Here is an 87,656-nt window from a genome sequence, read left to right on the forward strand (position 1 = left end):
GCCCGATCCAACTTCCCCACCGGCGTCAACGGAATCTCCCGCAACACCATGATCGACGCCGGAATCATGTAAGCAGGCAACGACTCACCGATGAAGTCGACGAGTTCGGTGGTGTCGAAGTCGATCGCGATGCCCGCCGCGTCGACCGTGGCCGCTTCGGGCAGCACGTAGGACACCAACATGGTCGTGCCGTTCGGTTGCCGTTTGCCCAAGGTCACCGCGAACTCGACATCCGGGTGGCGGCTCAGCGCGTCGTCGATCTCGCCCAGTTCGACGCGGAAGCCACGAACCTTCACCTGGAAGTCGGAACGTCCGAGAACCTCGATGCCGCCCGAACTCAGACGGCGGGCCAGATCGCCGGTTCGGTACATGCGCGACCCAGGACTACCGGCCTCACCGCCGAACGGGTTGGCCACGAAGCGTGTCGCGGTGAGACCTCGCCGGTCCAGATAGCCCTGCGCCAGCGCGGGACCCGACAGATACAGCTCCCCGATCACGCCGGCCGGAGCCGGGCGCAAGCGGGAATCCAGCACGAACAAGCCGAATCCGGGTATCGCGCTGCCGATGGTGACCGTCTCACCCGGCACGAGCGGCGCGCTGCTGGTCGCGATGACCGTGGCCTCGGTGGGGCCGTAACCGTTGATCATCGCGCGGCCGTCACCGGCCCACCGGTTCACCAGGTGGGGGCCGAACCTGTCGCCGATGACCATGACGACGCGCAGGTCTGTCAGGCCCGCGGGGTCCACCGATTCCAGCGCACCGGGAGTGATGAGCATGTGCGTGACGCGTTCGCGCCGAAGCAGATCGGCGAGTTCGAACCCGCCGAACACCGTCGGCGGGGCGATGACCAGGGTTGATCCGGTGGCGAAGGCGAGCAGCAGTTCCAGTACCGACACGTCGAAGTTCGGCGAGCAGATGTGCATCACCCGCGAGCCTTCCGTGACGTCGTAGCGCTCGCGTTCGGACGCCACCATCGCGCCCAATCCGGAATGGGTGACCACGACACCCTTGGGTCGGCCGGTCGAACCGGAGGTGAAGATGACATAGGCGGGGTGCTGCTCGGTGAGCAGCCGCACCCGATCGGTGTACGAGACCGGGTGCGCGGGCCACCGCCCGATTCGCTCCTGGTCTTGCGGATCGTCGAGTTCGATCCAGGGGAGGGAGGTGCCGAGCGCCTCGCGGTAGGCGGAAGTGGTCAGGCCGAGCGCTGCTCCGGAATCGGACACCATGTAGGCGATCCGGTCGGGCGGATAGGTGGGATCGATCGGCACATAGGCGGCGCCCGTCTTGGCGATCGCCCACACCGACAGCACCGACTCGAGCGAGCGCCGTATGCCGATGGCCACCACGTCACCGGGGCCCAGTCCTCGGTCGATCAACTCCCGCGCCAGCCGAGACGACGATTCGTCGAGCTGTCGGTAGGTCAGCTGTACGGTGTCGGCGGGGTCACCGGTCGGAGAGAATCGGATCGCCACCGTGTCAGCGGCGGATTCGACCGCGGCGGTGAGCAGTTGCCCGAAGAGGGGAGCGCCGGAGCGGCGACGGCGATTTCCACGCGCAGAACGGCGATCCATCTTCATTCCCGTACTCTCTCCTTCAGGCGGCGCCGGTTCTCACACCGAACACCCTCGATCCGACCCACAACCTCGCTACTTGCTCGCAATGGTGTCGCAGACACACTGGTAGTCCTCTCGCGAGAAGCCCAGAGTGCCTGCCCCCGCCCGGACAGTACACAGCCGGTGACCTGCCTACGGCACGGCATACGGCAGCGCCGGGCGAATTATGCTGCGTCTCACATCTTTCGCCGACCAGGCGCTCCAGTCCAGTGCCGCCGCACCCCCGCGGCCCTCGGTCTGCTTGCTCTGCGGCTCCCGAGGCCCGGTCTCGGCGGCGCGGGCCCGACCAGCTTGCTATTCCGAGAATGCAAGCGCAGCAAGCGATCTCGGCGAAAACGATGGCGCATAGGCGGGTCGGCGGTCGTGTCCAGGACGCGGTGATCCCTCGGCTGTATCGAGAGCGGTTGCCGTCCGCGGCGTCAGGGGAATGTGCAAGCGGGACCGCCGCCGGAACTGTCGACGTACCCGGCGCGCAGCATGCGCAGCAATCGGCACAGCGCCTGGGTGGCGGATCCGGTCGCCGCCGACCCGGTCTCCGCGATGGGCGCCTGCTGTTCGAGCGGCGCGGCGGACGCGGTCGGCAGCGGAGCGAGGAGTGTGGCCGTCACGAGGAGGCTCGTGGTGATCGCCTTCATGGGCACGAGTATTCGGCGAACTCCTGCGCGTCGCACGACCCCATTCATCGGGGCGCACCAGACGCCGTCCCCGCGATCCCGCCGCGCGGGTGGCGCCGCTACCGCTGGCCCAGCGGATACAACGACCAGTTCGTCGCCTCGATGGGCACCGCCGCGGCGGGTCGGTCCATCCGGCTCGTCTTGGATCCTGTGGTGAGTTCGGGATCGGTCCCCATGATGACGCGCCCTTCGTTGTTGACCAGCACCACCCGCCGGTCATATGCCCGGAAGCGTGGCAGCAGAATCTCCTCGATCGAGGCGGCCGGGACGTCCGCACCGGCGATTCCGAGGAAAGTTCCCGAGGTGATCGTGACCGGTACCGCGAAGGTGCAGACGTACTGATCGGTGCACGCGTAATCGAGACACGGCCCATGCGCCCAGCGGCGGCCCTGCTCACGCGGTATCGCGAACCATTCCATTCCGGTGTAGTCGTAGAAGTATTCGCTGTGGGGATTCAATTCCAGCACCAGGCGTTGCGGCCTGCGCTGCGCGTCCAGCAACCACCACTCCAAGTATCGGGGGCGATCGGCGAGTATGCCGTCGGCCATCACTACGCCCGCGCTTTCGAGCAGCTTCCCGCGCCGCTCGAGTTCGCCGACGATGGTCTCGCGCAGAAGTGCCAAGTCGGCCGATCGGGGGGCGAGTTGTCGCTCTCCGGTCAAGGCTTCCCACAGTGTGGCCAGCTCGGATCCGATGATTCCCAGCGACTGGTAGATGTCCTCGGCCAGCTCCGTGACGGCCGAAGCGAGCGACTCGACGGTCACCGGGGCGGCATCTTCATCGGTGTCCCTCATGGATCAACTGAGCTCCAGGCGAAGGGCGACGAGGCGGCGGATACGTGATTCGGTTTGTGATTCTGCCAGTTCTCTCGCCCGGGTATCGTCTTCTCTTTCGATCGCGTCCACCAAGTCACGGTGAGCGGTGGCTTCGGCCGCCGGATCCAGTTCCAACCCGGGCAACCAGAGCAGTGCGGAGAGTTCGGCTTGCAGAGCGACCTGGGCACGCGTCAATCGAGTGGATTGTGCGCACACCGCCATTTCGATATGAAAGCGGCTGTCGGCCCGGCGCGCCGAAGTGGGTTCGCTGCTGCCTTCCAGCCGGTCGGCCAAGGACCGCAGCCGGGCGATATCGGCCCGCAGTCCGCGGCGCGCGGCGAATACGGCGGCCGCGCCGGTGACGGCGAAGTGTTCGTCCCCCAGATCGCGCAATTCCTGGATGCTCATCTGCTGCAACTTCACCAAGGACGTGCTCTCCAAGGCCTCCGCGGTGCCCTGGATGAAACTGCCACCGCCGCGTCCGCGCTTGGTGTGCACGATGCCGCGTTGCCGGAGAACGGCCAGCGCCTCCCGCAGGGTCATCGTCGAGACGCCCAATTGGTTGGCCAGTTCGGTCTCACTCGGCAACTGCTGGCCGTCGACCATCAGGCCGAGGCCGATGGCGGCACACAATCGCTGCACCACGGCCTCGGTTTTCGGACCGCCACCCTCGAGCGGTGACAGCACGGCGCCGAGAGCGGACAATCCGGCGCTCTCCCGCTTGGACAACGCGAACTCCTCGATGGGATGTAGATCGATCCTAGTCAACGAACACTTGAAATATGAAGTCTGAGATTAGAGGTACCGGCCGTCGAATGCCCGGCTCGACACGGAAGCGGACGTACTCGAGCAGCGATAGTTGCGCCCCGGCATTGAACTATGACCTCTAATGTCTTATGTTAATCGCCGTGGAACTGGCCGCAGAGGCGCCCGGACCCACGGGCGTCGCGATCGGAGTGGGATTTCTTCATGCCGGAGAGCCGGAGCAGTCATAGCGAGCGACCACGGTGGCGAGCCCGCGGCCGTGGCGGGTCGGCAGCCTGGACGACGGTGTTACGGCCGGTCGACCATGAGGGCGAGCACGAACGCAGCGCGCGGCGCCAGGGTGTCGGCGATGGATGATGTGCGCCATACGGAAGTCGACGGTGTACGGGTGACCTGGCGTTTCGTGCGGCACCATCTGATCGCGATCGTCGCCGTGGACAACACCTGCGATGCGTCGCCCGTCGTCTCCTTCAGTCCCGAGAATTACCCCGACCTCGCGGGGGCACGAGAACTGTTCCCGGAGTTGGCGAGGCTGTGGGACGCGGTGCGCCGGGAGTTCTGGGCGAAACTCATCCCGCCGCTGCCCATGGCGACCGGGCAGCAGGCGTGGGCATGACGCCCGCCGAGCGGCCATGACTCGAGGCGGCGGCACGCCCGGCGGAATCGCCGGGCGTGCCGCTCGGTACCTACGCGGACCGGATCTCAGTCCCGCGTGATGGCCCCGTCCACGCGCCGCCAGATGCCGAGCGGGTTGTCCGCGCGGATCTCATCGGCGAGAAGGTCATCGGGGACGTTCTGATAGGCGACCGGACGCAGGAAGCGCTCGATGGCGCGGCTGCCGACGGAGGTGGTCGCGGGCGCGCTGGTCGCGGGGAACGGGCCGCCGTGAACCATCGCGTGGCCGACCTCCACTCCGGTGGGCCAGCCGTCGAAGAGCACCCGACCAGCGATCAGTTCGAGCTTGCCGAGCAGGGCTCCGGCGAGTTCGCGATCGGACGGCGCGGCGTGCACCGTGGCGGTGAGCTGGCCCTCGAGCTCATCGATCAGGGCGGCGAACTGCTCCTCGCCGGTCACCCGGACGACGATCGAGGCGGGCCCGAACACTTCCTCTTGAAGTTCCCGGTCGGCCAGAAACCGCTCACCGGTGGTGACGAACAGCTGGGGCACGCCGGTGCACACGGCGCCGGCGTCGGTCCCCGTCGCGACCGTGCGTACGGCTTCGGTGGCGGCCAAGCGGCGTATACCGGTGGCGAACGCGGACGCGATGCCCGGGTTCAGCATCGGTGCACCGGAGGCGGCGGTGACCGTCGCGCTCGCCGCATCGATGAAGTCGTCGGCGCCGGGGCCGTCGGCCAGGAAGACCAGGCCGGGGCTGGTGCACAGCTGCCCGACGCCGGTGGTGAGCGAGGCGACGAATTCGGCGCCGAGCCGCGCGCCGCGCTCGGCCAGGGCCCCCGGCAGCACGAACACCGGATTGACGCTCGACATCTCGGCGAAGACCGGGATGGGCACCGGCCGCGCCGCGGCGGCCGCGACGAGCGCGAGCCCGGCCCGCCGCGAGCCGGTGAAGCCGACCGCCCGGATCCGTGGGTCGCGCACCAGCGCCAAGCCGGCGTCCACGCCGCCGTGGATCAGCGAGAAGGTGCCCTCGGGCAGGTCGTGTGCGCGTACGGCCGCGCGCACCGCCCGGCCCACCAGTTCGGAGGTGCCCGGATGCGCGGGGTGCGCCTTGACCACCACGGGCGCGCCCGCCGCCAAGGCGGAGGCGGTGTCGCCACCGGCCACCGAGAAGGCGAGGGGAAAGTTGCTCGCCGCGAACACCGCGACCGGTCCGAGCGGGATCCGGCGTTGCCGCAGATCGGGTTTCGGCAGCGGACTGCGCTGCGGGTCCGGCCGGTCCCAGCGGGCGCCGGTCCAGCTGCCCTCGCGCACCACTTCGGCGAAGAGCCGCAACTGGCCGGTGGTGCGCCCGATCTCCGAGCGCACCCGGGTCTCGGGCAGCCCGGTCTCGGCGATCACCCGGTCGACGAGGACATCGCCCAGCGCCTCGATCTCCCGCGCGATGCTGTCCAGGAACGCCGCGCGCGGGCCGAAGCCGGTGTGCCGGTAGGACTCGAAGGCAGCCGCGGCCAGTTCGGCGGCACGGGCGACCGTCGCGTCGTCGGCTTCGCGGTACACCGGGCCGAGGTCGGCGCCGGTCGCCGGGTCGGTCGCGTGGAACGGCCCGGTGGCGCCCGGGACGTCCGTGGCGCCCACCAGGTTGGCGCCGGTCAAAGGCGCGGCATCGGTGCGTGCGGCGGTCATCAGCTCACCTTCTTCACGAGGTCGGCCAGCTCGGCGACTTCGACGTCGTCGAGGTCGGTCAACGGGCTGCGCACCGGGCCTGCCGGACGCCCGATCACCTTCATGCCCGCTTTGATGATGCTGACCGCATAGCCCGGCTTGCGATTGCGCAGGTCGCAATAGGGGATCACGAAGTCGTTGAGCGCGGTGCGCACGAACTCGGTGTCGCCGCCGCGCAGCGCCCGGTAGAAGGCGAGCGCGAATTCCGGCACGAAGTTGTAGATCGCCGAGGAGTAGGTCGTTACGCCCAGGGCCAGGTACGGCAGGGCGAACATCTCCGCGGTCGGCAGGCCGCCCACGTAGGTGAGCCGGTCGCCTAGGGCGGCGTAGATGCGGGTCATCTGCTCGATGTTCCCGATGCCGTCCTTGAATCCGATCAGGTTCGGGCACCGGTCGGCGAGTTCGGCGACGGCGCTCTCGGTGTAGGCGGCATTGGCCCGCGAGTAGATGATCACGCCGAGGTCGGTGGCCGCGCACACCTGCCGGACATGGGCGACCAGTCCTTCCTGGCTGGCCTCGGTGAGATAAGGCGGCAGCAGCAGGATTCCGTGCGCACCCGCCCGTTGCGCCGCCCGCGCCATCTCCACCGCGGTGGCGGTGCCGTACCCGGCGGGTGCGATGACCGGCACTCCCTCCGGCGCTTCGGCTACCGCGGCGGAGACCACCTGCTCCACCTCGGCGGGGGTGAGCGAGAAGAACTCGCCGGTGCCGCCCGCGGCGAAGAGGCCGGACGCGTCGTAGCCGCCGAGCCAGGCGATGTTCTCCCGATAGGCGGCCTCGTCGAACGAGCCGTCGGCGCGCAGATGGGTGACCGGAAAAGACAACAGTCCGGAGCCGAGCTTCCGGGCGATGTCCTGCGGTGCGGCAGTGGTCATGGTGGCTCTCCTGTTCGATGGGCCGGCTGAGCCCACCCTAGGAACGATTTATGATTCACGTCCAACACTGTTTGCATATCCTTCAATACAAGGTCGGTATCGAATGTTCACGTTCGTGCAGCTCACCCATTTCGTGGCCGTCGCCGAGGAACTGCACTTCGGGCGCGCGGCGGAGCGGCTCCGGATGACGCAGCCGCCGCTGAGCAGGCAGATCCAGCTGCTGGAGAAGGAGGTGGGCGCGGAACTCTTCGATCGTGCCAATCGCACCGTCCGCCTCACCCGTGCCGGTCAGGCCTTCCTGGTGGACGCACGCCGCCTGTTGCAGCAGGCCGAGCGCGCGGCGCTGGCGGTGCGCCGGGTGTCGGCGGGCACCGGCGGTGTGCTGCGGGTGGGTTTCACCGGCGCCAGCGTGCACTCCGGCCTGCCCCTGGTGCTGTCGACCGCGCGTTCGCTGCTGCCGGACGTCGATGTGGAACTGCGCGAGCTGGTGACGATGGACCAGGTGGAGGCGCTCTCGGAGGGATCGCTGGATCTGGGCATGGTGCGCCCGCCGATCACCCGGCCCGATCTGGCCACCCGCACCTTCGTGCGCGAGGGCTTGATCGCGGCGTTGCCCGGTGGTCATCCGCTCGCCGGCTCGGCCGAGCCCTTGCCGGTCACGGCATTGCACGGCGCGGAGATGGTCATGCACGCCCCGGTCGAAGCGCGCTACTTCCACCAACTGGTGACCAGCGTGCTGCACGCCGCGGCGGTGGTGCCGGTGGTGACCCAGTACATGACCCAGGTGCACAGCATCCTTGCCCTGGTCGACCTGGGTTGGGGCGTGGCGCTGGTACCCGAGTCGGCGGCGGGCATGCGGTTCGACAACGTCCGGTATCGACCACTGGCCGACGTCGCCAAGGTGGTCGAACTCGATCTCGTCTGGCCGCACGACCACGAGAACCCGGCGCTGACCCGCCTACTCGCCGGGCTGGGGCAACAGCGCGAAACGTCGTCCGATACCTTTCCTGTATCGATTCATCCGTAAATGGTGTTGGACGGGAATCGTGCCTGCTCTCTAAGTTCGGTGCTGTGAGGCGAGTCACTCGCCCCGAGGATCTCTTTCCCACAGCACCGTGGAGCGCGGTGGTGGTTCGACCGAAAGGAGTGGACGATGTCGTTCACTCGGCAGCCGACTGCGGAACTGGATGCGGCCGTATCGAAATTCTTTCGACGCGTCGTCCCGCTGTTCATCGTCATGTTGATCTGCAACCAGATAAACCGATCCAATATCGGCTACGCCCGCGAGTATCTCGAAGCGGACGTCGGCATCGGCGCCGCCGCGTACGGGTTCGGCGCGGGCGTGTTCTTCATCGCCTACGCGCTGTTCGAATTACCGAGCAACGTGATGATGGAAAAGTTCGGTGCGCGGATCTGGCTCACTCGGATCATGGTCAGCTGGGGGCTGATCTCCGCGGCGATGATGGTCGTGCAGAACGCCACGATGTTCTATGTCCTGCGCTTCCTGCTCGGTGCCGCGGAGGCGGGATTCTTCCCCGCGGTGATCTTCTACCTGGCCAAATGGCTGCCCAATAGCCACCGCGGCCGCGCCACCGCACTGTTCGTCGCCGGGTCGTCGATCGCGGCCGCGATCTCCGGGCCGCTGTCCGGTCCGTTGCTCTCGCTCGACGGCGGCGCTGGCCTGCACGGCTGGCAATGGATGTTCGGTCTCGAGGGAATGGTCTCGGTGATCGTCGGCTGTATCGCCTTCTTCTTTCTGGATTCCCGGATCGAAGACGCGAAATGGCTGACCGCAGGGGAGCGGAAAGCGCTGAGCGAAACCATCGCCGACGAGGAGATCGACAAGGCCGTCAATTCGGGTGTCGCGCACAAAGCGTCGCGCTGGCGCATGCTCGCCGATCCGAAGCTGCTGCTCTTCTGCTGGATCTACTTCGCCATCCAGCTCTCCATCTACGCCAACACCTTCTGGCTGCCCTCGATCGTCCGCCGCATCGACGGCGTGAACGACATCACCGTCGGCCTGCTCGCCTCCCTGCCGTGGATCTGCGCCGTGGTCGCCATGTACGTCTCGGCCCGGATCGGTGACCGCACCGGCAACCGGCGGCCGCTGCTGATCATCGCGCTGCTCACCGCGGCGGTCGGCACCTATCTGGCCGCGATCACCTCGCCGTGGCTCGCCCTGGTGTTCCTGTGCGTGGCGGCGATGGGCTTCAAGAGCGCGAGCCCGCTGTTCTGGTCCATCCCGCAGTCGGGACTGCACCCGCTGGTCCTGGCGCCGGCCATCGCCATCATCAACTCCCTCGGAAACCTCGGCGGCTTCGTCGCGCCGTACGGCTTCGGTCTGGTGAAGTCGGCCACCGGCGAGGTGACCTGGGGTCTGTACGCGCTGGCCGCCGCCTCCGTGCTCGCCGCGGCCTCGGTGCTGCTGCTGCGTGGTGCGCGCTCTATCACCGACGACTCCGGTTCCACCGCCGATCCCACCGCCGATCCCACCGCCGACGCCGCCGACCGCGCACCGGTCGCCTTCTCGAACGCCCTTGCCGCTACCACCTCGGAGAATCGGTCATGACATCCTCGCCGCGCACTCCGCGCGTCACCGGCATGCGCGTCGTGCCGATCGCGGGCTACGACAGCATGCTGCTCAATCTCAGCGGCGCGCACGCGCCCTACTTCACCCGCAACCTGGTGATCCTCACCGATTCCGAGGGGCGCACCGGGGTGGGTGAGGTGCCCGGCGGTGAACGCATCCGCGCCACACTGACCGACGCCAGGGAATTGGTGCTCGGCCGCTCCGTCGGCGACTATCACGCCGTGCTCGGCGACATCCGCCGCACCTTCGCCGGTCGCGACGCGGGTGGGCGCGGCAGTCAGACGTTCGATTTGCGGGTCACCGTGCACGCCGTCACCGCCGTGGAATCCGCGCTGCTGGACTTGCTCGGACAGCACCTGGAGGTGCCGGTGGCAGCGCTGCTCGGCGACGGCGTGCAGCGCATCGCGGTGCCGGTGCTCGGTTACCTGTTCTTCGTCGGCGACCGCACCCGCACCGACTTGCCCTATCGATCCGGCGCCGACGAGCCCGCCGACGCCGATACCTGGCAGCGGCTGCGGCACGAGGCGGCGCTCACTCCGGACGCGGTGGTCGCGCTCGCCCGCGCCGCCCGCGAGCGTTACGGCTTCCGGGACTTCAAACTCAAGGGCGGGGTGCTGGCCGGGCGGGAGGAAGCCGCCGCCGTCCGCGCGCTCGCCGAGGAGTTCCCGGATGCGCGGATCACCCTGGACCCCAATGGCGGGTGGCTGCTGAGCGAGGCCGTGGAACTGTGCCGCGGACTCACCGATGTTCTCGCCTACGCCGAAGACCCGGTGGGCCCGGAGGGTTCCTACTCCGGTCGGGAGGTGATGGCGGAATTCAAGCGCGCGACCGGTCTGCCCACCGCCACCAACATGATCGCCACCGACTGGCGCGAACTCGGCCATACCGTGCGCGCGGGCGCGGTCGACATCCCGCTCGCCGACCCGCATTTCTGGACCATGGCCGGCTCGGTCCGCGTCGCCCAGTTGTGCGACGCGTGGGGGCTGACCTGGGGCTCGCACTCCAACAACCACTTCGATGTCTCCCTGGCGATGTTCACTCACGTCGCCGCGGCCGCCCCCGGCACCATCACCGCCATCGACACCCATTGGATCTGGCAGGACGGCCAGCGCATCACCCGCGACCCCTACCGCATCGCCGACGGCATGCTCACCTTGCCCGCGCGCCCGGGACTCGGCGTCGACCTCGATGACGAGCGGATCGCCGCCGCCAACGAGCTCTACCACCGGGCGGGCCTCGGCGATCGCGACGACGCCGCGACCATGCAGTACCTCGTGCCGGGCTGGCGCTTCGACAGCAAGCGACCGGCGCTGGTGCGCTGAACTCGTCGCAGGGCCGCTCGGACACCGGATGTGAGGGGGTGTCCGAGCGACCCTGCCGCGTCCGTCGAATCCCCTTGACGAACATGTGTTTGGAACCACGGCGAGGAGGCATTACCCCAGCGGACAAGCTCGACAAGGAGGTTCGGATGTCGGCTGGAGTATGGGCAATCGTCATCGTCATCGCGATTGTCGTCGTCGTGGCCATCATCGCCTTGCTGGTGTGGCCCGTGCTGCGCAGGCAGCGACTACGGCGCCGGTTCGGCCCGGAATACGACCGGACGGTCCAGGAACTCGAGGACCGCAAGACCGCCGAGCGGGAACTCGCCGAGCGCGAGCGCAGACACTCGCAGTTGCGGTTACGCGATCTCTCGGACGACGAGAAACGGGTCTATTCCACCCGCTGGGTAGAGGTGCAGGAACGATTCATCGATGACCCCGCGGGGGCGCTGACCGAAGCCGACCGCCTCGTCACCACGATCATGTCAGAGCGCGGCTACCCCACGGAGAACTACGAGCAGCAGCTGGCGGATCTCTCCGTGGAGCACGCCGAGCCGCTGGGCCATTATCGCGCCGCGCACGATATCGCGACTCGGCCCGCGGGCGCCGCGGTGTCCACCGAGGATCGTCGCACGGCCATCGTGCACTACCGGGAACTGTTCGAAGACCTGGTCGGAGTGACCGATCAGGGGAAGAAGGACGTGAAATAATGAGTACCGAGTCCGAACGGCGGCCGTACAGCGTTGAGCCGGAAGGGGAGTCGGCGACAGCGGGGGAGACCCGCGCCGAGTCGCAGTACGACAGGTCCGGCGAGGCCGAGCGTCGTCACGAAGCAGGCGCGGCGGGCGAATCCGCGGCAACGCGCCCGGATACCGAGCGGGCGGCGAACCCTGATCTGATCGACGAGGCCGGACGCGCACGGACCACCGACGCCGCGTCCGAGCCGAATCGGCCCGGTCCCGTGGCCCAGGAAGCGGAGTCGGCCCGCGGGAACGCTCCGGCAGGACAGCACGCCACACATACCGAACTCGGCGACGATGCCGAGCGTGGCAGCATCGGGACGGCCGAACAAGCCGCTTCACACGACTCGGGTACCGGCTCGGGCGTCACGCCGAGCGCTGCCCCCGCGGCCGAAGACCAGCCCGCGCCGCTGTTCGCCGACACCGATCTGGATCGCCTGCGCACTCAGTGGCGGGAGGCCCAGGTGACCTTCGTCGACGATCCGAGCGACGCCGTCGCCCGTGCGGACACACTGCTCAGCGACATCATCGACCAGATCACCGCCACCTACCAGCAGCGCAAACGCGAACTGGACGAGCGGCGCGGCGACACGTCCGACACCGAGGGGCTGCGGCAGGCGCTGCGCGGGTACCGGGCGTTCTTCGACCAGCTGCTCTCGATCGGCGGCTAGTCACGGAAGTCGTTGCCCATGAGTGTCTTCCGACTGGCCGGCGGAACGGTCGATCACGCGACGAACTGGGTCGCCCGGCAAGTGAAAGCGCGGGTTCCCACCGCGGACCCCTCCGATCGTGACCCGAAGTTCATCGCGGACACCATGGGCCTCGGCTGGCTCTTGGTGCGCCTCTACTTCCGGGCGGAGGTGCGCGGCCTGGAGCGGATTCCCGAGCAGGGGCCGGTATTGCTGGTGAGCAACCACTCGGGCGGGAACGTCTCGCCGGAGGTGCTGGTGACGACCCTGGCCTTCGTCCGGCGTTTCGGCCCGCACCGGCCCTTCTTCCAGCTCGCCCACGACATGGTGATGGCCTACCCGGTGATCGGCTCGTTGCTGCGCCGCTTCGGCACTGTGAACGCCGATCCGGACAACGCCGAGCAGGCGCTGCGCGACGGTGCCGCGGTGCTGGTCTACCCGGGGGGCGACTGGGAGGTGCACCGCCCGACCTGGGAGGAGGACCGCATCGACTTCGCCGGTCGCACCGGTTTTCTCCGCCTGGCCTGGAACGAGCGGGTTCCGATCGTGCCGGTGGTGAACATCGGTGCGCAGCAGACCCAGCTGGTGCTCACCCGCGGGGACCGGATCGCGCGCCTGTTGCGGCTGGACCGCATGCTGCGGCTGAAGGTCTTCCCCATTTCGATCGCTCTTCCGTGGGGGCTCGACGTGGGTGACCTCGCCGGGCATCTGCCGTTGCCCAGCAAGATCACCGTCGAGTTCCTGGACCCGATCGATCTGCGGGCGGTGTCGGGTCCCGAGCTCGATCCGAAGGCGGCCTACCAGCATGTCACCGGGATCATGCAAGAGGCGCTGACCAGGCTGGACGAGGAACGCAACTTGCCGATCGTGGGCTGAACGGATCCGTCCGCGCCATTCGCGGCCCTGTAGATACCTTTTATGGTACCGTTCGTAACATATATTCCTGCGTGTGATGGAGGTCTCCCATGCGCGACATCGCGCATGAACAGGTCGGATGGTTCGCCGCACCCGGCGCCGAGGGCGGCGGAGCGGCGCTCGACCAGGTAGCGATCATGACCGGCGCCGCCGGAGTGGTGGCCCTCGTCCTGCTGTGGGTCGGGTATCTGCACCGCACCCGCCGGATCAGCTGGCTGCAGCGGGTCGCCGATCGTCTCGGCCGACTGTTCAATCGCCCCGGCTGGGTCGCCCTTCCGCTCGCGATGTTCCTCGCGACGATTCTGACGGCTTTGCTGGGCTTCATCTGGGATGTCAGCCTGCACGTGGGCAACGGCCGCGACAACGGCCCGCTGGCGAATCCGGCGCACTACTTCATCCTGGCGGGATTGTTCTTCCTGTTCACCGCCGGGATGTCGGCGATCGTGCTGCCCTTGGACGAAAAGCCAGGCGCCGCGGCGGTCCGCATCACCCGTACCTGGTACGCGCCCGTCGGCGGCATCCTGATCGCGGGCGCCGGTCTCTACGCCTTGATCGGCTTCCCCCTCGACGACATCTGGCACCGGATCTTCGGGCAGGACGTCACGCTGTGGGGGCCGACGCATCTGATGCTCATCGGCGGCGCGGGTTTGTCGCTGGTCGGTGTGTTGCTGCTCGAATTCGAGGGCCGGCACAGCAAGCCCGAACCCGACCGCGCCGACGGCCGGTTGATGTGGTTGCTGCGGTCGTTCGCCTTCGGTGGCCTGCTCATCGGGCTCTCGGTATTCCAGGTGGAATTCGACTTCGGCGTGCAGCAATTCCGGCTCGTGCTGCAACCGATGCTCATCGCCGCCGCGGCGGCCATCTCCCTGGTCGCCGCGCGCGCGAGCTTGGGGCCGTTCAGCACGCTGGTGGTGGTCGGCTTCGCCGCTCTGGTCCGGACCGTGGTGGCCGTGCTGGTCGGCGGTCCGATCATCGACGCGCCACGCAATGTCTTCCCGCTCTATCTGGGCTGTGCGGTCGTCGTGGAACTGCTCGCGCTGCTGCCGCTCACCCGGCGGCCGATCTGGTGGGGCGCGATCTGCGGTCTGGGGATCGCGACCGTCGGGCTGTGGCTCGAATCGCTCTGGGTCGGGGCGATGTTCGTCAACCCATGGCCGACCGCCATGTGGCCGGAACTGCTGGTGATGGCAGTGCCCACCGGCATCGCGGGCGGTGTCGTCGGCGCGCTGCTGGCGATGACGTTGCGGGGCGAGCCGCTGCCACGTCCGCCGGTGCGCCGCGGGTTGATGGTCGCCGCGGTGCTGATCGTGGCGGCCGCGACCGCCAACGGGTTGCTGATCGACGTACCGGAGCAGGCCACCGCCACGGTCACACTGCGCGACGCCGGATCGGACACGGACGGGAGGATGGTGCTCGCGGACGTCCGCGTCACGCCCGGTGATCTCGTCGGTTCCGATCCCGAATGGATGCAGATCCTCGCCTGGCAGGGCGGGATCGGCTCGGACAGTCCCGGCCGCGGGCTGGTCGTCGACCACCTGCAGCGAGTGGAGGCCGGGCACTACGTCTCCACCGAACCCGTTCCGGCTCACGGGTCGTGGAAGACCGTGCTGCGCATGCAGGACGGGCGCGTGTTGACCGCGGCGCCGATCTTCATGGCCGCCGACCCCGGCATCGGCGTCGAGGAGGTGCCTGCGCTCGCCTCGTTCACCCGGCCGTTCATCGGCGAGATCTCCGTGCTCCAGCGGGAGCGGTCGTTCGACTACCCCTCCTGGCTGTTCGCCGCGGCGTCGCTCGTCGTGCTGGCGTGCAGCCTCATCCTCGTCGGGGCGCTGTCCTGGGGCGCGGCGCGCATCAACGACCGGTATCCGCGCACGAGCCGAACGGCCGTACCGGAACCAGTGGTTTCGCGATGACTCGTGGCTCCGGCGGGGTGGACGTGCTGGCCGATCATTCGATCCTGCTCGCGATACCCGCCTTCTTGCCCGCCCTGCTCGTCGTCGCCGTCGTAGTCTTCGTCGCTGTGCGAGATCGTCGCGCCGAAGAGCGCGATCGAGCGTCCGGTTCGCCGTCCGAGCACGGCGGGGAGAAGGAGGAGTGATGGCATTCGCGCGGCATTGGGGCGCGCTCGTCCTCGTGGGTGGTCTGCTCGTGGCAGGCTGCGCCTCATCGGATCCCGCCGCCACCGCGCCGACGGCAACCGAAGCCGGGGAGTCGGACAGTCTCGTCGTCGCCGTGCGGATCGCCTCCGGCTCGGTGAGCCCGGCCGACGTCCGCCTGGAAACCAGGGTGGGACGACCGATCGAGATCGTGGTCGACAGCGACACCGACGACGAACTGCACGTCCATGCCACGCCCGAGCACACCTTCGCGATCGCCCCTGGTGCCGGTCAGCGGTTCCGCTTCACCGTGGACGTGCCAGGGCGGGTGGAGATCGAACTGCACCACGCCCGCCGCACGGTGGCGACGCTGCTCGTGCGCGGATGACAGTTCTCGCCCACGGCATCGGCGGCGCCACCGACCTGCCGATCCCGTTGTCGTACGCGCTCATCGGAGCCGCCTGGGCCTTGACCTTCTCGTTCGCGGTGCTGGTGCTCGCCTGGCGCGAACCCCGGCTCGATTCCCGGTCGCCGGGGGTCGCGCTGCCGTCGGTAGTGCGAGCTGTCGTGGACTCGCGGGCGGTCCGGGTCGCGATCTCGACGGTGAGCGTGGCCGCCACCGTCGCCGTCGTCGCGATCGGCCTGTTCGGGCCTTCCGACCCGGCACGCAACCCCGTCCCAGGTGTCGTCTACGTCTTCCTGTGGGTCGGTGTCATGGTCGCCTCGCTGGTCGCCGGACCCGTGTGGAAGGTCTTGTCACCGGTGCGTGCGTTGCATCGCGCCATCTGCTTGGTGTGGAGGCGTCGGCCCGCCGACGGTCTGGTGCGTTATCCCGATTCTTGGGGACAGTGGCCCGCGGTGCTGGGGTTGTTCTCCTTCGTGTGGCTCGAACTTGCCTACCCGGAACCCGGTTCGGTGAGCGCCGTGACCACGTGGTTCGTGGCCTACCTCGTGGTGAGCACGACGGGACTGATCGTGTGCGGCACCGCATGGGCCGAGCAGGCCGATCCGCTGGAGGTATACAGCAGTCTGGTGGGCAGGCTGAGCCCGGTCGGCCGAAGCGAGACCGGTGCATTCGTCCTGCGATCGCCGTTGGACAACCTGGCGGGCACCCCGGTGCGGATCGGCGGGGTGGCCGTAGCCGCCACTTTGCTCGGCTCGACGGCGTTCGACAGCTTCACCACATTTCCTTCCTGGCGCCGGCTGCTGGCCGACGCCGGTGACAGCGGATCCGATGTCCTGCCGACCCTCTTGAAGACGGCGGGGCTGCTGGGCTTCATCCTCGTCGTCGCCGTCGCGTTCCGGACCGCGTCCCGCGCCACCGGCGGCCTCTCCGCAGCCGAGCGGACATTGCTTCCGGTGCGCCTCGCCCACAGCTTGACCCCGATCGTCGCGGGCTATCTGGTGGCCCACTACCTCACGTTCCTGGTCGAGAAGGGCCAGTCGACGGTGCTTTTGTTCGCGGATCCGTTCGGACGAGGATGGAACCTCGCCGGCCTCGCCGACCGCGACGTCGCCTACCTCCTGTCCACCCACCCCGCGGTGCTCGGCACGATCAAGGTGCTGGCCGTGGTGATCGGCCACATCCTCGGCGTAGCCGCCGCGCACGACCGTTGCCTGCGGCTGCTGCCGCAGGCCCACCGGGTCACCGGTCAACTGGCTCTGATGCTGGTCATGGTGGGTTTCACCTTCACCGGTCTCTATCTACTGTTAGAGCACCCGTTCGGCAGCGAATTCGCCACGTATGTGGGTTCATAGCGCGTCGGGTTACCTGTCATGGTTCGGGGTCGCCGAGGCTTTGGCACCCGCGGGCGAGCCGTTGATTCCGAGACACTCCGCGACTTCACCGTCTCGGTTGAACCAGCCGCCCGGAGCAAAGCCATTCTCTCGCTGGTTGTTTCAGCTCGTGAGATCCAGGGTGTCGAAGTGGTGGGGGGACCAGATGCGGCGTGAGGGTTCCTCGGGTTGGAGCTGGGTGATCGGTTCGGCGTGGTAGCCGCGGGTGGTTCGTGCCTGCGGATCGTAGGGTGCCCAGCCGGGTTTGCCGGTGGTCGCGAAATTCGCCCAGCCGGTGCGCATGCCCGATTGCGGGCTGCGGTGCATCGGGCGGTCATCGAACTGGTGGTGGAGCGCGGATACGGCAACTGCACCGTCGGAGAGGTGGCGGTGCGCGCAGGGGTCGCCGATTCGAGCATCTACCGACGGTGGGGCACGCTCGAAGCGCTGACCACGGATGTGGCCATCACCTGGCTGACAACCAATTCGCCGATACCCGACACCCGCAGTCTCGACAGCGACCTGCGCAGCTACGCCGTGGGCGTCGCACGCGACGTGACCGGACCCAGGGGCTCGCGGTCCTACAGCTGGTCATCTCGCTGTCTCGAGGCGGTACGGCCGGAACCGAAGCGCGAGACCGGTTCCTCGCCGAACGCGGCAGGCAACTAGCGGAAATGCTCGACCGCGCCCGGAACCGCGGCGAGAATCCACCCGAAGCGCTCGACATACTCGCCCACATCCTCGCCCCCCTCTACATTCGGATCCTCTTCGGCATGGGACCGATCACCACCGACTACGTCGACCGACTGGTCGACCGAATCCTCGCCACTACCAACCCGCGCACCAGGACGGGCGGCGGGCCAGTGGCGGAGCCGGGCCGGTTGCCGTGAGCGGTTCGATGCGATCGCCCAGCACATCCGTGCGGAGATCGCGGGGACTGTCGACCCACTTTCCGGATTGATTGCGGCCGCTGCTAACGGGAAACCGTGGACGACGAACGATATCCGGACCCGAAGGTGCTGTGGCGGCCTGTCGTTGGTCTTCGCCGCGCGGGCGGGGTGTCGCACGATCGCAGGAGGTGTTGCATTGTCTGTCGACCGGCACGACGGGTATGCCATGGCGGGCGCTGACCGCCCTGGCGGCCCGGTCCATCGAAGTGAGGTCGCGGCCGCAGAACGATTCGCTGTCCGTAGTGCCGCGGCGTTGCTGGGTGTCGCGGCCGTCGGTATCGGCTTCGGTGTACTCACAGCACTGGTCCGGGCGCGGTGGGCGCCACTGCAGACCGTGGATCAAGCGGTCACCGACAGCCTGGTCTCCGTGGTGGCGGAGGACAGGATTCTGCGGAGGATCCTCATCGGTATCACCGATCTCGGAGGGACCGGCACGCTGGTCCTGGCGCTCGCCGTCGGCGGGCTCTGGCTGCTGCTGCGTCGTCTGCCACGACTCGCCGTCTACGTGGTACTCACAGGCGCGGGCGGACTGATTCTCAACCCGGTCGTGAAAGAGCTTGTCGAACGGCTACGTCCGGTGGTGGAGACTCCCGTCTACAGCACAGGCGGGTGGAGCTTCCCCAGTGGGCACGCGATGGGATCACTCGTGTGCTACGGCGTTGTCCTGCTGGTTTTCGCTCCCGCCCTGCAAGCGGGCCCGCGCCGCGCGCTGATCGGGTTCGCAGTCCTGATCGTGATCGGGGTCGGGCTCAGCCGGATAGCCCTCGGCGCGCACTACCTCACCGACGTCCTCGCGGGCTGGCTGCTCGGGTCGCTGTGGCTCGTGCTGGCCACCGTCGCGTTCCACCGATGGCGTGGCGACGCGCGAGTCGACGACGCAGGCCCGTTACCCGGTGACGTACCGCCGGCCGACGAAGACGACTTGCGGCCGGTCCCGCTTCGGCATCCGCCCACCCTGCCCCACCCATGGCGCGGGATCGGCGAGCTGGCGGTCGCGTGGGTGCTGCTCGTCGGGCTGCTCGTCGGAATCGGCATGCTGGTGCGCGCCCCGGAGTCCGAGGCCCCTGTCCTGCGGTGGGACCACGGCATTACGGCGGCGCTTGCCGAACACCGTAACCCCACGCTCACCTCCGTCCTCGGAGTGTTCGGCGAACTCGGCAATACCACCGCGGTCATCACGCTCGCCCTGATCGTCGCCGCTCTGGCGGTTGGTCTCCTGCGCAGCTGGCGACCGGTGTTGTTCCTCGGCATCGCACTGCTGGGTGAGATCACGCTGTTTCTGACCACCGCCGCGATCGTCGACCGTGACCGCCCTCATGTCCCACACCTCGATCCCGAGCTTCCACCCACCGCGAGTTTCCCCTCCGGGCACGTCGCTGCTTCGCTGACGCTTTACGGAGGTACCGCCGCACTCCTGTGGGCCACCACCCGCCGAGGCCGGTACCGGCTCTTCGCCGCCGCACCGATCCTGATTCCCGTGTTGGTGGGCGTGCAGCGCATCTATGCCGGTGCGCACCATCCCACCGACGTCATCGGTTCGGTCCTGCTGTCTTCGATATGGACCGTGATCGTCTGGTGGGTCGTCCAACCCGTCGCGACCTCTGGTCAGCCGCCGTCCCGGCCGAGTCCAGGAGCATCTGCCCACGACTCGAGTCGATCGCGGGTCTTTCGCGTATCCGGGTGGTCTTCTCGGTGCTCTGATCCCCGGCGCTCACCATCGGTGTGAGGTCATCGCGCACGAATCGCTGGAGTTCTCCGTGCAGGCCAGGGTTTCCCGGTGATCAACCGATGTAGGCGCAGCCGCCATACCCCCGCCAGAGCGTCCTCCGTCGCGGTGTCACCGCCATTGCGGGCGGCGACGGCGTCGACACGCAACTGGTCGAGTTCGACGCCCACCTGGTCGGCCTGATCCGGGCGCACCCGCCGCCACCAGCCCCCACGACGTCCTTGGCCCTGGCCCAGGCGTCGGTGGCCATCACGCTCACCGACGCCGTCCCCGCGGCCATCACGATCGGATCCCCTACCCAGCTCGAAATCCCATGGCGGCCAGCGCCGCTCGATCAGACCCAGCGGGAAGAAGGAGTGCGTCCCTCAGCGTGGTCATCGGCAACGCCAGCGCCACCATCCTGGGTGGGTTCCTGTCGTGTGGTGCCTACCTCTGGGACTCCCATCGTGCTGTGGAAGGTTCGGGTGCGAGTCCTGTGGGGGCGTCCCGGTTCGGGTGGGCCGCATACTCCATTGCAGGGTTGGATAACTTCTCCGTCTCTCACAAATCTCGCGATGACTTGGGATGATGGATTATCCGCCGAACCCGTTCTACCGTTGGGATTGCGCCAGCTCGCAGCTGCCCAGCCTTTGCTGTACCGCCTTCGCGGGGTGCCTGCTGCCGGGGTCGAGTGCGTGTCGGGGGATTCGAGGAGCAGTGCGGCGAGCCCGAGTATGCTCACCTGGTCCCGAAACACTCACGGCCTGTGGGGGTTCCGAGTTCCGTGTGGTTCGTTTCTGTTGTGTCCTGCTCTGCCTCGGGAGGTCGTCGTGCGTGTCGGTCGGTTGGTATCGGTTATGGCCGCGGTGATGCTCGCCGCGCTCGTCACCGGCGGCGGCCCCGCCGCCGGACAGAGCGATTACGCGCAGACCGGGCTCACCCTGCACAACAAGTACCGGGCCAAGCACGGCTCCCCGGCCATGACCTTGACCCAGAACCTGAACGCCCAGGCCCAGAAATGCGCGCAGTACTACGCCCAAAAGCGCGCGATCGATCACAGCTGCCCTTATAAGAACGGGTCCGGTGAGAACCTCGTCGGGGGACAGGGCAGCTGGGACGCTGTCTCCTTTGTCCAGATGGGCACGCAGATGTGGTACGACGAGATCAAGAACTACGACTTCGACAACCCCGGGTTCAGCATGTCAACGGGTCATTTCACGCAGTTGGTGTGGAAGGCCAGCACCCGACTCGGTATCGGGTACGCCTCGGAGGGCGGCTGGACTGCCGTCGTCGGTCTCTACAACCCACCCGGCAACGTAGAGGGACAGTTCCCCCAGAACGTGGCACGCCCGCGCTGAGCCGGGCCTGTCCACGGCGATCCCCTCCGCCGTAGCGTGACTGCTCTCGTGGATGTTCCCGGACCCCCGTTCCGATGCTGGGTCAGTTCTGGTATGCCTTGACTGCGGCTACGGCGAGGTTGCGGGTTTCGGTGCCGCCGGGCCCACTGACCTTTACCGTCTCGATGCGGTCTTCGGGGGTACCGTCCCAGCCTCGGGTCGGGATCGGTTGACCGACTCCGACGTAGGCGCGGATGCTGCATGGCGAACCTATTGCTGTCGTTGCTGGTGTAGTCGCCCAGCCATGCATCGCAGTCGTAGGGTGAGAACGCGCGCAGGTAGAACTTCTGCTTCGCGTCGAACGCCGCGCAGAATCCTTTGTTGCACCTGTGGTTTTCGGGCTCCTGGTCGAGTTCACGCGCGAGGCGTTGCGTTCCAGCAGCGGAGCTGATGCGGTCACGATCGCTCGTAGCGGTGTGCACGGGTCGATGCCGGGACGTGCGGTAGCCCAACAGTGGAACGCGACCTCGCCGGCCATCATCAGCGTTTCGACCATGCGATGGCCGCCGTGGGCCGGTTCGCTGCCGCAGGGAGCACAGCCGATCTCGCCGCTGCCGAAGCCGTCAGTGACCGCTTCCGCGGCGACACCGGTCCCGGACCCCGGCGAATTCGACTCCGTACTGCGCGATCTGAGTGATTTCGATGCGGATTCTGTCGAGGCACTGACCTCTCACCAGCGGATCGCAGACCGAGTGCGAGCAGCCCTTGGTGTGAGGTGTCAGATCGGTGGTACAGCGCTTGCCAGGTTGCGAGTTCGATACGGAAAGTTGCTCCACCTTCTTTTCGAGTCCTGACCGAGGCGTTCGAACCCGCCTCCCAACTGCGACCCTGAATCCGGTCAGCGGGACCCCACCTCGACGAGCGACGCAATTCACCTCGAGGGGATCCGTGCTGAGCGCCTGGATCACATCCGGTGCGAACACGATCGGAAGTCGCGAGCTGCGGTCCGGTGCACCCGCTCGGTGGTGGCTCAGCGAGTAGGACGCAACTCGATGATCGACCGCGAACCGGCCGGGACGGCCGAACCGACCTGTAGGCGGGCCGACTCGGCCAGCGCACTCAGTTGGTCGAGGGTGCGTTCCCGGCCGCGGACGTAGCAGAGCATCCGCAGATCTCCCTCGGTGTCCGGCGGGCTGCCCTCGGCATCGCCGATGTGGTCGACGACGAGCACCCTTCCCGTCTCCGAGGCCGCGTCGGCGCATCGCTGCAAGATGTGGACGGCAGCCTCGTCGTCCCAGTCGTGCAGGACACCGGAGAGCAGATAGCCGCCCGCTCCGGCGGGGAGGGGATCGAAGAAGCTGCCGACCTGTGCGTCGGCTCGATGGGCCAGTCCGGCGGAGGCGATGGCCCGGTCCGCGCGGGCCACCGGGCCGGGCAGGTCGATCACCGTCCCGCGCAGGGCGCCGTGGGCGTGAAGGAGGGCGATGAGCAGGCTGGCGTCGCCGCCGCCCACGTCGATCACGTGCCCCAGGGCGCCCCATGGATAGGCGTCGGCCACCGCGGGCGCGTCCTGCGCCAGCCGGGCTCCCATCAGAGCGTCGAAAGACGCTCCCAGCCCCGGGTCGGCGGACAGATCGTCCCAGAACGTGCGGCCGAACTGACGCGGGAACGCGGGTTCACCGGTGCGAATGGTGTGCAACAGCTGCGCGAAGCACAGATCGGCGCGCCCGACGGCGCCTTCCAGATCGATCCAGCGTCGCACTCCTTCCGGATGATCGTCACGCAGGCGCTCACCCAATGCCGTCAGGCCGTAGGTACCGGGAGCCACACGAGACAACACCCCGGCGGTCACCAGGTGGTCCAAGAGGCGTCCCAGCGCGTCCCGGTCCGCGTCCACCACCGTGGTCAGCGCCTGGGCCGTCCGCGTGCCCGCGGCGATGTGGTCGGCCAGCCGCAGCGTCGCCGCCACCCGGATGGCCATCGGGGTCACCAGGTCGGCAGCCGCCCACAGCGCACCACCCCACTCCGTCGGCTCCTCGGCCATGACCCTCCTCGATCGACAGCGTGCCCTTACCGGACTCTGGACGTTCAGCGCAGCGGGACTGTCCAGCACAATCGGGTGCCCGCTGTGGTGCCATCCGGGCCGGTGCCGGCTGCGACGGTGAAAGTTCCGGCGGCCTGCTCGGCACGCTCGGCCAGATTCCGCAGTCCGCTCGTCATGACGTCTTCTGGGATCCCGCGGCCGTCGTCCTCGATGACGATGGTCAGGTCGTCGGCCACGGTGATCTCGATCGCGACGGAGTCGGCGCCGGAGTGCCGTACGGCGTTGCTGACTCCTTCGCGGACAACGGCTTCGGCGTGATCGGCCAGTTCCGGGTCGATCACCGAGAGGGGGCCGGTGATGCGCACGGAGGTGCGCAGTCCACTGGCGTCGGTCTGCTGCCGGATCGCTTCTTCGATGCGTTGGCGTACTCGCGCGCTGTGGCTGTCGCCGCCGTGCAGGTCGAAGATGGAGGTCCGGATCTCCTGGACGACGTCTTGCAGGTCGTTGATGGCGTCGGTGATGCGTTCGCGTACTTCGGGGACGCGGGTGCGGGGCACGGTTCCCTGCAGGCTCAATCCGACGGCGAACAGGCGTTGGATGACGTGGTCGTGCAGGTCGCGGGCGATGCGGTCGCGGTCGGAGAGGATGTCCAGCTCCCGCATGCGCTGTTGGGCGTCGGCCAGCCGCATCGCCAGAGCGGCTTGGTCGGTGAAGGCGGCGGTCAATGCGAGGATTTCGTCGTCATAGGGCGCCGATTCCACTGCGCGCAGCGCCACCAACACTCCGACGGTGGAGTCGGAGGTTTGCATGGGCAACACCAGGGCGGGTCCGGCGTCGGGGAAGATCTTGCCGAGATCGGCGCGGCGCGCGTCGTTGACCCGCTGCGGAGAACGTAAGCCGAACGCCTGGCCGATCGTGGTGTCCCCGAGTGGGAGTTTGATCAGCCGCTGGTCGTCCGCGCTGCCCGCGGTGTGGGTGATCAGGAGTTCGGTGATCTCCTCGGGCGGGCTCTCGGGGTCCGGGACGACCGCCAGGAAGGTCTGTTGCGAGCCGGTGAGCCGACAGGTGGCCTCCACCAGGTCGGTCAGGACTCGATCGGGTGCGGTGCCCGCGAGGAACTCGGTGGTGATGTCGCGGGTCGCTTCGATCCAGGCTTGCCGGGTGCGGGCGGATTCGTAGAGGTGTGCGTTGTCGATCGCGATGCCCGCCGCGGCGGCCAGGGCTCGCACGATGACCTCGTCGTCTTCGGTGAAGGGCTGGCCGCCCGTTTTCTCGGTGAGGTAGAGGTTGCCGAACACTTCGTCGCGGATGCGGACGGGTACGCCGAGAAAGGTGCCCATCGGTGGGTGGTGGGCGGGGAAGCCGACCGAGGAGGGGTGCTCGGCGAGGTTGTCCAGCCGGATGGGTTTGGGCTGGCTGAACAGTAGTCCCAGGACGCCGTGGCCTTGGGGGAGGTCACCGATTCGTTCGCGGGTGGGTTCGTCGATGCCTTCGTAGATGAACTGGGTGAGTGTGAGTTGCTGGTCGTGGCCGCGCACGCCCAGTGCGCCGTAGCGCGCCTCGACCAGGGAGATCGCGGTGTGCACGATGGTGCGCAACGTGCGGTCCAGATCCAGGCCGGAGGTGACGGTGAGCATGGCCTCGATCAGGCCGTCCATCCGGTCGCGGGCGTCGATGATCTGCTCGATGCGATCCTTGACCTCGCCGAGCAGTTCGCGCAGCCGCAGTTGCGAGAGCGTGTCACGCACCGAATAGGCGTCGGCCGACGCGTAATCGGTCGGCTGCGCTGCCCCTGGACCGCCGCCGGCGCGGCTGCTCGCCATTGCTCCAGGATATTTCACCCCGTGGCGGAAATGAACGATCAGAAGTCGATGGTGGAGCCGGGCGAACGGGAGCGGAGTTTGGAGGCGTAGACCGCGGCCTGAGTGCGCCGTTCCAGCCCGAGTTTGGCGAGCAGCCGGGAGACGTAGTTCTTCACGGTTTTCTCGGCGAGGAACATGCGCTGCGCGATTTGACGGTTGGTCAATCCTTCGCCGAGGAGATCGAGGAGTTTGCGTTCCTGCTCGGTGAGTCCGGCCAGGGGACCGTCGTGGTCGGTGTTGGCGCGCAGTCGTTGCATGAGGGCGGCGGCGGCGCGGTTGTCCAGGAGGGAGCGGCCGGCGCCGACTTCCTTGATGGCTTTGGCCAGCTCCATGCCCTTGATGTCCTTGACCACGTATCCGCTGGCCCCGGCCAGGATCGCGTCGAGCATGGCTTGTTCGTCGGTGAACGAGGTGAGGATCAGGCAGCGCAGATCATCGAGTTTGGACAGCAGGTCGCGGCACAGTTCGATGCCGTTGCCGTCGGGCAGGCGCACGTCGAGCACGGCGACGTCCGGCCGGAGTGCGGGGATGCGGGCAAGTGCCTGGGCGACGTCGCCCGCTTCGCCGATCACCGACAGTTCCGGGTCGTCGGAGAGCAGGTCGGCCAAGCCGCGACGGACGATTTCGTGATCGTCGACCAGAAACACCGTGATCATGATGGTGTCCAATCCGGGAGCAGGTGTGTGGTCGACACTACGCAGGGGGCGGAAGGCTCGGTACGGACCAAAGTCCTTTTCCCGGCCGAATAGGCATCGCAGAAGGGTCCGTAGCACGGCCCATCGTGAATTCGAGCAGAAGCGTCAGGCGGCACGCGGCGCTGCGGAATGCGCGGCGCGGCTGGGGACGACGCGCCGAAGCCGGCCCGCCGCAGGGGATCGGGTCAGCGCGTGGGTGCGTCGGAGCGGGCGAGTCCTTCGGCGATCAGGATCCGGTGGGCTTGCCGGGCGGCGGAAAGCTGCTCGGTATCGCCCGCGTCGCCACCAGAAGTCGCTTCGAGGCTGCGGGCGAGCACCGTCACCGCGTCGGTGAGTGCCCGCAGGCGGCTGTCCAGTTCGTCGAGGCGGGGCGATTCCGCCGGCCGCATCGCGGTCTTCTCCGGCAAAGTGCCCGCCAGGTCGGTTCCGCGCAGTACCGCCCGCAGATCTTCCGGCAGCCAGGCGAACACGTGATCGAGCTGTCCGGGAGAGAACAAGTCGGCCAGCGCGTCGGTCACCGCGCCCGCGAGGGCGTAGGCCTCGTCCCTGGAGACGCCCGCTTCCCGTGCGAATTGATCGACGAACGAGGGTACGTCGTGCGAAACGGGGACGTGCGCGGGAACCCAGCCCTCGTAGTAGATCCCGCGCAGGAGTTCGGGCAGCTGGGCGCTCAGGTGCGCGGATGCGTTGACGCCGATGCGGTCACGGACGGTATGCAGCCAGGCTCGCAAGGCGCGGTGCGCGAAGGGCCGGTCTTCGGTGGCGAGTCCGTCGGCGAGAGTGCGCAGCCATTCGTGTGCGGTGTGTATCGCGGGTGCGAGGGGGTCGCGGTGGTAGCTCATGAGGGTGCCTTTCACGGGTGAATCGTGGTTATCGGATGTCGCCACCTAGGTCTCAGGGGTCAGCGCGAACCGGTGACGGTGAAGACGTCCATCACCGGTCGTCGCGGGGTCGGCGGGATCATGTCCGTGTCGTCGGGCGCGGTTCCGATGCGGATCAGCACTTGCGGGGTGGCCGGGCGCGGGACCAGACCGCCGAGCAGTCCGCGCGTTGTCGGCAGTTCGGTGATGTGGGTCAGCGCGCAGGTCCCCAGCCCGGCGGCGGTGCATTCCAGCAGCACGGCCGACAACGCTTCACCGGTGCGCAGCCACTGCGTCACCGAATCGCCTTCGGTGCCGAGCACCACCAGCCGCGCGCGATCCTCCTGCCGGGCGCGTCGCATCGAATGCGGAGCCGGGGGGAACGCGCGGCCGACTCCGACCCGAGCGAATTCCGCGTCGGACACCAGCGCGGCGGCGGGCACGCCCTCCGGATTCTCGGAATGCCCTGTCCACCATTCCAATTCGGTCTGATACAGCAAGTCGTGCCTGCGTAGCGCACCGACCTGCTCGGAGGCGGCGGCCAGCCGGGGCCGGGCGCTGTCGTCCAAGACGCTGAGTTCCACCTCGTGCGGGGAGGTGAGCATCCGCAGCCGGGGGAGCACGTCGGCGAAGCCGTCGGGTTCGGTCATCGGCAGCCGGTCGGTGCGCCGCCGGTCGATGGCGAGTGCTCGGCTGTGGATTCCCTCGGGCGGGTCGGCCCACGGCTGAAATTCGATCACCGCCAGGTGGTCGGGTCGCTGCCGGTCGGGTACGCGCGTCGTGTCGGTGTGCCAGCCCCGGTCGGCGAAGGTGGTTCGCGCGTGATGCAGTACGGCTCCGCAGCTGATGACCAGCTGGCGTCCGTGCGGATCGGTCGAGGGCAGTAGTCGGTCGCCGTCGGTGTAGAGGTGCAGGCGCGTGCCGTCGAAGATCCAGCGCCATGGTTGGGTGTTGTGCACCGACGGCGCGCGGGTGGCGAGCCGCAGCGCAGCCAGCATCACCCGATGATCGGGTACCGGGAGCCCGGGTGCTTCGTCGTTCGCGGTCATGCCTCGAGTCTTCGCGCGATGGCCGCGGGGGACTACGGGCGTTCCGCCCGGGACGCAGGGTCCTTGGTCCCCGCGTCCGGCACCGGAGCGGACCGCGGCCCCCACTGCCCGTGACCTTCACGGCGTCCTACTCCTCGGTCTCCGCCACACGGGTACGCAGGATCGCCACGCCCCACCACAACAGCCGAACCGCGAGACCGGCGTAGATCAAGACAGCGGGGTACACCAAGCCCGCGCCGTAGTCGCGGGCCCATGCGGGCAGCAACACCAAGACCGCGGCCGGCATACCGAGCAGCATGATCGTTGCGACCACCACCGCGGGCACCGCCAGCGGAGCGGCATCCGGGTCCGGGGTTCCGCCGGACGAGGGTCGGGGAATGAACCGGGGTGACATAGCACACAGTTTGTTCCCGCGGTGGTTCTGCCGGGAGGGTACTGCTACCCGTAAGCGTGGGGCGAACGTCCCGATGCGGGTGTGACCTCGGCCGACCTCAGCGAGCGGCGGCGCGGCGATTCGGGAGGGTGCCGAAGTGGCCATGGCTCTCCTGGGTGTGGCAGTGGGTCCGAGACTGTCCGAGGTCCGGATCAGAACTCGAAGGCGATGCTCAGCAGCGCGACGACGATGTCGCCCGCGGTGTCCACGAGCCGGTCGCGGTCCATCGGCAGCCTGCCGTCGACCCAGTCCACGTAGACCGCGGTGAGGGCGCCGGCCAGGGCGGCGCCGATGGCGGCGAGCGTCTCGTCGCTGCTGGCGAACAGGCCGACGGCGGCCGTGCCGAGGACCGGAGCGAAGGCCCGGACGACCGCGGGCGTCCGGAGGGCGACGTGGCGGCGCAGGTCGTCATCGGCGAGGGGCTCGCGCAGCAGTACCCGGACGCGGCGCGGGTCCTCTTCGAAGAAGTCCGCGCAGATCCGCAGCGCGGATCGGACGGCGGCGCGCGGATCGGTGGCGGGCTCGAGGGCGGCGACCCGCTCCCGCAAGGCCGCTTCGACCCGGTCGTAGACAGCCCGGATCAGTGTCTCGCGGCTGTCGAAGCTTTCGTAGAAGTAGCGCGGGCTCAGGTTCGCCTGACGCGTGACCGCCCGCATGGTGACCCCGCTCGTCCCCGCCGTACCGAGCAGTTCGAACCCGACGTCCAGGAGTTGTTCGCGGCGATCGCCGGATCGGTCTCGCAGCGTCTGGCCACGCCAGAGCTTGGGCGCATTCACCCGCTCATCCTCGCATCGCGATGCCTCGCCACCCTGTTGACATCAACTGATTCAACATGAATCATCTGATTCAAGTTCGGTGGGCGTGCCGCCTCGCCCGCCCTGCGGCCGCGGTGAAAGGTTGCCCATGTTCAGCGACGAACAGTTCCAGCAAGCGCTGCGTCGTCCCCGATTGTCGAAACCGGTACCGGAGTTCCTCAGCACGAACCGGGCGGTGCCGATCCGGGCTGTCCCGGAAGCGGAGCTACAGGCCACGACCGAGGAGTGGTTCGGCGAGTTCGAGCGCAAACTGGCCTACTACGGGAAGCTCGGCATCGATCTGAGCTGGCTGCTCGACTGGGCGAAGAAGTACTGGTGGAGCTTCCTGGTCCGGGACATGAGCCTCAACCACGAGCTCTACACCGCCGACGTCCGCTATACCGATGTGACCACGTTCGGACGCACGATCGTCGGCATCGACGAGTTCGTGAAGTACAACTTCGCCTTCTTCGACGCCATCCCGGATTGGCGATACGACCCGGTGCCCGGCCAGGTGTACCTCGACGTGACGCCGGAAGGCCGGGTGCGCACGGTCATCCGGTACATCGGCAGCGGCCATTGGGACGGCCCGCTGCGCCTGTATCCCTACGACGACAGCGCGCCCGCGCTCCAGGGCGACGGTCGATTCATCCAGTGCCCGGCCGTGGACCGCTATCACTTCAACGAGGACGGCCTGATGGAAGAAGGTGAAACCCTCTACGACGCTTTCGATGTCACGCAACGCGCCGGGATCCTCCCCGGCGACGGCAGCTGGCAGTTCCGTGCCCTGCTGGCCGCCTCCAAGCTTCCCGCCCTCGCCAACCGCTTCAGGAGATGACCGAGGCCTCGAGTAAGAGGCCTCGAGTAATGGGGTGTCACAAGAACCGGACCGGTGGTGTCTTGTGCACGACCGAGCGCGGCTCCGTTCCGAACCGGAGTCGCCGAGAAGAACTCAGCGAGGAGTACCCATGAACCTCACCTTGTGGATCGCCGCCGGACTGCTGGCCGCGGTGGCTCTGGCCGGTGGCATCACCAAGACGTTCGTGCCCGCACAGAAACTGGCCCAATCCCCCGGTGGTCGATGGACCGGGCACACGAGCGTCGGCTTCGTCAAAACCCTCGGGGTCATCGAGATCCTGGCCGCCGCCGGGCTGATCCTGCCTGCCGCGCTCGACATCGCGCCGGTGCTGGTGCCGGTGACCGCCGTCTGCTGGGTCCTGCTGATGATCGGCGCGATCATCACCCATCTCCGCGAGGGAGAAGCCAAGTTCATCGTGCTGAACCTCGTCTATCTGGCCCTGGCCGCGTATGTGGCCTGGGGCCGGCTCGGGCCGGAGTCGTTCACCAGCTGACCGCGGGTGATGTCACCCGCTGGCGGTGAACCCGTTACGGCGCCCATCTTTTCGCTGCCGCGTAGTCGTGTGCGGGAATGACTTCGATGTCGGCGGGTAGGCGGTACAGGCGGTGGATGGCGGCGAAGGCGGCGGATCGATCATGGTCGACGAGAAGGCCCGGCAGCGGAGGCCTTTCGCGGAGCAGGGCGATCTGCTCGCGGCGCCAGACGGCGTCACCGGCCAGCAGCACGGTGCCGCCGTCCGGTACGGCGAGAACGAGCCCGATGCTGCCCGGGGTGTGGCCGGAGAGATCCACCGCCAGGACCGAGCCGTCGCCGAAGAAATCGTGGCTGCGGGAAAAGGTCAGAACCGGAGGTCCGTCTAGGTCGAAGGACGGGGTGGGTCGTGAGCTGAGCGGCTCGGCGACTCCCATCGGGGCCGTCGCGGGGTTCGTCGCCCACGCCAGTTCGGCCGTGGATGCCCGCAGCGCGAGTGGCGCCGGTAGATCGAGCAGTCCGGCCACGTGGTCCCAGTGAATATGCGTCGCGATCGCGAAGTCGACCGCGTCGACGGGGATAGCCGACATCGCCAGCGAATCGCCCAATCCGACAAGCGGTTTCCTCGGCGCGACGAGCTCACGATAGGGGCGGCGCAGTCGCGGCAGGACCCGGGTGTGCACGTCGGCGCACATCGCCGGATCGACCAGGAAACGAGCTTCCGGGTGTTCTATGAGGAAACTGGTCATCGCGATCGCTACCGTGGGCGGCCGCAGCGCTCCTTCGATCACCCCGTAGGCCGGGGCGGGGCGCACGCCATGGACGAGCGCGGTCAAACGAACTGTGGCCCTTGCCGGGGGCAGTCCCGCGTTCGTGATCGAGCCCAGCAACTCCGCGTCGGGGCGGCGGGGGAACACCGTCCGCCACGGCATCGACATCCCGGCGGCACAACACGACCACCACATTCCGGCAGCGCCGGTGCGCGCCGTCAACGGTCCGGTTGATGGCAATCCCACACCCGCCCCTTCCCGCACGACCGGCAGCGACATGTCCGACGACAGCCTACTCGGGCACCGCACTATGTGAACTTTCGTTCTCCTCGCTGATCGAGTGGTTCGAGATCGGCGGCAATGGCGGTATGGCGCGGCCGTTTACTTCTGAAATCCGAGGTTGTGTCGACCCCTTGCGCCCGTGCCGCTAGAGTCGGCAGATAATTAAGTTACTAGCGGTTCTATCTATGCGGGCTTGCCGTTTGGTTGCCGGAAAGCGAGAGGTGATGGCATCAGTGGAACATGCCGACGCGAGCGAACGCGCAGCGGCATCGACGGCGCGACGACTGGCCGCGCTCCTGTTCGGCGTGGGGATACTGCACTTCCTTGCGCCACAGCCGTTCGATTCGGTGATCCCCGCACAGCTGCCCGGCCGGCCCCGTTTGTACACCCACGGTTCCGGGGTCGCCGAACTCGTCGTGGCCGCCGCGCTCGTCACGCCGCGGACGCGGCGGTGGGGCGGGCGATGGGCCGCCTGGTTGTTCCTGGCGGTGTTCCCGGCCAACATTCAGATGGCGGTCGACTGGCTGCGCAACGACCGGATCCCGGCGCCCGTGAAAGCGGTTGCCCTGGTGCGGCTTCCGCTGCAAATCCCGCTGGTGCTCGCCGCCAGGAAGGTGCAACGAGCAGGCCACGTGCAGCGCTGACCGGGTCTCGCAGACCATGTCCGCCGTGGCGGGAGCGGCTGACTCACGGCGGCGTGCCGACCGCGCGGCGCTGCGTGGGCTTGTCCGTGGAGCATTTGCCCGAACGAACTCGTGACCCGTGTGCCAGGGCAGGGGAGCGACCTGTACCGGGCTGACGCCGCGAGCCTGCAGCGCACGACTGGGATACGCGCGATGATGGAGTAGTGCGCACCCGCTATCACGATCACCTCGAGCAGCTCGCCGGTCAACTGCGAGTGATGTGCGCGCGCAATCGGGAAGCCATCGCGATGGCGACCGACGCGCTGCTCGGCGCGGATCTGGAGCTGGCCGAGCGCACCATCGACTACTGCGCCGAAACCGTGGCGATGCGCGAGGACACCGAACACGCCGCGGTCACGCTTCTGGCGCTCGAGGCGCCGGTGGCGGGAGAACTGCGGCGGGTGGTGACCGCGCTGCGGTTGGTCGACGACCTCACCCGGATGAGCACCCTGACCGAGCACATCGCCCGTACCGCGAGGCGCAGGCATCCCGCCGACGCCGTCCCCGAACCGGTGCGCGAGCTGGTGAGTCACATGGGTGAGACGGCGGTCGACCTCGCTGACGCCGCGGTCGGCGTACTGACCACCGCCGACCCCGGCGACGCCGCGGATCTCGACGCCCGCGACGACACCATGGACGACCTGCACCGCGATCTGCTCGCCGCGATCCTCGCCGAGGGCTGGGACAACGGCACCGCCGCCGCGGTCGATGTCACCCTGCTGGGCCGCTACTACGAACGCTTCGCCGACCATGCTGTCGAGGTCGGCCGCCGCACCCTGTACATGACCACCGGGCGTCGGCCCGAGGACACGGCTCTGCCGTCCGGCTAGATCCGGACGGCACGCGCCGTCGCGACTCGAGAATCCGGGCCGGCCCCGGAGGGCCGGCCCGGAATTTCGCTCAGACGGATCGGGCGAGGTCGAACCGATCGTTCTCGACCACCTTGACCCACGCGGCGACGAAGTCGTTCACGAACTTCGCCCCGGCGTCGTCCTGCGCGTACACCTCGGCCAGTGCGCGCAGCACCGAGTGCGACCCGAAGACGAGGTCGTTGGCGGTGGCCGTCCACTTGGCCGCACCGGAGGACCGGTCGAAGCCCTCGTAGACGTTCTCCGCCGACTCGGACGCCTTCCACTCGGTGTCCTGGTCGAGCAGGTTGACGAAGAAGTCGTTCGTCAGCACGCCCGGCCGGTCGGTGAACACACCGTGGTCGGTGCCGCCGTAGTTCGCACCCAAGGCGCGCAGGCCGCCGATGAGCACCGTCAGCTCGGGAGCGGTCACGTCGAGCATGTACGCCCGGTCGAGCAGCAGGCGCTCCAGCGGAGCCTTCTCGCCGGTCCGCACGTAATTGCGGAACCCGTCGGCCCGCGGTTCCAGCACCGCGAACGACTCGACGTCGGTGCTCTCCTGGGTCGCGTCCGTCCGCCCGGGCGTGAACGGCACGGTGACATCGTGCCCGGCGTCCTTGGCTGCCTTCTCGATCGCCGCGGATCCGGCCAGGATGATCAGGTCGGCCAGCGAGACCTTCTTGCCGCCGGAGGCGGAACTGTTGAAGTCCTGCTGGATCTGCTCGAGCACCGGCAGAACCTTGGCCAGCTCGTCCGGCTCGTTGACCGCCCAGTTCTTCTGCGGCTCGAGACGAATCCGGGCACCGTTGGCGCCGCCGCGCTTGTCGGTGCTGCGGTAGCTGGCCGCCGAAGCCCAGGCCGTCTTGACCAGTTGCGCCACCGACAGGCCGGACTCGAGGACCTTGTTCTTGAGGGCCGCGATGTCCTGTTCGTCGATCAGCTGGTGATCGACGGCGGGAACCGGATCCTGCCACAGCTGCGGCTCCGGAACCCACGGTCCGAGGTAGCGGCTGATCGGTCCCATATCGCGGTGCAGCAGCTTGTACCACGCCTTGGCGAACGCCTCGGCCAGCTCATCGGGGTGCTCCAACCAGCGACGGGTGATCTCGCCGTAGATCGGGTCTTCCCGCAGCGCGAGGTCCGTGGTCAGCATCGTCGGGGTACGCGCGGGGCCGTCGAACGGATCCGGGATGGCGCCCTCGCCCGCGCCGTCCTTCGGCTTCCACTGCCAGGCTCCGGCGGGGCTCTTGGTCAGCTCCCACTCGTAGCCGTACAGGTTCTGCAGGAAGCCGTTGCCCCACCGGGTCGGGGTGGACGTCCAGACGACCTCCAGGCCGCTGGTGATGGCGTCCTTGCCCTTGCCCGTGCCGTAGGCGCTCTTCCAGCCCAGGCCCTGCTGCTCGATCGGGGCGCCTTCGGGCTCGGCGCCCACCAGGCCGGGGTCGCCGGCGCCGTGGGTCTTGCCGAAGCTGTGGCCGCCGACGATCAGCGCGGCGGTCTCCTCGTCGTTCATCGCCATGCGGCCGAACGTCTCCCGGATGTCCCGCGCGGCGGCCACCGGATCCGGCCGGCCGTTGGGGCCTTCCGGGTTCACGTAGATCAGGCCCATCTGGACGGCGCCGAGCGGGCCGGTCAGTTCACGGTCGTCGCTGTAGCGCTCGTCGCCGAGCCAGGTGTCCTCCGGGCCCCAGAAGACCTCTTCCGGTTCCCAGATGTCCGGGCGGCCGAAGCCGAAACCGAAGGTCTGGAAGCCCATCGACTCCAAGGCCACGTTTCCCGCGAATACGAGCAGGTCGGCCCAGGAGATCTTGTTGCCGTACTTCTGCTTGACCGGCCACAGCAGCCGGCGAGCCTTGTCCAGATTGGCGTTGTCGGGCCAGCTGTTGAGCGGCGCGAAGCGCTGCGCGCCCTGACCGCCGCCGCCGCGGCCGTCGGCGATGCGGTAGGTACCCGCGGCGTGCCAGCTCATCCGGATGAACAGGCCGCCGTAGTTGCCGTAGTCGGCGGGCCACCAGTCCTGCGAATTGGTCAGGACCGCGGCGACGTCGGCCTTGAGGGCATCGACGTCGAGTTTCGCGAACTCCGCGGCGTAGTCGAAGTCCGCACCCAGGGGGTTGGATTTGGACGAATGGGCGTGCAGCACCGAGACATCGATCTGCTCCGGCCACCAGTCCTTGTTGCTGTGGGGGCGACGATCCGTCTTCGCGGTGGGCGATGGAATCGCCGGGTTCTCACTTTCGCTTGCGCTGTGAGTTTCGGTGTCAGGATTGGGCGGGCGGCTATCGGATGACACAGCATTCCTTCCTGAATGAGTGATGTGGGCTGCGATCACGGATGTGATCGGGAAGCCTGTGTTTCCACACAATCGGGACACAGGCCCCAGTAGATGACTTCGGCCTCATCGATCGAGAACCCGCTGTCATCGGACGCGGTCAGACACGGGGCATCGCCGATGGCGCAGTCGACGTCGGCGATCACCCCGCACGCCCGGCATACGACGTGGTGGTGATTGTCGCCGACCCGCGACTCGTAGCGCGCGACGGACCCGGAGGGCTGAATACGCCGCACCAAGCCGGTGGCGGTGAGCGCGTTCAACGAGTCGTACACCGTTTGATGGGACACCTCGGGCAGCGCGGATCGAACGGCACGGATGATCGACTCCGTGTCGGCGTGCGGATGGTCGTGCACCGCGCTGAGCACCGCGACCCGGGGACGGGTCACACGCAGCGAAACTCCTCGCAGCAGCTGCTGGAATTCCGAGGCCGTTGGCATGCACGGAAGTCTCGTCCGCTTTCTGGAACGAGTCAAGAGTTTGTCCGAAAGTCGCGCTCTCCCAATCGAGATCGGCGCTTCCGGGCCTGGTAGCCGGGCAGTGGTGCGGGTGGGGCCGTGCCACCGTCGGCGTTACCGGCCGCCCCGGCGGTTGGTAACGATCACGCGGCTCGAAGCCCCCCGCCGACCACAGTGCCGCGTGTCGGTGCGCATGGGGAGTCGGGCCGCCTGGCGGAGACGCGCGGGCCGCCGGCGGGTCACCCAGTCCTTCGGAAATCCGGCATCAAGGCCGGAAGACGGATCGGATGCACCCTTCCTTTTTGTGCTTGAAGATGTCGTAGCCGTACACCGCGTCGTCGAGTGGCATGTCGTGGGTGATCAAGTAGGACGGGTCCAGGTCACCCTGCTGGATGTAATCGAACATCCGGGGCACATACCGCTGCCCGAACTGCTGTGCGGTGCGAATGGTGAGGCCTTTGTTCGTCACGACGCCCATGGGGAACTTGTCGGTGAGGCCGTAGACGCCGAGCACCGCGACGACGCCGCCTTTCCGGCACGCGAGAATCGCTTCGCGCAGCGGTGTCGCGCGATCGGATTCCAGCCGCAGGAGTTGTTTGGCTTTGTCGTAGATCTGCTGGAATCCGGTGCCGTGTCCTTCCATTCCGACGGCGTCGATGCAGGCGTCCGGGCCGCGGCCACCGGTGCTCTCGCGCAGCATCTCCTGGACGCTGTCGACGGCGGTGTAGTCGATGGTCTCCGCGCCGAACTGCTCACTAGCTACGCGCAGCCGCTCGGGAAACCGGTCGATGACGAAAATCCGGTCGGCGTCGAGCAGGCGGGCGGTGTGCCCGGCCATCAATCCGACCCCGCCGCTGCCCCACACCGCGACGGTGTCACCCGGGTGGATATTGCAGAACTCGGCGCCCATCAGGCCCGTCGGTACGGCATCGGAGAGGAACAATGCCTGTTCGTCGGTGATGCCTTCCGGTATCGGGAAGCAGTTGACGTCGCCGAAGGGGACGCGGACATATTCCGCGTGGGATCCCTGGTAGCCGCCGAAGGGGTGGGTGTAGCCGTAGATGCCACCGCTCGGATAGCCGAGCAGCGGTTGTTGCAGCGCACCGTTCGGATTGGTGGTGTCGCACATCGAATACAGTTCGTGGTCGCAATACCAGCACGACGCGCACCCGATGAAGGACGGGACGACGACGCGGTCGCCCACCTTTGTCGAGCCGACCTCGGCCCCGATTTCGACGACTTCGCCCATGAATTCGTGCCCGAAAACGTCACCTTCCCGCATGCCGGGCAGATATCCGTCGATGAAATGCAGGTCGGAGCCGCAGGTGGTGGTCAGCCGCACCTGCACGATGACGTCATGCGGATTGACCAGCGTCGGGTCGGGCACGGTTTCCACGGCGAGGTCGTTGACGCCGTTCCAGCAGAGCGCACGCATGTCTCCTCCTGTTCACCGAGCCGACGAGCGAGCGCTCGGATTGTGGGCGAGGGTGGGCATTTCGCCGGTCTGCAGCCGGGCTCGGGCTCGATAGAGGGCGGTGAACATGGCCGCGCCGGTCAGCAGGTCGGGCAGTGGGGTCCGCGCCCGCATGGTCACTTCGGTGCCCAGATTGCGCGGCGCGTCCCGGAAACCGAGGTCGATCTCGAGGCCACGGGCGGAGGCGCTGTCCTCGTCGTCGAAGCCGACGAACCGCAGGTTCCCGTCCTCCTCGCGCAGGGTGGTCTTCCAGGTCGTGCGCCCGTCGGTGCCGGAGTGCAACGTCCACTCGTAGATCGACGGTTCGGTCGAGCTGACCTCGGCGATATCGCCCAGCACCTCCGACAGGTTCGCCGGGTCGCGCCAGAACCGCTCGACTTCGGCTCGCGGGCGAGCGATGGTCACGGTTTGGCTGCTCGAATAGCTGCTCGCCGACTCGATCAGCCGCCCCACGAGGTCGCTCAGCAAATGTTTGGTGTCATCGATGTAGTGCATGGGGCCTCCTGTTGGTCTCCGTAGTCGCCCGACACTTCGACGCGTACGAGAAGCACCGTGCCCTGCGGGTCAGCGGCACGAATCGTCGGTCGCAGAGGACGCGGAGCAAGAACTGCCGCGCATGTCCTATGCGGTCTCGAAGCGGCTACCCGCAGCCGGATACACCAAACCGGATTCGCCGTTGTCGCTCGAGTCCGACGAGGTCAGCGGGACCACACTTCGTTTCCTCGGCTGTCCGGCCGCCGACCAGGGTTGCGCTCGGTGGCCGGCCCCTGCCGCACGAGCGCCGTCGGATCATCTCGATCGGCCGATCTCGGCCTTCTTCGCCGCCAGCCGCGCGGCGAATTCGGGGGATTCGAGAGAGGCCACCTGCGGCACGATCTCGGCGTCGACCGCGTCGGCGTGAGCGGCGAGATTCGCGGTGTGGCGCATGGTGCGCTTGGTGGTGATGAGCAGGTCGCGCGGCGCGTCGGCCGCGGCCGCGGCGAACTCGACCGCGCCGTCCAGCAGCGCGTCGTGGTCACCGTCGATCACCCGGTGCGCCAGACCGGCGTCGCGGGCGGCCTCGGCGTCGAGAATCTCCCCGAACAGCGTCATCGCGGCGGCCCGCTGCGGCCCGACGGCGCGTTGCAGCATCCAGGTCATTCCGCCACCCGGATGAATGCCGAGCCGCAGGAACCGGGCGTCGAACCGGGCGCGGGGGCCGGCGATCCGCACGTCGGCGGCCAGGGCCAAGTTGAGTCCCGCGCCGACGGCCGCGCCGCCGACCGCCGCGATGGTCGGCAGTGCGCACCGCGCGACCGCGAGGAATCCGTCGTAGATCACCCGCAGTCCCTGCTCGCGGGCCTCGCCGAGCGCGCTGAGATCGGCGCCCGCGCAGAACGCGGGCGGGGTTCCGGTGACGACCACCGCGTGCACGCCGGTATCGCGCTCGGCCTCGGCCACCGCGGCGGCCAGTTGTCCGGACAGCTCCGGTGTCAACGCGTTCCGCCGATCCGGGTCGTGCACGGTGATGATCGCTACTTTGTCCCGCCGCTCTGTGCTGATCTCCGCCATGACCGGATCGTAGGCGCCCGGGAGCGGCCGGTGGACACGCACGTGATGATCGCCGCTTTCGAATCGCGCCGAAGACAATCATGGACGCGAGATTGCCCATGCTCAACGATCGCTGGAATGCGGCGCGTCAGTGCGTTGCTGCCAGCGAGGAGAGTATGAGCGTGAGAGCGCACAGCAGGTTTCTGGTCGGCGCGATAGTCGCCGCGACGGTGGCGATGCTGCTGACCGCATGCGGCGGCGGGGAGGTCCGTACGTCCGGCGGTGTGCCGGTGCTGCGTTATCAAGGTTGGGCGTCTCAAGTCGTCATTCCGGAACTCGCGGAAGATCTCGGCTTCTTCGACGGCAAAGTGAAGCTCGAGTGGCAAGGCAATACCATCAGCGGTCCGCAGGACATCCAATCGGCGGCGACCGGTCAGGTCGACTTCGGCGGTGCGTTCGGGGGCGCGGTGGCCAAGCTGGCACAGGGCGGCGCGCCGATTACCGCCGTGGTGAACTACTACGGGTCCGACGAGAAGACGTTCACCGGGTTCTATGTTCCCGAGAACAGCCCGATCAAGACTCCGAAAGATCTGCTGGACAAGAAGATCGGAGTGAATACGCTGGGCGGCCAGTCCGAGGCTGATATCCACACCGCGTTGAAGAAGATCGGCTTCGACGACCAACAGATCAAGTCGGTCCAGCTGGTGGTGTTGCCTCCGCCGAACACCGAGGACGCCGTTCGGCGCGGGCAGGTCGACGTCGCCGCGTTGAGCGGGCAATTCCAGCAGCGGGCGATCGCGAACGGCGGACTCCGTCCGGTCTTCACCGACTACGAGGAATTCGGTCCGTTCAACGGCGGTCAGTACGTTTTCCGCAACGACTTCATCGCCAAGAATCCCGACAGTGTCCGGGCATTCGTCGACGGGGTCGCCAAAGCCATCGAATGGCAGAAGACGACCCCGCGCGACCAGGTGATCGCGAAGTTCACCGAGATCATCGAGAAGCGTAAGCGATCGGGGGAGGACGCCTCGTCGGTGAAGTACTGGTTGTCGGTCGGAGTGCCCGCCGTCAGCGGCGTCATCACCGACGCCGACTTCCTGCGCTGGGAGGCTTGGCTGCGAGATACCGGCGCGATCACCGGTTCGTTCGATCCTTCGAAGTTCTACACCAACGAATACAACCCGTACGCGCCGAAGTAGTGCGCAAGACAGGTCGGGCTCCGCTGTGCCGCGAGAGCCTGACCTGTCCATTCGTGCCGCTCCTCGTCCTGGTTTCGCACGTAGGACCACTTCCGCGACCGAATCCCATCGGACATAGCGCAAACCGCCTGGTGGGGGACATCGAACCGTAATCCGGGCGTATGCCCGGTATCGCCTGCCGAGCGATTCATGCGACGTGCGTCGCACTGGCTCGATCATGGCGACGGTCATCCGATCGACCACTGGAACAATCGGGCGCCATTGCGTGTTGTCGCTGGTGCCGCTACTGTTGGTGCGGTCTTCATCTTGTGGATGTAGGTGACAGTTCCCTCCCACAAGAGTCCACATTCGCCACGGCGGTCTCGCATGCCGTGCCCCCGGCACCGCGCTCGGACTGGATGGCTCCAGCCACACAGCACATCGGCGCGCCGCAGCGAGCGTCATTCCCAGCAGGCGGCATTCATGGCGACCCGCCGCATCCACAACTCACCAGGAGTAATTCCATGCAGGACAACAGTATTCGCAGACAAGACAACGCAACCGGAGAGAACCGCACGACATCGGTCACGGGCATCCTCGATATCACCGACAACCATGCCTCGCTGCACGTCGACGGCTACCTGCCCGGACCGCACGATGCTCATGTGCCCGCGCGCTCGATCCGCGAGTACGGCCTTCGCCGCGGCGATATCGTCACCGGCACAGTCGGATCCAAGCGGGAAGGCGCGAAACTCGCACCGCTGGTCGGAGTCGGCAGCGTCAACGGCCTGCCTCCGGGCAATGCCGGGTCGCGACCGCACTTCGCCGACCTGGTCCCCATCTATCCGCAGGACCGCCTACGGCTGGAGACCGAGCCGCACGAGCTGACCACCCGCGTCACCGATCTGATGATGCCGATCGGCAAGGGCCAGCGCGCGATGGTCGTCGCACCGCCCAAGGCGGGCAAGACATCCGCGTTGCAATCCATCGCGCACGGCATCGCCAAGAATCATCCCGAGTGCCACCTGATGCTGGTACTGGTCGGAGAACGCCCGGAAGAGGTGACCGACCTGTCCCGCGCGGTGCCCGCCGAGGTCGCCGCCGCGACCTTCGACCAGCCGGCCCGCGAACACATCGTGCTCGCCGAATTGGCCATCGAGCACGCCAAACGTCTCGTCGAAATGGGCCGCGACGTGGTCGTGCTGCTGGACTCGCTGACCCGGCTGGCCCGTGCCTACAACCTGGCGGCCGCCGGGTCCGGCCGGATTCTCTCCGGTGGCGTCGACGCCGGGGCGCTCGCGCCACCGAAGAAATTCCTCGGCGCCGCCCGCAATATCGAGAACGGCGGCTCGCTCACCATCATCGCCACCACGCTGGTCGAGACCGGCTCGCTGGCCGACACCGTGATCTTCGAGGAGTACAAGGGCACCGGAAACGCCGAACTGAAGCTCGATCGGCACCTCGCCGACCGCCGCCTGTTCCCCGCGATCGACATCGACCGGTCGAGCACTCGCAAAGAGGAACTGCTCCTCACCGCCGATGAGCTCGCCGCCACTCGATCCCTCCGCAAGACCCTGTCGGGCCGCGACCCGCAGCAAGCGCTCGAACTGCTGCTGGCCGGCATGAGGCAAACCGAGACCAATGGAGATTTCCTGACCCAGATCCGCAACGCGGGCTGAGACGATGCGCTGTTCGACGAGATGCCTTGCAAGTGTTCTGCTGACCTGATGTGTTCGGCGCCCGCCGGGCGCCGAACACATCTCACGCCTCGAACAGTGATTGCCCGAGATAGCCGCCCGGTGCCGCGACCCCGGGCGGGATCACGAACACCGCGGAACCGACCGGCGTCGTCCACACATTGAGCGCGTCGAATTCCGCGAGCCTGCGCTGCACCGGAACGAACTGCGTGTCCACGTCGCGCTGATAGGCGGCGAACAGCAGACCCGAGTTGGAGATCCCGCCCGGCGCGGGCGCGTCGTCGTAGTTGTAGCCACGACGCAGGAAACGCTCGCCGTCGTGCGTGTGATGAGCCCGAGCGATGTGCGACGACGGGGGGATGACGGGTATCCCGTTCGCGTCGACGGCCGTGAAGTCCGGTTCGTCGAACTCGTCGGTTCCGGTCAGTGGAGCACCGTTGGCAACGGTGCGGCCGATGGTGAGTTCCCTTTCCTCTCGGTCGATTCGGTCCCAGGTGTCCAATGTCATCGCGATCCGCCGCAGCACGCACGAGGTACCGCCGCTCAGCCAGGGCTGGGTCGCGCCGTCGTCCCACACCAGGCGGGCGAACTCCGGTGTGCCGGGAGCGAGGTTCACCGTGCCGTCCACCTGGCCCATCAGGTTGCGCGGCGTCCCGCCCGGCGCGGCATCGCGAAATCCACGCTGCACCCAGCGCACGGTGACCAGCGACGACACGCTCCGGCACAGCACACGCACCGCGTGCGACACCGTGGTCGCCTCATCCGCGCACACCTGCAGGAGCAGGTCGCCTCCGCTCCAGGCGGCTTCGAGCCGGTCGATGGGGAACGGGGGCAACGGCCGCAGCCAGGACGGCCTGCGATGCCCGAGGCCGGCCGCCGGGAACACCGCGGGCCCGAAACCCACGGTGATGGTTAGCCGCGCCGGACGCTGCGCCAGTTCGGGTTCGGTGTCCGCGAGGGCGGGCCGCCCCTGGGTGAGCCGGGCGGCGTCGCCGGTCCATATCTTCAGTAGTCCGACGAGGTCCTCGCGCCCGACTCCCGCCCTCAGATCGAATGCGACGAACGCCGCGTGCGCTTGCGCCACGGTATCGATCCCGGCTTGGTGCGGTCCGTAGAACGGCACCGCCGCGTCCCACGGCGACGGATCGGGCCCCCGCTGTCCGATGCGGGCGGCGGCGCCGAGCCCGGCACCGGCGACGCCTGCCGCGGCGACACCGCCGCCCAGCAGGCGCCGCCGGTTGATCCGTGCGGGTCGCGGTCCGTTCCGCTCAGCCACCGTGCGCGGGGGTCTGCGCGCCGGCGTGTGACTCGCCGCCCGCGTGATCGGGCACGTAATTCTCCTGGTTGCCCGCGAAGTCGCGCACCTGGGCGGTGAATGTCGTGCTCGAGCCGTCGTCGAAGGTCAGCGTGAGCGACGTCTCCGATCCGGTGCGCAGTGGTCCGTGCAGGTCCATGAACATGATGTGGTCGCCGCCGGGCCGCAGCTGGGTGCGGCCGTGCGCGGGGACGACGAATCCGCCGCGTTTGGGCCGCATCGCCTTCGTCCCGTTCGCGTCGGTGACCACTTCGTGCAGCTCGATCCGGTCGGAGGCGGGACTGGTGGCCGAGACGATGGTGCGGGGGGTGTCGCCGCTGTTGATCAGGTCGCCGAACGCGGCCGACATCCCGCTGTCGGCCGCCTTGACCCACTGGTCGGCAATCGTCACGGCATCGGCTGATGCGACGGTGTCCGTCTTGTCGGCCGACGAGCACGCGGTCAGCAGAAGGGGCACCGCCGCGGCGGCGATCGCGCCCCGCAGGAGGCGAGCGATGCGTGGCGAAGTGAAGGTATTGACAAACATGAGAACTCCGGAAGTTTCGCGCGATGTGGTGTGGTGCGCCGACGAGGTGTGAGGCGTCGACGGATCCGCCGGTGGGCCTGCCGGTCCGTCATCGGGTGTTGTCGGCCGGCGCAGCGGACTCGTGGCGACATCACCGGACCGGCCGAGGGCGGGCGTTGTTCCGAACGCCGCGACCATCGGGGGACTCGCCGAAATAGACCGCGGCTCACTGAGTCTCGTGGCGAAGCGCTGTGCCGTGCCACGACCTGCCGTGGCATTCGCTGATTCGGGCAGATTTCGAGCCGCGTGGACGATGTCGATCCGATTCGCGTCGCGGGGCGGTGAGCCCGCGACGCTCGCCGGCGCGAGGAGGAGGTCAGGCCCGGAGTGGTGGACCGCGCAGACCGGAGCCCGAACCGAGCAGCAGGCGCCGTGGATGAGGCAGCGCCCGGCCGAAGGCGAACGAGCCGAGCCGGACCGGTGCGCTGGGCCCGTCGGCGAGCACGCGCACCGCGTGCCGCACGTCGGAAACCGCCCGCAGCACACCTTGTTCGGCGGCGCGAATGAGCAGCGCGCCGAGCGGAACGGCCGCCAGATGCGTCAAGAGCATCGCCGACGTTGTGCCCGCGTAGTGGTGATGGCCGGCCGACAGGGTGGATGCGACGTGTGCGACGGCTTGCCCCACCGCCAGCGTCGCCATGATCTCGCCCGGCCCACGACGGTGCGGCCGCGTGCCGGCCAGCACGCCCACCGCCGCGCACGCGGCGATCAGCAGGGCGATCGGCGCGGCGCCGGGAGACAGCGCGCCGCCGCCGAGCGCGTGCGCCGCGATGCTCACCGCCCCGGCCGCGGATCCGACGAACGCGCCGCGCATCCGCGCCGCTACTACCGCCGGATTATCCACCGGCTCATACTACTTCCTGTCGTAGCGGTGACCGGCACCGGATCGAGTTCAAGCCCTGCCATCGGGTCTGCCGCGAGCCCGAGCTGTTCGGACCGAATCGGCGTGGTGCGCGATATCTCCACAGCGCAACGGCGACGGCGGCCCGCTCAGACCGTGAGGGCCGCGTGGACGAGGTTGTGGTCGGATACCCCGCCGACGTCGTCGACCGCCGCCGCCGTGACGGTCGCGCCGTGTACCACCACGTGGTCGATGTACTGCGACTTCGGGCCCGAATCGCGGGGGCGGGTGGGGATCGCGCCTGCGGCGTATTCGGCGACGACGAAGGCGTCGCCCAACCCGGCGGCGACGGAGGCGCGGTCGATGTTGAAGTCACCCAGCAGCACCGCGGCGTTCTGCGATGCGTCGGTGGCGAGTTCGGCCAGGCGGGTGAGTTGGTCGGCGCGCCGCCGGTCACCGGTCACGTGGGTGGCGATCACCGTCAGGCCGCCCGCGTCGACGACAAGAGCGCCTTTACCGCGGTCCTGGGCAAAGGATTCTGCGGTGACTTCACGGCTCGGCTCGGCGGTGAGCACGACCAGATATTCGCCGCCGTCGAGCAGGGAGCTGGGGACGCGCCGCGGTGTCGGCAGCCGCTGATACCGCATCGCGTGGATCGTCCGGCCCGGCAGCGCCATTCGCAGGCCGGCCAACTGATCGCCGCTGACCTCCTGTAACGCGATGATCCGTTCGGTGCGTTCGGCCACCCGCGCGGTCACCGCGGCGATCCGCGCCCCCTCGTCCGGCCATCGGGTAGCGACGTCCTCGTACCAGTTCTCGGCGTGCACGCGATGCAGAACGTTCCAAGTGGCCACCGTGATCACCTTCGCGATGGTATGCGACCCGGGTGGAACGGGTTACGGCGCGGGCTGCGCCGCCCTCGGCGCGCTCAGCCCGCGCCCTGGATATCGATGCCCTGCTGGAGCGAGGCCACCGTGCGATCGAGGACGCGGTGCAGGGCCGGAATCGAATGGTCCGCCCCCATCATCCAGTGATCGAGGCCGACGCCGAAGGCCGCGAAACAGGCCGCGGCCGTGAGCTGCGGCCGCAGATCGTCGGCGGGGAGCCCGGCGCGGGCGGCGAAGTTCAGCGCCATCGCGCGCTGGCGTCCGAGGGCGCCGATGAAGTTCTCCCGGCGCAATTCCGGGTTGCCGACCAGCAGCTGCCTGGCCCGGCGCGCCGTGTCCGCCTGGCGGTGGCGTGCCGGGGCGTCCTGCTCGTCGAGCAGAAAGTCGCGCAGCGCCGCGCGCAGTGCGGTCAGCACCGATTCGGTCGCCGGTCGCCGGTCGACGGCGGCGAGCAATTGCGCCATCAGGTCTTCCTCGTGGCTGAAGACCACCGCGAGCTTCGAGGGGAAATGGCGATGGAAGGTGCGCCGCGAGACCCGCACGGCGTCGGCGATCTGCTGCACGGTGGTCTGTTCGAACCCATGTATTTCGAACAGCCGCAGCGCCGCCTCGACCAAATCCCGGCGCACTCGCGTCTTCTCGCGTTCGCGTGGACCGTTCACGCCCGTCATGTCCGCAGCTCTCTCCGCGATGTCATTGATGTCTCAAAGTGACACTTTAGCCGATTGTCGGGTTACAGTGTCTCATCGAGACACCAAGCCGACGATCGAGAGGTGACGCCCATGTCGGTGCGACGTGCGGGAATTGCCGTGGCCATGGCGGCGCTGCTGTGCGCGGGGGCGCAGATGGGTCCGGCGGTGGCCGATCCCGAGGGGCCGGAGCCGGGCACGGTCGCCACCGATGAGGCAATGCCCGAACCGCTCTGGATCGAGGGCGCGGGCTCGGCCCATCGCTTGACGTACTGGACTCGGACCTCCGACGGCCGGCCGGCCCTGTCCAGCGGCGCCGTCTTCGTGCCCGCGGGCACGCCGCCGAGCGGGGGCTGGCCGGTGCTGTCCTGGGAACACGGAACGGTCGGCCTCGCCGACGAATGCGCGCCTTCCACCGCGGGTCGCAGCAAACGCGACCTGGACTACCTGGCGACGTGGATGCGCCAGGGTTACGCCGTCGTCGCGACCGACTACATCGGTCTGGGCACCCCGGGACCGCACGCGTACCTGGACGGACGTGCCGAGGCGCACGCGGCGATCGACATGGTGCGTGCGGCTCGCGCGGCCGACGATTCGCTGTCGTCGAAATGGGTGGCGATCGGGCAGTCGCAAGGCGGCGGCGCCGCGGTGTTCACCGCGTCACTGGCGACGGAATACGCACCCGACCTCGACTATCGCGGCGCCGTCGCCACCGGCCCTGCTTCCAACATCGTCGAGGCCGCTTCGTTCCTCGGACCCGGTGTGCCCGCGATCGGCAACGCGCACCTCACCGCCTATATCGCGTATGTGTTGAACGGATTGAAGGCGGCGCGACCAGGCTTCGATCTGGACAGCTATCTCAGCCCGGTCGGCAAGCAATTGGTGACCGCAGCGGAGTCGCTGTGCTTCCAGCCGCTCGCCGATCGCGCGCAGGGAATCTCGGTCGACCAGTTGTTCTCCCGCCCGCTCACCGACGGCGACTTCGTCGCCACGGCGCGCCCGGTCATGGACGTCCCGCTGACGGGATACGACCGGCCGCTGTTCATCGGGCAGGGCACCAACGACACCGACGTCCCCGCGCCGTTGACCGCGAAGCTGGTCGTCGATCTGGAATCGCACGGTGTCCGGCCCGATGTCCGCGTGTACGCGGGGAAGGATCACAGCGCCACGATGGCCGCTTCGTTGCCGCACAGCATTCCGTTCGTCGCGCGCCTGTTCGCCTGAGCCGGGGCGCTCAGGCGCGCGCGGCCGCGGGCTCGCGTTCCGCGGTGTCCCGCGGCGGCTCGGTGGGCTTGCGGACCGGTATGGCCAGCGCGACCAGTGCGGCGAGCACGGAGACGCCGCACCCGATCAGCAGCCCGGTGCGAAAACCGGCCTCGGTGGGAATGGTGTGTCCACCGAGACCGGTGCTCATCTGCGCGAGGACGACTCCGACGACCGCCGCGGACACCGTGGTCCCGATCGAGCGCATCAAAGTGTTGAAGCTGTTGGCCGACGCGGTTTCCGACAGCGGGACCGCGCCCATGATGAGCGCGGGCATGGAGCCGTAGGCGAGGCCGACGCCACCGCTGCACACACACGTCACGACGAGCAGGCCCCAGGTCGACCCGAGCAGCAGGACCGATGAGCCGTACCCCAGGGCGATGACGATGCTGCCCACGATGAGCGTCACTTTCGGGCCGCGCGCGGCCGAAAGCCGGGCGCCCAGCGGGGAAACCGCCATCATCACCAGACCGGCGGGGGCCATCCACAATCCCATCGCCAGCATGGACTGCCCGAGGCCGTAACCGGTGACCACCGGCAATTGCAGCAGCTGCGGGATGATCAGCGATTGCGCGTACATGGCGAACCCGACCACGATCGAGGCCGCGTTGGTCAGCAGCACCTGCTTGCGCACGGTCACTCGCAGATCCACCAGCGGATCGGCGGTTCGCAGTTCCCACCAGCCCCAGACCGCCAGGACCAGGATCGCGGTCGCGAACAGGCCGAGGGTGGTTCCGCTCGTCCAGCCCCAGTCGGCGCCCTTGGACACCGCGAGCAACAGGCACACCAGCGCGGTGCCCAGGCCGAGCGCGCCGAGCACGTCGAACCCGCCGCCTCCGCGCGCCGGGATGGCGGGCACCAGCAGCCAGATCAGCGTGGCCACGCCGGCGCTGAGCACGGCCGAGCCCCAGAACAGCACGCGCCAGCTGGCGTTCTCGGCGACCGCGGCGGCGATCGGAAGCCCCAGCGCGCCACCGATCCCCATCGAGGCGCTCATCACCGCGATGGACGTGCCGAGCCGCTCGGTGGGCAGGAGGTCCCGCAACGCGCTGATGCCCAGCGGCACGACGCCCATGCCGATTCCCTGCAGGCCGCGTCCGGCGATCATCGGCACGACCGAGCTCGCCAGCGCGCAGACCAGCGATCCGCCGATGAGCGGAACCGTGCACGCGAGCAGCATGCGCCGCTTGCCGTAGAGATCGCCGAGGCGGCCGGTGATCGGCGTGGCCACCGCACCGGCGAGCAGTGTCGCCGTGATGACCCACGAGGCGTTGGACGGCGTGGTGCCCAGGAGCCGGGGGAGGTCCCCGATCAGGGGCACCACCAGGGTCTGCATCAGGGCGGCGACGATGCCCGCCGCCGCGAGTACACCGACTATGCCCTCGGACCGAACTTCCGATGGTGCTGCCACGCGGATCTCCCTCTCTATTCAAACTGTGTGTACGGTACATACTGATTGCACTATGCACAAGAATTGCAGTATGCAAATGCGCTGGTCCGCGTAGGTAGGTGTGGTATAGGTGCGGAGATGAGCCCGTAGCGGCGGATATCGGCAGGAGCGTTGTGTGGACAAGCCCGTATCTTCGGTGGAGTTCGAAACCATGCTGCTGGGGCGGCACAGCCTCAGCGCCAAGGCCCGCCGGGGCAGCGGCCACCTCGACCGCAGCGCCTACACGGTGCTGAGCAGGCTGCGAGTGCAGGGCCCGATGTCCGTGGGCGAACTCAGCGACGCCTTCGGTCTGGACACCTCCACGCTGCACCGCCAGACGACCGCCATGCGCGAAGCCGGTCTCGTCGAACGCATTCCGGATCCGGACGGCGGCATGGCGCGCAAGTTCCGCCTCACCGCCGAGGGCGGGCGCCAGCTCGATGCCGAACGCGCCTACAACGTCCGCGCTCTCGAGAGCGTGCTGTCGGACTGGACCTCCGAGGACGTCGCCGCGTTCGCCGGATTCCTGAAGCGGTTCAACACCGACATCGAACGCGTCGACAAGCGACCGTGGCCCCGGCCGTGAACGCGTGCGGCACCGTCCGCGCACGCACACGAAATCTCCACAAACGACGCCGGTTCTCTCCACAACCGGTGGCTAGGGTTCGGTGCATGGAACACAGCGCACCGGCGCACCCCGCACGGCGGATCCTGGTCGTGGACGACGAGATGACCATCGCCGAATCCGTCGCGGTGCGCCTGCGGGCGGAGGGGTTCGCCGTCGAGCTGGCCCACGACGGCCCCTCGGCCGTCGCCGCCGCCGAGGCCGTCGACCCGGACCTGGTGGTGCTCGACGTCATGCTGCCGGGATTCGACGGGCTGGAGGTGTGCCGTCGCATTCAGGCGCGCCGCGCGGTGCCCGTGCTCATGCTGACCGCGCGCGCCGACGAAACCGACCAGCTAGTCGGCTTGGGCGTCGGCGCGGACGACTATCTGACGAAGCCGTTTTCGCTGCGCGTGCTCGCCGCCCGGGTGCACGCGCTGCTGCGCCGGGTGGACCGGGCGGCCGACCGCGACGGCGCGACGATCCTGGTCGGCGACCTCCGCATCGATGTCGATCAGCGCCGGGTCTGGCGCGCGGAGGTGGAGGCGTTGCTCACGCCGCTGGAATTCGATCTGCTCGCCCGGCTGGCCCGGCGCCCGCGCATGGTGCTCGCGCGGGAGCGACTGCTCGAAGACGTCTGGGACTGGTCCGACGCGGCGGGCACCCGCGCGGTCGACAGCCACATCAAGGCGTTGCGCCGCAAACTCGGCGCCGACCTGATCCGCACCGTGCGCGGCGTCGGATACGCCCTGGAAGCCCGATGAGCGCCGGTCCCGAGAACGCGCGGCGGGTGCGGAAGACGATGTCCGGCATCGTTTCCGGCGAGTGGCGCAGGTTCGGCGACGGGGTGGCCGAGCTGCTGCCGCGGCCGTTGGACCCGGTGAAGTCGATCAAGCTGAAGCTCGCGATCCTCATGCTGTGCTCCGGCGGTGTCGCGTTCGGGTTCTTCCGATTCAAGATCGGGTGGCTGCCGCCGCGCACCACGCTCACCGCGGTGGTGATCGCGTTGATCACCTCGCAGTTCCTCGCCCACGGCATCACCAGGCCGCTGCGGGAGATGACCGCGGCGGCGAAGCGGATGGCCCACGGCGACTACACCTTGCGGGTGCGGGCGAGTTCGCGCGACGAAGTCGGGCAACTCGCCGAGGCGTTCAACCAGATGGCCGCCGACCTGGCGGCGGCCGACCGGCAACGCCGCGATCTGATCGCGAACGTCTCGCACGAACTGCGCACCCCGATCACGGCGTTGCACGCGGTGCTGGAGAATTTGGTGGACGGCGTCTCCCAACCCGACCCGGCGACCCTGCGCACCGCGCTGGCCCAGACCGAACGGTTGACGCTGCTCGTCTCGGAATTGCTCGACCTCTCCAGTATCGAAGCGGGCGCCTTCCCGCTCGATCGTGAGGATCTGCCGATCGCGCCGCTGCTGGCCGACGTGGTCGCCGAAGCGGAGGTCATGACCGCCGCGCTCGGACGCGGCGTGCGCTTCCGCACCGACGTGCTACCCGGCGCCGCCCGCGTGTACGCCGACCGTGCCCGCCTGCATCAGGTGCTGCTCAACCTGCTCGACAACGCCGCCAGGCACGGGCCCGCGGGCGGGGAAGTCCGCCTGGCCGTGCGCGCATCGCAGGGCGAGATCGTGATCGACGTCGAGGACGACGGCCCCGGCATTCCGCTCGCCGAACGCGCCCAGGTGTTCGACCGGTTCACCAGAGGCGGCCGCACCGCGGGCGGAGGCACCGGACTGGGCCTGGCCATCTCCCGGTGGGTGGTCGACCTGCACGGCGGCACCATCGCGGTCGCCGATCCCGGCTCCCGCATCCGGGTGGTTCTGCCCGGACGCTGATCTGCCACACCACTCGACCCGGACCGCAGGCGCGGACCCGGGGTGATTCCGCACGCCCATCGAAGGAACGAACCATGCCTCCAGAACCCGAATCAGCGTCGACGCCCGACCCGGTGTCAACCGCATCCGCGCCATCCGCAACCGATTCCAGCGCAGTCCCCACCACGCCGGCATCGGTGTGGGCGCCGCCGGGGCGCTCAGGGGGCGCGGTGGCCGAGGCGCGCGCGGAGAAGGTCGGTCCGCCGGTGGCCGGGCCGATGTTTCTCCCGCGTCCGTCCACGTGGCGAGGGGTCGCCTGCCCTCCCGGGGTGGCGCTCGCCGCGCTCGTCTCCGGATCGGCTGCCGCGGTTCTGATCCACTGGGACCGGCCCGGCATCGGGTGGCTCCTCGCGGCCGGTGTCGCCGCGACGGCGGTGTTCCTCGTCGACCGCGATGCCCGCAAGCGAGCGGCGAGTACGACGAGCGATGCGGTCGAGGCGACGTCCGGACGACAGACGGCCCGCACCGGTTCTCCTCGGTTCAACGCGGGGCGGCTGTGGTGGGCGGCGCTCGCCCTCGCCCTGCTCGCGGTTGGTGCCGTCCGCGCCGCGGGCTGGTTGTTCGCGTTGTGTGTGGTCGCGGCATGCGTCGCCGGTTCGCTGGCGGTCGTCGCACGCCGCTCGGCGAACGGCATCCTCTACGACACGTTCGCCGTCTGGCTCGCGGCGGCTGCCGCCGTGCCATGGGCATACGCCGGTACCGCCCGCGTGCGTAGCGGGAACGCGCCGCGTGCGCGGCGGCTCGGGCTGTCGGCAGTGGTGACCGTCGCGCTGCTCACGGTGTTCGTTCCGCTGCTCGGCAGCGCCGACGCCATGTTCGCGGCGTTGCTCGAGACCGTGACGCCGGACGTGGACATGCCGTCGTTAGCGCGCTGGATCGCACTGTTCGCGGTGGCCGGTCTCGGCACGCTCGGCGCACTGTTCCTGCTGGCGGGCCCACCGCCGCCCGCCACAGCGGCGGTGGCGGGGCGAACCTTGCGCCGATCGGAATGGGCGCTGCCGGTCGGTGCGCTCGCGGTCCTGTTCGCGGCGTTCGTCGCGACCCAGTTCGTGGTGCTCTTCGGTGGCGACGACTACGTCCAGGAGACGTCGGGCCTGACCTACGCCGAATACGCGCGCACCGGTTTCTGGCAACTGTCGGCCGTCACCGTGCTGACCCTCGCTGTGCTGATGGTCGTACTGCGCTGGGCGGCCCAGGACACTGCCGCCGATCGGTGGTGGCTGCGGGGGCTGCTGGTGGCGGTGAGTGTGCTCGCCCTGGTGATCGTCGCCTCGGCGCTCGGCCGGATGTGGACCTACCAGCAGGCCTACGGGTTCACGGTGCTGCGCCTGCTGGTGGAAGTCTGCGAACTGTGGCTCGGCCTGGTCTACGTCTTGGTGTCGGCCGCGGTCCTGCGGCTGCGCCGGGCGTGGTTGCCGCGCGCCGTGGTGGGCACCGCGATGGCGACGCTGCTGGCGCTGGCCGTCCTGGACCCGGAGCGGTTGATCGCCGAGAGGAACATCGATCGCTGGCAGCAGGGCAAAACGCTGGACACCGAATACCTGGTGACCCTCTCGCCGGACATCCTGCCCGCGACCGATCGGCTCCCCGAGCCGCTGCGCGCGCAGGTGCGAACCCGGCTGCGCGCGGACCTGGGCGGGGACGCCTGGCAGAGCTGGAATCTGTCCCGGGCGAGAGCACGGTGAGCTTCGGTGCAATACACTTGTATTATCGCTGATCGTGGGTTATAACTGGCCTGAGTGGGCACTGTTGTCGCTGGTCGGGATCGACCCTCGCGAAGTGCTGCAGGTGCTCATGGGCGCTCGCCGATGGCCTCGGCGGGCGCGTGGCCGGAACGAACTCGCGGTCCTGACGGTGTGGGGCCGAACCGAAACGGGCCGGCCGCTCATCGTCGCTGTCCGCCGCACCGAAGGCTGGCAGTGGGACATCCTGGGCGCGGTCGAGATGACCGAAGCCCAGGTGGCCGAACTCGAGCGTTGGGAGCACGCCGATGACTGACTATCCGACGAACCCCGAGGACGTCCGGGACTTCCTGTCCGGTCTGGAATACAGCGACGCGCCCGTCGACCCGGCCGAGCTGCCCCCGCCGCTGCGCGCCGAGGACACGGTCACCGTCACCACGTCGCTGCGCATCCCGCTGGATCTGCACCAGCGCGTCAAGAAGGCCGCCGAGCAGCGCAACGTGACCATGTCCGCACTCATTCGCGACTGGATCGAACTGGAGCTGGCCGCCCTGGAGAACGACCAGCCCATCTCGCGCGCCGATGCCCTGCGGGCACTGGCTGCCCTGCATCCGCTGCGGCAGTCGGCTTGACCTGCCGCCGCGACGGCGTCACCGGTCGTCGCGGGTGAGGATCGAGTCGAGCCGGACGGCGAACTCGTCGGGTGCGCTGCGGTAGCCGACGTGATCGCCCGCGAACTCGACGAGGTCCAGCCCGAGTTCCTTCGCGAGCGCGGCGTTCGGGAGCGCCGGGAAGGTGCCTCGCGATTCGCGCCCGACCCCGAGCACCAGGCGATCCACCGACGCACGCAACGCCGCGAGATCCGGGGTGTAGCGGGGGTACTGCCTCAGCTCGTGCTCCATCCAGAACACCAGGTTCCGCTGGATCCTCCCCACCATCTCGACGGCTTGCGGCGGCAACTGCTCGCCCGGCGCAGGCGGCGCGATCCGCAGACCGATGCCCTTCGCGAACGCCGCCATGGCCGCGGGCGTGCCCTCGCTCCTGCTCTGTTCGTAGATGCCGTCCAGGAAGGTCAACCACTTCTCGGCATCGGGCAGCAGCGTGGCCAGCGGTGGTTCGTGGGCGACGAGCGTGCGCACCAGTTCCGGCCGGGCGCGCTGCAATTCGAGTGCCACGATCGCGCCCGAGCTGCTGCCGAGCACGTGGGCAGGCTGGTCGGTCAGGTGTGTGAGCAGCGCCGCGGCGTCCAGGCCGTCGGTGACCACGCGATCGTCCGGCGGCCCGTCGAGGGGACTGCGGGTGAAACCGCGCCGGTCGTAGGAAACCACGCGGTAGCGGTCGGCGAGACGTTCGGCGATGCCGTCGAAAGTCCCGGCGTCGCCGTTGCCGCCGGGGATCAGCAACAACAGCGGTCCGGCGCCGCGAATCTCGTAGTAGAGGGTGGCGCCGGGGACGGCGAGGGTGTGCTGGGACGGTACGTCCATCGGAAACGCTCCTGGAAGAAGGGACAGTTGCCGCGGTGCCTCCCGGATGACCGGCGTCTCCACCGTAACGAAACTTGCATGGCACGCGAGATCGCGTGATCGGAAAGTTCTGTGTCGGACCAGATCAGGGGCCTCGGCATGCCGAAATAACTGTGGCGGTGGGTAATCGGATGGCGTAGGACAAGCTCGGCCGCGGATACCCTGGCGCAGGTCGAGCAGGCCGAGTTGCGTCTCGCGCTGGGACGGGGGGCGTGGCTTTCCGCCCATGAGCTGCTCGATGGCGCGAGCTGTGGCCCGATCCGGCGGCATGGGGCCGATCATCCGTCCGACTGGGGCCGTATCAGGTCGGCTCGGCCCGCGCGATCCCGTCCAGCGCCCGGCGCACCGCATCCGCCGGGTCGGCCGCGACCACCGTGGCCGCCACCGGTCGCCCCTTCGCGTCGCGAATCTCCCAACCGCCCAGAGAGACCACCGGAATCCCGCCGCGCCGACGCGCGAGCGCGACCTCCGACAGCGTGCCCCACGAGCCGCCGATGACGATCACCGCGTCCGCCGACTCGACGAGGATCGCGTTGCGCGCCTCACCCATGTTCGTGAACAGCACCGCCGACAATCCGGGACACACCGCGCCGCGATCGGTGTCCGGACGCACGCCGATCACGAGCCCGTCGGCCTCGGCGGTGCCGGCGGCGACCGCGGCCATCACGCCGGTGCCGCCACCGCACAGCACGGTCACCCCCGCTCGCGCCAAGAGCCCGCCGACCGCGCGCGCCCACGCCGCTTCCTGCTGCGTGCACTCTCTCGGTCCGCAGACCGCGACCTGCCGCACCGGCCTCACCCCGCGGGCCGGACGACCGGTTCCAGGCGCTCGCGCAACGCCATCGCGTCGCGGGGCGCCCGCACCTTCGCGTCATTGTCGAAATAGGTGTAGACGTCGCACGATCCGGCCCACGAGCGGATCTTCTCCGCCCACATGTCCAAGCCCTCGTCGGTATATCCGCTGACGTAGAGCTCGTCGTGCCCGTGCAACCGGATGTAGACGAAGTCGGCGGTGACCTCTTCGAGCAGCGGATACTTGCCCGCGGCGTCGGCGACGACGAGGGCCACGTTGTGACGGGTCAGCAGATCGGTGAACGCCGGGGTGATGAAGCTGTCGTGCCGGATTTCCAGGGCATGCCGCACCGGCCGGTCGGCATCGGTGCTGGTGTGCGCGGGCTCGACGCGGTGATCGTGGCGCCGCGCGATCTCGGCGGCCTGCTCGGTGCTGCGGGGGAGCCGGGACAAGAAGCCGTCCAACACGTCGGCGTCGAAGCGGAAGGTCGGGGGCAGCTGCCAGAGAATCGGGCCCAGTTTGGGCCCGAGCGCCAGCGGGCCGGACGCGAGGAAGTTCGCCAGCAGTTCGTCACCGTCGCGCAGCCGCTTCATGTGTGTGATGAAGCGGCTGCCCTTCACCGCGAACAGGAAGTCGGCCGGAGTCTGCTCCGCCCACCTCTGGTAACTGGACGGGCGCTGCAACGAATAGAACGAGCCGTTGATCTCGACGCTGTCGAGTCGCTCCGACAGATAGGCCAATTCGCGCTTGTGCGCGAGGCCCTGAGGGTAGAACGTTCCGCGCCACGGCGGGTAGACCCAGCCCGACGTACCGATCCTGATCCGGCCCATCTCTCCATGGTGGCAAATTCACTACGCCGATGTGGTCTTCGCCGTCACCTTGCCGACCAGCCAGGCCACCGCCAGCGCCGCCAGGAACGACAGCAGCGATGCGCTCATCCACGCCTGCCCGGTGAAGTGCACAGCCTGCCGAACGCCGTCCCAGAATCGCGTCCACGCACCGGCGTCACCCGGGTTGACCAGTTGATATACGGCGAACCCGGTCAGCCAGGCGGCCACCATGCCCCAGCGCGCGGGCGCGTCCGGTGCGGTGTTCCACTCGCGACGGGCACGCAAGAAGAAGTCGGCGACGAGCACACCGAGCAGCGGCACGAACACCGAGCCGATCAGCCCGAGGAAGCCGAAGTAGTTCGCCATGTTCAACCGCAGAGCCAGAATCGTGATCAGGGCACCGAGGCCGATCGAGAGCACCCGGCGATCGACGCGCGGTGCGAGATTCTGGATCGAGACGGCGGTGGAATAGACATTGGCGAAGGACTGATCCGCCTCTCGCAGCACGAAAACGAAGAAGAACAGGGCACCGAGGCTCACGTGCAGGAAAGGCGCGTACGGTCCGCCTTCGCCGGTCGCGAGCGCCAGCGCGAACAGGCCGAGGACGTAGGCGATGATCTGGGTGAGCGCGTACGCCCCGCCTGCCGCGCCGAACGCCGAGCGACCGGAGCGGGCGTGCCGGGTGTAGTCCGCGGCGACCGGCACCCACGAGATGGAGACCGCCAAGGCGGCATCGGTGGCAACCCAGAAGAGGTTCCAGTCGACGCCGAACGGGCCGCCCCCGCTCGGGCCCGGGTTCGCCCGCAGATCGGGCAGACCGGCGCGCAAGAACTGCGCGTAGAACCAGACAAGGGCGATCACGACGCCGGCGGTGACGAATCTGCGCAGCAACCGCACCGAGCCGAGCGGCCAGATCGTGAGTACCGTCGTCAGTACGCCCGCGACCACCACGTAGAGCCAGTGTTGGCCGCCGCCGAACAGTTCCTCGGCCGCGTCACCGATGACGATCAGCTCGAACGTTCCCCAGCCGATCAACTGAGCGATGTTGAGCGCGGTGGGCAGATAGCTGAGCTTCGCGCCGAACAGCCCGCGCAGCAGGACCATCGCGGGTTGTCCCGTGCGCGCACCCGTCAGCGCCGCGGCGCCGAGCATCGCCGCGCCGACCAGCGTGCCCAGGACGGTCGCCAGGATTCCGGCCGCGATCGAGAGCTGCGCGGCCCCCTCGGCGTTCGGCGCGAGCACCGTGTACGCCCCGGAGAAGGCGAAGAGGCTGACGCCGAGATTGGCCCAGAACGCACTCTGGTCCCAGAACGAGAGCACTTTCGGCGCGGGCTGGTCGAGGGTCAGGGGGGCTTCGTGCGCGTTCGCGCGGGTCGATGACGACATGACGGAAACGCTCTCCCTACGCCGGCATTACCCGGACAGGTTCATGCGGTCGGCGACGCGTGCGGTTCGCCCTCTCAGCCCGGCCGTACCCGAGCTCCCGCGGTGGGGTGATTCCGGCGAATAGTACACCCGCGCCAATTTTCCGTGTCGGGGGAGAAGAGCCGGAGCGGACGAGGCGGCGACTTCCCATGCACCACGGCACCGGCCCACCATCAGGGCATCTACGACGCGCACTGATGTCTCTCGCGGCGCCGGAACACGTCGGCTCGCAGCCGCTCCCGCCGGGCCGTCATCCGGCCGCTCGGCGTTCAGCCCATGAGGAACGAGGCGGCGAACCAGGCCAGCACGACCAGCACCGCACCGACGAGCGCGCCGGGGAACAACGCCCGCCCCTGCCGGGCCGCCATGCCCGAGAGCAGCACCCCCACGGCGAATCCCACGATCCCGCCCCCGACCATGATCCACACGCCCGCGCTGGTGTCGACCCGGCACTCGGGCTTGGACGCGCAGATGCCCCCCGCCATCAGGAACCACGGCGCGAGGATGGTCGACATCGCGGCCAGCGTCGCGGGCAGGAACCACAACAGTGCGCTGACGACGAGATCCGCCGGGCGGGGCGGTGCGACCGCGTGGGTCTCGGGCTCACGCGTCGGATAGCCGGAGGGGGTCGTGCCTTGGGACACCTGATTCAGGTAACCGTGCATCGTGTCTCGCTATCGCTTGTCGGTGGAGTCGACCGGGCCGATGGAAGTTATACACCAGCCGTCCGCGCGTGGAAGTGCTTGTGCTCCCGGCGATGCGAGCACGCCGCCGGCACCTCGCAGCGCACCCGACCGCTCGATCGGCCGGAGCGCCTTCAGCGAATGTTCAGCATCACCAACGGGTTCGCGAGCGCGGACGAAGCCGCGCGCAGCTGCCGGTGACCGTGGCCGGTGAGGGGGCGGCCGCCGCGCGGACGAGTAATCGCATCGCCGCAGGCAGGCCGCCACTACCGATGTCCGGACCCTACCTACGCGACCATCCTGTGTGTCGAGCCGCTGCGCGGTCGAGAAGACGCGGCCCGACGGTGCACCGCATGGACCGAACGACGGCGTCGCGACGATCCGCGCCGAGTTCGCTCACCCGCGCTCGCCGAAAACGCTTCTACTGTGGGAGTCACGCGTTTGACCACGCCCCGAGATCTCGACCGGACCATCAACGAATCCGGCGTCCACCACGGTTCGCCCATCGACCACCGGATCGAGCGGATATCGCTGTATTCGCCGGATTTCGCGACCGATCCACATCGCGCCTACCGGGACATGCGGGCCCGCTACGGGTCGATGGCGCCGGTCGAGCTGGCCCCTGGCGTGCCCGCGACGTTGGTGCTCAGTTACCACACCGCCGTGCGAATCATGCACGACCCGCAGCACTTTCCCGCCGACCCGCGCGCCTGGCAGGCGAACGTCCCCGCCGACTGCCCGGTGCTGCCGGTACTGGAGTGGCGACCCAACGCCATGCGCAGCGTGGGCGAGGCGCACGCGCGCTACCGGCAGGTCAACACCGCGAGCATCAACGCTGTCGACCTGCACGCCTTGCACGAAACGGTGGAGCGGATCGCGGCCGGGCTGATCGACGCCTTCGGTGCGGCGGGCAGCGCCGATCTGGTGTCCCAGTACGCCCTTCCGCTGGCCTTCGAGGTGATCAACGCTCTGCTGGGCTGCCCGCCGGAGATCGGGCGAGAGGTCGCCGCCGCGACCGCCGCCGTGTTCGACGGGGTGGACGCCGAGGAGGGCAACCGCATGCTCGGCACCGCCCTGCTGCGGCTGATCGAACTGAAGCGCGCCGAGCCGGGCCGGGACATCACCACACGACTGCTGCGGCATCCGGCCGGCCTGGACGACGCGGAGGTGATCCATCAGCTCGTCGTGCTCTACGGCGCGGGTATCGAACCGTTGCAGAATCTGATCGTCAACACCCTGCTGCTGATTCTCACCGACGACCGGTTCGGTGGCGACGTCCTCGGCGGCAGCCTGTCCACTCGCGACGCGCTGGACGAGGTGTTGTTCACCGACCCGCCGATGGCCAATTTCTCGGTCACCTATCCGCGCCAGCCGATCCTGATCGATGACGTCTGGCTGCCCGCCCACCAACCGGTCGTCATCAGTTTCGCCGCCTGCAACAACGACCCGGCGATCAGCGGGCACAACCACAGCGGCAACCGGTCGCATCTGGCGTGGGGCGCCGGACCGCACGCTTGTCCCGCCCGCAGCCCGGCCTATCTCATCGCCCAGGATGCGGTCGACCAGCTGCTGGACGCCCTGCCGGAATTGCGGCCCGCCGTGCCGGTGCACGAATTGACTTGGCGGCCGGGACCTTTCCACCGTGCCATGGCCGCACTGCCGGTTATCTTCCCGGCATCGCAGCCCTGGCGATCCTGAGATCCGGTAATCGGTCAGGACGGCACCTTCGGTGCGAGCCGGGCGAGGTTCGCCGGTCGCGCGAAGGTGTCGGCGAAGGCGTCGGCCAGCGCCGGTTCGTGCCGGGCGGCGAGCATCATCTCCTGCATGGCAGGGGGCGGATCGAGCACCGTCGCCGTCCACCGCGCGGCGGGGTGCGCGACGGCCGTCAGCCACGGCGCGGCCGCCCATTCCATCCACGCGCGGTCATAGGGACCGTCCGGGTCGTGCAGGATCGCCTCGCCGTAGCGGATCGCGCAGTGCACGGCGTTGTTGGCGCCCTGCGCGCCACCGGGATCCATCCGGCAGACGACGTCGCCTCCGCCCAGCATCGGCCGTCCCGAGGGCAGGGTGCCCACCGGACGGCGCATGACCGGGGTCACCGCCCCTACCAGCGTGGCCCCGGCGTCGGTCGGTTCGGCGTGCCGGTAGCGCTCGGCGAGTTCGGCGGGCAGGTGCGCTTCCAGCAGTCGCCTGGCCTGTGCCCAGCGCTGTGCCGGCGTGCCGTGCTGGTCGAATACGTCCAGCGCGCCGCCCGCCCGCGCCTCGAAAAGCAAGATCTCGCAGCGGCGTTCCTGCCCCGGCCGCCCGGTGAGGCCGGGATAGGAGATCACTTCACCGTGCTCGGGTAGCGCGGTGTAGGAGCCGAGGCCCTCCGGGTCCGGCTCGACACCGTCCAGGTAAAGCACGGCGAGCCGTCGCAGCGCGGCGGCGGGCGCGGGCCACGCCGGATCGGCCTCGAAACAGCCGGCGAACTCGCGTCCGGCGCGGGTCACCACGGTCAGGGCGTAGTCGGCGGCGGCCCGGTCGAGTTCGGCCACCGAGGGGTCGGCGATGCGCAGGTCGCCACCCGCGGCCAGGAACTCGCCGAGCCAGCGCGCGAACACCGTCCGCTGATCCACGCTCTGCGCGGGGCGGGTGAATCGTCCGGCCCAGGTCACCACCGTCGCACGGTCGACGGCCATGGTGAACCGGATACCTTCGATGTTGGGGGCGGTCGAGCGCCAGAAGCCGAGGCCGAGGTCCGATTCGAGGTCGAGCGTCGGCGGGAACTTGACCTGGGTGCTGGTCACCGTGCCGGTGAGCACCGCCTCGGCGTCCCGATCGGTCACCAGCGTGACGGCCCGGCCACCGCGCAGCAGACGATGGGCGAGGGGTAATCCGCATTCGCCCGCCCCGAGTACCAGTATCTGTCCCACCCTCGTGTCCTTCCGGTCGTGAACTACCGCGACAGCGCAATAGTCCGCGTATAGGTGGGCGCGGCACATCGGTAGAGACCCGCGAATCTCCGGATGCGGCCGGACTACGCTGCACTGTTGTGTCGGTAGGACGTGCGTCGAGTCCGGGTTTCCCACCCGCGGCCGCCAGTGATTTCGTCGGGCGCGAACGTGAGCTGGAAAGGATCGGGATGGCGCTGCTGGGCGGGACCCGCCTGGTCACGCTGATCGGCGCCGGCGGCATCGGCAAAACACGGCTGGCGACCGAAGCGGTGCACCGGTTCCACAAGGCGCGCCGTGTTCCGGTGCACTGGGTGCGCTTGGCGCTGCTCTCGCGGAACGCCGACGCGGCGGCGGTCGAGGAACAAGTCGCGCGCTCGCTGATGGACGCCGACTTCTCCGGACGCTCGGCGTGGGAAGCGGTGCTGGACACGCTGCGCCGCCGCGACGCGGTCGGGCGCACCCTGCAGACGATCCTGGTGATGGACAATTGCGAACACGTCCTGGATGGCGCGGGCCGGGTGATCGCCGACCTGCTGGAGGCGGCGCCGGGCCTCACGGTGCTGGCCACCAGCCGCGAGGCGATCGGATGGGTCGACGAGCAGTTGGTACCGGTGCCCGCGCTGTCGCGGAAACAGGCGCTGGCTCTGTTCCGGGCCCGCGCCGGTCTGACCGGGCACGCCGTCGCCGACGACGAGACCGAGCTGGCGGTGGCGATCTGCCGTCACGTGCACAACCATCCGCTCTACATTCGGCTTGCCGCCGCGCGGCTGTTGCGGCAGCCGCTGCCGATGATCCTGCGTGACCTCAGCGGTGAGGCCACCGACCGGCGGCTGCGCTGGTCGCACGGTCCGCGGGTCGGTGCGGAGGCGCGCCACCAAGGCATCCGCGACGTCATAGCCTGGTCCTACGACCTGTGCGGGGACAAAGAGCGGCTGCTGTTCGACCGCCTGTCGGTGTTCGCGGCCGGGTACGACGTGGACCACGACAGCGCGGACGCGGCGGAATCGGACGTCGGCGCCGAATTGGAGGCGATCGAGGCGATCTGCGCCGATGACGAGCCGGACGGCTTGGCCCGCGCCGAGATCGAGGGCCTGCTCGAGCGATTGGCGGACCAATCGCTGGTCTCCGTGCATCTGACCGCGACCACGGTGCGGTATTCGCTTCTGGAGAGCGTTCGCCTGTTCGCCCAGCAGCGCGCGAGCGAACGCGGCGGTGAACCGGCGCGGCTGGCGCGCGGGCACCGCCGCTACTACCGCGACAAGGTCGTCGCCGCCCGAGCCGGATGGTTCGGCCCGGACGAACAGCGGCTGCTGGATTGGGCGCGGGCAGCCTGGGACAACCTGCTGTGCGCGATGGCGGGCAGCCTCGCCACCGCGGAGGAGGCCGCCGTCGGGCTGGAGATCGCCGCCGGGCTGATCGCGCTGCGCTGCCCGTTTCTCACCGGCTCGCTGCGGGAACCGCGCCGCTGGGCCGAGCGCACGCTGGCCGCCAGTCGGGAACTCGACCCGCCGCCGCTGCCGCTGCAGGTCACGACGATGTCGCTGATCGCGTGGATCAGCCTGTGCCAAGGCCTGCACCACGACGCCGAACGCACGCTCGACGAGTGCGTGGCGCTGTGCGCGCCCGACGGCGCCACCCGGGCGGGCTGGCGCGAGCAGCCCGACCGCGACCTCGGTCTGCCCGCCCCGGTCGAGTTCGCCCGAGGTGCCGAGATGATGCTGGTGGACCGCGACGTGCGCGCGATAGCGGTGCTGGCCCGCGCGCGAGAGAAGTTCTCCGTCGACGGCGACCGTGGTGGGGCCGCGATGAGCGAACTGTTCGAAGCGCTGGCCGCGGCGTTGCTCGGTACACCCGCGCAGGCCTTGGAGATCTCCCGGCGGCACCTGGAGCACGCCGAGCGCTCCGGGGCGCGGTGGGCGACGTCCTGGGTCGGCCTGGCCCGGGCTATCGCACTGACCAAACATGGTGACCCGGAGGAAGCGCTCGCCGTGACGCACGCGTCGCTGACCACTCAGCTGGCGATGCGCGACCAATGGGGCGCGGTATGGGCCGTCCACATCCGCGGCTGGGCACTGGCGCGCCTGATCCGCGACACCGACGGCGAACGCTCCGGCACGGTGACGGCTTGGGCGCGCGAAGTCGCGCGCCTGACCGGTGGCGGTGCCACACTGCGGGACAGGATCGGTGTGGACATCGCCAATCTCGGCCCGTTCGCCACCGAAACCGACATCGCCGCCGACACCGCCCGGGCGGTCCTGGGCGAGACCGCCTTCGCGGAGGCGGAGCGCGAGGGTGCGTTGCTGCGGCCGGAAATGGGCGAGGTAGCACAGCTGGCGCTGGGGAAGCTGTCGCTGGACCGGCTACCCGTCGAGCATCCGGTCCGGCGGCACCGTCCTTCGCACTGGGAGGACTTGTCTGCCGCCGAACAAGAGGTGGCCGTGCTGGCGGCGGCGGGCTGGACGAACACCGCCATCGCCGCCCGGCGCGGCAGTTCGTTCAAGACGGTCGACGCCCAGATGGCCGCGATCCTGCAAAAACTGATGATCGCCTCCCGGGAGGACATCCGCGCCCTCGTGCCCGGCGACCGGCAGGCCCAGGTGACCGAGGAGGCCGCGCGCAAACCGCAGCGCGCCCGGCGCTGAGGCGAGCACCGTCTGCACTCGGCCGAGTCGTCCGGTGGTGTCGTCGGCCCCGATGACAGGCGACAGGCCGGGCGACGTCTCTGCGGGGACGCCGCCCGGCCCGCTACCGGCCGGATTCGCCGAGGCGACCGGTGCTCACTCCGCCCGTTTGCGCGCGGTGATCTGAATGCCGGGCTCGCCCGGGATGCGGCGCACCTCGGCGTCGGTGACCGGGAGATCGGCCATCAGGTCGCGACCGTCCTCCAGATCGAGGCCGTACCCGGCGATGTAGGTGCGGAAGAACGGAAGGCAGGCCCGCGCCATCGGCTGCGGCAGTTTCCAGCGGTCGACGAAGGTCCGCGCGTCCTCGAAGGTGCAGCCCCGATCGGCCTCGATCACCAGCAGCAGCCCGCCGGGCCGCAGCACCCGGATCATCTCCGCGAGCCCCTTGCGCTGATCGGGCCAGTGCTTGATCGAACCGGAGCTGATCACCGCGTCGTAGGCGGCGTCGGGGAACGGCAGGTCCGTCGCCGATCCTTCCCGGAACTGGATGCGGCTGCCCAGCGCCGCGCCGCGCTTGCGAGCCCTGCGCACCTGCTGCGGGGAGAGGTCGATGCCGGTCAGCCGCAGCGTGGTCCCGGCGGTGGCCAGTCCGACCGCGAGTTGCCCACCGCCGCAACCGACGTCGAGAACCTGCGCGCCCTCGTCGAGCTGGGCGACGATGTCGTCGAACAGGCTGGGGGTCATCTCCCGCACGGCATCGGAGATGAAGTTGTCGTAGAACCACGAGTCGATCGGGTTGTAGCGCTTGGTCTTGTCCAGCAGGACGGTCATGGCGTGCTCCTAAACGCGGGTGGCGAACTTGATCTTGCGGCCGAGAGTGTGCGGTTGTTGCTGGGCGACGATCGTTTCCTGGACGCGCTCGCGGCTGCTGCGCACGATCTCCATCGCCTCCTTCACCGCGACGTCGATGTCCATCACGGTGGGGATGTCGAGCATCGAGACGATGGATTCCAGGCGCTGTTCCGGGGTGCCGCGTACCGTCACGACCGGCTGCCCGAGCTCGCTGATCGCGTGCAGCAGTTGCCGATCGGAGATGGCGCGGTAGCGCTCGTCGACCGGCCGGTGGCCGTCGGGGTCCATCGGCACCTCGACCGGGAGGTGGAAGAAGATGTCGTAGTTCTGCCGGGCCCGCTGTCGGGCCATATCGCCGTAGGCGTTGAGGTAGCGGCGGTAGAACGGCCGGCCGGGCAGCGTAATGGTGTTCTTGACGGCTTTGTGCCATCGGCTCGATCCGGGGTTGGGACCGGTGACCAGCCGCGTGGTGCCGTAGACCCACTCGTTGAGCACCGAGCCGTCGGCGATGAAACCGCCCTGGGCGTCGAGGATCGCCTCGGCCTGGATGCGAAGTTCGAGCCTGCGGAAGCCGAGCGCCATCAATTCGGTGGTGCTCAAATCCTGGAACCGCATGCCCGGGTAGAGCTCGGTGACCACCTCGCGGGCGGAGGAGGCGTCCACCCGGGGGATGCCGGTCAGCAGGGACAGCGCCGTGGAGGTCGTGGTCTTTCCGGTCGAATATGTTCCGGAGATGACGATGCGTCGATAGTTGTTTCCCGACATGAGAGTGCCTTTCCGATCGTTCGGGGATGCGCGGGTCAGGCGGGCAGCCGGTGCGCGAGGTCGTATCGGATCTCGCAGCCCGCGAAATCCGATGCCCAGCTGGAGATGCGCCAGTCGCCGCCGCCGAAGGCGAGAACCATCGAGCGCACCATGTGCGTGGTCGCGGTGCCGGAGGTGAGCGGCGCCGGGTGAGCGGACGCGCGCGCGGTCATCCGGCGCATCCACAGCGTCTCGCTGTCTTTGCGGGCGATGTTGTCCAGCTCGTAGAGCACGACCTGGGACAGTTGCGCCAGGATCACCGTCGCGTCGACCAGCGTCACCGAAGGCTGGTAGGCGTCGGCAACGCCCTGCCAGGGACCTGCCGAATCCGGTTCCGCCAGAACAAAATCGGCGTGCGCGCGGCTGCCGCCGTCGGAGACGACGACGTTGCGCAGATGCTGCCCGCGGGTGTAGACCCCGCCGTGGAAGTATCCCCGCCCGGTCTCGTTCGCGGTGCGCCGTGTGGCCTGCGGCGGTCGCGGCGGCGCGGGCAGCGCCACGGTGGCCTCCAGGCTCATGCCGCCGCCCAGCGCTCCGGTGATGCTGATCGTGTTCCCTTCCACCGCGACGACCGTCGCGCTGATCGGGAACTCCTCCAGCGATTCCGTCGCGATGGTTCCGCTGCTGAATCGGACGTACGGCACCCAGCACGACCGGATGTCGCTGTCGGTGAGCCCGTAGCACTCGCGCAGGATCACCTCGAGCAGCCGGTAGCCGAAGATCGAGCAGTCGATGCTGCTGACGTGCGGCACCAGCACGCGGGTGCTCTTGCGCGACCAGTCCAGCGGATAGTGCACGCCGGCCGTGGCCGTCAGCCGCGGCCGGTCCTGCGCGTCGCGGTCGAGGACGATGTCGGAGATGCGGTGGGTGATCCTCTTGTACCCCTCGCCGAAGAACCGCCCGTCCCGGTGGCCCAGCACGGTGTCGATATCGGCGTAGGCGATCAGCTCGGTGGACATGTGAGTTCCTTTCATGCCGCGGCCTGCGCGTCGGCGGGCTCGGCGAACTGGCTGACCACCTTGGCGCCGATGCCGCGCAAGGACAGGCCCCGGCTGAGTTCGAGTGCGGAGATCTTGACGTCGAGCTCTTTCTCGGTGCGGGCCCCGAATTCCATCGCCATGAGCGAGTCCATGCCGAGGTCGGTGACCGGCTCATCGATGTTGACGGCGTCGGTGTCCACGCCGAGCACCACCGCGAGTTGATCGGCGAGGCGCTGGGCGACGAAGTCGGCGCGCTGTTCGGTGGGCAGCGTGAGGATCTCGGCACGCAGGGTGCCGCCTGCCTCGCCGCCGACTCCGATGTCGGCGAGCAACTGGCCGAAGCGCCGGGTGTCGGTAGACGGCCGCGCCACCCGCGACCACACCGTCCAGTCGATATCGGCCACCGCGACCTGAGCGCTGTCGAGTGCCAGGCATTCGCGCAGCAGGGCGGTGGCGCGGTCCATGTCGATGGGCAGGAAGCCGATCGACTTCACGTAGTCCGCCAGTGCCTCGGTCTTGTCGGCCATGCCGCCGCCGCTCATGAAGCCCCAGTTCACCGCCAGCGCCGCGGCGCCGCGGGCACGCCGGTCGGCCGCGAGCGCGTCCAAGGCGGCGTTGGCGGCGGCGTAGCCGACCTGCGGGGTGATGCAGCCCAGCGCGCTGATCGAGGAGTACAGCACGAACATGTCCAATTCGATCCCCGCGGCCTCGACCGCCCGGTCCAGATGCTGGGCGCCACGCACTTTGGCGAACAGCTCGTCGAGCGACTCAGGCGTGATCTGCGGGATGGGCAAGTTGTTCACCACCCCCGCGGCGTGGAAGATCCCGCGCAGCGGTGCGACCGACCGGATACGGTCCACCAGCGCTGCCGTGGCGGCGTAGTCGGCGATGTCCACTCGTTCCTCGATCACCGCCACGCCCGCCGCGGTGAATGCCGCGACCTGGTCCCTGGCCTGTGGCGTGGACGCGCCGCTGCGGCCGACCAGCACGAGTTTCCGTGCGCCCTCGGCGACCAGCCAGCGGGCGGTGGCCAGGCCGAAGCCACCGAAACCGCCGGTCACCAGATAGCAGCCGTCCGGGTCGATGCGCGGGTGGGCGAGCTCGGGGCGCACCATCGGCTGTTCTTCGCGCAGGTCCAGCACAACCCGGCCGATCTGGTCGGAGCGTGCGACGGACTCGAAAGCCGCGGCCAGCTCCGACACCGGATAAGCCGTATAGGGGAGGTACTGGTATGTGCCCGAGCGCAGTGCCGCATGGCTCGCCCGCATCGGCGTGCGCAGCAGTTCCGGGTCGTGGGCGAGCGCGCGGTCCATGTCGACGGAGAAGAAGGTGAGGTTGCGGTCGAAGGGGCCGAGATCGATGACGCCGCCGGTGTAGATGTCGGCCTTACCGATATCGACCACACGACCGAATTCGGCGGCGACCCGGAAGTTCTGCCGCAGGATCTCGCCGGGAGCCGAACTGTAGACGACGTCGACGCCGCGTCCGCCGGTCAGATCGGCGATCTCGTCGACGAAGTCGGCCGATCGCGAGTTCAGCACGTGCTGCACGCCGAGCAGGCGCACCTGCGCACGCCGCTCTGGCGTACCCGCCGTCGCGATCACCGTCGCTCCGATGTCCAGCGCGACCTGCACCGCGGCCATGCCCATGCCGCCCGCCGCGCCGTGCACGAGCACCGTCTCACCCGGCCGCAGGCGCGCCAGTGTCCGCAGCCCGAATTCGGCGGTGAGGAACGGCAATCCGGATCCGCAGGTGAGCGGGTCGTAGTCCTCTCCGGGCAGCAGCTGGTGCGGTAGCGTGGCGCCCGCGTCGACGGGCATGGTCACGTACTTGCGGAAGATGTCCCTGGCGCACACCATCATCCGGTCGCCGACCGCGACGTCGGTGACGCCGGGCCCGACGCGCTCGACGACGCCGGAGCCCTCCATCCCGACCGTCGTGCCGAAATAGGTTCCCGCGAGTTCCTTTTCGGTGAGCACGCCGATGACCTTCATCGCGTCCTTGTAGTTGAGTCCGGCCGTCTCCATCCGGACCTCGATCTCGCCCGGACCGGGCGCGACCCGGTCGACTCGGCGCAACGCCAGGTCGGACAACAGCCGGGACTTCGGAATCTCCACCACGAAAGAGGCTTCCGGATCCGACAGCGGGACGGCGCGGTTGCGCTCGTCGAGATGGGTGCCGAAATTCCGGTCCAGCCGCACCGCCCAGTGGTCGTCTCCCCGCACGCCGATCTCGTCGAGCGCGTCCTCGGCGAGAACGAGATCGGTCGGCGGCGCCGCGGCCTGTGCTCCCGCGTCCACCAGCCGCCACGCCGCGGCGGGCTGTTCGTTGAGCAGGGCGCGCCGCGCGCCCACCAGCGCGCCGTGCGACACCTGGACGGCGGTGTCGGCGGGAGTGCACAGCGCGTTCTCGGTGACCACGACGCTGTGGACACGGACCTGGGGCGCGTCGGCGAGCAGATGCTCGATGGCATTCGCCACGCGCGCGAGCCAGTAGACGTTGCGCGCCCCGTCGAGCGCCGTGCCGAACACATTGACCACCCGGATCCGTTCGGCGATCGGGTCACCGTCGGGTGAGCGCAACGCCAGCCGCAGGCGCTCGTCGTTGTCGTCGGCGTCCGCGTCGGCGAGCACGACGGTGACATCGGTCCGGTCGCCCAGCAGTGCGGCCGCGCGGCCGGCCGCGTCGGCGCCGACGCAGACGGCGACCACGGTTTCCTGCTCCGCGCGACGCTCACCCGCCGGTGCCTCGACGATCTCCCAGATGGGCTGGTAGAACACTCGTTCCAGCTGGTGGGTGACATCGACCGGCGCGCTGACCGGGCGGAATTCGACGCCCAGCAGCCGCATCGCGACCTCGCCGTGCTCGCCGACGATGGCGATGTCGGCGCGCAGCGGGTCCGCGCCGCGGCGGGTCACCACGACCCGCGGCCGCTCCGGCAGCGCGCCGAGCAGGCGCACCCCGGCGATGGCGGCGGGCACGATCGCCATGTCGGCATCCGAGTCCGCGGCCAGCGTGGCGACGCATTGCAGCGCGGCGTCGACCACCGCCGGGTGAGCCAGGTGCCGGATCGGCGTGGCCTGCTCGACCGGCGCGAGCGAGGCGACCACCGCGTCCGCACCGACGACGGCCGAGACGATGCGCTGGAAGGCAGGCCCGTAGTCCAGCCCGCGAGCCGCCAGCCCGCGATAGAGCTCCGCCCCCGCGACCGCGGCGGCATGCTCAGGGGCGTCGACGTCCACGGCGGCGGCGGCGAAGTCGGCTTCGATGAGCCTGCCGTGGGCGTTGAGCGTCCAGGTGGTGGCGGTGGCCGAGCGCGAATGGATCCGGAAACGTTTGGTCGATTCCTCGACGCTCACCCGCAGTACCGGGACGTCGTGCTCGTCGATCACCAGCGGCGCGACGAATTCCACCGATTCGAGGCCGGCGCTCGTGCGGCCGGTGCGCTCGACGGCGGCGCTGAGCGCGGCATCGAGGTAGGCCGCGCCGGGCAGCACCACATAACCGTCCACGACATGGTCGCGCAGCCAGGGCAGCCGCGAGACCGACAGCTGCACCTCCCATTCCGAGTTCGCCGCCGTCGTGGGATCACCGAGCAGCGCGTAGCTTTCCGGCGTGCCGAGACGATCCAGCAGGGTGACCGGCTCGTCGTGCCACACCCGTTTGCGCTGCCACGGGTAGGCGGGCAGATCCAGGTGCTCGACGATCGAGTCCGGCCGGCCGGGTACGGCCGAACCGTCCAGCGAGCCCGCGACATACAGATCCGCGACAGCGCGCAGCACGTTGTTGCGGTCGCGCAGGTCGCGCGAGAGCGTGGTCACCGCCGCGCCGATCACTCCGCGATGGATCAGCATCTCGCGGATGTTGCCGCTGAGCACCGGGTGCGGGCCGACCTCGAGAAAGACCCGGTGGCCCGCGTCGACCAGTGCGCCGATGGCGTCGGCGAACCGGACCGGCTCCCGGACGTTGCGGCACCAGTAGTCCGCGTCCCATCCCGTGCCCGCGATCTCGGCGGCGGTCACGGTGGAGTACGTGGTCAGTTTCGCGTCCCGCGGCGTGAGCTGGCCGAGCGCGCCGCGCAGATCGTCGAGGATCGGGTCCATCAGATGGCTGTGGTAGGGCACCTCGACCCGCAGGCTGCGCGCGAACGTGCCGGTGGCCGACAGGGTGTCGCGCAGCAGTTCCAGGTCCTGGCTGTCGCCTGCGAGGGTGACCGCGCCGGGGCTGTTCACCGCGGCGATCGAGATGCTGTCGGTGCGGGCGAGCAACTCCCGTGCCTCGCGTTCGGACATGCCGAGAGCCAGCATGCCTCCGGTGCCCGCGGTGGTCGCCTGCAGCCGGGCGCGGTGGTAGCTGACTGTGAGCGCGTCGCGCAGCGAGAGCGCGCCGGAGACGTACGCGGCGGTGACCTCCCCGACGCTGTGCCCGACCACCACCGCGGGATACACGCCGTACTCGGCCAGTTCGGCGGTCAGCGCGGCCTGCAGCACGAAGTTGGCAGGCTGCGCGAACGCGGTGCGCACGATCCGCGAGTCGGCCTCGTCGGCGAGCATCTCGTCCAGGATCGACCAGCCCGCGATCGAGACGAACTCACGGTCGATCTCCCTGGCCACCTTCGCGAACGTGCTGTCGGTGGTGAGCAGCTCACGCCCCATGCCCCACCACTGCGGGCCCATCCCGCTGAAGACGAAGACGGGCTCCACCTCGCCGTCACCGATGACCCGCGAGGGCGCCCGGCCCTCGCCCGCGGCGAAAGCACGCAACTGGGCGCGCAGATCGTCGGCGTCGTCGTAGGCGAAGCCGACCCGCAGGGGGTGGTGGGCGCGCCGGGTCCAGGCGGCCGCGGTGACCGCGTCGGCGGGATGATGGTCGAGCGCGTGCGCGAGGTCGCCTGCGAGCGTGCGCACCGCGGTCTCGTGGCGGCCGGAGATCGGCAGTACCTTCGGCACCGGGCGTTCGTCGTCGGCCCGCGCGGCCCGCGGCGGCGCTTCGGAGAGGATGACGTGGGCGTTGGTGCCGCCGTAGCCGAAGCCGTTGACCGCGACCACGCCCTTGCCCGGCTGCGCGGGCAGCGGTTCGGGCAGCAGCGGGACCCGTAGTCGGAGCTCGTCGAACTCGATCTCCGGATTCGGTGTGGTCAGGTCGAATTGGGGCGCGACCGTGCGGTGGTGCAGGGTGAGCGCGGCCTTGATCAGGCTCGCGACCCCGGCGGCTGCCTCGGTGTGCCCGAAGTTGTTCTTCACCGAACCGACCGGCACCGGCTCGGCGCGGCCGTCCACCGCGCCGTACACCGCGCCCAGCGCCGACATCTCGAGCGGATCGCCGACCGCGGTGCCGGTGCCGTGCGCCTCGAGGTAGCTCACCTCGTGCGCGGCGACCCCGGCGTCGTCGCGCACCTGACGGGCCAGCTGTTCCTGCGCAACGGGATTCGGCACCGGGATGGCCATGGTGCGGCCGTCCTGGTTCACACCCGTCGCACGGATGACGGCGTAGACGCGGTCGTTGTCGCGCTGCGCCACGTCGAGCGGCTTGAGCAGCACCGCGCCCGCGCCCTCCGCGCGGCCGTATCCGTCGGCGGCGGCGTCGAAGGTCTTGCAGCGCCCGTCGACCGAGAGGAACCGGCCCTTGCACATCGAGATGAACGTCTCGGGCTGCAGCATCGCGTTCGCGCCGCCGGCCAGCGCGATCTCGCATTCGCCGTTGGCGATCGCCTGCACCGCGAGATGCGTGGCGACCAGTGACGACGAGCATGCGGTGTCGACGGTCAGGCTCGGGCCGTGCAGGTCGAGCAGATAGGAGATGCGGTTGGACAGCAAGGTGTGCGAGGCGCTCATCGCGGTGTGGCTGGTGATCGCCGAGCGGACCAGCGGACCGCTGCGTCCGAGCACGTTGTCGAGGATGAATCCGCCGACGTAGACGCCGACGCGGTGGCCGGAGACCCGGCCCGCCATGCCCGCGTCGTCGAGCGCCTCCCAGGTCACCTCGAGCAGCAGCCGCTGCTGCGGGTCGAGGATGGCGGCTTCCTTCTGGGCGATGCCGAAGAAGTCGGCGTCGAAATCCCACAGCGGCTGGGTGAGAAATCCGCCGCGCCGGGTGTACATACGCCCCGGGGCGTCCGGATCCGGGTCGTAGTACTTTTCGATACTCCAGCGATCCGGCGGGATATCGACGATCCCGTCACCTTTGTCGAGCAGGAAATTCCAATAACTCTCCGGGTCGAATACACCGCCTGGAAACCGGCAGCCGATACCCACTATTGCAATGTCGACCATTATTTCTCCTGGCCTGAAATGCGGGTCCATGCTGAGCCCCCCGACCGCAGCAGCACAAATATCTGATGAGCTTCTTCGCTCGAATGGTCATGCTATTGCGCGGGCCGCTCGAGCGTCAATTGTTCTGCGTTACAGCTTTTTCAATTTACGTAACGTCGCCACCAGTGGCGCGTTGGAAAGCATCCCGTGCGTGAGACGCGGATGAATTGCGCTGAGATTCATCAGCACGGCGTAGCGCAGACCGTGGTCGCGCCAGTCCGCGAGCTGCTCGACGATCTCGTCCGGCGTACCGGCCAGGCAGAATTCCCGCACCAGCGAAGCCGGGACCTTCTCGATGTAGTCCAGCACGGTGCGCTCGTCGAGCGTCTGCGGCAGGTAGTCCTGCAGGCCGGTGAAGTCCTCGCCCAGCGGGTGGGTGGCGCCGTGCCTGGTCCACATCTGGCCGGGGGCGCACAGGGTCAGCGCCCGCGCGCCGACACTCTCGACCAGAGCGTCCACCTCCGCGGGACGGGCCGCGGTGAGCACGCTGAACACGGCGGCGGGCGCGACCGTCAACGGGTCGCGGCCCGCGTCGGAGGCCGCGGCGCGGACCTGCTCGAGACGGTGCCGGTACTCGTGCGGGCGTTGCGCGAAGCCCGGGAACCACACGTCGGCGTAGCGACCGGCGGCCCGCAGCATGCGCGGGCCGCCCGCGGCCACCCAGATCTCCGGACGGGTGCCCCGGTAGGGCGGGACATCGAAGACCGCGTTCCGCAAAGGGAAGTGCGGCGAGTCCCTGGTCACCAGGCTGCCGTCGGAATCCCACAGCGCCCTGATGGTGGCCAGCGCCTCCTCGAACCGTCCGACCGGAGCGGTCCAGTCGACGCCGTAGGGCTCGTTGTTGTCCCGGATGCCGGTGCCGATGCCGAGAATGGCCCGGCCGCGGCTCAACTGGTGCAGGGTGGCCGCGGCCTGGGCGGTCACCGCGGGATTGCGCCGGCCCGCGTCGGTGACGCCCACGCCGAGCCGCAGGCGGGCCAAGCGGTTCTGCGCGGCGAGATAGCCCAGCGCCGTCCACGGTTCGTAGATCCCGTCGGCGTGCGGTGCGAGCCGGGTGATGCCGACGTGCCGCGGTTTCCAGATCGAGGCGGGCAGGATCGAGGGCAGGTGGTCGGTCACCCAGAGCGAGTCCGCTCCGCCCGCCATCGCCACCGAGCGGCTGCCGCGAAATTGCAGGTCGGGCGCGAACCGGGTGTAGACGCCGGAATCCATCACACCTGTGCGGAATTTCGCCATGTTGTTCCTATCGCACTATTTGGGTACTGGTTCGAGAGCGGCGCTGGTCTCGGGAATTTCGATCCTTCGGTGCCAATGGGCGAGCCGGGACGGCGCCCACCAGTTGGCGGCGCCGAGTAGGCGCATCAAGGCGGGGGCGAGCACGCCGCGGATCAACGTCGCGTCGCTGAGCACGGCCAGGGTCAGGCCGAGGCCGAACAGCTGGATGAACGACACGTGCGAGGTCACCATGCCCGCGAAGGCGATCGCCATCAGGCAGGCGGCGGCGGTGAAGATGCGTGCGGTGCGGGCGACGCCGGTCGCCACGGCGCCGGTGTTGTCACCGGAGGACAGCCATTCCTCGCGAATCCGGGACAACAGGAACACCTCGTAGTCCATCGAGACGCCGAAGGCGATGCAGAACATCAGGATCGGCATCGTGGGCACCAGATAGCCGGTCGAGGTGAAACCGAGCAGGTCCGACAGGTGCCCTTCCTGGAATATCCAGACCATGGCGCCGAAGGTCGCCGCGAGCGAAAGCGTGTTGAGCAGTAGCGCTTTGATCGGCAGCAGCACGCTGCCGGTGAAGAAGAACAGCACCACTACGGTCGACAGCGCGATCACGAAGACGGCCAAGGGGACTTTCGCTCCGAGCGCGTCGAGCGTGTCGACGTTTTCGGCCGCCGCGCCGCCGACCATCGCTTGGCTCGGCGGGGGGACCGCGCGCACCTGGTCGAGCTGATCGATCGCGGCGGGGGAGTACGGGTCGAGCCGGGTGCCCACGCGCACATAGGTGCCCGCGTCGTCGCGCATGCCGGGTGGCGCGGAGGCGACTTTCAGTCCGCCGGCATAGACGCCCGCCGCGGACAGCACGGTCGAGACGTTCTCGACCCGTGACAAATGTTCGGCGTAGGCGGCGATTTCGCTGTCGCCGCCCCGGTATCCGGGCATGGCCACGAGCACGCCGGCCATCGCGTTCTCTCGGAAGCCGGTGCGCAAGGCGTCACCCACCGCATGGCTGGACGCCCCGGCGACGACCCGGTCGTCGGCGGCGCCGAACCGGATGGACAGGAACGGCGACCCGAGCACCAGCAGCAGCGCGATCACGGCCAGTGCGGCCACGACGGGATGGCGCATGACCAGCCGCACCGCGCGGTACCACCGGGTCTCGGTGATCTCGACGGATGCGGGCCGCGGCCGGTGGAATCGGCGGCGCGAGAGGGCTCGCAGGTCGAACGCGTCGACACGGGGACCGAGCAGCGCGAGCGCCGCGGGCACCAACAGCAGCGTGGTGAACACGGCCGCCCCGAGCACGGCCAGCCCCGCGTACGCCAGCGACCTGAGGAAATACAGCGGGAAGACCAGCAGTGTCGACAGCGACAGCGCGATCACCACACCGGAGAACAAGACGGTGCGCCCCGCCGTGTGTGCGGTGCGCGACACCGCGGAGGCGGTGTCGCGTCCAGCGGCGAGTTCCTCGCGGAACCTGCTGACCATGAACAGGCTCGAGTCGATCGCGACCGCGAAACCCAATGCGCTCATCATGTTCAGCGCGAAGATCGACACGTCGCCGACCTCGGTGAGCAACCGCAGGATCGGCAGCGTGGCGAATATGTTGAACACGCCGACCGCCAGCGGGATCAGCGCGGCCGTCACGCTGCCGAAGACCAGGATCAAGGCGAGCCCGGTCAGCGGTATCGCGATCGCCTCGGTGATCAGCAGGTCGGTGACGATCCGATGGCTCATCTCGTCGAAGGCCACCGCCTGGCCGCCCGCACGCACGGTGACGCCGTCGAAGTCGCCGCTCACCCGGCCTGCGATCGCGCCCGCCCGTTTCGGCGCGTCGGTGTCGTCGCCGGTGACATGGGCCAGGACCAGACCGTCGCGGCCATCGCTGCCGCGCAGGCCCTGCCGCAGATCCGGGGGAAGTTCCCAATAGGACTGGACCGCGTCGATCTCGTCGCGGCCACGCAGATCCGCGGTCAGCCGCTCACCGACCGCCCGCGCCGCGGGGCTGTCGAGCCCGTCCGGCGCGGTGACCAGCAGTACGAGATTCGGCGCGGCGGCGGGGAATTCGCGGCCGAGGAACGCCGCGACCTCGGCGGACTCGGTGTCGGACGGAACGTAACCACCGGACTTCAGGTGGGCAGGCGCCGACCAGCCCAGCCCGACGCAGACGATCCCGATGAGCAGCGCGCCGTAGAGGATGGATCGCGGCCGCCGGATCGCCAGGCGTGCGAGACCAACAAGCATGATGAAAGACCTCTTCTCGAACTCCGGCCGTGGCGAATGCGTATGCGATCGGTGCTATTCGATGGCGCCGGGATCGATGTAGCCGGCCAGCGCACGCCACTCCTTGGCATTGCGGTGGGCGAGCTCGGCGACCGCCGGAATGCAATGCGGCGGGACCGTGGCCACCAGGGCGGTCCACACCTCGCGCTGCATCGAGTGGGTGTGCAGCCAGCGCAGCAGGTCACGGCCCTGCTGGCTGTGCCGCATGGCCGGGTCGCGGGTGAGTTGCTGCAGCAGCAGCGCGCTGCCCTCGGGCTGGTCGGCGGCGCTGTCGTGCTCGGGTGATCCGGTCTCGCGCAAGCGTTTGCGGATCGCGTGCGCTGTGCTGATGGACACTTCCGCCGCGGCGGCCAGCGCGCGCAGCGGCATGTCCGGGGAGGCCGCCAGCAGCTCGGCGACGCGGCGCCTGCGCTGCGCGCGGTCCAACGGCCTGCGCCTGCCGTCGGCGCCGACGCGGATGTTCGACTGCGGAATTTCCGCACTCGAACGCTGCCGGAGCGTGGCCACCGTGCGCGCGGACAGCCCCGTGGTGGACGCGATGGCCCGGTCGGACAATTCCGGCATCGTCTCGATGATCCGCTCGGCCGCCGCTTTGCGGTCCGAGAGCGTCAACGGCAGCCCGTGCGTCGTATTCAGTTCGACGCCGCGCAGAAAAGCCTCGGCCGCCGTCCCGTCGAAGAACACGACTTCGATGTCTTCGCGGCCGAGCCATTGCGCGGCCCGCAGCCGGTGCATTCCATCGATGACGCGCATCGTGCTGCGATGCACCACAATCGGCGGCAATTCGGTGTCGCTCTCGGCCAGTCGTGCGATATGCCTGCGGTCCTCGCCGTTCGACCGCGGCGAGTCCGCGGGCAACAGTTCATCGATGGATACGAGATAGCGCGCGTTCGACGCCAGCGGCACCACATCGCCGCTCACCAATTTAAACTCAGCGGACATTTCGAAACCCCCAGGGTCGCCCGGATTCAGATCGGTCCTCGATGACCCGATGGTCCATCCGGAACCCGGCTAGGCTTCGACCGACCGATCGGTCACAGCGTAGGTGCGCCCGGTGCGCGACACTAGGCTTTCCGGAAAGAGTCGGGAGAATTCGAAAGCATGACAGTCATTGCCGACCCCGGTCGCACGGCTCTGCTCATCGCGGGCACCGTGGTGGCGGAACGCGAGGGGCTGCACCGGCTTTCGATCAACGCGGTGGTCGAGGAAGCCGGGATGGCCAAGGGCACCTTCTACCATCACTTCGTCAATCGCCGCAGTTACGTCATCGCGTTGCACCGCCGTTTCTTCGACGCGCTGTCGCAGTCGGTGGCCGCGGCGCTGGCCGGGATTCCGCCGGGGATCGAACGGATCGGCCCCAGCCTGGACGCGTTCCTGGATGCCTGCCTCGACGCCCGCGGCACCGAGGCGTTCATGGTCCAAGCGCGCACGGATCCGGATCTGCGCGAGGAGATCCGCCGCCGCCACGAACTGTTCATCGCGGTCGGGCGGCCGGACATGGTCGCCGCGGGGTGGCCGGACCCCGATGCCGCCTCCCGGATGAAGGTCGCCATGGTCGGTGAGATCTGCCTCGCCGAGTTGACCTCCCGGCGTGCCCGTCCGGATCTGCGGATCGCGGCCGTGCGGATGCTGACCGCCAATCGCACCGGATCGCTTGCCGGGGAACCGCCCGAGGGCGATGCGACCTGAGCTGACCGGCACGAAAGTGCCTCGGACAGAATATTGTTCGTGTCTCACAGGTGCTGGTCGGCTGCCGCAGCCGACACGTTGCTGTGGTTGCGGCTACGCGGCGGCCATCTCCCGGGCGATGGCGGCCGCGAAGGCGTCCACATCGGCCTCGGTGGTGTCGAAGGAGCACATCCAGCGGACCTCGCCGGTGCGCTCCTCCCAGACGTGGAAGCGGAACCGTTTCCGCAGCCGATCGGTGACCTCGCGGGGCAGTACGGCGAAGACGGCGTTGGCCTGGACCGGCCGTACGATCTCGACGCCGGGCACCCGGGCGACGGCCGTGGCCAGCCGGGCCGCCATCGCGTTGGCGTGCCCGGCGTTGCGCAGCCACAGGTCGCCCTCCAGCAGCGCGACGAACTGCGCCGACACGTACCGCATCTTGGAGGCCAGCTGCAGCGCGGCCTTGCGCAGGTACGCCGTGCCGCGCACCGCGTCCGGGTTGAGCACCACGATCGCCTCGCCGAGCATCAGGCCGTTCTTGGTGCCGCCGAACGACAGCACGTCCACACCGGCGTCGGTGGTGAACGCGCGTGGCGGCAGGCCGAGCGCGGCGGCGGCGTTGGCCAGCCGGGCGCCGTCCACGTGCAGCAGCATGCCGCGCTCGCGGGCCTGCGCGCCGATCGCCGCGATCTCGCCGGGTGTATAGAGGGTGCCGAGCTCGGTGCTCTGGGTGATGGAGACGACCTTGGGCTGAGCGTGGTGCTGGTCGCCGAAGCCCCACGCGTACCGGTCGAGCAGTTCCGGTGTCAGCTTGCCGTCCGGGGTGGGCACCGGGATCAGCTTCAGCCCGGCCACCTTCTCGGGTGCGCCGCACTCGTCCAGGTGGATGTGCGCGGAGTCCGGGCACACCACCGCGCTCCACCGGTCGCACATCGCCTGCAGCCCGACGACGTTGGCGCCGCTGCCGTTGAAGACCGGGTAGACCTCGGCGCGCTCGCCGAAATGATCCTTGATCAGCTCGCGCAGCCGCGCGGTGTGGACGTCCGCGCCGTAGGCCGGCTGGTGGCCCACGTTGGCGGCGGCCAGCGCCGCCATGATGTCCGGGTGCACGGAGGCGTTGTTGTCGCTGGCGAAAAAGATCGAGTCGCTCACTGGTCCTCTTCGGCCAGCAGTGGGAAGGCGCCGTTCTCGTCGTGGACCTCGCGGCCGGTGAGGGGCGGGTTGAACACGCATACCGCGCGGAACTCGGTGTGGGCGCGCAGGGTGTGATGCTGGTGTGCGTCGACCAGGTACATCACGCCCGGCTCGAGCTGGTGCCTTGCACCGGTCTCGTCGTCGACCACTTCGCCGCGCCCCTCGATGACGTAGACGGCCTCGATGTGGTTGGCGTACCACATCTCGAGCTCGGCGCCCGCGCGCACCACGGTGTCGTTCACGGAGAAGCCGACCTTCTCCTCGGCGAGCACCAGGCGACGGCTGGTCCACGCGGGGCCCTTCACCTCGCGCTCGGTGCCGATGATCTCTTTCAGTGAACGGACGATCATGAAGTACGTTTCCTCTCGTTTCTGCACGGCGACGTGCATCGGGCACCGCGGTCATCACCCTTTCCCGCGACGGGCGTGTACTCGCGATCATCCCGATCATGGCTGCCGTGCAAGCTCGGCGACAGTGGCAGAAGCGCCCCCTATCGTTAAGATCGCGCCATGAAGGTCGTGGCTCGCGACGGCCGCCACCGTCTCGGTGTCGGACATCGACCGGCCCTGGTCAGGGCACCAGGACAACCTTTCCGGTGGCGTGATCGCTCTCCATGTACCGGTGGGCCGAAACGATGTCGGCCAGGCCGAAGACACGGTCGAGGTTGGGTCGATAGGCGCCGGCCTCGACCGCGCGGACGATCCGCCGCAGCACCGGCGTACCCGCGCTGCCCTGCACCGTATTGCTGTGGAAGGCCGTGAGTTTGGTTCCGGACGGGATCATCGCTACCGGTTCGAAGTCCTGAATCGACCACCCGCTGAGCGAGCCCGCCACACACACGGTCCCGCCGCGGCGCACCAGGCGCAGCGAGTCCACCACCGTGCTCGCCCCGACGAGATCCAATACATGGTCAGGACCCTCGGGCCAGATCGCGCGGACACTCGCCGCCGGCGCGCCACCCTCGTCGAGGAGTGGGTGGTGGACGCCGGCCGCAGCCAAGGCGTCGATCTTGCCCGGCTGCCGTGTCGTGGCGGCGATCTCGATACCGTGGCTGGACGCGATCGACGCGGCCGCCATCCCCACCGACGAGGTCCCGCCACGAATCAGCAACCGCCCCCGGGCACCCGGCACGACCCCCAACGCGTCCAGCGACCCCTGCGCGGTCAGATATGTCTCGGGCAGCGCGGCCAACACCTCCCAGGGCAACGCGGTGGTGACCGGCATCAGTAGTGCGTTGGGCAACAGCGCGTATTCGGCGTAACCGCCGTCGAACTCCCGGCCCATCTCACCCATCACCGCCGCGACGGTCGTGCCCTCCGGCAGCCCGGGATCGGTCGAGGCCGCCACGATTCCGACGCATTCGATCCCGAGCACGCGGGGGAACCGCACGTTCGGAGAGTGACCTTGCCGGGTTCTCAATTCCGACCGGTTCAAGCCGGCGCCCTTCACCTGCACCAGGCTCCAGCCCTCCCGGACCTCCGGTACCGGCAGCTCTCGAATCTCCAGCACCTCCGGGCCACCCGCTCCGACACAGACCGCCGCTCGCATCGTCGTAGACATATGTCCACTGTCTCCGGGAGGTGGACCGGCCTGCCACCGATAGAATGCCGAGTTGTGCCCGTTGCCCGCCAACCTCCCCGGCCCGGCGCGACATCGCGGATATGGCCGTCCGGAGGCGTTCACACCTGGCCGTCGGGAGGAACGAGTGCGGTGCATTCCCATCCCCGCGGGCATCTCGTCTACGCGGCGCGTGGTGTCTTGTCGGTGCACACCGAGCGCGGCACATCGATCGTTCCGGCCAATCGAGTCGCATGGACCCCTGCGGGATTCACGCATTACCATCGCGCGCACGGGCACACCGATATGCGGATCGTCTTTCTCCCGGCATCCCTGGCCCGCCTCGTACCAACCCATCCAGCCGTGTTCACGGCCTCCGGCCTCGTCCGCGAAATCCTCCTCACCCTCACGGGTTCGCGCGATGGCGACCGGGTCGCCGGCGACCACCAGCGCGCCGCGCGCGCTCGCCTTCGCCGGGTCCTCGTCGACGAACTCCGCGAAGCGCACGAGCAGCCACTGATCCTGCCGCAACCGCAGGACGACCGGTTGCAGGCCGTCGCGCGGATACTGCACCGAAACCCCGCGGACAACACGACGCTGGCCGAACTCGGGCGAACGATCGGAGCCGGCGCTCGCACGCTCAGCCGTCTGTTCCACGACGAACTCGGCATGACCTTCTACGAGTGGCGCACCCAGCTGCGCGTCTATCACGCACTCGTCCTGCTCGCCGACGGCCACGACACCACCTACGTCGCACACGCCTGCGGGTGGGCGAATCCCAGCAGCTTCATCGCGGCCTTCACCGGCATCATCGGCACAACACCCGGCCGCTACCGGGCTGCGCATCCGGCGAAGTAGCGCATGAATCGACTGACGGCGCGGTGATCCTGCTGTCCCTGATCGGGCTGGTGACCGGCCGCCGCGGCGCATTGCGCTGACTTCCGGCGAACCCGGGGTAGCCGCCACATGGTCGACGGCGACCCCGTGTCGCCGACCGCTCCGCAGTGGGTTACGGCAGCTCGTGATCGAAGTCGAAGTGGAGCTGGATGGTGGTGCCGTGCCGGCCGGTGTGTATGCGCACGAGGTCGGTGAGCTGGTTGACCAGCAGCAGACCGCGGCCGCCCGGCCGATAGGTTTGTGCGGGCAGGCGGCCCGCGAGTGGATTGGTGATGTGTCCCTTGTCGCTGATCTGGAAGCACAGGCGGTTGTCGTCGGCCCACATCCGCAGCGTGCCGTTCCCGCCGCCGTGGACGACGGAGTTGGTGGTGGTCTCCGCGACGACCAGTTCGAGATCGATCAGACGGTGCTCGGGTATGCCCGCTTTGCGGGCGTGCTCAGTGGCGACGTGCCGGAGGTGCGCCAGGGATGTCGCGTCGAAGACGATGGTGGTGGCGGTAGGGGGTGCGGAGGGGAGCGGTTCGTTGTAGAGGTCGACGATGTGGTCGGGGTCGTAGTCGTCGCTGGTTCGCCGGCCCGTGTGGTCGATGAGGACGGGATGGGTGACGTGCGCGTCGGCCAGGACCTCCGGCGACAGACGTGCGGTGTCATAGGGACACAGGATGCTGACTTCGCGCCCGGTGAACGCCGCGTTGATCAGCGCCTCGTGCTGAGCGCACGCTGGATACTCCAGCGACGAGCGGCCGGCCCAGATGGGTTCGCCGATGATTCGCACGCGTCCGGACCGATGCCGGTCGGCGAAGGCACGGAGCACTCCAGGGATGATGCGGCCGGGGTTGCGGCCCTCGACGGTCATGTCCATCAGGTGTACCGAGCTCGCGTCGGAGCCCAGCTCGGCACGCAGGAGGGCCAGGTTCGGCCCGGGTACCGCGACAGCGACCGGTTCATTGTTCGCGAGCCCCTCGCGAATGAATCCGAGGGTCCCCGCCAGGTATTCCTCTGTGTCGCGATAGAACAGCGCGGGATGCACAAAGGGATCGGTCGACTCCGAAGTGGCCGACGCAGCGCCGACAGAGCTCATGTGTGCACTACCTCGATCGTGTGTAGGGAGGGCCAGAACACTCCGAGGATCCGAAGCATCATCGGCGGAGGCCGATGCAACACGATTCGTGGCGCCTGCGGTGAGTGGGAGGCGGCTTCCACCAGAATCGACGTCCCGTGGACATCGATGAACGTCAGCTCGGAAAGGTCCAAGTGGGCGTCGCGCTGCGCGGCGGTCAGTTCGGCCAGCGCCGAGCGCCAAGCATCCCGGGTGGTGAAATCTACCGCTCCTACGCACCGTAGACCGGAAGGACTGCTGGTCCGAGACGTGCGGAGGGTCGAAGGATCGGAGATCGCCGCACTACGGGGAGGCGTGGCCGACGGTGCGGGCTCCACTGCTCACCGACCTTCCACTGGCCAACACGAGACGACGCCGGGGATCTTACGCCCCCGCCGAGCGAGCACCTCCACACAGCCCGCTGGTGCCGTGGTCCGGCGACGTCTTCGCGATCCTGCGTGACCACGGCCTATGCGACGTCCGTCGCGGCTCGTCGGGGCTCTGACACATCGGGGTCTCCCGCTCGGCCTCTGTGCTCGATGTCACTGCGGCTGGGGAGCGGCCCATCGGCCTGCTGTGACGGGGAAGAGCCCGAATAATGCGGTTTGCCGGGCACTTTCGGCTTCCGGCTCGCGCACTGCGGCCGCCCGGGTCGAAATCAGCTGTCGGCGGACGTTTCCCGCGCCGTCTGGGTGCTATTCGGTCAAGGACTGGATCGGCACCCCGACGAGGGGTGCGACCAGACAGCTCGAGGAGGATCTTGTGACCGAGAAAAGCCATCGTTCCGCCGAGACCGGCGAATATGTGAGCGAGGAGACCGCAGCGGAGAACCCGAAGACCACGCTCGGCGAGGACGAGCCGCACCAGGGTGACAACCGTCGCGACCGCTCGGCGATCACCGGGCACTTCGTCAAGCCCGACACCAGCCGTCGCCACCCGGACACCACCGTCACCGAAAACGGGTGACACCCGGACGCCCCCGGCTCCTGCGCCGGCGCTGCCGGCCCAGGACACCCACGTCGACGACAACAGCGACAAGACCGGCTTGTGGAATCTGCTCGGCCTCGGCAGCCCGGCGGGCCTGGCGCGCCGCAAGGACACTCGCACGGCCCCTACCGCCGGAACTCATCCTCGTCAGCCCTGACGCGGTAGCGCTGGACTCAGGGCCCCTGTCCGCCGACAGGGGCCCGCTCACCGTTTGCCGCGGCCACCGAGCGCCATGCGTCGGGATTCCAGTCCATCGATCGACTCGGCGCCATGCCTGAACAGCTGGCGCAGGGCGCCGCGGTACGCGATGACCGACGTCGGCTGCCAGTGACGTCGGTCTTCGAGCGCTGATCATGGACGCGGGGGTAGTTCGCCGCGGTGGGTGAGGTACTCGGCGATATCGGCCAGTTTGGTATTGGTGTGTTGGCTGGCGCGCACGAGTAGGGCGAAGGCTTGATCGGCGGTCAGTTTGTGGCGCTCCATCAGGATGCCCTTGGCTTGTCCGATCAGATCGCGCGTGTCGATCGCCCGCGCGAGCTGGGTCACCTGCTGGGCGGAGGCCAGTGCCACGGCGGCATGGGCGGCGAACAGGGAGCCGACTCGCTCGGATTCGGTGTCGAAGGCCGCGGGGGCCGGCGAGTAGAGATTGAGGGCACCGAGGTCGTTGCCGGTGACATAGAGCTGGAAAGACAGGATGCTGCCGATGCCGAGTTCGGCGGCCCGGGCGGCGAAACGTGGCCACCGCGGCTCGTCGGTCGTATCGGGCAGCACCACGATGCGCTCGTGGTAGAGCGCGTCCAGGCACGGCCCTTGCCGCAGGTCGATCTGCGCTCGGTCGACTCGGTGGATCAGGTCGGCGGTGGCAGCCGGCGTACGCATCGTCTCGCGGTTGTCGCTGACCAGGACTCCGGCGTAGGTGGCGCCGGGCACCGTCTGCACGGCGGTATCGACGATGCCGCGCAACGTGTCCTCGAGATCGTCTTGTTCCTGCAGGTAACGTGCCAGATCGCCCAGGCGCGCGGCCAGATCGCCCTCCGCTGCGGAGGAACCGGTCGGTGTGTTGTCGGCGTCGCTGAGGCGCACATCCGTCATCGTCTGCCCGTCTTTCCGAGAAAGCTCCCGAGATGGCAGGTGCCGTCCGGGAGCGCCGGCCTCGCCCTGGTTCCGAAGGACAGTGCACACCACCCTACGCGCGAACCGGTGGCGTGGTAGCAACAACGTCATCAACCCGACGTGCGTGCGCCGGGAGTGGGCGACACGCCGCCGCGCCATATCGACCCGTGGATGCGCCGGGCGCTGCGACGGCATCGAACCTCGGCGCGAGAAACCTGGCTATACCCGCGCGCGGTCGGTGAAGGCCAGCGCTCCGCCGAGACCGGTCAACGCGACTCCGGCGAGAGAATCGACGGCGATCTGCGCCCGACGGCGCTGGAACAGAGCGTGCAAGCGCGTCGTCGTGACGACGAACAGCAGCCACCAAGCGCCACCGATGGCTATGTCGAGTGCACCGAGCAGCAGTACTTGGGGCGTTACCGGACGCGCGGGGGCCAGGAACTGTGGCAACACCGCGACGAAGAAGAGCGCGGCTTTGGGATTCAACACATTGGCTGTGAACGCTCGAGCCAACACCTGTGCGCCCGGCGCTGCTGCCGGTGACGACACCCCGGCGGCCCGCTCGGCAGCGCAGCCGCGCCATCCGCGATAGCCGTCCCGCAACGCACGCACACCCAGAACGATGAGATAAGCCGCTCCAGCGAGTTTCACCACGGTGAACGCCTCGGCACTGGTCGACAAGATGGCCGACACACCGACCGCGGCAGCCGCCATGTGCACGATCAAGCCGCATTGAACTCCTGCCGCCGCGTGCATACCCGCAACCCGTGAGCGAGAAGCGTGGCGCAGAACCACGAACCAATCCGGGCCGGGAATCACATAGGCCAGCAGCACCGCCGCCGCAAAACCCCCCACAAGCTGAGCGTCCATCCGAAAACTCCGGTTTCTCGACGGCAACCTCTCCAGCCCAGGAAAGGTGACCTCGTCGCGTAGTAGCTGCGCCGGGCAACGTCGGGTGGGTTACCCACAGCGACGACCCCAATCCCGGAAGGCTCGCGATTTCTGCCCATAGATCCGGTGTCAGCCAGCGCTTCGAGTCGCGGGCTCGATCAGCTGCGCGAGCGCGTCACCGACCCGTTCCAGCGTCGCCGGTTCCTTCTCCGCGCGGGCGAGCAGGATCGCGCCTTCGAGCGCCGCGACGACGAGCGCTCCCATGTCGTCGTCGCCCAGCCGTTCGCCGAGGATCACGCGCCATCGGTCGAAAGCGACGTTCGCGGCGGATATCGCGGGTGCTGTCGAGGTGGCACCGTCGACGACGGCGGCGGCGACCGGACAACCGAAGTCGTTACCCTTCAGGCGCATCGCGCTCGCGTACGCGCGAAACAGGGCCTGAACGGAATCGGCCGCGTCGCCGGAGCCGAAAGCCGCTAGTTGCCCGCTCACATCCGCACCGTTGCGGTCGACGACCGCGACGACGAGTTCGTCCTTGCCGCCCGGGAAATGATGGGAGAACACGCCTTTGGTGACTTGTGCGCCCGCGCAGATCTCACCGACTCCGACCCCCGCCACACCCCGGCGGCGGAACAGGCCCGTGGCCACCCGGATGAGCCGATCACGGGTGCCGTTGCGGCGCCGGTCGCTCACAGCGCGAGGGTGGCTCGACCCGAGACCCCGGCGGCGGTCACGAACTTCGCCTTGGTCGCCCTGCTGACATCGCGTGGCCGCGCGGCGATTTCGCGAGCCAGCTCGAGCGCCGCCTCGAGCGCTCCGGCCTCGGGCGCCACGCGATTGACCAGCCCGACGCGCAAGGCTTCGTCGAGTTCGACACGCCGGCCGGTCAGGCACAGCTCGCGGGCCAGCGCACCACCGACGAGGTCACGCAGCGGCTCGTAGAGCGGCACGGCGAAGGCGACCTCGGGACGAGCGAACCACACCCCCGGCTGCGCGATGCGCAGGTCGCACATCGTCGCGAGATCGAAGCCGCCGGCGAGCGCGGGCCCGTTCAACGCCGCGATGAGCGGGACGGGACACCGCAACAGGGTGTGGTGGAACCGGTCGCTGGACGCCCACAATTCGACACCGAAGTCCGGATCTTCCGCGGCCCGTCGGAACTCGGCCATATCGAAGCCCGCGCAGAACACCGAACCGGCGCCCGAGAGGACCAGCGCGCCCACATCGTCACGGCCGGAGAGGCGATCCACCGCATCACTGACCGCGACACGCAGCGACGAGGAGAGCGCGTTGCGCGCGTCGGGGCGGTCCAGCCCCAACCTCCACACGCCTCCGCCGAGGTCCGCCACGACAAGGTGCTCATGGGTCATGCGCGATAAGGTAGCACGATCGTACGAGTATCCCGGTATGGAAGACGCAGTCAACGATGATCGAATGCGGACGCCGCTGACGTTCACGGTCGGGCACGACTACCCCGCGCCGTATCCGGTGAATTCATGCGCCGTCACCGTGGCCATGCGGCCACCCATCGCCTTCACCGCCGAGCGAAAGCTGGGCCTGCCACTGGGCGGTAACGGCATCGACCAGACGATCGAACCGTCTCCGGCGTCGATCGAGTGCACGGTGGTGCCGTCGGTCGGGATGAGGTCGCTTGCGTCGATGATGCCGTCGTAGCGTGACGTGGTCGGAAACGGCGTCGGCTGCTGCCGGATTCGTTGTCCGTCGGTGAGATCGAGGCCGGCCAGTTCGGTTCGTCGAGCGATCGGACGATCACGGTGTCATCCACTACGCCAGGACTCGTGCCGAACATCCTGGGCCGGTACGGATCGCACACCACCGCGTGGGGGATGCGGTTGCCGTCGGCATCCTCGGTGCTGCTCTATTTCGCGAAGAAGTAGCTGGATCCGGGCCTCGTCGACCGACATGTCGAGTGCGACAAGGCCTTCGCGAAACCTCTACTGCGACAGTAGCGGACGAAACGGGCACGGGCGTGGGGTGGCGCGGGCCGGTACTCTGGACTCAGAGTAGCTGCGAAGAGCGTTAAGTTATTGGCAATTTCCCGGATCGTACCCGTGATGTACTCGCAGTTGTGTACCGTATGTTATCGCAGGTTCGCTCCGCTTCTGCGGAGTGGGCCGGGGTCGACATGACCCCGCAGAAGGACTCCGTTGTCCGCGTGCGGATGCATCCGCCCGAGACGCGGACGACGTCGAGGATTGGGTGTGGCCGAATGCGTGTATCTGCTCCGATAACGGTCTCGGCTTTGGTTGTTGCTGGTGTGGTGGTGAGTGGTTCGGG

Annotated in this window: 80 protein-coding genes, 2 pseudogenes and 1 riboswitch; of the genes and pseudogenes, 34 read left to right on the plus strand and 48 right to left on the minus strand. The window is 68.7% G+C overall.

The annotated features are described in order from the left end of the window. The 4 genes from ACGF7Y_RS33300 to ACGF7Y_RS33315 all read right to left on the minus strand — a co-directional run. Positions 1-1,580: amino acid adenylation domain-containing protein (locus ACGF7Y_RS33300; RefSeq protein ID WP_393240935.1), on the minus strand; the 1,580-nt coding region annotated here is incomplete at its 3' end. A 455-nt stretch (positions 1,581-2,035) separates the two neighbouring features. After that, positions 2,036-2,251 carry a hypothetical protein gene (locus tag ACGF7Y_RS33305; protein ID WP_393240938.1) on the minus strand — a complete coding sequence of 72 codons (216 nt, stop codon included), beginning with the start codon at positions 2,249-2,251 and terminating at the stop codon, positions 2,036-2,038. 98 nt (positions 2,252-2,349) lie between these two features. Next, positions 2,350-3,084, minus strand: a complete 735-nt coding sequence (locus tag ACGF7Y_RS33310) for a cache domain-containing protein (RefSeq protein ID WP_393240940.1) — start codon at positions 3,082-3,084, stop codon at positions 2,350-2,352. 3 nt (positions 3,085-3,087) lie between these two features. Beyond that, positions 3,088-3,873 (minus strand): FadR/GntR family transcriptional regulator, encoded by a 786-nt coding sequence (locus tag ACGF7Y_RS33315; RefSeq protein WP_393240943.1) that lies wholly within the window; start codon positions 3,871-3,873, stop codon positions 3,088-3,090. 346 nt (positions 3,874-4,219) lie between these two features. On the opposite strand from ACGF7Y_RS33315, the gene ACGF7Y_RS33320 reads away from it, so the two are divergent. Next, positions 4,220-4,486 carry a hypothetical protein gene (locus ACGF7Y_RS33320; RefSeq protein ID WP_040871936.1) on the plus strand — a complete coding sequence of 89 codons (267 nt, stop codon included), beginning with the start codon at positions 4,220-4,222 and terminating at the stop codon, positions 4,484-4,486. 86 nt (positions 4,487-4,572) lie between these two features. On the opposite strand, the gene ACGF7Y_RS33325 is transcribed toward ACGF7Y_RS33320, so the two are convergent. Then, complete coding sequence (locus ACGF7Y_RS33325; RefSeq protein WP_393240946.1) at positions 4,573-6,174, minus strand: aldehyde dehydrogenase (NADP(+)); 1,602 nt, start codon at positions 6,172-6,174, stop codon at positions 4,573-4,575. Continuing rightward, entirely contained in the window at positions 6,174-7,088 is a 915-nt protein-coding gene (kdgD, locus tag ACGF7Y_RS33330; RefSeq protein ID WP_393240949.1) for a 5-dehydro-4-deoxyglucarate dehydratase, read from the minus strand. Before kdgD ends, ACGF7Y_RS33325 begins: the two co-directional genes overlap by 1 nt. Positions 7,089-7,191: 103 nt before the next feature. Here kdgD and ACGF7Y_RS33335 point away from each other — a divergent pair, with 103 nt between their 5' ends. From ACGF7Y_RS33335 to ACGF7Y_RS33380, 10 genes are all read left to right on the plus strand, one after another. After that, complete coding sequence (locus ACGF7Y_RS33335; protein ID WP_393240952.1) at positions 7,192-8,115, plus strand: LysR substrate-binding domain-containing protein; 924 nt, start codon at positions 7,192-7,194, stop codon at positions 8,113-8,115. 126 nt (positions 8,116-8,241) lie between these two features. Then, positions 8,242-9,657 carry an MFS transporter gene (locus tag ACGF7Y_RS33340; RefSeq protein ID WP_393240954.1) on the plus strand — a complete coding sequence of 472 codons (1,416 nt, stop codon included), beginning with the start codon at positions 8,242-8,244 and terminating at the stop codon, positions 9,655-9,657. Next, positions 9,654-11,000 (plus strand): glucarate dehydratase, encoded by a 1,347-nt coding sequence (gene gudD, locus ACGF7Y_RS33345; protein ID WP_393240957.1) that lies wholly within the window; start codon positions 9,654-9,656, stop codon positions 10,998-11,000. Before ACGF7Y_RS33340 ends, gudD begins: the two co-directional genes overlap by 4 nt. Positions 11,001-11,146: 146 nt before the next feature. Beyond that, positions 11,147-11,707 (plus strand): hypothetical protein, encoded by a 561-nt coding sequence (locus tag ACGF7Y_RS33350; RefSeq protein ID WP_393240960.1) that lies wholly within the window; start codon positions 11,147-11,149, stop codon positions 11,705-11,707. Continuing rightward, positions 11,707-12,408 (plus strand): hypothetical protein, encoded by a 702-nt coding sequence (locus ACGF7Y_RS33355; protein ID WP_393240963.1) that lies wholly within the window; start codon positions 11,707-11,709, stop codon positions 12,406-12,408. Before ACGF7Y_RS33350 ends, ACGF7Y_RS33355 begins: the two co-directional genes overlap by 1 nt. A gap of 18 nt (positions 12,409-12,426) precedes the next feature. After that, a complete protein-coding gene (locus ACGF7Y_RS33360; RefSeq protein WP_393240966.1) occupies positions 12,427-13,302 on the plus strand; it encodes a lysophospholipid acyltransferase family protein in 876 nt (291 codons plus the stop codon). Between the two features lie 89 nt (positions 13,303-13,391). Beyond that, positions 13,392-15,254: a hypothetical protein gene (locus ACGF7Y_RS33365; RefSeq protein WP_393240969.1), complete on the plus strand. Its 1,863-nt coding sequence runs from the start codon at positions 13,392-13,394 to the stop codon at positions 15,252-15,254. Further along, positions 15,251-15,439 carry a hypothetical protein gene (locus ACGF7Y_RS33370; RefSeq protein ID WP_393240972.1) on the plus strand — a complete coding sequence of 63 codons (189 nt, stop codon included), beginning with the start codon at positions 15,251-15,253 and terminating at the stop codon, positions 15,437-15,439. The genes ACGF7Y_RS33365 and ACGF7Y_RS33370 overlap by 4 nt, the downstream gene beginning before the upstream one ends. Further along, entirely contained in the window at positions 15,439-15,825 is a 387-nt protein-coding gene (locus ACGF7Y_RS33375) for a hypothetical protein (protein WP_393240974.1), read from the plus strand. Before ACGF7Y_RS33370 ends, ACGF7Y_RS33375 begins: the two co-directional genes overlap by 1 nt. After that, entirely contained in the window at positions 15,822-17,195 is a 1,374-nt protein-coding gene (locus tag ACGF7Y_RS33380; RefSeq protein WP_393240977.1) for a hypothetical protein, read from the plus strand. The genes ACGF7Y_RS33375 and ACGF7Y_RS33380 overlap by 4 nt, the downstream gene beginning before the upstream one ends. Before the next feature lie 141 nt (positions 17,196-17,336). Here the strand turns inward: ACGF7Y_RS33380 and ACGF7Y_RS33385 are convergent, their stop codons facing one another. After that, entirely contained in the window at positions 17,337-17,540 is a 204-nt protein-coding gene (locus tag ACGF7Y_RS33385; RefSeq protein WP_393241149.1) for a hypothetical protein, read from the minus strand. A 63-nt stretch (positions 17,541-17,603) separates the two neighbouring features. Between ACGF7Y_RS33385 and ACGF7Y_RS33390 the strand changes: the two genes are divergently transcribed. From ACGF7Y_RS33390 to ACGF7Y_RS33405, 4 genes and pseudogenes are all read left to right on the plus strand, one after another. Next, the gene (locus ACGF7Y_RS33390; protein WP_393241143.1) at positions 17,604-17,882 is read left to right on the plus strand and encodes a hypothetical protein; all 279 of its coding nucleotides are present in this window, start codon (positions 17,604-17,606) and stop codon (positions 17,880-17,882) included. Continuing rightward, a pseudogene (locus ACGF7Y_RS33395) lies at positions 17,798-17,971 on the plus strand (TetR family transcriptional regulator); the annotation flags it as partial. The gene ACGF7Y_RS33390 and the pseudogene ACGF7Y_RS33395, both read left to right, overlap by 85 nt. A gap of 328 nt (positions 17,972-18,299) precedes the next feature. Beyond that, positions 18,300-19,889 (plus strand): phosphatase PAP2 family protein, encoded by a 1,590-nt coding sequence (locus ACGF7Y_RS33400; protein WP_393240980.1) that lies wholly within the window; start codon positions 18,300-18,302, stop codon positions 19,887-19,889. An 836-nt stretch (positions 19,890-20,725) separates the two neighbouring features. After that, entirely contained in the window at positions 20,726-21,226 is a 501-nt protein-coding gene (locus tag ACGF7Y_RS33405; protein ID WP_393240983.1) for a CAP family protein, read from the plus strand. A gap of 1,009 nt (positions 21,227-22,235) precedes the next feature. Here the strand turns inward: ACGF7Y_RS33405 and ACGF7Y_RS33410 are convergent. The 7 genes from ACGF7Y_RS33410 to ACGF7Y_RS33440 all read right to left on the minus strand — a co-directional run bounded on the left by ACGF7Y_RS33410 (position 22,236) and on the right by ACGF7Y_RS33440 (position 28,924). Further along, positions 22,236-23,249 carry a methyltransferase gene (locus ACGF7Y_RS33410; protein WP_393240986.1) on the minus strand — a complete coding sequence of 338 codons (1,014 nt, stop codon included), beginning with the start codon at positions 23,247-23,249 and terminating at the stop codon, positions 22,236-22,238. 44 nt (positions 23,250-23,293) lie between these two features. Beyond that, the gene (locus ACGF7Y_RS33415) at positions 23,294-25,072 is read right to left on the minus strand and encodes a GAF domain-containing protein (RefSeq protein ID WP_393240989.1); all 1,779 of its coding nucleotides are present in this window, start codon (positions 25,070-25,072) and stop codon (positions 23,294-23,296) included. Positions 25,073-25,110: 38 nt separating this feature from the next. Next, positions 25,111-25,767 carry a response regulator gene (locus ACGF7Y_RS33420; RefSeq protein WP_393240992.1) on the minus strand — a complete coding sequence of 219 codons (657 nt, stop codon included), beginning with the start codon at positions 25,765-25,767 and terminating at the stop codon, positions 25,111-25,113. A gap of 224 nt (positions 25,768-25,991) precedes the next feature. Beyond that, a complete protein-coding gene (locus ACGF7Y_RS33425; RefSeq protein WP_393240995.1) occupies positions 25,992-26,663 on the minus strand; it encodes a DUF2267 domain-containing protein in 672 nt (223 codons plus the stop codon). A 44-nt stretch (positions 26,664-26,707) separates the two neighbouring features. Next, positions 26,708-27,715 carry an Acg family FMN-binding oxidoreductase gene (locus ACGF7Y_RS33430; RefSeq protein WP_393240998.1) on the minus strand — a complete coding sequence of 336 codons (1,008 nt, stop codon included), beginning with the start codon at positions 27,713-27,715 and terminating at the stop codon, positions 26,708-26,710. A gap of 127 nt (positions 27,716-27,842) precedes the next feature. Then, positions 27,843-28,109, minus strand: a complete 267-nt coding sequence (locus ACGF7Y_RS33435) for a hypothetical protein (protein ID WP_393241000.1) — start codon at positions 28,107-28,109, stop codon at positions 27,843-27,845. 191 nt (positions 28,110-28,300) lie between these two features. Next, the gene (locus ACGF7Y_RS33440; RefSeq protein ID WP_393241003.1) at positions 28,301-28,924 is read right to left on the minus strand and encodes a TetR/AcrR family transcriptional regulator; all 624 of its coding nucleotides are present in this window, start codon (positions 28,922-28,924) and stop codon (positions 28,301-28,303) included. 127 nt (positions 28,925-29,051) lie between these two features. Here ACGF7Y_RS33440 and ACGF7Y_RS33445 point away from each other — a divergent pair, with 127 nt between their 5' ends. Then, positions 29,052-29,780 carry a nuclear transport factor 2 family protein gene (locus ACGF7Y_RS33445; protein WP_393241006.1) on the plus strand — a complete coding sequence of 243 codons (729 nt, stop codon included), beginning with the start codon at positions 29,052-29,054 and terminating at the stop codon, positions 29,778-29,780. A gap of 130 nt (positions 29,781-29,910) precedes the next feature. Further along, entirely contained in the window at positions 29,911-30,294 is a 384-nt protein-coding gene (locus ACGF7Y_RS33450) for a DoxX family protein (protein ID WP_393241009.1), read from the plus strand. Positions 30,295-30,328: 34 nt separating this feature from the next. Here ACGF7Y_RS33450 and ACGF7Y_RS33455 read toward each other — a convergent pair whose 3' ends face one another. Beyond that, positions 30,329-31,288 carry an MBL fold metallo-hydrolase gene (locus tag ACGF7Y_RS33455; protein ID WP_393241012.1) on the minus strand — a complete coding sequence of 320 codons (960 nt, stop codon included), beginning with the start codon at positions 31,286-31,288 and terminating at the stop codon, positions 30,329-30,331. A 260-nt stretch (positions 31,289-31,548) separates the two neighbouring features. Between ACGF7Y_RS33455 and ACGF7Y_RS33460 the strand changes: the two genes are divergently transcribed. Next, entirely contained in the window at positions 31,549-31,968 is a 420-nt protein-coding gene (locus ACGF7Y_RS33460; protein ID WP_393241015.1) for a hypothetical protein, read from the plus strand. Between the two features lie 203 nt (positions 31,969-32,171). Beyond that, positions 32,172-32,837 carry a phosphate uptake regulator PhoU gene (locus tag ACGF7Y_RS33465; RefSeq protein WP_393241018.1) on the plus strand — a complete coding sequence of 222 codons (666 nt, stop codon included), beginning with the start codon at positions 32,172-32,174 and terminating at the stop codon, positions 32,835-32,837. A 70-nt stretch (positions 32,838-32,907) separates the two neighbouring features. Here ACGF7Y_RS33465 and katG read toward each other — a convergent pair whose 3' ends face one another. The 5 genes from katG to ACGF7Y_RS33490 all read right to left on the minus strand — a co-directional run bounded on the left by katG (position 32,908) and on the right by ACGF7Y_RS33490 (position 38,670). Continuing rightward, positions 32,908-35,148 carry a catalase/peroxidase HPI gene (katG, locus tag ACGF7Y_RS33470; protein WP_393241021.1) on the minus strand — a complete coding sequence of 747 codons (2,241 nt, stop codon included), beginning with the start codon at positions 35,146-35,148 and terminating at the stop codon, positions 32,908-32,910. Positions 35,149-35,183: 35 nt separating this feature from the next. Then, positions 35,184-35,627, minus strand: a complete 444-nt coding sequence (locus tag ACGF7Y_RS33475; RefSeq protein ID WP_040871953.1) for a Fur family transcriptional regulator — start codon at positions 35,625-35,627, stop codon at positions 35,184-35,186. Between the two features lie 283 nt (positions 35,628-35,910). Next, positions 35,911-37,080, minus strand: a complete 1,170-nt coding sequence (locus ACGF7Y_RS33480) for a zinc-dependent alcohol dehydrogenase (RefSeq protein ID WP_393241024.1) — start codon at positions 37,078-37,080, stop codon at positions 35,911-35,913. 12 nt (positions 37,081-37,092) lie between these two features. Beyond that, positions 37,093-37,614 (minus strand): hypothetical protein, encoded by a 522-nt coding sequence (locus ACGF7Y_RS33485; protein WP_393241027.1) that lies wholly within the window; start codon positions 37,612-37,614, stop codon positions 37,093-37,095. Positions 37,615-37,908: 294 nt separating this feature from the next. Continuing rightward, positions 37,909-38,670, minus strand: a complete 762-nt coding sequence (locus ACGF7Y_RS33490) for an enoyl-CoA hydratase (RefSeq protein ID WP_393241030.1) — start codon at positions 38,668-38,670, stop codon at positions 37,909-37,911. A gap of 155 nt (positions 38,671-38,825) precedes the next feature. Here ACGF7Y_RS33490 and ACGF7Y_RS33495 point away from each other — a divergent pair, with 155 nt between their 5' ends. Further along, a complete protein-coding gene (locus tag ACGF7Y_RS33495) occupies positions 38,826-39,848 on the plus strand; it encodes an ABC transporter substrate-binding protein (protein ID WP_393241033.1) in 1,023 nt (340 codons plus the stop codon). Between the two features lie 491 nt (positions 39,849-40,339). Continuing rightward, positions 40,340-41,506, plus strand: a pseudogene (locus ACGF7Y_RS33500) (transcription termination factor Rho, short form); the annotation flags it as partial. 82 nt (positions 41,507-41,588) lie between these two features. On the opposite strand, the gene ACGF7Y_RS33505 reads toward ACGF7Y_RS33500, so the two are convergent. From ACGF7Y_RS33505 to ACGF7Y_RS33525, 5 genes are all read right to left on the minus strand, one after another. Beyond that, positions 41,589-42,800, minus strand: a complete 1,212-nt coding sequence (locus tag ACGF7Y_RS33505) for a Dyp-type peroxidase (RefSeq protein WP_393241036.1) — start codon at positions 42,798-42,800, stop codon at positions 41,589-41,591. Continuing rightward, entirely contained in the window at positions 42,793-43,365 is a 573-nt protein-coding gene (locus tag ACGF7Y_RS33510; RefSeq protein WP_393241039.1) for a copper chaperone PCu(A)C, read from the minus strand. Before ACGF7Y_RS33510 ends, ACGF7Y_RS33505 begins: the two co-directional genes overlap by 8 nt. Positions 43,366-43,720: 355 nt before the next feature. Continuing rightward, positions 43,721-44,248 carry a hypothetical protein gene (locus ACGF7Y_RS33515; protein ID WP_393241042.1) on the minus strand — a complete coding sequence of 176 codons (528 nt, stop codon included), beginning with the start codon at positions 44,246-44,248 and terminating at the stop codon, positions 43,721-43,723. A gap of 146 nt (positions 44,249-44,394) precedes the next feature. After that, positions 44,395-45,108, minus strand: coding sequence for an endonuclease/exonuclease/phosphatase family protein (locus ACGF7Y_RS33520; protein ID WP_393241045.1), 714 nt, complete (start codon positions 45,106-45,108; stop codon positions 44,395-44,397). A 65-nt stretch (positions 45,109-45,173) separates the two neighbouring features. Continuing rightward, a complete protein-coding gene (locus tag ACGF7Y_RS33525; RefSeq protein WP_393241048.1) occupies positions 45,174-45,803 on the minus strand; it encodes a TetR/AcrR family transcriptional regulator in 630 nt (209 codons plus the stop codon). A gap of 111 nt (positions 45,804-45,914) precedes the next feature. On the opposite strand from ACGF7Y_RS33525, the gene ACGF7Y_RS33530 reads away from it, so the two are divergent. Next, positions 45,915-47,045: a lipase family protein gene (locus ACGF7Y_RS33530; protein WP_393241051.1), complete on the plus strand. Its 1,131-nt coding sequence runs from the start codon at positions 45,915-45,917 to the stop codon at positions 47,043-47,045. A 10-nt stretch (positions 47,046-47,055) separates the two neighbouring features. On the opposite strand, the gene ACGF7Y_RS33535 is transcribed toward ACGF7Y_RS33530, so the two are convergent. Then, positions 47,056-48,495 (minus strand): MFS transporter, encoded by a 1,440-nt coding sequence (locus ACGF7Y_RS33535; protein ID WP_393241054.1) that lies wholly within the window; start codon positions 48,493-48,495, stop codon positions 47,056-47,058. Between the two features lie 154 nt (positions 48,496-48,649). Between ACGF7Y_RS33535 and ACGF7Y_RS33540 the strand changes: the two genes are divergently transcribed. The 6 genes from ACGF7Y_RS33540 to ACGF7Y_RS33565 all read left to right on the plus strand — a co-directional run bounded on the left by ACGF7Y_RS33540 (position 48,650) and on the right by ACGF7Y_RS33565 (position 53,316). Further along, entirely contained in the window at positions 48,650-49,099 is a 450-nt protein-coding gene (locus ACGF7Y_RS33540; RefSeq protein ID WP_393241057.1) for a MarR family winged helix-turn-helix transcriptional regulator, read from the plus strand. An 86-nt stretch (positions 49,100-49,185) separates the two neighbouring features. Then, on the plus strand, positions 49,186-49,881 hold the full coding sequence (locus ACGF7Y_RS33545) for a response regulator (protein ID WP_393241060.1): 696 nt from the start codon (positions 49,186-49,188) through the stop codon (positions 49,879-49,881). Between the two features lie 38 nt (positions 49,882-49,919). After that, positions 49,920-50,963, plus strand: coding sequence for an ATP-binding protein (locus tag ACGF7Y_RS33550; protein WP_393241146.1), 1,044 nt, complete (start codon positions 49,920-49,922; stop codon positions 50,961-50,963). A gap of 209 nt (positions 50,964-51,172) precedes the next feature. Next, positions 51,173-52,687, plus strand: a complete 1,515-nt coding sequence (locus ACGF7Y_RS33555; protein ID WP_393241063.1) for a DUF4153 domain-containing protein — start codon at positions 51,173-51,175, stop codon at positions 52,685-52,687. A 34-nt stretch (positions 52,688-52,721) separates the two neighbouring features. Continuing rightward, a complete protein-coding gene (locus ACGF7Y_RS33560; RefSeq protein WP_040871963.1) occupies positions 52,722-53,000 on the plus strand; it encodes a hypothetical protein in 279 nt (92 codons plus the stop codon). Further along, the gene (locus tag ACGF7Y_RS33565) at positions 52,993-53,316 is read left to right on the plus strand and encodes a CopG family transcriptional regulator (RefSeq protein ID WP_051175844.1); all 324 of its coding nucleotides are present in this window, start codon (positions 52,993-52,995) and stop codon (positions 53,314-53,316) included. Before ACGF7Y_RS33560 ends, ACGF7Y_RS33565 begins: the two co-directional genes overlap by 8 nt. 18 nt (positions 53,317-53,334) lie before the next feature. On the opposite strand, the gene ACGF7Y_RS33570 is transcribed toward ACGF7Y_RS33565, so the two are convergent. The 5 genes from ACGF7Y_RS33570 to ACGF7Y_RS33590 all read right to left on the minus strand — a co-directional run bounded on the left by ACGF7Y_RS33570 (position 53,335) and on the right by ACGF7Y_RS33590 (position 57,920). Then, complete coding sequence (locus ACGF7Y_RS33570; RefSeq protein ID WP_393241067.1) at positions 53,335-54,168, minus strand: alpha/beta fold hydrolase; 834 nt, start codon at positions 54,166-54,168, stop codon at positions 53,335-53,337. Positions 54,169-54,508: 340 nt separating this feature from the next. Continuing rightward, positions 54,509-54,997 carry an LOG family protein gene (locus ACGF7Y_RS33575; RefSeq protein WP_393241070.1) on the minus strand — a complete coding sequence of 163 codons (489 nt, stop codon included), beginning with the start codon at positions 54,995-54,997 and terminating at the stop codon, positions 54,509-54,511. Positions 54,998-55,002: 5 nt separating this feature from the next. After that, positions 55,003-55,830: a DUF72 domain-containing protein gene (locus tag ACGF7Y_RS33580; RefSeq protein WP_393241073.1), complete on the minus strand. Its 828-nt coding sequence runs from the start codon at positions 55,828-55,830 to the stop codon at positions 55,003-55,005. Between the two features lie 21 nt (positions 55,831-55,851). After that, positions 55,852-57,216 carry a purine-cytosine permease family protein gene (locus ACGF7Y_RS33585; protein ID WP_393241076.1) on the minus strand — a complete coding sequence of 455 codons (1,365 nt, stop codon included), beginning with the start codon at positions 57,214-57,216 and terminating at the stop codon, positions 55,852-55,854. Continuing rightward, positions 57,213-57,327: riboswitch (TPP riboswitch) on the minus strand. Its footprint overlaps the gene before it by 4 nt. Before the next feature lie 197 nt (positions 57,328-57,524). After that, positions 57,525-57,920 (minus strand): hypothetical protein, encoded by a 396-nt coding sequence (locus ACGF7Y_RS33590; RefSeq protein WP_391467723.1) that lies wholly within the window; start codon positions 57,918-57,920, stop codon positions 57,525-57,527. A gap of 459 nt (positions 57,921-58,379) precedes the next feature. On the opposite strand from ACGF7Y_RS33590, the gene ACGF7Y_RS33595 reads away from it, so the two are divergent. Further along, the gene (locus tag ACGF7Y_RS33595; RefSeq protein WP_393241080.1) at positions 58,380-59,636 is read left to right on the plus strand and encodes a cytochrome P450; all 1,257 of its coding nucleotides are present in this window, start codon (positions 58,380-58,382) and stop codon (positions 59,634-59,636) included. A 14-nt stretch (positions 59,637-59,650) separates the two neighbouring features. On the opposite strand, the gene ACGF7Y_RS33600 is transcribed toward ACGF7Y_RS33595, so the two are convergent. Beyond that, positions 59,651-60,853 (minus strand): styrene monooxygenase/indole monooxygenase family protein, encoded by a 1,203-nt coding sequence (locus ACGF7Y_RS33600; RefSeq protein ID WP_393241083.1) that lies wholly within the window; start codon positions 60,851-60,853, stop codon positions 59,651-59,653. Positions 60,854-60,972: 119 nt separating this feature from the next. Here ACGF7Y_RS33600 and ACGF7Y_RS33605 point away from each other — a divergent pair, with 119 nt between their 5' ends. Further along, on the plus strand, positions 60,973-63,516 hold the full coding sequence (locus tag ACGF7Y_RS33605; protein ID WP_393241086.1) for an AAA family ATPase: 2,544 nt from the start codon (positions 60,973-60,975) through the stop codon (positions 63,514-63,516). Positions 63,517-63,651: 135 nt separating this feature from the next. On the opposite strand, the gene ACGF7Y_RS33610 is transcribed toward ACGF7Y_RS33605, so the two are convergent. The 7 genes from ACGF7Y_RS33610 to ACGF7Y_RS33640 form a co-directional block, all read right to left on the minus strand. Next, positions 63,652-64,329, minus strand: coding sequence for a class I SAM-dependent methyltransferase (locus ACGF7Y_RS33610; protein ID WP_393241089.1), 678 nt, complete (start codon positions 64,327-64,329; stop codon positions 63,652-63,654). Positions 64,330-64,338: 9 nt separating this feature from the next. Beyond that, positions 64,339-65,115, minus strand: a complete 777-nt coding sequence (locus ACGF7Y_RS33615; protein ID WP_040871970.1) for an ATP-binding protein — start codon at positions 65,113-65,115, stop codon at positions 64,339-64,341. Between the two features lie 35 nt (positions 65,116-65,150). Further along, positions 65,151-66,113 carry an AvrD family protein gene (locus ACGF7Y_RS33620; RefSeq protein ID WP_393241092.1) on the minus strand — a complete coding sequence of 321 codons (963 nt, stop codon included), beginning with the start codon at positions 66,111-66,113 and terminating at the stop codon, positions 65,151-65,153. A gap of 11 nt (positions 66,114-66,124) precedes the next feature. Then, entirely contained in the window at positions 66,125-72,406 is a 6,282-nt protein-coding gene (locus ACGF7Y_RS33625; protein WP_393241095.1) for an SDR family NAD(P)-dependent oxidoreductase, read from the minus strand. A gap of 129 nt (positions 72,407-72,535) precedes the next feature. Next, complete coding sequence (locus tag ACGF7Y_RS33630; protein WP_393241098.1) at positions 72,536-73,681, minus strand: LLM class flavin-dependent oxidoreductase; 1,146 nt, start codon at positions 73,679-73,681, stop codon at positions 72,536-72,538. Positions 73,682-73,696: 15 nt separating this feature from the next. Next, positions 73,697-75,913 (minus strand): MMPL family transporter, encoded by a 2,217-nt coding sequence (locus tag ACGF7Y_RS33635; RefSeq protein ID WP_393241101.1) that lies wholly within the window; start codon positions 75,911-75,913, stop codon positions 73,697-73,699. 54 nt (positions 75,914-75,967) lie between these two features. Then, positions 75,968-76,894 carry a ParB/RepB/Spo0J family partition protein gene (locus tag ACGF7Y_RS33640; protein WP_393241104.1) on the minus strand — a complete coding sequence of 309 codons (927 nt, stop codon included), beginning with the start codon at positions 76,892-76,894 and terminating at the stop codon, positions 75,968-75,970. A 159-nt stretch (positions 76,895-77,053) separates the two neighbouring features. Between ACGF7Y_RS33640 and ACGF7Y_RS33645 the strand changes: the two genes are divergently transcribed. Continuing rightward, positions 77,054-77,641, plus strand: a complete 588-nt coding sequence (locus tag ACGF7Y_RS33645; protein ID WP_040871975.1) for a TetR/AcrR family transcriptional regulator — start codon at positions 77,054-77,056, stop codon at positions 77,639-77,641. 93 nt (positions 77,642-77,734) lie between these two features. Here ACGF7Y_RS33645 and ACGF7Y_RS33650 read toward each other — a convergent pair whose 3' ends face one another. The 3 genes from ACGF7Y_RS33650 to ACGF7Y_RS33660 all read right to left on the minus strand — a co-directional run bounded on the left by ACGF7Y_RS33650 (position 77,735) and on the right by ACGF7Y_RS33660 (position 80,374). Beyond that, positions 77,735-78,772, minus strand: a complete 1,038-nt coding sequence (locus ACGF7Y_RS33650; RefSeq protein ID WP_393241107.1) for a threonine aldolase family protein — start codon at positions 78,770-78,772, stop codon at positions 77,735-77,737. Next, positions 78,769-79,164 carry an ectoine synthase gene (locus tag ACGF7Y_RS33655; protein WP_393241110.1) on the minus strand — a complete coding sequence of 132 codons (396 nt, stop codon included), beginning with the start codon at positions 79,162-79,164 and terminating at the stop codon, positions 78,769-78,771. The genes ACGF7Y_RS33650 and ACGF7Y_RS33655 overlap by 4 nt, the downstream gene beginning before the upstream one ends. 220 nt (positions 79,165-79,384) lie before the next feature. Then, positions 79,385-80,374, minus strand: a complete 990-nt coding sequence (locus ACGF7Y_RS33660) for a zinc-binding dehydrogenase (protein WP_393241113.1) — start codon at positions 80,372-80,374, stop codon at positions 79,385-79,387. Between the two features lie 150 nt (positions 80,375-80,524). On the opposite strand from ACGF7Y_RS33660, the gene ACGF7Y_RS33665 reads away from it, so the two are divergent. After that, the gene (locus ACGF7Y_RS33665) at positions 80,525-81,229 is read left to right on the plus strand and encodes an AraC family transcriptional regulator (protein WP_393241116.1); all 705 of its coding nucleotides are present in this window, start codon (positions 80,525-80,527) and stop codon (positions 81,227-81,229) included. A gap of 151 nt (positions 81,230-81,380) precedes the next feature. Here ACGF7Y_RS33665 and ACGF7Y_RS33670 read toward each other — a convergent pair whose 3' ends face one another. Both ACGF7Y_RS33670 and ACGF7Y_RS33675 read right to left on the minus strand, forming a co-directional pair. Beyond that, a complete protein-coding gene (locus ACGF7Y_RS33670; RefSeq protein ID WP_393241119.1) occupies positions 81,381-82,349 on the minus strand; it encodes an anti-sigma factor RsbA family regulatory protein in 969 nt (322 codons plus the stop codon). Continuing rightward, positions 82,346-82,705 (minus strand): STAS domain-containing protein, encoded by a 360-nt coding sequence (locus ACGF7Y_RS33675; protein ID WP_393241122.1) that lies wholly within the window; start codon positions 82,703-82,705, stop codon positions 82,346-82,348. Before ACGF7Y_RS33675 ends, ACGF7Y_RS33670 begins: the two co-directional genes overlap by 4 nt. 424 nt (positions 82,706-83,129) lie before the next feature. Between ACGF7Y_RS33675 and ACGF7Y_RS33680 the strand changes: the two genes are divergently transcribed. Further along, the gene (locus ACGF7Y_RS33680; protein ID WP_393241125.1) at positions 83,130-83,333 is read left to right on the plus strand and encodes a hypothetical protein; all 204 of its coding nucleotides are present in this window, start codon (positions 83,130-83,132) and stop codon (positions 83,331-83,333) included. 372 nt (positions 83,334-83,705) lie between these two features. Here ACGF7Y_RS33680 and ACGF7Y_RS33685 read toward each other — a convergent pair whose 3' ends face one another. From ACGF7Y_RS33685 to ACGF7Y_RS33700, 4 genes are all read right to left on the minus strand, one after another. Continuing rightward, on the minus strand, positions 83,706-84,446 hold the full coding sequence (locus tag ACGF7Y_RS33685; protein WP_393241128.1) for a GAF and ANTAR domain-containing protein: 741 nt from the start codon (positions 84,444-84,446) through the stop codon (positions 83,706-83,708). Positions 84,447-84,686: 240 nt separating this feature from the next. Then, positions 84,687-85,322, minus strand: a complete 636-nt coding sequence (locus ACGF7Y_RS33690; protein WP_393241131.1) for a LysE family translocator — start codon at positions 85,320-85,322, stop codon at positions 84,687-84,689. A gap of 165 nt (positions 85,323-85,487) precedes the next feature. After that, a complete protein-coding gene (locus tag ACGF7Y_RS33695; protein ID WP_393241134.1) occupies positions 85,488-86,051 on the minus strand; it encodes a TetR/AcrR family transcriptional regulator in 564 nt (187 codons plus the stop codon). Next, positions 86,048-86,728, minus strand: coding sequence for an enoyl-CoA hydratase/isomerase family protein (locus tag ACGF7Y_RS33700; protein ID WP_393241137.1), 681 nt, complete (start codon positions 86,726-86,728; stop codon positions 86,048-86,050). Before ACGF7Y_RS33700 ends, ACGF7Y_RS33695 begins: the two co-directional genes overlap by 4 nt. A 37-nt stretch (positions 86,729-86,765) precedes the next feature. On the opposite strand from ACGF7Y_RS33700, the gene ACGF7Y_RS33705 reads away from it, so the two are divergent. Next, the gene (locus ACGF7Y_RS33705; protein ID WP_393241140.1) at positions 86,766-87,032 is read left to right on the plus strand and encodes a hypothetical protein; all 267 of its coding nucleotides are present in this window, start codon (positions 86,766-86,768) and stop codon (positions 87,030-87,032) included. The last annotated feature ends 624 nt before the right edge of the window (positions 87,033-87,656 follow it).

Source organism: Nocardia sp. NPDC047654, assembly GCF_043205035.1.
In the GTDB taxonomy this organism is placed as follows: Bacteria; Actinomycetota; Actinomycetes; order Mycobacteriales; family Mycobacteriaceae; genus Nocardia.

Bases quoted from the DNA above. Each gene is read 5' to 3' on its own strand.
- ACGF7Y_RS33305 (WP_393240938.1), bottom strand. From the start codon at position 2,251: ATGAAGGCGATCACCACGAGCCTCCTCGTGACGGCCACACTCCTCGCT.
- ACGF7Y_RS33310 (WP_393240940.1), bottom strand. From the start codon at position 3,084: ATGAGGGACACCGATGAAGATGCCGCCCCGGTGACCGTCGAGTCGCTC.
- ACGF7Y_RS33320 (WP_040871936.1), top strand. From the start codon at position 4,220: ATGGATGATGTGCGCCATACGGAAGTCGACGGTGTACGGGTGACCTGG.
- ACGF7Y_RS33325 (WP_393240946.1), bottom strand. From the start codon at position 6,174: ATGACCGCCGCACGCACCGATGCCGCGCCTTTGACCGGCGCCAACCTG.
- kdgD (WP_393240949.1), bottom strand. From the start codon at position 7,088: ATGACCACTGCCGCACCGCAGGACATCGCCCGGAAGCTCGGCTCCGGA.
- ACGF7Y_RS33335 (WP_393240952.1), top strand. From the start codon at position 7,192: ATGTTCACGTTCGTGCAGCTCACCCATTTCGTGGCCGTCGCCGAGGAA.
- ACGF7Y_RS33340 (WP_393240954.1), top strand. From the start codon at position 8,242: ATGTCGTTCACTCGGCAGCCGACTGCGGAACTGGATGCGGCCGTATCG.
- gudD (WP_393240957.1), top strand. From the start codon at position 9,654: ATGACATCCTCGCCGCGCACTCCGCGCGTCACCGGCATGCGCGTCGTG.
- ACGF7Y_RS33350 (WP_393240960.1), top strand. From the start codon at position 11,147: ATGTCGGCTGGAGTATGGGCAATCGTCATCGTCATCGCGATTGTCGTC.
- ACGF7Y_RS33355 (WP_393240963.1), top strand. From the start codon at position 11,707: ATGAGTACCGAGTCCGAACGGCGGCCGTACAGCGTTGAGCCGGAAGGG.
- ACGF7Y_RS33360 (WP_393240966.1), top strand. From the start codon at position 12,427: ATGAGTGTCTTCCGACTGGCCGGCGGAACGGTCGATCACGCGACGAAC.
- ACGF7Y_RS33365 (WP_393240969.1), top strand. From the start codon at position 13,392: ATGCGCGACATCGCGCATGAACAGGTCGGATGGTTCGCCGCACCCGGC.
- ACGF7Y_RS33370 (WP_393240972.1), top strand. From the start codon at position 15,251: ATGACTCGTGGCTCCGGCGGGGTGGACGTGCTGGCCGATCATTCGATC.
- ACGF7Y_RS33375 (WP_393240974.1), top strand. From the start codon at position 15,439: ATGGCATTCGCGCGGCATTGGGGCGCGCTCGTCCTCGTGGGTGGTCTG.
- ACGF7Y_RS33380 (WP_393240977.1), top strand. From the start codon at position 15,822: ATGACAGTTCTCGCCCACGGCATCGGCGGCGCCACCGACCTGCCGATC.
- ACGF7Y_RS33385 (WP_393241149.1), bottom strand. From the start codon at position 17,540: ATGCACCGCAGCCCGCAATCGGGCATGCGCACCGGCTGGGCGAATTTC.
- ACGF7Y_RS33405 (WP_393240983.1), top strand. From the start codon at position 20,726: ATGGCCGCGGTGATGCTCGCCGCGCTCGTCACCGGCGGCGGCCCCGCC.
- ACGF7Y_RS33410 (WP_393240986.1), bottom strand. From the start codon at position 23,249: ATGGCCGAGGAGCCGACGGAGTGGGGTGGTGCGCTGTGGGCGGCTGCC.
- ACGF7Y_RS33415 (WP_393240989.1), bottom strand. From the start codon at position 25,072: ATGGCGAGCAGCCGCGCCGGCGGCGGTCCAGGGGCAGCGCAGCCGACC.
- ACGF7Y_RS33420 (WP_393240992.1), bottom strand. From the start codon at position 25,767: ATGATCACGGTGTTTCTGGTCGACGATCACGAAATCGTCCGTCGCGGC.
- ACGF7Y_RS33430 (WP_393240998.1), bottom strand. From the start codon at position 27,715: ATGACCGCGAACGACGAAGCACCCGGGCTCCCGGTACCCGATCATCGG.
- ACGF7Y_RS33435 (WP_393241000.1), bottom strand. From the start codon at position 28,109: ATGTCACCCCGGTTCATTCCCCGACCCTCGTCCGGCGGAACCCCGGAC.
- ACGF7Y_RS33445 (WP_393241006.1), top strand. From the start codon at position 29,052: ATGTTCAGCGACGAACAGTTCCAGCAAGCGCTGCGTCGTCCCCGATTG.
- ACGF7Y_RS33450 (WP_393241009.1), top strand. From the start codon at position 29,911: ATGAACCTCACCTTGTGGATCGCCGCCGGACTGCTGGCCGCGGTGGCT.
- ACGF7Y_RS33460 (WP_393241015.1), top strand. From the start codon at position 31,549: ATGGCATCAGTGGAACATGCCGACGCGAGCGAACGCGCAGCGGCATCG.
- ACGF7Y_RS33475 (WP_040871953.1), bottom strand. From the start codon at position 35,627: ATGCCAACGGCCTCGGAATTCCAGCAGCTGCTGCGAGGAGTTTCGCTG.
- ACGF7Y_RS33480 (WP_393241024.1), bottom strand. From the start codon at position 37,080: ATGCGTGCGCTCTGCTGGAACGGCGTCAACGACCTCGCCGTGGAAACC.
- ACGF7Y_RS33485 (WP_393241027.1), bottom strand. From the start codon at position 37,614: ATGCACTACATCGATGACACCAAACATTTGCTGAGCGACCTCGTGGGG.
- ACGF7Y_RS33490 (WP_393241030.1), bottom strand. From the start codon at position 38,670: ATGGCGGAGATCAGCACAGAGCGGCGGGACAAAGTAGCGATCATCACC.
- ACGF7Y_RS33495 (WP_393241033.1), top strand. From the start codon at position 38,826: ATGAGCGTGAGAGCGCACAGCAGGTTTCTGGTCGGCGCGATAGTCGCC.
- ACGF7Y_RS33510 (WP_393241039.1), bottom strand. From the start codon at position 43,365: ATGTTTGTCAATACCTTCACTTCGCCACGCATCGCTCGCCTCCTGCGG.
- ACGF7Y_RS33525 (WP_393241048.1), bottom strand. From the start codon at position 45,803: ATGACGGGCGTGAACGGTCCACGCGAACGCGAGAAGACGCGAGTGCGC.
- ACGF7Y_RS33530 (WP_393241051.1), top strand. From the start codon at position 45,915: ATGTCGGTGCGACGTGCGGGAATTGCCGTGGCCATGGCGGCGCTGCTG.
- ACGF7Y_RS33545 (WP_393241060.1), top strand. From the start codon at position 49,186: ATGGAACACAGCGCACCGGCGCACCCCGCACGGCGGATCCTGGTCGTG.
- ACGF7Y_RS33550 (WP_393241146.1), top strand. From the start codon at position 49,920: ATGTCCGGCATCGTTTCCGGCGAGTGGCGCAGGTTCGGCGACGGGGTG.
- ACGF7Y_RS33565 (WP_051175844.1), top strand. From the start codon at position 52,993: ATGACTGACTATCCGACGAACCCCGAGGACGTCCGGGACTTCCTGTCC.
- ACGF7Y_RS33570 (WP_393241067.1), bottom strand. From the start codon at position 54,168: ATGGACGTACCGTCCCAGCACACCCTCGCCGTCCCCGGCGCCACCCTC.
- ACGF7Y_RS33580 (WP_393241073.1), bottom strand. From the start codon at position 55,830: ATGGGCCGGATCAGGATCGGTACGTCGGGCTGGGTCTACCCGCCGTGG.
- ACGF7Y_RS33585 (WP_393241076.1), bottom strand. From the start codon at position 57,216: ATGTCGTCATCGACCCGCGCGAACGCGCACGAAGCCCCCCTGACCCTC.
- ACGF7Y_RS33590 (WP_391467723.1), bottom strand. From the start codon at position 57,920: ATGCACGGTTACCTGAATCAGGTGTCCCAAGGCACGACCCCCTCCGGC.
- ACGF7Y_RS33610 (WP_393241089.1), bottom strand. From the start codon at position 64,329: ATGACCGTCCTGCTGGACAAGACCAAGCGCTACAACCCGATCGACTCG.
- ACGF7Y_RS33615 (WP_040871970.1), bottom strand. From the start codon at position 65,115: ATGTCGGGAAACAACTATCGACGCATCGTCATCTCCGGAACATATTCG.
- ACGF7Y_RS33620 (WP_393241092.1), bottom strand. From the start codon at position 66,113: ATGTCCACCGAGCTGATCGCCTACGCCGATATCGACACCGTGCTGGGC.
- ACGF7Y_RS33625 (WP_393241095.1), bottom strand. From the start codon at position 72,406: ATGGTCGACATTGCAATAGTGGGTATCGGCTGCCGGTTTCCAGGCGGT.
- ACGF7Y_RS33630 (WP_393241098.1), bottom strand. From the start codon at position 73,681: ATGGCGAAATTCCGCACAGGTGTGATGGATTCCGGCGTCTACACCCGG.
- ACGF7Y_RS33635 (WP_393241101.1), bottom strand. From the start codon at position 75,913: ATGCTTGTTGGTCTCGCACGCCTGGCGATCCGGCGGCCGCGATCCATC.
- ACGF7Y_RS33640 (WP_393241104.1), bottom strand. From the start codon at position 76,894: ATGTCCGCTGAGTTTAAATTGGTGAGCGGCGATGTGGTGCCGCTGGCG.
- ACGF7Y_RS33645 (WP_040871975.1), top strand. From the start codon at position 77,054: ATGACAGTCATTGCCGACCCCGGTCGCACGGCTCTGCTCATCGCGGGC.
- ACGF7Y_RS33655 (WP_393241110.1), bottom strand. From the start codon at position 79,164: ATGATCGTCCGTTCACTGAAAGAGATCATCGGCACCGAGCGCGAGGTG.
- ACGF7Y_RS33660 (WP_393241113.1), bottom strand. From the start codon at position 80,374: ATGTCTACGACGATGCGAGCGGCGGTCTGTGTCGGAGCGGGTGGCCCG.
- ACGF7Y_RS33670 (WP_393241119.1), bottom strand. From the start codon at position 82,349: ATGAGCTCTGTCGGCGCTGCGTCGGCCACTTCGGAGTCGACCGATCCC.
- ACGF7Y_RS33685 (WP_393241128.1), bottom strand. From the start codon at position 84,446: ATGACGGATGTGCGCCTCAGCGACGCCGACAACACACCGACCGGTTCC.
- ACGF7Y_RS33700 (WP_393241137.1), bottom strand. From the start codon at position 86,728: ATGACCCATGAGCACCTTGTCGTGGCGGACCTCGGCGGAGGCGTGTGG.
- ACGF7Y_RS33705 (WP_393241140.1), top strand. From the start codon at position 86,766: ATGGAAGACGCAGTCAACGATGATCGAATGCGGACGCCGCTGACGTTC.